Source organism: Nannocystis sp., from assembly GCF_016714285.1.
Classification (GTDB): Bacteria; Myxococcota_A; Polyangia; order Nannocystales; family Nannocystaceae; genus Nannocystis.
In genome coordinates, this window is the sequence record NZ_JADJNN010000001.1 from 921,600 (window position 1) to 1,036,942 (window position 115,343).

The window sequence follows — 115,343 nt, forward strand, 5'->3', positions numbered from 1 at the left end:
GTCGTCGATCAGAGCGCCAACGCGGCCTTCAAGATCCAGCCCGACGGCCCGACCCTCGCGCTCACCGTCAACGGCCTGGTCGGCCCCTACACCTACAGCGACATGACCGGCGCCGGCCTCGACCTCGTCGTCAATCCGCCGGGCTGACGCCGACTGCCGTCACGAACTCAAGCGCCTCGCCGCAGGCAGGGCGCCGAGAAATCTTCGCAAGCTGGCCCACAGTTTCCGGCCCGCTTGTGGACGAGACTCACCCCGCCGACCGCGCCGTCTGACGTCCCCAGCGGCGCATCGGGGTAAGCTCCTCGCCCTTAGGTGCCCCTCGCCCTCCCCCACGCGTTCGGCCGCTACACCCTGACCCAGCGCATCGGCGAGGGCGGGATGGCCGAGGTGTACCTCGCCCAGGTGACCGTCGCCGAGGGCCTGAGCAAGCGCGTCGTCATCAAGAAGATCCGCAAGGAGCTCGCCGACCAGCCCGAGTTCACGCGCATGTTCGTCGACGAGGCGAAGATCGCCCTCGGCCTGAACCACGCCAACATCGTCCAGGTCTTCGACTTCGGCCAGGTCCACGGCAGCTTCTACCTGGCGATGGAGCTGATCGAGGGCGTCGACCTCATGGGCCTGATGCACCGCGTGCACGCCCGCGACGAGCGGATCCCGGTCGTGATCGCCGGCTACATCGCGCACCAGGTCGCGGCCGGCCTGGCCCACGCGCACCTGCGCCGCGACGACTTCGGCGCGCCGATCGGCATCGTCCACCGCGACATCAGCCCGCACAACATCATGCTCAGCCACGCCGGCACGGTGAAGATCCTCGACTTCGGCATCGCCCGCACCGCCGCGCGGGCCCGTCAGGACGCCGTCACCCGCACGCACACCGACGACGAGCACACCGACGTCACCATCCAGGGCAAGATCGCGTACATGTCGCCCGAGCAGGCGATCGGCGGCCCGCTCGATCAGCGCTCCGACATCTACTCGCTCGGCGTGGTGCTCTACGAGATGCTCTCGGGCGAGCTGGTGTTTCGCCACCGCGACCGCCTGGTCGCGCTCGAGCAGGTCCGCACCCGCCCGCTCGCCCCGCTCCGCTCGCTCGTCCCGGAGCTCCCCGAGGCCCTCGCCGCGGTCGTCGACCGGGCCCTCGCCCGCGAGCCCGACGATCGCTGGGACACCGCCCGCGCCATGCAGTCGGCGCTCGCCGCCTTCCTCCACCGCGCCGATCCGGTCGTCGACGACGAGGTCCTGAGCGCCTTCGTCGCCCGCTTCGCCGGCGCCACCCCGAGCAGCCCGCCGAGCCACGACGACCTGACCCGCGAGATCGAGGGCAGCGAGCTGTCGCAGGTCGTCCCGCTCGCCCGCGAAGAGTCGCTGCGCGTCGTCCTGCTCAAGGCGGCGCTGGTGCCCGCGCTCACCGGCGAGACCCCGCCGCCGCCGACCCGCCTGCTCGCGCTGGCCCGCGACATCGCCTACAAGCGCGACGCCCAGGTCCACCAGCTCGACGCCGACGGCATCCTCCTCGCCTTCGGCACCCTGCTCGACACCGGTGACAGCGACGAGGCCGCGCTGCGCGTCGCCCTGGCCCTGCGCGAGGCCGTCGGCGAGGCCGCCCCGGGCCACGGCATCGGCGTCGCCCTCGCGGGCCTGCCGCTGCCGCTGCTGCGCGGCAGCCCCGGGCGCGTCGACATCCCCCACGAGGTCGCCCGCCACCTGCAGCTGGTCGCCAGCCGCAGCATCGACGGCCCCATCATGCTGAGCGGCGACCTCAGCCCGCGCCTGGCTCGCGGCTGGCGCATCGGCCCGCCCGTCGCCTTCGCCCTCGATCGTATCCGAACCGGCCTTCGGGACATGTCCCTGGAGACAGGTGGTGCGCTCGAGCAGGCCGCCCCGCTGCTCGGCCCGGCCGGCGCCGACGAGCGCATGCCGGCCGCGACCGGCCGCGGCGCGCTGGTCGGTCGCGAGCTCGAGCAGAAGGCCCTGCGCGACGCCTTCGCCGAGGCGATCCGGACCCGCAGCTCGCGCGCCCTGCTGGTCGTCGGCGGCGCCGGCATCGGCAAGCGCGCCCTCGTCGACCGCTTCGTCGCCAGCCTCCCGCGCGGCGCTTGCTTCGTGCTCCGCGGCAGCGGGCAGTGGCGGCGGCGCAACGTCCCGCTCGGCGTGTTCCTCGAGCTCCTGCGCGACTTCTTCGCCGCCCCGCGCGGGGCCACCGCGCACGAGCTCGAGGCCCAGCTGCAGAGCCTCGAGGTCGCCGGCGCCGCGTCGCTGGCCCCGGGCCTCGCCGCCGCCCTCGACCCGGACAGCATCACCGCCGCGGGGATGGGGCACGGCGAGCTCGACCCGCTCGAGCGCCGCGATCGCCTGTGGCAGCTGGTCCGCCGCCTGATCCACGCGCTGGCCCAGCGTCGCCCGGTGCTCATCGTCCTCGACAACCTCCACTTCCTCGACGAGCACAGCCACACCCTCCTGCTCGAGTGGCTGCACCGCCCGCACGGCCTGCCGCTGCTCGGCCTGTGCACCGCCCGCCCGGGCCCGCGCGCCGAGGCCACCCGCGCCGTCGCGGGCGTCCACACCGTCGAGCTGCGCGAGCTCGACGAGCAGGCCCGCCGCGAGCTGGTCCTGCGCCGCTTCGAGGACCCCGAGGACGCCGAGCCGATCGCCGCCGCGATCCTCGCGCGCACCGGCGGCCACCCGCTGTTCATCGAGGAGACCCTCGCCGATCTGCTGCGCCGCGGCATCGTCGGCTGGAACCCCAGCGGCCGCCAGCTGCAGCTGCGCCAGCGCAACCCCAGCATCGAACTCCCGCCCAGCATCGAGGCGGCCCTGCGCGCCCGCCTCGACGCCCTCGCGCCCGAACAGCGGGCCATCGTCGACGCCGCCGCCGTGCTCGGCCAGAGCTTCCGCGTCGACGAGCTCGCCACCCTCGCCGGCAGCGAGCCCGCGACGCTCGATCGAACCCTCGCCAGCCTCGTCGAGCTCGGCATGTTCATCGCGGTGCCCGGCGCCCGCTCGCCGAGCACGCGCTTCGCCACGGTCAGCCAGCACGAGGTCGTCAAGCAGAGCCTCGCCCCGGCCGCCGCCGAGGCGCTGCACCGCGAGGCCGCCGCGATCAAGCTCGCCCGCCCCGACTACCGCCCCGGCCGCGACGACGGCCCGATCGCCGATCACCTCGTCCTCGCCGGCGCGCCCGCCGAGGCGATCGACCCGGCCATGCGCGCCGCCCGGGCCGCCCGCGACGTCGCCGGCAACGTCGAGGCCTATTACTACTGGTCGCTCGCGCTGCGGGCGATCGGCGGCAACGACCCGCGCCCCGACCCGCGCCCCGACCCGCGCCACTGGGAGGCCCTGCTCGCGCGCGAGGCGATCCTTCAGGTCTGGGGTCAGCGCCGGGCCCAGGGCGCCGACATCCGCCAGATCCTGCAGGCCGCCCGCCACAGCCCCGAGCGCGAGGTCGTGGCCCTCGGTCGCCTCCTCCGCTTCTATCTCGAGTGCGGCCGGATCCAGCGCGCCGAGCAGCTCTACCCCCGCGTCGCCCACGAGACCGAGGCCCTGCCGCTGCACGAGTCCGCCGCGCCGCGCCGCGCCGAACTCGGTGAACTCGGCTGCGAGCTGATGACCCGCCTCGGGCGCCTCGAGGAGGCCGAGGCCCTCGCCCGCGCCGCCCTCGAGCACTGTCCGCCGGGCCCCCGCGGCGTGCTCCAGCGCTGCCGCCTGCACGCCGGCATCGGCCGGGTCCAGCTCGCGCGCGGCCGCCTCGCCGAGGCCGGCGCCAGCTTCGAGGCCACGCTCGCGCTGGCCCGCGCCGCGGGTCACCGGCGGGCCGAGGCCGAGGCGCAGAACAGCCTCGGCGAGGTCGTCGGTCTAAACGCCCGCTACCAGGAGGCCGTCGACCACTTCCAGGCCGCCCTGCAGATCGACCGCGACCTCGGCGACCGCGCGGCCACCGGGATCAAGCTCGCCAACCTCGGCATCGCCTACACCGCGATCGGCGTGTACCGCCGCGCCGAACGCCACCTGCGCAAGGCCCTCGAGCTGCACGTCGCCACCGGTCACCCCGGACTGCTCACCGAGGTCGTGCTCCACCTCGGCGAAATCTCGGCCGAGCTCGCGGCCGGCCGCGACGACCTCGCCGCCGCCCGTTCGCTGCTCGAGCAGGCCGCGAGCATGGCCGCCGACCGCGGCGACCTGCGCACCGAGCTGCGGGCACGCGCTCGCCTGGCCCGCTGCATGCTCGACGTCGGCGACCCCGGCGAGGCCCGCAGCCTCGCCGAGCAGGTGCTCGCCCGCGGCCGCGAGCACGGCCTGCGCAGCGCCCAGACCCGGGCCCTGCACGTGCTCTCGCGGCTCGCCGAGGCCGAGGGTGACGCCCGCCGGGCCATCGCCCTCGAGGACGAGGCCGTCGCCCTGGTCCACGCCGGCGCCGCTCCGCTCGACGGCGTCCTCTCGATCCACCACCTCGGCCGGCTTACGGGTCGCAGCGAGCTCCTGACCGAGGCCGCCGCCCGCGTGAGCGCCCGCCTCGCCGACCTCCGCGACCCCGAGCTGCGCCGCGGTTACCTCGCCCAGCCGCGCGTCCAGGCGATCCTCGCCGACGCCGGGCCAGCGCCCTGAGGCGCTCGCACGACGCGCCACGCGGCCCCAGAGCGGGAGGCATGGTCGGCGAGGAACAGCGAGCCAGCGCCCTGAGAGGCGCCGCCCGCGTACGCCCCCTGCCCCGCCCGCGAGCGACCCCTCGCTCGCTCCAGCGTCCGGCGCCGCACTGCGCCCCCGGGCTGTCTGCGGGCAAACCGGGTATGCTGGCGGCCGTGTCACGCCTCGCCCTCGTCGCTCGCATGCTGGTGCTCGTCCTCGGCGGCGTCCCGCTCGCGCTGACGACCGCGTGTCTGCCTCAGGGCGAGCTCGCGGCCGCCGACGGCAGCCGCCGCATGGTCGCCCGCGATCCGCAGACGGGCCTCTCGATCGTCCTCACCAGCGGCGCCTGGGACGGCAGCCCGGCGAACCTCGACAGCGAGCTCACCGTGCTCCACGCCCTGGTCGCCAACATGGGCAGCACGCCCGTGCGCCTGGCCCCCGGCGACCTCGAGCTCCGCGACGAGCGCGGCTTCCGGCGCCAGCTGCTCGACGCCGGCGGCAGCTTCGTCCTCAGCGGCGAGACCGACCGCGGCTACCACCCCGGCCGCGACCTCGACTACGGCCGCCTCGAGTGGAACGGCGGCGACGTCAACGCCCTCGCGCTCCCGTGGGGCGTGCTCGCCCCCGGCACCCAGATGCGCGGCTACCTCTACTTCCGCCGCCTCGACCACGCCAACGCCGCCACCCTCACCTGGCACTTCTTCAGCGACAAGAACCAGCCGCTGGTCGACCTGGCCTTCGACTTCTTCGTCGCGCGCGCCCGCTGAGCTCGCCCCCTCGATGCCGCGGCAGCTCGCACGCCTGGCCCTTGCGACCTGTCCCTACAGACATGTCGCGCGCATGGCCCTTGCGACCTGTCCCTACAGACATGTCGCGCGCATCTCCGCGGTGGCCCTCGGCGCGCTGTGGCCCGCGCTCGCCGGCGCCAGCAACCCGTGGCTCACCCCGCTGGGCTCCGAGGCGGCGATGTCGGGCGGCGCAGTGGCGGCGATGGGCCGCGACACCGGTATGGCCTACTACAACCCGGCCGGCCTCGGCGCCAACACGCGGGTCCAGTTCAACATGTCGAGCACCATGGCGGTGCTGCGCTTTCGTACGATCCCGAACGCCTTCCGCGTCGACCTGCCGGGCGGCGACAGCCAGTCGGCCCAGCTCTCCAACGTCCAGCCGCTGATCCTCTCCACCTCGACCGTGTACGCCCGCCACATCGGCCGCGGCGTCACCATCGGCGCCGGCCACTTCGCCAGCAACTACGACTTCTACGACTACACCGGCGTGCTCAAGGACGACCACAACCAGTCCGGCCTCAACTACCGCGCGCGCGTGCAGGTCGACGGCTGGAGCACGCGGCACCACTTCGGTCCGACCGTCGGCTGGCAGATCACGCCGCGCCTGCGCCTCGGCATGTCGCTGTTCCTCACCTACGAGTGGCGCCGCGACGAGGGCCGGATCTGGCTGCAGGCCGGACCGAGCCCGCAGCAGATCAGCCAGAATTTCATCGTCGGCGACATCGACCTCAAGCGCTCCACCTACGCCGGCGAGGCGGTGTTCGGCCTGCAGTGGGAGTTCGCCCGCCGCTGGACCGTGGCCCTCGTGGTCCGCACCCCGCGGATCGCCGCCTACGAGCGCGCGCGCAAGTACTCGCTCACCACCGGCGCCATCGTCCGCGCCGACAAGGGCACCGCCGCCCTGTTCGACTACAACGACGACCCCGGCGCGGCCCGCCGCGGCCGCATCGCCCCGATGCAGGTCGTGCTCGGCCTCGGCTACGCCTTCTCGCGCGGCCGCGGCTGGATCAGCGCCGAGGCCGACTACACCCCCGCCCTGCGCCTGCCGCACAACAGCGTCGACCTGCGCCACAACGTCAACGCCCGCCTCGGCGCCCGGCTCCGCCTCAACGAGGCCGTGGTGGTCGGACTCGGCCTGTTCACCGACCGCACCAACGAGACCGCGATCAGCGACTTCCCGCAGTTCCACATCGACTACTACGGCGGCTCGGGCGGCGCCGAGCTGCGCCGCCCCTTCACCCTCGGCAAGACCGAGCGCGCCAAGGACATCGTCTTCGTCACCGGGGTCGCGTTCCGCTACGCCTTCGGCACCGGCGCCAGCGGTGCGGTGCGCTTCGACCTGAGCGAGGCCGACAAGCAGCGCCTCTCTTACAGCATTGGCGAGGTCCACCCGGTCCAGTTCCACGTGTGGAGCGGTCACCTCGGCGCCGGGCTCTATTTCTAGGGGCGCGCTCGCGGGCGCAGCTTTTTACGTCCTCCGTGGCGCCCTCGTGCGACCCTCGGCGCGGAGGATCGTCCGCCATGAAGAAGTTGCTCGCCGCCTGCACCCTCGCCGTCGCCCTCGCCAGCTCCCAGGCCCACGCGGCCCTCAACGCCTACCTCACCCTCAAGGGCGCCAAGCAGGGCGTGATCAAGGGCAGCGTCACCCAGAAGGGCCGCGAGGACAAGATCATGGTCATCGCCGTCGACCACCTGATCAAGACCCCGCCTGACGGCAAGGAGCAGCACGGCGTCTTCATCATCACCAAGGAGCTCGACAAGTCGACCCCGCTGCTGCGCAAGGCCGCGTCGTCGGGCGAGAGCCTCGAGTTCGAGCTGCAGTTCTGGACCCCGCAGCTCAACGCCCAGCAGGGCGTCGGCGTCGAGAAGCAGCACTACACCGTCAAGCTGACCGGGGCCAAGATCTCCGCGATCAACTTCCGCATGCTCAACAACAAGAACCCCGACACCGTCCGCTACGCCGAGTTCGAGGAGGTCTCGTTCGTCTACGAGAAGATCGAGTGGACCTGGAACGACGGCGGCATCACGGCCTCCGACACCAACCCGTGATCAACCCCGGCGCGGCGCTCCGCGGTGTCGGCCCGCGCCGAGCCCGATGAGCAGCATCAACCCCCGCGCCGCGACCCGCGGCGTCGGCCCGCGCCGAGCCCGAAGAGCAGCAGCAGCGCCCACGGTCCCGGCCGCGCGTCGACGCGGCAGCTGTTGCAGCCGTCGTCGCCGTCGGCCTCCGAGCCGCCGCTCGAGTCGTCGCCGCCGCTGTTGCTCGTGATGCCGGTGATGCCGCTGTTGCCCCCGCTGGTCGGCGTGCTGCTGTCGTCCCCGGTTGTCGCGCCGCCGCTCTCGCCCCCGCTCGGATCGCCGGTGCTGCCGCCGCCGGTGCTGTCGGCCGCGGAGTCGCTGGTGTCGGGCCCGGCCTCGACCACGCGGATCGTGATCGTCTGCGCGGCGTGGTTGCCGTAGGCGTCCATCGCCTCGACCTTGAACTTGTAGGTGCCGACCGGCGGCTTCTTCAGGGTGATGAAGTCGTAGGGCTCGCTCTGCGGCTTCCAGGCGCCGTAGCCGTCGTCGCAGACGTCGTTGGTGCAGCGGCGATACCCGTCGAGGTCCGGCGGCAGACCCTCGAGCCACGTCCAGTTGACGCCGATGAAATTGGAGTTGTCCATGATGTTGGCGACCAGCAGCACGGTATCGGCGGTGGTCAGCTCGGTCCCGTCGGCCGGGCTCACGCTCAGGATCTGCGGCTTCTCGGTGTCCGCATCGCGCGGGCCGAACACCCCCATCAGCTCGGCGTGCGAGTTCTGCTCCTCGCCCTGACCGGCCGGACAGTAGGCCTCGTGCACGTAGGTGCACTGGGTGACGCCGGAGCCGGTCGCGTGCGAGATGCCCATGCACTGGTCGCGAAACGACGAGCCGCCCGCGACGTACGGGTACATCAGGTCCTGCTGCACGTCGGTGTGCTCGAGGCCCCAGTTGTGCGCCGTCTCCTGGGCCGCGACCTCGGCCACGTCGCCGGGGCACGAGTCGGAGAAGCTCAGCGACACGTGGTTGCGCTTGGCGCCGTCGCAGGCGACGTTGGCGATGCCGCACACGCCCCCGCCCTGGCCGGCCAGCTGCGAGCTGCCGCCGACCACCGACATCGTGTAGGGCAGCCAGTCCGGCGGGCGGTTGGTGCTCAGGACCAGGTTGAAGGGGGCGTAGTAGTTGCCGAGCTTCTGGAACACCGACGCCTTGACCTGCGGGTTGCCGCCGGCCAGCGGCGGGAAGTTGACGACGCCGTCGACCAGCGGCGAGCAGTTGAGCGCCGCGTTGGCCGACTGCGGCCCGCCGCACAGCGGCGTGACCTGCACCCCGTCCATGGCCACGTACAGGACACCCGGCGTCGGGTCGAAGTCGAAGCCCGCCTCCGGCGGGATGTCGAGCGCCGACAGCATCTCGACCGCCATGCTCTCGGCGTCGAACACGAGGGTGCCGTCGCGGATCGGCGGCACCGTGCGCGGGTCGATGCGCCGCCCCGAGACCCGCTCGAGGTAGCTGCGCGGGCCCTCCGGCGCCACCGCCCACGGCGCCGACGCGCTGATTGCCTGCCCAGGCTCAACCTCGATTGACAGCAGCGCGGGCAGCAGGAACGGTAGGGTATGCAGCATCGATCTCACGGTACAAACCATGGATCTGGCTGTCCAGGACTCTCGTTGGTCCTCAATGTGACAAAACAAAGAAGACACGCAATCCGCGTCCAGGCGGGCCCATGGCGCCCACTCGCCGCTGGCGATCGCCGTGGCCGGCGTCCAGGACCTGGCCCAAAGGCCAGGTGAACCGAGGCCTACGCCTGCGGCGCCTTACCGCTGCCGAGGCTCGCGCCGACCAGCCACGCCGGATCGATGCCGACCGATCGCAGCGCCACCGCCCACATCGCCTCGGGCGCCGTCGACCACAGCCAGGCCGGCGTCACGCCAGGGCCGCTCCTGCCCTCGGGTCGCATCGGCACGACCATCCAGCTGCCAGCGGCCATCTCCGACTCGAGCTGACCCGCGCCCCAGCCGGCGTAGCCGAGGAACGCCAGCGCCTCGGAGCCGTGGCCGCCGAGCCGCGGCGTCTCGAGGTCCCCGGCCTTGACCGCGTCGAGCGAGGTGGTGAGAAACAGCTCCGGCGTGAGCGCCTCGGCCAGCGGATCCCAGGCGACACGGTCGTGGAGGATGAAGCCCCGCGTCGGCTCGACCGGGCCGCCGAGGCGAACCGGGCGATCGTCCGGGCCCATCCAGTTGAGTCCGATCGCCCCGGCCATCTCGGCGATGGTCGTCGGCAACGGGTTGTTGACGACCAGGCCGAAGGCGCCCTTGCGCGAGTGGTCGATCATCAGCACCACCGAGCGCACGAAGTTCGGGTCGCGCAGCTGCGGCACGGCGCACAGCAGTTGATGCGCGAGGCTCGAGCCGCCGACGCGCTCCTCGCCCTCTGCTTCGCGCTCGTCGGACATCGCCAAATTTCGCAGCCCAGTTTGCGGCCCGGTTTGCGGCCCAGTTTGCGGCCCAGTTACAGGGAGTATCGAAGTGCCAGAGGTCGGACTCGAACCGACACGAGTTTTTGGCTCAACGGATTTTGAGTCCGCCGCGTCTACCGATTTCGCCACTCTGGCGAGCGGACGCCCTTCCTTAGCACGGGCCTCGCGGGCCTCGCAAGAGGCCGGATCGGCCGAACGAAACGGACCCGCGGGTGATCTGGATCAGGGCGTGTCGTCGAGGCTCACGCTGATGTCGCCCGCGGGCGCGTCGACCCAGACCTTGACGCTGCCGCCCCCGACCTCGCGCGTGAACGAACCGCGGGTGATGCTCGACACGGTGCCCGTGTGGACCCGGATCTCGCGGCCGCTGAGGCGCAGATCGAGGTCGGCGTCGGAGCGCAGCACGACCTCGACGTCGCCGTGGCGGGCCTCGATCACGAGGTCGTTGCCGCCGGCGCCGGTCTGGTAGATCTGGGCGCCGCCGTTGCCGGTGTAGGCGTCGAGGTTGCCGGATGTTCGCAGGTGCAGGTTGCCGTCGCCGGTGCGCACCGCGAGCCCGCCCGCGCCGCCGTCGATGTCGACGTGGCCGACCCCGACGTCGGCGCTGATGTTGCCGGTGACCGCGAACACGTACACGTCGCCGAGCTCGGTGACCAGCTCGAGGTCGCGGTCCGGCGGCAGGCGGATCTCGTCGACCTCGAAGTCGACCTGGCCGTGCAGCTTGAGCGGGACCTCGGCCCGCAGCTCGGCGAAGCGCTGGTCGACGGCCCACACGATCGCCGAGCCGAGCGCCTGGTCCTTCGCCAGCTGCGCGGTGCCGCCGATCGATCGCCACGCGCCGGTGAGCTCGAGCCCGGGAGCCAGCTCGTCGCCCAGCACCGTCAGCGGCGTGGGCCCGAGCTGGATGCGCACGACGTCGATGTCCGTGAGCGGATAGCTGGCCTCGACGTTGGCCTCGCCGCGGAAGCCGAACACGCAGGCGCCGAGCGACAGCGCCGACAGCACGAACAGCACGGTGGCGGTGCGGCGCAGCATCAGAAGTACACTCCCACGCCGGTGCCCAGCTCGAGGGTGAGGGCGTTGCGAGACACGGCGCGGTCGTCGTGGCCGCCAGGGCCAGGCCCGCTGAAGAAGCGCGGACCGCCCAGCGGGGCGCTGATCCGCGGCGTCAGGTTCAGCGACCAGCGGCTGAGGATGAAGAAGCGCAGGTCGAGCTGGGCGTAGGGGATCGCGGCGAAGCTGCCCTGCCCCGCCGGCGCCTGCGCACCGGCCGGCACCAGCGGCGTGGGCGAGCGCCCGAAGCTGCCCTGCAGGATCACGCCAGCGGCGACGCCGAGCCACATCCGGCTGCGCTCGAGCACGCGGTACGACAGGCGCAGGCCGCCCTGCAGCGTCGTGCGCGTGAAGCCCTGACCCTGCTTGACCGAGAGATCGCCGGCGCCGACGCTGAAGCGCCGCGCGACCTGGCCGAGCACGCTGAGGCTCCAGTCGGCGAAGAAGCCGGCCGCTGGATCGCCGGGGCGCTGACCGACCGTCGCCATGCGCGTCATCTCGAGCGCGACGCGATGCCGCGTGCGCGGCTCCGGGGCGCGCAGACCCGAGGCGGTCGCGTAGGCCTCCATGATCTGCGAGGCGTAGAGCATCTGCAGGCCGCCGCTCAGCACGCCGTAGCCGACCGCGCCGATCGCCTCGCCCGCATAGCTGCCGCTGGCGAGCCCGCGTGTGGACACGTCGGTGCCGCCGCCCGTGCGCTGCATGAGGCCGGCACCGAGCGCCAGGGCGATCGTGCCGAACAAGATCCCGACGCCCTTGCCGGGCTGGCGGTTGATCATCTGCCCGAGACCGGGGACCACCGCCGACAGCACCGGCGCGACCACCCGCTTCCACCGCCGCGGCGGCGGAGCCTCGGGTCCCGACGTCGCGGATGCCATCGCGGGCGCCAGCGGCTCGCCCGCGCTCCCGCGGGCGCCCGCGGGCGTGAGCTCGAAGCGGGCGCGCCGACCCTTCTCGACCGAGAGCGTGATCCGACCACCGCGCGCCGTGTCGTCGATCGCGTACTCGCCGGGCGGCAGGTCGAGCTGCGCCCGCCCGCCTGCTTGCAGCTGCAAGGTCGCAACCAGCGCACCCTTGCTGTCGCGCACGCTCACGCTGCCGGCCTCGGGCCGCGTGCTCACCAGCTCGAGGCCGCCGCGCTGCGAGGCGTCGACGACGACCGGTGGCGGCGCGATCGGTGGCGTGCTCGGGCTGCTCGCAGGGCTCGCCACCGGCGCGGGGCCGACGGCGGGGGTGGTGGTCGGCGGCGGAGCAGCCAGCGCGGCGACCAGGAGACAGCGCAGCACCCGGCCGTTATAGGCGGGGTGGCGCCTCGGCGTCCAGGGGTGTGAAGCCTTCGTGGGCCGCTTCGGGATCGAGTTGCCAGGGCCCGAGGCGTCCAGGCGCCCGGACCCCGCGCCCCAGCGCCGCGAGGAACTCCTCCCGCTCGAGCTCGCGGCCACCCAGGCCGCGCAGATGCTCCGTGGCGACCTGACAGTCGACGAGCTGGAACTGCCAGCGCTCGAGCTGCCGCACCAGCGCCACGAAGGCCAGCTTCGAGGCGCCGGGCTGGCGACTGAACATGCTCTCACCGAAGAACACCGCCCCGATCGCCAGCCCGTAGAGGCCGCCGACCAGCAGCTCGCCGTCCCACACCTCGACGCTGTGGGCCAGGCCGAGGCCGTGCAAGCGGGTGAAGGCCGCCCCGATCTCGGGCGTGATCCAGGTGCGATCCTGTCCGGGCCGCGGCTCGCTGGCGCAGGCGGCGATGACCGCCGCGAAGTCGGTGTCGAGGGTGATCCGCAGACAGGCCCGCAGCTGGCGCTTGCGCAGCGTCCGCGGCACGTGCAGACCGCCGGGCAGGGTCACGACCATGCGCGGCGCGGGGCAAAACCACATGCGCGGCTCGTCGGCGGCGTTCCACGGGAAGATGCCGCGCGCGTAGGCCAGCAACAGCCGCGCCGGCTCGAGGCCGCCGCCGATCGCCAGCAGCCCGTCCGGCTCGGCCCGCCGCGGATCGGGGAACACCGCGAGATCGTCGGGCAGCAGGTAGATCGGCATGAGGCGGGCCAGTCTCGCCTCAGGACGCGTCGAAGTCGATCTCGAGATCGACGTCCGCGAGCACCACCGCCTGGTCGCCCGAGCACGCGAGCTGCGGGTGCGTGCAGGTGACGAGCTTGTCGCCGGGGAGCAGGCCGCGCAGCGCGTAGTAGCCGTCGACGTCGCTGCGGGTGACATGAAAGCCGCCGACCGCGATCGCGGCGTCGGCCACCCCGAAGCCGTCCGGATCGGTGACCCGCCCGCGGATCACATGCGTCCCGGTGCGCGCGGCGACCGTGGCGAACAGCCAGTCCTGCGCGGTCGCCCGCGTGCTCGCGTCGTCGATGATCCAGGCGTCCGTGTGGCCCACCCCCGGCACCGCCAGCGTCGTCACCGGATCGCCGAAGGACGCGAGCAAGGCCACGCCCTTCTGGCTGTTGGCCATCCCGCCGTCGCCCGCCGCGCCCCACGAGAGCAGGGCCGCACGGCCGTTCACGCGGCCCATCCGGGTCGCCGACGCGGCCCCCTGGTCAGGCGTCAGCGGCGTCACCACGTCGGCGTGGCTGTGCATGAAGAAGCCGAGCCAGTGGTCGGCGATGAGGTCGTTGTACAGGCCGACGTAGCTGGTGGAGATCGACCCGCGCGAGAAGCCGGTGCTGATCACGGCGCCCGGATCGCCGCCGAACTCGGCGAGCGTGCGGCGCAGGTTCAGGTCCCAGTAGGCCACGGCCGCGTTGACGTCGCCCCAGCCGAAGTCGAGGTTGGCGTCGGCCTGGATGTACGGAAACACCACCACGATGTAGCTGCGACAGCCGGCGACGTGGTAGCCGAGGCGGGCGTCGTCGACCTTGCCGGTGAACGCGTTGGTCTTGTTGCACGGCGACTCGACGACCACCGGGTAGCTGCGACCGGGCTCCCAGTCCGGCGGCAGGTAGAGCCCGTGGTACACACCCTTGCCGGCGTACTCGGGCGCGACGACCTTGACGAAGGCGCCGGGCGTCGGCGGGCCGGCGCCGAGGGCCGGCAGCGGCGGGCAGCTCGGGTGGTCGCCCTGCTGCACCACCGTCACCTCCGCGAAGGCCTCGGCGCCGGCGTGCTTCGCCGTGATCTGCACGACGCCCGCGGCCGTGTTGTCGGCCTGGAAGCTGCCGCCGAAGCGCGTGAGCTCGCCGAGCGGCGGGTCGGCCAGGGTCCACTCGGCGAGCACCGGCACGGCGTTCATGTCGGCGTCGACCAGCTCGGCGACGAAGCGCTGTGGGAACGACCAGCCGCTCGCGACCGTGACGAGCGCGTCGGGCGGGCTGATGCGCAGCGTCATCGCCGGGGCGCCGGTGCTGCTGTCGCCGCTGCTCCCGCTGCTGGTGGCCGTCACGGCGCTCGTGCTGGCGTCGCTGCTCGTGCTGCTCGTACTGCTCGTGCTGGCGTCGCTGCTCGTGCTGCTCGTGGTCGTGCTCGCGTCGCTCGTCGCCACGCCGCTCGTCGGTGCCGCGCTGGTGCTCGCGTCACTGCTGCTGCTCACCGTGCCGGTGTCGCTGGTCGTCCCGGTGGCTCCGTTGGCCGCGGCTCCGCAGGCCGCGAGGAGCACAGGGGCGACGATCCAGCGCACGCTCGCCGACCTTAGCAGCCCCGTGCGCGCGACGGGGCGCGGCGCCTCGCCAGCACCGCAGCCAACGCCGTGTCAGCGGCGCGCGATCGCGGCGGCCGAGAGGCCGTAGGCGCGGGTGGCGTACTCCTCGAGCATGCGCTCGGTGTTGAAGTACGACGCCGCGAACGCGATGCAGTCGCGCATCATCTCGCCCCAGCGGGCCTGGTTGCTGAAGTACAGCGGCAGGATCTCCTCGTCGAGCGCGCGGTACAGGCGGTCGGCGTCCTGCTCGTCGGCCCCGTGGTCGCCGCTGTGGGCCGCGTCGATGACCCAGCCGGTGTGGCCCTGCACGTAGCCCTCGCACCACCAGCCGTCGCGCACGCTGAAGTTGGGCACGCCGTTGTGGGCCGCCTTCATGCCGCTGGTGCCCGAGGCCTCGAGCGGCGGCATCGGCGTGTTGAGCCAGAGGTCGACGCCGGCGACGATCTTGCCGGCCACGCGCATGTCGTAGCTCGGCACGAAGACCAGGCGCACGTACGGGAGCAGCGCCTCCTGCTGGCGAAACACCGCCTCGATCAGGCGCTTGCCGTCGTGGTCCTTGGGGTGGGCCTTGCCGGAGAACACGATCTGCAGCGAGCCCCAGCGCCCGCCGATCTCACGCAGGCGCCGGACGTCGCGCAGGAGCAGCATGATGCGCTTGTAGCCGGTGACGCGGCGGGCGAAGCCGATGGTGAAGCGGTCGGCCTCGAAGTGGTGCGGACCGAGGGTGTTGATCTCGTCGATGAGCGACTGCTTGGCGGCGCGGTGGGCCGCGACGATCTCGGCGGTCGGGATCTTCTGGGCCGCGCGCAGGGCGTGGCCGTGGCGGCGCCACGCGGGCACGTGGCGGTCGAGCACCGCCTGCATCGGCGGTGCGGTCCAGGTCGCCGAGTGCACGCCGTTGGTGACCGCGTGGATCTCGTGCCCGGGGAACATGCCGCGCGAGACCTCGGCGTGGCGCATCGACACGCCGTTGACGAAGCCGCTGAGCTCGAGCCCGAGGATGCTCATGTTGAGCTCGGTGGTGAGGAGGCGCGGGATCTCGGCCACGCGCGCGACCGCCTCGGCGCCGAACACCTCCTCGGCGAGCGCGCGCGGGAAGCGGTCGTGGCCGGCGGGGATCGGGGTGTGCGTGGTGAACACGCAGGCCGCCCGCACCTGGGCCAGACAGGCCGCGAGCGTCGGGTCCTTGGTGTGCTCCCAGATGTCCTTGAGCAGGTCGATCGCCAGCAGGGCCGAGTGGCCCTCGTTCATGTGATAGCGGGTCGGCTGGAGCCCGAGCGCGATGAGCATCTGGCGCCCGCCGATGCCGAGTACGGCCTCCTGCGTGAGCCGGTAGCGCTCCTCGAAGCCGTAGAGGTGATCCGAGATCCGACGATCGTCGGCCGAGTTTCCCTCGAGGTCCGTGTCGAGGAGGTACACCGGGATGTGGTGACCGTCGACGCCAGCGACGCGGTAGCGCCACACGCCGATCCGCAGGTCGCGGCCCTGGATGTGGATCACGACCTCGTTGTGCAGGCGCTCGAGGTGCAGCTCCGGCGCCCACACGACGTCCTTCTCGGTCTGATGGCCGTGGGCGTCGAGCACCTGGCGGAAGTAGCCCTTGCGGTACAGCAGGGTCACGCCGACCATCGGCAGGCCCATGTCGGCGGCGCTGCGCAGGGTGTCGCCCGCGAGCACGCCGAGGCCGCCGGAGTAGGTTGGGATCTCGCTCGCAAGAGCGATCTCCATCGAGAAGTACGCGATCAGGTCCTTCGGAGCCGCGGTCATGAGTGCGCGCGATGATGCGACGCGGCCGCGGCCGCGGTCAAGCTGAACGCGGTGCGATCACGGTTTTATCGGCCTCTGGCCGATCCGTCGCCGCCGCGACGCGAGCCCGACGGACAGCCCGACGAGGACCATGGCGAGTGACGGCGATCGCCCACGCGGACCGCTGCTACACGCGCAGCCGCCGTCGCTGCCACGCTCACCACCCGTGCTCACCGTGTCGCTCTCGGGCCCGCCGATCTCGTTCTGCACGTTGGTGGTCGGCACGCCGTCGGTCGGCGTGTCGCCGGTCTGCGTCGCGCCCGGATCGCCGCCGCTGCTCGAGCTCGAGGTCTCAGCGCCGCCGCTGCTGCCATCGCCGCTGCTGCCGCTCGTGTCGGTGTCGCCGATCGCGGGCTCCGGGTAGTACGCGCCGCAGGCCGGATCGCTGAAGTCACCGGCGCGCTGGGCCAGCGCCAGCGCGTAGGCCCCGGCGCCGAAGCCCAGCATCGGCGTGTTGAACTTGTACGCGCCCGTGAGCTCGTCGTAGGTCTCGGCGACCATGCCGTAGTTGGTCTGCGACTGGGCCCGCACCCACTCGGTGAGCGCGTCGGCGCGGTCGACCTGGCCGGCGAGGCGCAGGGCGATCGCGCCGCGCAGGTCGGTGATCACCCACTCGGCGCTGTCGTAGTCGCTGCCCCAGGGGCTCAGGTCCTCGGCCTTGGCGTGGTCCCAGCGGTCGTCGTTGCGCGACCAGCCGGGGCCGGCGTCGACGCGCAGGTGCTCATCGAGGCCCTGCAACGTCGCGCCGGCGATCGCACCGGCCGGGTCGAACAGGCCCATGGCAATCGCGTCGAGCACGGCCGCGTCCCAGTAGCCCTCGCCGAGCGCGAGCTCCTCGCTGTTGGCCGCGATCGCCCCGCTGCGGTCGCCGAGCTCGGCCGCGATCGCGGTGCGCAGCGCCTCGCCGGCGGCCTTGTAGATCGCGGCCCGCTCGTCGTCGCCGACCCGGGCTGCGATCGCCGCGGCGTCGCAGAGGCCGCGCGCCGCCGTGATGCTGGTGTACGCGAAGTGGCGCTGGCGGCCGTTCCAGTGGGTCTCCCAGATCGACGAGTCGGCGCGCATGAGGCCGGTCTCGGGGTCAATGAGGGCGACCAGCACGTTCGCCACGCGGTCGCGGATCTCCGGCCAGCGCGCGTCGGCCACGCTGGTGTCGCCGGTCAATTGTTCGTGGGCCCGCAGCGCCCACAGGAACAGGCCGAGACCGTCGAACTCGAGGTTGGGCCCGAAGCTGTTGAAGTCGGTCTCCTCGACGCCGAAGCCGTGGTAGCGCACCAGGCTGATCTGGTACGGCGGCATCGCGTAGGGCCCCAGCTCGTCCCAGCTCTGGAAGCGGCCGGCCTCGGCGTCGAGGTAGAACTCGAGCGCGAGGCGGGCGTGCTCACCCATGCCGAGAGCGGCCATCGCCGCGGTCGCGTAGGCGCCGTCGCGGATCCAGGCGTAGGTCCACTCGCCGGGCGGCAGGCTGGCGAGGATCGCCCCGGCGCCGCGGTGCTTGACCACGGCCGGCAACACGACCGGCTGATCGTCGAGACCCTTGAAGCGGGTGCGCCGGGGCTCGCCGTCCTTGCTCAGCCACTCGCGCAGGTAGTAGCTGTCCTCGCGGACCTGTCCCATGTGCAACATCGCGGCGCCCTGGCGCAGCAGCGCGGCCTCGTCGGCCTCGACCCCCGCGGGCAAAGTGACGCCGGCCTGCAGCGCCTTCCAGCCCGCGACTTCAGCGTCGAGCAGGGCCTTGGCGCCCTTGCCGGCGACGAAGGCGTCGAGCGCCAGCTGGGCTTTGGTATCGGGGATCGGATCCGGGTCGTGCAACACGGCGACGCCGGCCCACTGCGTCGCGCCGGGCGCGAGGTCGCCGAGGTTCCACTGGAAGCCGCTGACGCTGTCGTCGATCGCCACGACCGGCGCCTGGTTGTCGGGGAAGTCCTGCGGCAGCCCGCCGTCGACCAGCTTGAAAAGGTCGGCGCCGGGACCGACGCCGCGGTGGGCGATCGGGCCGAGCGCGCGGGTCACGACGACCCCGGCGAAGCCACGCTCGCGGAAGCGGCCGATGTTGCCGGCGCCGTCGTAGACGAGGGTCTCGCCGTTGGCGGCGATGTCCTTCGGCACGTCCCACGGGCGCAGCGCCCGGCCGTAGCCGAGGTGGAAGTTGTGCAGCGAGAACGCCGACACGCCCTTGAGCGCCTGGTCGCCGGTGTTCTCGAGCTTGAGCAGCAGCACGAAGCCGCCGGCGGCCAGCGCCTGCGGGGCGAACGCGTAGGTGGTGGCCCGCAGCGCGCCGATCGTCTGCACCATCGCCACGATGCCGGTGCCACCCTGCTCGCCCGCGTCCCACGCGAGGTAACCGCTGGCGTCCTCGTCGACCGCGGCCTTGGTGAGCCACTGCTGCTGACCCTCGGCGCGCACGCCGAAGTACATGTCGAACAGCAGGTCGCGGGTGTGGACGGTCGCGAATTGCTCGCCGTCCCACACCTCCTTGCCCTGGCCGTCGAGCACCGGCTCCTCCGCGGCGAACAGGTGCTCGCGAAATTGCGTGAGCCGTCGCTGCTTGAGGTCGAGGAGGATCGCGCCGTGGCCGTTGGCCGAGGGCAGCTCGAAGCGCGTACGCTGCGGCGCCGGGGCGGCCTGCAGGGGGCCAACAGAGGGGCCCAGGAGCCCGAGGAGGAGCACCAGCGCGAACGTGCCGGCGAGGCGAGGACGGGTCGGCCTGAGGTGGCACATGACGCGCCACGGTAGCACGGCGCCGGCTTTGCACGCCCACGCGAAGCGGCTATGGTCGCTAGCTGACATGCACCGAAGCTCGCGCCTCGCCCCGGTCCTCGCGCTCCTCGCTGGCTGCTCCACCGGCTGCTCCAGTGGCGCCACGCCTGCCGAGGAGACCGGCAGCGAGACCGGCCCGGGCGGCGATCCCTCGAGCTTCCCCGGCACCAGCGCGCCGACCACCACCGCCGGGCCGGACACCACCGCGGCCACCGACACCGGCGTCGCCACGGACAGCGGCGAAACCGGAGTCGACACCGGAGCCGATACCGGCGACAGCACCACCGGTGACGACCCGCTGCTGCGCTGCCCCACCGAGTTCCACTTCGATCCGCCGCCCGGCGGCACCGCCCCGAAGATCGCCGGCGAGTGGCAAGCCTTCAACCTGGCCACCGCGACCGTCATGCGCGGGCCCGACGACGACGGCATCTATCACGCCACCGCCCTGCTCCCGCCCGGCCTGCAGGCGTACAAGGTCGTGTACGACCTCGGCGGCGAGCCGCAGTGGGTGCTCGACCCGGGCCAGGGCCGGCGCAAGTACCTGGGTGGCCTCGAAAACTCCGCGGTCCTGGTGCCCGACTGCCGTGACCCCGCGCTGGTCGTCGAGAGCAAGTCGGTGCAGCGGCCCGCGCCGGGTCAGGGCAGCTACGCCGCGGTCGCGCGCTACGTCGACGGCCTCGCCGGCGCCGGCCCCGAGCCCGCGGCGTACACGGCTGTCCTTCGGGACAGCTCGGGCAAGGAGCGGGCGCTCAGCGCCGCCGAGCTGAAGATCGACGACACCACCGGCGACGTGACCATCGCCGTCGCCGGTCTCCCGGACGGCAAGCACCGCATCACCGTCACCGCGGCCGCCGGCGACGGTCGCAGCGCGGCGCCGCTGCGCCTGATCTTCTGGGTCGAGGCCGAGCCGTTCCAGTGGGACGACGCGCTCATCTACATGGTGATGACCGACCGCTTCGTCGACGGCGACCCCGGCAACAACCCGGGCGCCACGGCCATGGCTGACCCGCGCGGCGACTGGCAGGGCGGCGACCTGCAGGGCCTGCGCGCCGCGATCGCCGACGGCACCCTCGACAAGCTCGGCGTGCGCGCGATCTGGCTGACCCCGTTCCAGACCGGCCCCGACGAGGCCTTCCTCGCCAGCGACGGCAAGCACCTGGTCACCGGCTACCACGGCTACTGGCCGATCCGCGCCCGCGAGGTCGACGCCCGCATCGGCGGCGCCGAGGCGCTGCAGGCGATGGTCCGCGAGGCGCACAAGCACGGCATCCGCGTGCTGCAGGACTACGTCGTCAACCACGTGCACGAGCAGCACGAGTACTTCACCGAGCACCCGGAGTGGTTTCGCACCGGCTGCGTGTGCGGCACCAACAACTGCGACTGGACCGGCCACGCCCTCGACTGCCTGTTCTCGCCGTACCTCCCGGACATCAACCACACCGTGCCCGAGGCCAACGCGGCCTTCGTCGCCGACGCCGTCTACTGGCTCGACGAGTTCGACCTCGACGGCCTCCGCGTCGACGCCGTCAAGCACGTCGAGGAGGTCGCGACCCGCAACCTCGCCGCCGCGGTGCGCGAGACCTTCGAACCCGGCGGCAGCAAGTACTTCCTGATGGGCGAGACAGCGATGGGCTGGAGCGACTGCGCCGACCCCTGCAACGACGAGAACTACGGCACGATCGCCCGCTACATCGGCCCCTTCGGGCTCGACGGACAATTCGACTTCGTGCTCTACCACGGGGTCAGCTACCGCAGCTTCGCCTACCAGGAGAAGGGCATGCTGCACGCCGACTACTGGACGCAGCACGGCCTCGAGAAGTGGCCGGTCGGCGCCATCATGACGCCGTACATCGGCAGCCACGACACCGCCCGCTTCGTCAGCCTCGCCGACTACCGCGGTCAGGACGCGGGCCACGACCCCGGCATCCCGGGCAACCAGTGGGACAACATCGCCAAGGCCCCCGGCGACGTCGAGCCGCAGCTGCGCATGCGCGTGGCGATGGCGTGGCTGCTCGGCCTGCCCGGCGCCCCCCTGCTCTACTACGGCGACGAGTACGGCCAGTGGGGCGGCGCCGACCCGAACAACCGCGTGATGTGGCGCGACGCCAAGGCGCTCGGCCCCGACGAGGCGACCACGCTGGCGCTGGTGCGCAAGCTCGGCACGGCGCGCCAGCAGGTCGCCGCGCTGCGCCGCGGCGCCTACGTCCCGCTGTGGGCCGACGAGGACACCCTGGTGTTCGGCCGCAAGATCGCCGCTGGCGACGCCGCGGTCGTGGCGATCCACCGCGGCCCCGCGGCGAAGATGGTCGACGTGGAGGTCAGCGCCAGCCTCGGCCTGGCTGCGCAGAAGCAGCTCAAGGACCGCCTCGGCGGCCCCGCGGTGCAGGTCAGCGGGCTCGGCAAGGCCGCCTTCAGCGTGCCGGCCCACGGCGCCGTGATCCTCGCGCCCTGAGCTGCCCGCACGGCCCAGTGTTCCTGGCGCCCGTGCTCCTCGCGCCCTGACGCGCCCGCGCACGCAAGAAGGGGCAGGTCGTGCCGCGCACGCCTGCCCCTCTCACGGGCCCCGAAGGGCCCGTCAGACCCAGTGGATCACTGCGGCTGCATGACGCCGCAGTCGTCGACCTCGCTCGGGATGCAGCCCTCGCAGTCCCAGCGGAAGTTGTCGAGGATCGCCATGGTCGCCAGGATGCTGTCGCTCATGTCCGAGATGAAGAAGCCGATCGTGACGTCCGAGCCGGGCTGCACGCCGCCCTTGGCCGTGAACCACCCGGAGCACGCGTGCTGCTCGAACCCGGTCCCGGCGAGGGGCGCCTCGTTGACGGTGTAGCCGTCGGTCTTGAGGTACGGGTCGAGGGCCGTGATCGTCAGCGGCAGGCCCTTCATCATGTTGTTCGGGTCGGGGATGAAGGTGACGTTGCCCGAGTACGGGTCGACCGGCGGGTTCTGGTTCGGGTCGTCCGCCGCCGGGTCGACCTGGTAGGCGATCAGCAGGTCGTTGAAGCCGGTGTTGACGTAGGTCGGCCACTCCGCCGAGCAGAACACGAAGTCGAAGGTGTAGCCGAAGGTGCCGAGCGGCACCTTGGTGTTGAAGGTGAACCACAGCTTGTCGTTCGGGTCGCTGTTGCCCAGCGCCCACTGAGCCTTCAGGGTGTCCGAGCAGTCCTTGAAGGTGACCCCGTCGCAGTCCTGGAACGGCGTCCCGCCGGCCCCGTTGTTCGACCCGAAGTCGGTCTTGAACGGCGGCGGCAGGGCGTTGGCGTCGTCGTTGCCGTTGTTGCCGTTGTTGACCTGCGAGTTCGCGTTCTCCACCACGATGCCGTTGTTGTTCGGCGCCTTGATGTTGCCGGTGCTGATGATGAGGAAGTTGGCGCCCTCGCGCGGGCTGTAGAACAGCGTGTCGGGCGTGTTCGGGTCCATATCCTCGTCGAACTTGTAGGTCCCGAAGCCCTTGGCCACCTGCCACGCGGTGTTGACGACCGAGTTGAAGCTGAAGTTGCTGATCTGCACCGAGTTGGCGGGCTGGTCGTTGCAGATGCCCATCGCCTTGTGGGCGTTGGTCTTGTCCGCCTTGTCCGCCAGGTTGATGTTCGTGTCGCAGATCGCGTAGTCCGGCGGCGCCTGACAGGCCGGCGGCATGTACACGGTGCAGTCGTTCTTGCAGAAGTCGTTCTTGCCGCCGTCGACCTTGTTGCCGTCGTCGCAGTCCTCGCCCATCTCGACCTTGCCGTTGCCGCACTCCGGCGGCGTGATCGTGCAGTCCGCCTCGCAGCCGTCGCCGCCCATCTGGTTGCCGTCGTCGCACTGCTCGTCACCCTCCTGCATCCCGTTGCCGCACACCGCGGGCACGGTTTCCGTCAGGCAGTCGGCGCTGCACAAGTCGCCGTCGTCGGTGTTGCCGTCGTCACAGACCTCGCCCTGTTCGATGTTGCCGTTGCCACACACCGCCGGCGTGAGCGTGCAGTCCGCCTCGCAGCCGTCTCCGTCGACGAGGTTGCCGTCGTCGCACTCCTCGTCCCCGCCCACCACTTTGTCACCGCAGACGGGGTTCGCGGCCCCGGTGCTGGCGGTGTCGGTCGCGCTGTCGGTCCCGGCCGTGTCCGTCGCCGTCCCGGTCACCGTCGCGTCGGTGTTGTTGCTCGTCCCCGAGATGCTGCCCTCCGTCGGCACATCCGTGGTCGTCGGCGGGGTCGTGTTGGTGGGCGTCGTGTTCGTCGCGCTCTCACCCGTGGTGCCGTTCGAGGTGGCGCTTTCCGTCGCACCCTCCGTCGCCGCGGTGGTGTTGCCATTGTCGCCGCAGGCGGTGAGAGCCGCGGCGCCGAGCCCGAGACAGATAAACCGGGAGATGTTCTTGGAGATGGTCATGGTAATCCTGGCCTGCGAGCCTATTACGCCCCACAGGAGGTTCCAAGCGGCAAAATAGCGCCTGACCGCGAAAAAGCGGGGCCGGCCCGTGGCCCGCCCCGCTTCGCGCGTCTTCAACCCAGAGTGCGCGTTGCTGACGCCTCAGCGAACGCAGGTCACTGCGGCTGCATGACGCCGCAGTCGTCGACCTCGCTCGGGATGCAACCCTCGCAGTCCCAGCGGAAGTTGTCGAGGATCGCCATCGTGGCGAGCACGCTGTCGCTCATGTCGGCGATGAAGAAGCCGATCGTGATGTCCGAGCCGGGCTGCACGCCGCCCTTGGCCGTGAACCACTCGGTGCACGCGTTGCTCTCGAAGCCGGTGCCCGCCAGGGGCGCCTCGTTGTTGGTGAAGCCCGGCCCCTTGAAGTACGGGTCGAGCGCCGTGATCGTCAGCGGCAAGCCCTTCATGTTGTTGTTCGGGTCGGGGATGAAGGTGACGTTGCCCGAGTACGGGTCGACCGGCGGGTCGGCGTTCGGATCGTCCGCCGCCGGGTCGACCTGGTACGCGATCAGCAGGTCGTTGTAGCCCGTGTTCACCCAGGTCGGCCACTCCGCCGAGCAGAACACGAAGTTGAAGGTGTAGCCGAAGGTCCCGAGCGGCACCTTGGTCTTGAAGGTGAACCACAGCTTGTCGTTCGGGTCGCTGTTGCCCTTCTGCCACTGCGCCTGCAGCGTGTCCGAGCAGTCCTTGAACGTGACCCCGTCGCAGTCCTGGAACGGCGTCCCGCCGGCCCCATTGTTCGAACCCACCTCGTAGCGGAACGGCGGCGGCAGGGCGTTGCCGTCGTCGTTGCCGTTGTCGCCGTTGCCACCCTGCGAGTTCGGGTTCTCGACCACCACGCCCATGTTGTTCGGCGCCTTCACCACGCCCGAGCTGACGATCAGGAAGGCGTCACCCTCGCGCGGGCTGTAGTACAGCTTGTCCGGCGTGTTCGGGTCCATGTCGTCATCGAACTTGTAGGTGCCGAAGCCCTTGGCCACCTGCCACGCCGCGTTGTTGGTCGAGTTGAAGCTGTAGTTCGTGATCTGCACCGAGTTGTCCGGCTTGTCGTTGCAGATGCCGATCGCCTTGTGCGCGTTGGTCTTGTCCGCCTTGTCCCCGAGGTTGATGTTCGTGTCGCAGATCGCGTAGTCCGGCGGCGCCTGGCAGGCGGGCGGCATGTACACGCTGCAGTCGTTCTTGCAGAAGTCGTTGGGACCGCCGTTGACGTCGTTGCCGTCGTCGCAGGCCTCGCCCATCTCCACCTTGCCGTTGCCACACTCCGGCGGCGTGATCGTGCAGTCCGCCTCGCAGCCGTCGCCGGCCACGTCGTTGCCGTCATCACACTGCTCGTCACCCTCCTGCATCCCGTTGCCGCACACCGCCGGCACCGTGATCGTCAGACAGTCGGCGCTGCACGCGTCGCCGTCCATCGTGTTGCCGTCGTCGCAGGCCTCGCCGACCTGCTGCATGCCGTCGCCGCACACCGCCGTGACCACACAGCCGGGCTCACAGCCGTCGCCGGCCACGTCGTTGCCGTCGTCACACTCCTCGGCGCCGTTCTTGATCCCGTCGCCGCACTCCGGTGTCACCATCCCGGTGCTCGCCGTGTCCGTCGCGCTGTCGGTCCCCGCCGTGTCCGTCGCCGTCGCCGTCCCGGTTGCCTCGGTGTTGTTGCTCGTCCCCGAGCCCGTGCCCTCCGTCGGCGTGTCTGTCGTCGTCGGCGGCGTCGTGTTGGTCGGGTTCGTCGGGTTCGTCGGGTTATCCGTCGTGCTGTCCGAGCCGGCACTATCCGTGCCGCCCTCTGTGACGTTCGTCGTGCCGCCGTTGTCGCCGCAAGCAGCGAGCACCAGCGCGGTGAAACCAAGGGTCAAGGATCGGGTCATCGGTCGGCTGTTCCTCATGGGCAATCCTGGGGGCTTCAGCTACGCCACGGGGAGCCCGAGGTCATGGAAGCCAAGCCCATCTATTACCGCAGGGAGCGTGCAAAAAGAGCAATCTCGACAGAGATGAGACTCACGGAACGGCGCGTTGGGGCTCCGGAATTCCCACGCGTACGTGGCCCCGCAGCGCCGCCAGCCGCACGACCCCGATGCCCGATACCCGTTTCAGATCGTCGACGCTGCGGAAGGGCCGGGCCTCGACGATCCGACGTGCCAGCGTCGGCCCGATCCCTGGCAAGGCCTCGAGCTCCAGCGCCGCGGCGCTGTTGACGTCGATCGTCCCGCCGAGCGCCAGCAGATCGCTGCCCGGCATCCGCCCCGCCTGGCAATCCTGGAGCGAGATGGCGGCACCATCGTCGGCCCGCACACGCGGGCACAGGGCCCGCAGCCCGGCCAGCGAGGCGTCGCCGCAGACCAGTTGACCGTCGACCAGCGCCGCCGGACGACACACCATCGTCGCCGGTGGCCCAGCTGGCGTCGCATCGACCTGGCGCCAAAGACCCACGAGCACCCACGCCATGATCGCCGCCGCCGCGGCACGCCCTACCCCGTTCATGCCCCGGCGTCGACCTCGACGTCGAGCCCGAAACCCGCGTGGAGGGCCCGCAGCGCCAGCTCTCCGTAGCGTTCGTGGACCACCACCGAGACCTTGATCTCGGAGGTCGACACCATTTGGATGTTGATGTTCTCGCGCCCGAGGATCTCGAAGGCGCGGGCCGCGACGCCTGCGTGTGTGCGCATGCCGACCCCAACGATGGAGATCTTACAGATCTCCGGGTCGCTCAGGATCTCCATCGGTCCCGCGTTGGGCAGACCGAGGCGCCGCAGCTCGGCGACGGCCTGGCGCAGGTCGTTCTCCGGGACGGTGAAGGTGACGTCCGTGGCGCCGCCCCGGCTCGCGTTCTGGATGATCATGTCGACGATGATGTTGGCCCGCGCGAGCTGACCGAAGATCGCGGCGACCGTGCCCGGCACGTCGGGCACGTTGGTGAGGGTGACCTTGGCCTCGTTGCGATCGAGGGCCACACCAGTGACCACGGCCGACTCGAGGTTGCGCTGCTCCGACATGATCCACGTCCCTTCGTTGTGGTTCTGGCTCGATCGCACGTGCACGGGCACGCTGTACTTCATCGCAAACTCGACGCTGCGGATCTGCAACACCTTGGCCCCGAGGCTGGCGAGCTCGAGCATCTCCTCGTAGGTGATCCGCGGGATCTTGCGGGCGCGCGGCTCGACCCGCGGATCGGTCGTGTAGACGCCGTCGACGTCGGTCAGGATCTCGCACACGTCCGGCCTTGAGCGCCGCGGCCAGCGCGACCGCGGAGGTGTCCGAGCCGCCGCGGCCGAGCGTGGTGATGTTGCCGTCGGGCCCGACCCCCTGGAAGCCGGCGCACACGACCACCCGCCCGCTCGCCAGCTCGTGACGCAGGCGGGCGTGCTCGATGCCGGTGATGCGCGCGTTGGTGTGGGTGCCATCGGTGCGCATGCCGATCTGCGGGCCGACCAGCGAGATGGCCGCACCGCCCGCGTTCTGCAGCGCCATCGCCAGCAGCGCGGCGCTGACGTTCTCGCCGGTGCAGGTGAGCTGATCCAGCTCGCGCTCGTGGTCGCGATCACCGGCCCGCTCGCTGGCCAGGTACGGGCCGCGAGACGTGTGCGCCGCGGCCTCCTCCGGCCGCTCGAGCGCGGCGAGCTGGTTGGCCAGTCCGATCAATCGGTTGGTCTCGCCGGCCATCGCCGAGACGACGACGACGACCTCGTGCCCCGCCCGCTGGGTCGCCAGCACCCGCTGGGCGCAGCTTCGGATCCGCTCCAGGCTCCCCACCGAGGAGCCACCGTATTTTTGCACGATCAACATGACATTGCCCCGACCCCTGCGAGGCGATGCTGTACCGCATCTGCGGCGCCGCTGTCGTCCTCGTCGTGAAGGGTCGACCCCAGCGCGCCGCTCGTTGCCACCCGCTACTTGGGCTTCAGCGGCATCTCGACCTTGGTGGTCGGCGCGTCGTTCTCGGGGTCCAGGTCGTTCGAGGCGGCGTTCTCCACGTCGCGGTTGATCCCGCCGGAACCGCCGCCCGAGCCCGCCGCCTTGCGTACGAGCTTGCCCTTGAGCGACTTCTGGCCGTCGGCGGCGATCTCGATGGTCTCCTCGAAGACAGCGAAGCCGGCGGCCTTGAGCTCGAACTTGTGGGAGCCCGGGAGCAGCGGGATCTTCAGCGGGGTCTTACCCTTGCTGACGCCGTCGACGAAGATCTCGGCTCGCGCGCTCGCCTCGACCAGGAATTCCACAGGCTGGACCGGCTCACCAGGAGGATCTTTGGTGCCACCCGTGTTGGCGCCGGCGGTGTCTACAGCCACGGTGTCGGCGACGGCGGTGTCGGCGGCCGCGCTGTCGACGGCCGCGCTGTCGACGGTCGCGGTGGTGTCGACGGCCTTGACCTCGGGGATCACACCGGCCTTGGCCGGGGCCGCGGCGAGCCTGGCCTTGAGCGCGGCGGCCCGATCCTTGGCGGTGACGCGCGACGGGTCCTTCATCAACACGCTCTCATAGGCGGCCAGCGCCTCGGCCAGCTTGCCGGAGGACTCGAGCTTGCCGGCGCTCTCCAGCTCCGCCGCGAGGGGATCAGCGGCGATCGGCGGCACGGCAGCTTTGCCCGGCGGTGGGGTCGGGCCCGGGCCCTGATTCTGGATGTACGCGTAGACGAGGCCGCTGGTCAGCAGCAGCGCGAGCAGGCCGAGGATCCAGCTCGAGCCACCGCGCGGCTCGGGCGGCGCGGCGTTCGGCGCCCCGAGATCGACAGCAGGGATCGGGCGCAGACCGCTGGCCTCGACCGCGGCGGCGAGGGCACGCTCGTGCTGCGGCAGCGGCTCGGCGCGCACGGCCGGTGGCTCGGCCGCGAAGGCCCGCTGATCGCCGGTCGGCGCGCGCACCCGTTGGTCGCCGGTCGGCGCGCGCACCCGCTGGTCGCCGGTGGGTGTGCGGCCGAGGTCGCCTGTCGGCGTACGACTGGCCGGCGCGACCGGCAGGCGGAACAGCGCCGCGGGGACGCTGTCGATCAGGCGCTCGACGATCTCGTTGGCGTCGTTGGGGCGGTTGTCCGGGTTCTTGGCGAGACAGTCGTGGATGAGCTCGATGAGCCCCTCGGGCACGTTGCTCCCGGGACGCAGCGCCTCGGTGAGCGGCGTCGGCTTGTCGTTGACGTGCTTGTAGAGCACCGAGCGCGCGCCGCTCTGGCCCTCGCCGACAAACGGCAGGCGCCCCGAGAGCATCTGATAGAAGACCACGCCGAGCGAGTAGACGTCGGTGCGGGCGTCGAGGGGCTTGTTGAGGATCTGCTCCGGTGCCAGGTAGTCCGGGGTGCCGACGACCGGGGCGTCGTCGTCGCGTGGCGGGCCCTCGAGCACCTGCCCGAGGCCGAGATCGAGGATCTTGACGTAGTTGGCGCGGCCCTGCTCCTCCACCAACACCACGTTGCTGGGCTTGAGGTCGCGGTGGACCAGACCTCGCGCGTGCGTGGCTCCCAGGCCCTTCAGGATCTGCGCCGCGATCGGGACGAATCCCTCGAGGGTGAGGCGACCCATCTGCTGGATATAGGCCGACAGCAGCTTGCCCTCGACGAACTCGCTGACCACGAACACGCGGCCGGGCTCGCGACCAAAATCGATGATGGCGGCGATGTTCGGGTGCTCCAGGCCACGGAGGGCCCGGGCCTGCTCCTCGAACTTGGCGACCGCGGCGGTGTCGTCGACCCACGGCACGTTGAGCAGGTGGACCACGACCGTGCGGTGCAAGGTGCGGTGCGTGGCCAGGAAGACGCGGGCCTTGCTACCCTGACCGAGGAAGCGCTGGAGGGTGTACTGGCCGCCGATGGTCTGGCCGATCAGGGATTCTGTCGCCGCGCTGTTGGATCTGTAGGCCGGCATCATGCCCTCTCGCTCAGGCCCGACGGGCCGTGCGGATGAACGTGGAAACCCCCGTCTGGGCCTCCGGGGAGTCGTGGCCGACAACTTAGCACGGAGGCCGCCGCCAGCGCCTCATTCCGGGCTGTTCACGCAATGATGGAGCAAAAAAATGGGACGGTCCCGGCGGGCGGAAGTGCGCTATTGGTGGACTTGGTATCAGTGGGCGGTGCTGGCCTGATGAAGTTCCTGCGCGACGCGCTCGTGAACTGCTCCAGCCTGTCCCAAGGGCCAGACTGGGTCCGGGTGCCACACGCCGCGCGGCTCAGACTCAAAGAGGCACCCCTCCAGGCCCGCGGCAGGGCGACAGACCGTGGCGGCCACCGTGCGGCTCAGACCCCGACGCTGGGCTCGAACAGCCAACGCGTCTCGCACTCGCGGGACTCGCCGCGCCTGGCGATCTCGGCCGCGATCGCCGGCATCTCGTCGACCAGGCGGGGAGCCCCGTCGTAGAAAAAGCGCGGGCTGGCGCCGGCCTCGTACCAGCAGTCGAGGCCGTCGATGCTGATGATATGGCCGCGGCGCAGGCGAAACAGGATGTTGTCGGGCGTGAGCGCGTCATCGAAGGACTCACGCAGCTTCCCGATCCTCCGCGCCTCGGGGCTCAGATCTTCGAGCTGGTTGGCGATCACCGCTCGCAGCTCGCCGAGCGCCCGCAGGCTCTCCATCTCGCCCTCGCCGCCCCAGAAACGGCCGTGGATGTACACATAGGGCGGCACCATGACCCCCGTCATGCTTGCGATCTGCTGGGCCTCGCGCGGCTGCAGGTGGAGGTTCTGGCGGCGAAACACGATCCCCTCGGCGGCGAACAGCGCGGCGACCCGGTCGGTGGCGGCGTCCTCGGGGTAGCCGAAGAGGACCACCCGCCGCTGCGTGTCGCGAAAGTCGAGCGCCTCTTCCGCGGACGCAGGGTCTTCGACGCTCGCAGTAGTTGCTGGATCCGGCGCGTCCGGGGCCCGCAGGAGCGGGGCCACGGCGTCCTGTACGACGCGGGGCGCGTGCTCGAGCACGGCGTCGGCGAGGCGGCGACCGCCGTCCCGGACGCGCTCCGGCAGGTGCTTGTGGGCGACCTCGTGAGCGCGACGGAGCAGACCCTTGAGCATGAGCGCAGGATAAGTGGCCAGGCCAGCGTCCGCCAAGGCTCCTGCGCGCACTGGTTTTCGCACACGCCGCGCCGCCGACCTGACCCGCGCGCGATCCGCCCGAAACTCCACGTTGGCCCGGCATCCGTGATACAAGGGCTCCTCGCTCGATGCTGCGGCCCTCGCTCCACCTCACGCTCGTCGCGTCCGTGTCGGTCGCCGGCCTGGTCCTTCCTGCCCCGGCACTGGCGCTGGCGCCAGCCAACGCTGACGCCGACGCGATGTACGAGCAGGGCCGAAAGGACTTCAGCCAGGGCCTGTACAAGTCGGCCATCGAGAAGTTCGAGGTCGCGTACAAGCGCTCGAAGGACCCGCTCATCCTCTACAACATCGGCCAGTCGTACAAGAAACTGTACGACGACGATCGGCAGCTCGAGTACCTCAAGAAGGCCCGCAGCGCGCTCAAGGAGTACCTCGCGGCGATCGAGAAGGATCCTGGCCTCGGCGCTGACCCCGAGGAGATCAAGCCGGCGCTGGCCGAGATCGAGGCAGAGCTGGCCCGCCGCGAGCCCGCACCGACGCCCGAGGGCCCGACGGAGCCCGAGCCGCTGCCGCCTTCCCGCAGCGAGGACCCCGGCAAGAAGCTGCGCCTCGCGGGGGTGGGCATGATGGGCGGAGGCGGGGCGCTGCTGGTGGTCGGCGGCGTCCTCGGCGGCGTGTTCGCGGCCAAGGGCGGGCGCCTCGGCGCCGAGCTCAACGGCGACGGCGGGCTCTACCAGCAGCAGATGACGATGAACTGCGCCGAGGCCATGCAAGCAGACGAGCCGCCTGGTTGCGCGACGCTGCGGGCCGACATCAGCTCGACACGCAGCGCCGGCGAGAAGTCGAACCTCACCGCGGGCCTGTCGTTCGGAGTGATCGGCGGCGTCGGTGCGCTGCTCTTGATCGGCGGCGCGATCAGCTACAGCCTCGGACGCAAGCGCAGCGCCGACTGGCAGGCCGAGACAGCCCACGTACGCGTGCTCCCGAGTCTCGGCGGACTTGTGTTGCAGGGCCGCTTCTAGGTCTCGGCGTCGTTCAGCCGATGTGCTGGCCGATGTGCTGGCCTATCGCTTGGCCGTGCCTGGGCTCAGAACTTGCCGAGGCGGAAGGCCAGGGTCCCCGTGAAGCCGCCCAGCAGGCGATCGCTGGGGCCGCTCCACGCCTGGACCACCGCAAAGCGATAGCCGCCGGAGATCACCAGGCGCAGCACGCGGGTGAGCGCGAAGGAGAAGCCGAGCTCGGGCTCCGCGACGAACATCGCCGCCCGGTTGACGCAGCGATCGAGGCGCTCGTCGTTGAGGCAGACACGACCACCGCCGACCAGCGCGCCGACGCCGAGGCTGAAGAACTTCACGCGCACCAGCGCGACGCCGAGAGTGACACCAGCGTACTGGGTGCGCAGGTTGAAGGTGCGCCCGTCGTTGCGCAGCGCCGGCAGCGGGGTCACGAGGGCTGAGCCCGCCGCGCCGATGGCGAAGCGCTCGGCGATCAGGACCGCGAAGTCGGCCCCGAGCATGAGGCTCGGCAGGCGATTGATGCCAGTGAGCTTGAAGGTGGGCGCGATGTACACGCCGACCTTCGCGTCGCGCGTGAGCAGCGTGCTGCCCTCGCCCCACGCGCGGCGCGGCTGTGGGGCTGCGACGCCGTAGCGGTCGGAGGGGCTGCGTATGGGCTCGCCCGGACGGGCTTCCGGCGCAGCCGGGTCGCTGGCGCGAGCGCCGACCGCGGCTGGCGGCGTGGGGCTCTGGGACGGCTCCGTGGTCGTGGGCACGACCACGGGGATCACGACCGGCGCGGGGCCGGGGTCGACGGACGAGGTGGAAACCCCGACATCTGGCGGCCGGCCATCGACGGGACGCGCGGGCGACATCGGCGGAAGGCTGCTCTGCGAGCTCGGGCGCGTCGGCGGGACCTGAGCCGCAGCGTGGGCCGTCGACGCGAGCTCGGTGCACAGCGAGGCGACGCAGCAGAGGAGGGACGTACGTAGCATGCCGTGGCCTGATGCTCGCAGGCCTACGCCATCGATGCAACTGCGACGAGCTCGCCGCACGGACGCGAGCGAGGGCGTGTTACCCTCGCAGCTGATGACGCCTCGTCGCTGCACCCTCGCCGCGCTGGCGCTGACGATCGCCCAGCTCGGTGGCTGCGTGCCCGAGCCGGCGAGCGTCGTCGAGATCCGCAGCGCCGTGTCGGAGCTGGTCGATCAGGGCCGGGCGATGGCGATCGAGCACGCGCTCGTCAACCTCACCACCAACCTCGACCCGACGCCCTCACCGGCCGCGCTGGCGGCGGCGGTGCAGGCCTCGGTCGCGGCCGCGGTGCCCTGCGCCGAGGTCAGCGCGGCCGACGACACCACCGTGCTTATCGACTTCGGCGCGGGCGCGGCGACCTGCAGCGTCGGCGATCGCAGCTTCGCGGGCGCCCTGCGCGTCAGCTTCAGCGAGCCGACCCCGGACGGCCGTCTCGCCACTATCAGCTTCGTCGGGCTCAACAGCGAGGGTTCGGGGCTGACCGGCACCATGCGCGTCACCTGGGGCGTCGACGAGACGCGCCGCGTCGTCAGTGAGGTGCGCCTCGACACCCCCGACCTGCGCCAGATCGAGATCCAGTCCGACCGGATCCAACGCACGTACCGCGGCGCCCTCCAGATCGACGGCTGGCACCGCTGGCAGACGCTCCTGGGCCGCTGGAAGATGGAGCTGCGCGGCTGGGAGCAGGACCCCACGGCGCCGGTGCCGGACCGCGGGATCGCCGACATCGCCACGCCGTACGAGCACGACATCATCCTCGACTTCACCGGGCCACGCGCGGAGGGCCAGGAGCTGAGGGCCAACGGCGGGCGCCGGGACCACGTGTTCGCCGTGGCCGCCGACGGCGAGATCATCGATCTCGGCGACGACTGAAGCGTCGGCGAGCCCGCCTGTCCCGTGGGACATGTCCTCAGGGACCGGCGTAGGCGTCGCTGAACTCGGCGATCGTCGACATGAGGCCACGCGGCACGTCGACGCCGTCGCGCGACATCTCCCGCAGGGTGCGCTCGTAGTCCTCGAGGCCGGTGCCGGGGATCCGGGTGATGCGATCGAGGGCGCCGCGCAGCTGCTCGATCGACTCGTCCGACATCAACCAACCGTGGACCGCGTGGAGGCGAAAGACGCGGTCGAGCCACACGCCCGAGGAGGACTTGGTCGCCAGAGCGATGAGGCACTGGATGCACGAGCGCGCGGTCGGGTGGTCGCCCGGGACGTTGGCACCCATCAGCTGATTGGTCAGCGCGAGGGCGTAGCGCTCGGCCTCCTTCAGCTTGCCCATGTTGAGGCTCTTCTGGACCAGCTGGCTGATCAGCTGCGGGAATTGGGTCTCCTCGTGGGGCCCGATGGTCTTGCGCAGGCTGTCCATCGGGTCGTCGACCGGCGCGAGGCTGCCGTCGCTGATGATCGAGATAATCTCGCGACCGATACGGAGGTTATCGCCGTGGTTCAGCGGGGTCTTCACCCTGCCCTGCAGCCGCTGTCCGTTGAGGTACGAGCCGTTGCTGCTGTCGAGGTCCTCGACCACGAGGTCGCGATCGGTGACGTGGAGACGAGCGTGATAGCGGCTACACAGATCGTCATCAAGGCACAGCCAGCAGTCGCTCATGCGTCCGACAAGGTGCGACCCGATCGGCAGGGCGAGGGTCCGACCGCCGAATTTGATCTTGAACTGCGGCACCGGGCGCCGATGGTACCGCAAACGGTCGACGCCCCCCAAGCGCCCGTAACACCTGCGCATGCCCGCTTTGGACGCTGTGCGCGCTGCCTGAGGGCCACCGCCGACCCCTCCGCCGGGATCTCCCGTCAGTGGACCAGGAATTTGTCGTCGGGCGTGACCTGGCCGCCCGAGAGGGTCACGCGCACGACTTGCCCGCGCACGCCGCCGGTGCCCGTGCCGCCGCTGGTGTCGACGACAAACACGGTGCCCGTCTCCGGCGCGTTAATGATCCGCGTCGGGCCGACCAGCGCGATGCTGGAGGTGACGACCCCGACGTCGTAGGGCGCGTAGCCGGTGATGGTGCCGAAGCTCTCGTTGAAGTTGCGCGGGATTCGGGCGCGCTTGAAGGCTGCGAACGCACCAGGCCACGCCACGTCCGTGGTCGGCACCGGGTCGATCAGGCCCTTGAGCGAGGTCAGGTCGAGCACGAGGCTGAACATCGGATTGCTGAAGCGCAGCGCCGGCACGGCGCCCTCGTCGGGCTTCTCGCCGTAGCTGAAATTGTGGAACAACCCGCCGGGAGCGTCCGGGGGGAGGCTCAGCGGGCGCGGCGTGTCGATGAAGCACGGGTTCGGCGTGCCGGCGCCCGGCCGCTCGCTGCCAGGTGGGCAGGTGGGAATCGGCCAGACCGAGTTGTTGCGCGTGTCGGCCTCGTCGCTGCCGAGCCGGATACGACTCGTGAGCAGGTTCGAGACGTCCGGATCTTCGTAGCACTCCTGGGTCATCGCGTCGGCGCGGACCTTCTGGTCGAGGAAGTCGTAGGCGCCGGGTCCCCGCAGCACGAAGCTGTGGCGCGCGAGCACGAGGTAGCGGGCCAGCTCCTGCACGCAGGTGGGCCCGGGCAGGCGCCGCAGGATGCAGTCCTCGTCGTCGCCGCAGGGGCGCCGGCACAGGCCGTCGATGCAGAGCGGATAGATGTCGGCCGGCTCGGCGCCCTCCTTGACCAGCTGCAGGCAGTCGTCGTGGGTCTCGCAGCCGGTCTCGGGCTGCTCCGTCCCGCACAGCAGGGGGCGCTGGCATTCACGCGGCGTCTGAAACGGCGCCGGGCTCTCGGGCGGCAGGCCACGGAGATAGCTGCCGTCGCACACCACATCGTCGGCGAGGTCCTTGTCGGCGTCGGGCTCGGTGTCGCTGACGCCCGTGTACATCAAGTACGCGGTCTCGGGCCGATCGAGCGCCTGCAGCCACAGCTCCGACTGGAAGGCTCTGGTGACCAGATACTCGCGGACCGGCGAGCCGCAGGGGTCGTAGATGAGGTCCGCGCAGACCTGGCGCAGGTAGTCGTCGTTGGCGAAGGCGGCCTGCGAGACGCAGATGCCGGGCGCGCCGCTGGTGGTGGTGCTGCGCGCGTCGACCAGGCAGTACTGGCCCACCCCGCAATCCGCGTCCTGGGCGCAGCCGAACAGCTGCAGCTTGTCGCCCGCGAGCACACCGGCGTCGCAGAAGCGGGCCGTGCTGTCGACGATGCGCGTGTCCCCCGGATCGGTGCTGAGGCAGGTGCCACCCTCCCAGCCCGGGTGCTCGCACACGAGCTGGCCCGTGGCGCTCTCGGTGCCGGGGATCTGGCCCTCCCAGAACAGGGTCCAGGAGCCGGAGATCCAGCTGCGATAGTCACGGACGACCGCGCGGACGACCTCGTTGGCGTAGAGCCCGGTGCTACCGGTCTCACCGGCGTCGGGGTTGCCCAGGCGATCGCCCTCGGTGGCGAGGATCCGCGGGGAGAGCAACGGATTGTTGGGGACGCGGCAGCGGCCGGGGCCAGGGCTCGTGCCGGCCAATGGGTTGTCCGGGACGCATACGGCCTCGGCGTTATCGGTGTCCTTGCGGCAGCCCTCGTCGTCGACGTCGACGTCGTCCTTGCCATCGTCCGGCTTGTAGGCGCAGGTGAAGCCGAGCTCGGCGTACGCGAGATCGATGCGCCGCAGCGAGGGCGCGAGCACCTTGAGCGCGTCGGCCCCCTCGCTCTTGCCGGGCTCGTTGCGCTGCGGCTCGGCGTCGTCCATGCGCGGCAGACCCTCGACCTCGACGTTGGCGGGGCGCGGGTCGATCTGCGGCCACAGCATGTGCGGCTGGATCGTGGCGTCGAGCAGGCCGAGCGGGTCGATCGTCGCCGACACCCGGGCGGCGGTCGACTTGCCGGTGGCGTCGGTGTTGAACTGGTCGAAGGTGACGAAGACGAGGCGGCCGAAGCTGGTCGCGCCGACGCCGGTGACGCCCGGCTTGCCGAACGGCGACGACGGGGCGTCGATCGAGGACTCGGCGCTCTTGACCACCTTCTGGAAGGTCCAGTCGGTGATCAGCGATCCGTTGGGGCCGCGGATGCCAGGACCGCGGGCGAAGGGTCGGCGGTCCGGCGGGTTCTCGCCGGGGAACTCGGCGGGGTGACACACGAGGTCGAGCACCGCGGTGGGATCGACCTGGGTGTCGCACTCGCGGCCGATCGCCGTGCGGTTGGCGTCGAAGTCGCGCCGGACCACGCGGGTCGAGCCGTCGCCGGCGACGATGTAGAGGAACTGGTGATAGGGCTCGGCGCCGTCGAGGTTGAGCTCCATCGCCGGGGTCGGACGGATCACGGAGATACCGCTGGCGTCCTGCAGCTCGAGCTGGAGCGGGTCGGTCAACCAGCGGCGACCGTCGTAGCGCAGCTCGAATAGGGTGTCGGCGCCGAGGCCCCCGACGTAGAGGGCGTGGTCGACGATCTCGAGGTCGGCGGCGTCCTGCGGCTCGGTCACGGGCGAGATCATCGCCATCGCCGACGGGTACACGCCGCCGACGTCGCCGGGGTCAGCACCCTTGAGCACGTCGGGCTGGTCAGCGAACAGCTCGGGGCAGTCGATCGGACACTTCGGATCGACGCCGGTGTCGTTGACGGTGATCGCTGCGGTGTCTGGATCAACGACGAACTGCCGGCTCTGCAGGATCCGTTGGGTGCGCAGGTCGACCTCGGCGATCAGCTGGCACGACGGGAAGGTGACGTAGACGCTGCCAGGACGCTCAGGATCGCAGGTCGAGAGGGCCGCGCCGCCAGTGTCACCGGTGCCGCCAGCGTCGCCGCCGGTCGTGTCCTCGAGGTCGCCGAACAGCACGCTGTTGCTAAGAACCGGCGGGGTGGCGAGGACCTGCCCCGGACGGGCGCCGAGCGGGCTGCCGTCGCCGCGGGTGGGCGTGATCGCGTTGACCAGCTCGCTCGGGTCGCGGACCGGGACCTCGTCGAAGGCGTAGGCCGAGAGGCCGGGTACGTCGAACAGGCTGAGATCGCAGCTGCCGAGGTTGGCCGAGACGGCGAAGCAGCCGGTGATGTCACCGGTGGAGATCGTCATGCTCGAGGGCACCTTGCCGGCGTCGATCAGCTGCGCCCCGGGGGCCGCCGGGTCCATGTCGAGCACCGAGTTGGCGCACTTGCTGAACATCGCCACCGAGTCGCGCTCGGAGTTGGCGACGAAGCCGACCAGGCGCAGATCCTCGCAGGCGGACTGGATGCACAGGTCGAGCGAGGTCGGCCTGATCTGGTCACTGTCGGGGTCCTTGCGCATGCACGCGAGGACCATGTCGGTCGGACGATCGAGGACGCGGTTGGGGACGATGACGCTCTGGCGGTTGTTGCAGGCCGTGAGCGCGAGCCCGATCAGCGTGAGGCAACCGGCCGCGAGAACGAAGTTATTACGGGACGCTGGCACGGGGTGGTTCACCGCAGGTAGGGCACTTGCCGGCCGATCCGCGCGACCTCGGAGAAGCGGGTCGGGCGCAGGCGGCTGATGTCGACGACGCTGATCGTCTTGTCGAGCGAGTTGGCGACGTAGAGGTATTGGCGAGCCTTGTCGACGGTCATCGCGTGTGGCCCGGTGCCGAGCACGATGTTGGCGACCACCCGCACCCCGCTGAGATCGACGATGAACATCTCCTGCGGCTTGTAGCAGGTGACCGCCGCGTACTCGTTGGCCTGGTCGGCGAACAACGCCATCGCGGTCGGCTGGGCGCAGAGCTCGACGAAGCCGGCCGTGGTGTCGCGGGTGAGGCCGCGGATGTCGAGGCTGGTGTCGACGTAGGCGAGCGCGCCGGGGCTGGTCTGGACGGCGAACAGGCGGTTGCCGTCCTGCGAGAAGCCGATGTCACCGAGCACGGCACTGGTGCCGCTGACACCGAGGTTGAAGGCGGCGGCGGTGAAGGCCCCGGCGGTGTAGAGGCGGGCGTCGCACAGGAAGGCGCCCTCGGTGCGCGGGTCCCGGAGGTCGTCGTCGAGCAGCTCGTCGTTGGAGACCTCGTCGGCGGTGAGGCAGCGCTGGCCGAAAGAGCTGTCGGCCGTGTCCTTGCGCAGGGCGACGTAGCGGGCCTGCTCGCGCTCGAGCGCCTCCTTCTCGGCGACCAGGGCGGCCTTGCGCGCCGGGTCGGCCTCCGCCGCGATCTCGTCGGCGAGCCCGGCGATGCGAGCGGCGAGGTCCCCCAAGATCACGTCCAGGTAGTCGGCGTCGAGCGGCACGGCCTCGCTGAGGAAGGTGCGGGCCGCGACCAGGTTGGTGCGAAAGCCGGCGTAGATGAGCGAGCGACCGCACTCGATCGCCTCGCCGTCGGGGCCGCGGGTGAGCGTGAGGGCCGGGACGTTGTCGGTGCCGGCGAAGCAGGGCCGGCGCGCCAGGCCCCAGCCCGCCCCGGGCTGGCCGTTGAGGTCGAAGATCGTCGGCGTGTGCACGATCGCCGGCTTGCCGTCCTTGCACACCTCGTCCTCGCCGACGCCCTTGCAGCGCGGGGTCTCGCCCTTGGGGAGGCTGAGCGCCGAGCGCAGCTTGTACTGGCCCTCGAGGTCGATCACCGTGATCTGCGAGCGGCTGGCGTGGGTCACCAGGACCTGGGGGTCGCCAGGGGTGGCGAGGATCACCGCCGGCTCGGAGTCGAGGCGGATGGCGTCCGGATCGTTGCGCGTGTGCTTGAGCAGGCTGTCACCCGCGCAGCGACGCGGGTCGTACATGCCCGAGTCCTCGCCCTGCCCGCAGCGCAGCACCGGCGCCTCGTCCTGGCCGCCGGCGACGTCGATGAGCGTGATGCTTGGGTCGCCGCGGACCGCCATGAGCAGCGTCGCCCGATCCACGATCGTGCCGGGCGCCGGTCGCTCGGGGGTCCAGCCGCGCAGGGCCGTGCCGAAGTTGCCGATCAGGACCTCGGCCCCCTCCTCGATGAAGTAGGTGTCCTCGCACTCGACGATCTGCGGCTTGAGGGCGTTGCGCCGGCAGGGCACCGCGGCGCTCAGGTCGGCACCGACGTCCGCGACCTCCGGCCACTTCGTCCACGCGCCGTCACCCTTCGCCTTGCCCGGGGGTCGACCCGGCAGACACGCCTCGGCGTCGCCATCCTCCGTCTCCTTGATGCCGTCTCCGTCGAGGTCCTTCCTTCGAAAGCAATCCTCAGGGCTTCGCATCCATTCATTGAAGAAACGCTCGAGGTCGACGGGGACCACCGACCCGGCATTAAAGACCAGGTCGCTGTTGGCGTTCAGCACGAACATCCAGCGGGCGGGCAGGTCCTCCGCGACGCGCGGGTCGAGCACGGTGCCGGCAGGGAAGTACAGACCAGCGCCGTCCGGCATGATGCCGCGGTTGCGATCGTTGCAGCCGCACGCGAACGCCGCCAGCAGCCCGACGCCAAGGACCAACCCGCAGGCCTGCGCATGGGCCAACCCGCGGGCCTGCGAGCGGGCCTGCCCATGGGCTTGCCAATGCCAATCGGCAAGCCAATGGGTTTGCGAGCCGGTCCGGTCCCGCTGCGGGCTGCGTCGCCGTGGCATGCGGCCGGAAGCTATCACACCCGCACGCCCCCGCGCACCTGCAGGCTCATGCGCCCCCCCCGGCGTCGCTCCGCGACATCGCGGCGAAGAAGGCCAGCGAGTGCAAGGGCCGCCGCAGGTGCGCACGCAGGGCCGTCTGGGTCAGATCTCGCAGGCCACGCCGCAGCTCCACGGACCCGGCGTCGAGTGGCCCCGGATCACCGCCGGCCGCGAGGTCCCTGGCCATCGCCAGCACCACCCCCGGCAGACGCAGCGCGCCGCGCTCGTGCGCCAGGCACAGCACCCCGCCGCGCTGCGCATCGAAGGCGACGCCGCCGTCCGGCCCGCGCAGCGCCAGCTCGCCGCACACGCAGCACAGCTCAAGCGCCGGCAGCAGCCCGAGCGCATGCAGCAGCGCCAGCTCGTAGCGTCGCAGCTCGCCGGGCCGCGGGATCGCCTCGATCACGGCCGCCAGCGCAGTGCACAGCGCCGCGAACACCAGCGCGTCGGCGTGCCGCGCCAACACCAGCTCGTCGGTCAGCTCGCAGAGGTAGGCGACGTAGGCGAATCGGTCGAGGTCGCGGCCGACCGGCGAGTGGTCCGCGCTGGCCTCGAAGCGCTCGAGCCGGGCCAAACTCCCGCGTCCGCGAGCCACCCCGGCGAGCCCGCGCAGCCCCGCCGGCAGCCCGCCCGGGAACCGCCGCTTCGAGTTGCGGGCCCCGCGGGCGGCCGTCTCGAGCTTGCCGTGCTCCGGCGTGAGCAGCACCACCAGCAGGTCCGACTCGCCGAGCGGCCGGGTGCGCAGCACGATCGCCGGGACCGTCTCGGTGGCGCTCTGGATCGGCATTACAGCGCCATTAGCCAACGATGTTCAGCACAACCGTCGCCAGCCAGAAGTAAAACAGGAGCCCGAGGATGTCGACCGAGGTGGTGACGAAGGGCCCGGTGGCGATCGCAGGATCGATGTTGAGCCGGTTCAAGATCAACGGCGCGCTGGTCCCGACCGCCGCGGCGATGATCATGCTGCCCATCATCCCGAGGGTGATCACCAGACCGAGGCCAAAGGGATCGCTCCCGGTGGTCCCGAGCAGCGGCGCGAGCAGGGCGATCACGATCCCGTAGACCATGCCCAGGCTCGCCCCGAGGGCGACCTCGCGGAGCACGAGGCGACCGATGCGGGTGTGCTCGACGTATCCGACCGCGATCCCGCGGACCACGATCGTCGAGCTCTGGGTGCCGACGTTGCCACCCATCCCGGCGACCACCGGCATGAACAACGCCAGCGCTGGCACGCTGCGCAGCGCAGTCTCGAAGCCCTGGAGCGAGATCGCAACCAGCAGGCCGCCGCCGGCCGCCGCACCGAGCCACGGCAGACGGGCACGGAAGCTGGGCCCGAAGGTGCGGGTGTCGACCATCATCTGGCCCGCGCCGGCCATCCGGAGGATGTCCTCGGTGGCCTCCTCCCGGAGCACGTCGACGATGTCGTCGATCGTCACCACCCCCAGCAGGCGGCGCTGCTCGTCGACCACGGGGATCGCCACCAGGTCGTAGCGGCTGGCGACCTCGGCGACCTTCTCCTGATCGGTGTCGGCGGTGACGGTGACCAGCTCGGTCGCCATCACCGAGTGGATCGGCTGGTCCGGCTTGCTCAGCACCAGGTCGCGCAGGCCTATCACCCCGACCAGGCGATCATGCTCATCGACCACGTAGAGGTACTGGACGTGCTGCGGGAGCTCGTCCGCGGTCTGGATGAGGCGGGTCGCCTCGGCGATGGTCACGTCCTGGTGGACCGAGAAGAAGCTCGGCGACATGATGCCGCCGGCCGAGTGTTCGGGGTATGCGAGCAGCTCCTCGATCGCGTGGGCGTCCGCGGCGTCAAAGCGCGCGAGGATCTGACGCAGCTTGGCCTCGTCGATCCGCCCCAGGATGTCCGCCGCGTCATCACTCTCGAGGTCGTCGAGCAGCCCCGCCGCCTCCTCGGGCGCCAGCCGACCAATGATCTCCGCCGCCACCTCGTAGCGCATGCCCGCCAGCGCCGCCGCCCGCCGTTCGACCGGCAAGTGCTGCATCACCACGTCCTGCGCGCGCGGCTCGAGGTTGTCGAGCTGGGCTCCGAGCTGGACCGCGTCATAGCGGGCCAGCGCCCGGACCAACCGGCGCATGTCGCCGCTCGCCACTAGCTTGGCCAGGTCCGCCGGATTCTGAGCCAGACGCATGTGCCCCTTCCTTCGCTCCCTTCCTTATTAAAGGAAAGGGGGAAGCACTAACGGAGGGGCGGAACGAGCGTCACGACTGGGGCAGACCCGGCGCGCTGCCGCCGGCCATCACGAAGGCCGTGGCGACGATCAAGGCCACCATCAAGGCGACCGCGATCCACATCAACAACCGTGAATTGGCGGCGAGGGAGGTCGCTCCCCGGAGGCGCTCCAGCAACGGCGCGAGGCCCCGGAGGTCGAACAACGCCGGCGCCGGCGTTGGCGCAGCATCAGCCCCACTTGCACCACCGACGGCCCCACCTGCTGCAGTGGCCGCAAGGGCGTGCATCGGCGCCTGGACGGCACCACGAGGCGCCGCGGCGGCCGAGCTGCTGGCATGAACGGCCGCCGGCCGCGCCAGCTGCGGCGCATGCCGATCGCGGCGGCCGGACTTCACCTGTTGCAGCGCCCGCTCGTGCTCGTGGAGCAACGCCATCACGACATCGGCGTCGAGCGACAGGGAGCGAGCGCAGCAGCGGAAGAAGCCCTTCACGAACACAGGCCCGGGCAGCGCCGTGAATCGATCTTCTTCGAGGGCGTCGATGCTCGCGCGCGGGATCTTGGTGTCGATGGCCAGCTGCTCGACGCTCATCCCACGACGCATCCGTTGTTCGCGGATGTAACGGCCCGGCGACGGCGGACCCTCGTGGGCTTCGGCAGCTTCGCCCTGCGGCGCGCTGACAATCCGGAGTCGTCCCGTGGGAACTCGCATGCGCGCACATTCTGAGATCAGTCTCAGGCCCGCGGCAACCCCCCCAAGCAAGTCTTTACGCCGCGAATGCGCGCAGCGAGGCTTCGCGCGGTTCCGCACGAATCCCTCCAAGTGCCCGTGAACACCATCCACGGCCGCCAATTCGTCGATCGCCCGCGGCCACGACGATCGTCGCCGCGATCGCCGACGACCCACGAAGCCCCACCCATCCTCGCCGTCCCCGCCCCGACCCGCCCGCGGATCGCCTGACTACGCCGCGACCCGGGTCCGCCACACGACGCCGGGCACCGCCCCAGAAAACACCTTCGTCCTCGCCACACAAGTTTTCGTCGCTGCGATCGATCGACCACCGCGACGAGGCACCACGACATCACTGTCACGGTCGCGATCTCGGCCACGCGCTGCGCCGCTCGCCTCCCCCGCACCTGCCTGCCAGGACTCCCTGCAACCTGCTGCGGCTGGTCGCCGCGAGCCCCCCTGGTATCATCGTTCTGTGGAACCCATCGCCCTCGTCGCCCTCGTGCATGCCCATCCCGAAGGCTTCCGCGAGGCGACCTGGATCGGACAGATGTTACGCGAGCAGTGGCCGCCTTACGTGCCGCCCGGTGACGCAGCCAGCGGTCGCGTCCGGGCCTGGTTCGTCGGCGGCGTGCAGGACAACGAGACCCTCGTGCAGTCGCGTCCGGTGGTCCGCGACCCGCGGGCCGACTTCGTCGCCGACCTCCTGCGCGCCCCGACCCAGACCACCCTCGCCGCCTACGCCACCACCCCGGCTGGCAGCTCCGACAACGCCTTGCCCCCGCCGCTGGCGATGGTCCGCTTCCAGCGCTGGATCGGCGTGCACGCGGAGGGTGAGCTCCCCGGTCCCGATCCCGAGGCCCTGCGGGCCCGCCTGCGCGGCCTGCTGCCCGACTTCCTGATCCGCAGCGGCGGCCCGGTCGGCGACCGCGAGCTCGCCGCGCTCAGCTTCCTGGCGATCCTCCACGCCGCGGGTGAGCTCGGCAAAGCCTACGCCAGCCCGGCCGCGATCCGCCGCGGCCTGCTCGCCCTCGACGATCGCCTGGGTCGCCCCGCGGCCTGCAACATCATGGTCAGCGACGGTCGCAGCGTCGGCGTCCTCCACCGCGGCGGCAGCCTCATCAGCCTCACCCCGCCGCCGCCTCCGCGGCCCGCTCGCGCCATCTCCCAGCCGCACCTGCGCCCGACCGCCAGCCTACTCCTCCTCGACCCCGCCGCTCGCCATCCAGCCGCCGACCACCTCCCCGAGGGCGTGTTCACCGTGCACGTCCGTCAGCCCGCCGTGCACGAGCGCGAGTGACCTGAAGCCCGCGCGGGCGACAGCCCGTTTCGAGACGCGCCTCGCCGACGCAGGTATAACCCGGCCGACGCGATGGCAGTGCACGTCCTCCACCACGGCTGGTGCTTCGACGGGGCCGCCTCGTCGGCCCTGTTCGCCGCCTTCTACACGCAGCACTTCGGCCCCGCCGAGCTGCGCTACATCCCGAAGGACCACCGCCCCGGCGACCCCTACGACCCGGAGGACTTCGCCGGCGCCGACCCGGCCGTCGGCCTCGACTTCCGCTACAGCCAGCACCCGGCGATGACCTGGTACTTCGACCACCACGCCAGCGCCTTCCAGCTGCCGGGTGACCGCCGCCACTTCGCCGCCGACCATACCGGCCAGAAGTTCCACGACCAGGGCGCCGCCAGCTGTGCCGGCTTCATCGTCCGCACCGTCCGCGACCGCTTCGCCTGCGACCTCTCCGCCCACGCCGACCTCATCCACTGGGCCGAGCGCATCGACGCCGCCAACTTCCCGAGCCCCGAGATGCCGGTGCTGCTCGCCGAGCCCGCCCTCCAGCTCATGACCTTCGTCGAGAGCAACCAGGACCTCGGCCTCATCGGCCCCTTCATCGACGACCTGCGCACCCGCCCGCTCGCCGACCACGCCAGCGCCGACTACGTGCAGCAGATCGTCCGCCCCCGCCGGACCCAGAACCAGGACGACCTCGACCTCATCGACCGCTGCGCCGTCGTCCGCGACGGCGTCCTCTCGTACGCCCTCCTCGACCACCCCGTCCGCGCGTACAACAAGTTCATCCCCTACTGCCATCACCCGGCGGTCCGCTACGTCGTCGCCATCACCCGCGGCCCCGACCGCAGGATCAAGCTCACCGCCGGCTACAACCCCTGGCTGCCCCGTGAGGCCCGCGAACACAGCATGGCAGCCCTGCTCGAGCCGCTCGGCGGCGGCGGCCACCCCTATGTCGGCGGCTGCAGCTTCGACGCCGACCAGGAGGAGCACGCCCTCGCCGTCCAGCGCGGCCTGGTCGACATCCTCCGCGGCGCCGCGCCGCCGCCCACCAGTCCATGACCCTCGCTCGCCCGGAGCTCGCCGCCACCCTCGTGCAGCTGCGTCGTCGCGTCGACGCCCACTTCGACGCTGCCCTCGCCCGCAGCCCGGCCGCCTTTCGCTGCGGTCCCGGCTGCGAGAGCTGCTGTCACGTGCGCATCGGTGTCTTCGCCGTCGAGGCCGCGGCGATCCGCGACGCCCTGGCCCGCCTCGGCGACCGCGATCCAGCGCTGCGGGCCCGCCTGCGCGTCCAGGCCGACGCTCCCGACCACGCCGATCGCTGCGCCCTCCTGGTCGACGGCCGCTGCGCTGTCTACGACGACCGTCCGTTGATCTGTCGCTCGCACGGCCTGCCGATCGCGGCGGCCGACCCGCACGACCCGGCCGCCTCGCTTCGCCTCGATCATTGCCCGCTCAACTTCCGTGACGAGCCCCCTCCACGGGCCAGCATCCTGCGGCTAGACGCCGTGAATCAGCCGCTTGCCGTGCTTGCCAGCCTGTGGGACGCCGACACCACCCACGCGGCACGATCTCCCGCCGACGCCCCGCGGATCGACCTCGCCGACCTGGCCCGCGTGTCCCCCTGATCCACGAGATCGGCTCCAGCGGCTCCAGCGGCAGCTCCAGCAGCTCCGGCGGCCTGCGGACGCCCATGCACGCTGCGCACGCCAGCAACCTTCGGTGTGCCGCCCCGCGAATACCGCGGTGCATCCGCATACACTTTCGTGTTGACGCCCTCGCACCATGAGCGTACAAACCGGGCCTCTCGCTGCGGGGTGGAGCAGCCAGGTAGCTCGCCGGGCTCATAACCCGGAGGTCATAGGTTCAAATCCTGTCCCCGCTACTGTCCGAAGGGCCAGCTTCTCACGAAGCTGGCCCTTCGGTTTTTCCAGGCCCGCGACGTACCATGAGCCCGTGGCCGAGATCGTGTTCCGCACCCGGCGCGACGAGATCACCCTCGACACCGCCGTCCTCGCCGACGATCCCGAGGCCACCCTGCTCGACGCGGTCCGCCGTGTCGGTCTCCCGCTCGGCCGCTCCTGCGGCGGTGAGGGCGTGTGTCGCAGCTGCGCCGTCGAGGTCCTGAACGGCGCCGACCAGCTCGCGGCCCCCAACGCCCTGGAGCTTCGCCAGCTGCGCCCGCGGCCAGGCGACCCCGAGCTCGGCCGTTCGCAACCTGCGCAGCGTCTCGCCTGTCAGGTGCGCCTGCCCGCGCCCGGCTCCACGTCGCGTGTGGTCCTCGGCCACGCCGCCTGGGGCCGACCGCCACAGGCCACGGATCCCAGCGCCCCCGGCGGGTCCCCGGCCCCGGCCCCCGGTGCTACTGTGGACCCCTGATCCGTGGCCACCGCCGACGAATCCGGCCGCTCTGGCCACAGCTCCAGCTTCGGAGGGGGGCTGACGGACTGGCAGTTCGAGGCCGACCTGCTGGCAGATGGCCGCGTCCTGCTCGAGCGCCTGTGTGATCGCATCCGGACCCGCCACCTCTACCCGGCCGGCCCCAACCTCGCGCTGCTGCTCGAGGCCTACCAGATCCTCCACCGCGAGCGCCTCGTCGGCCGCGCCAGCGACCGCCCGCGCTCGCTGCGTCGCCGGCTGCGCCAGCTCCTGCGCCAGCTCGTGCGCAGCGACGTCGCCCTGCGATCGCTGCGCCTCACCTACCGCTTCCCGACCGCCAGGCCGCAGCCGCTGCACACCGCGATCCCGGCGATCGTCGATCGCGCCCTGCTCGCCGTCGACGCCGACGCCATCGCCCCGGTGCGGGCCCACATCCAGGGCGCCACGCCCGGTCCGAAGCGGAGCGACACCAGCGCCCCCGACCTCAGCGGCCGCTTCGACGCCCGCCTTTACCGCGGCCTCTCGCAGCTGCGCGACGCCCTGATCAACGAGGCCCTCGCCCACCCGCGCGAGATCCCCGGCCTCCACGATCAGTACCTCCACTTCTGCCGCGCCGGCCTGCCCACGCGGGTCCAGCACCCGATCGCCCGCCTGCTCCTGGTCAAGCTCCCGATCTACCTGTGGCTCGGCTTCATCGGCCTGTTCGCCGTCATCTACGTCGGCGCCTACTTCTTCCTCAACGACGAGAACCTCGGCCGCCTGCTCACCCGCGTCATCGGCAACCAGATCAACGGCGACCTCGAGCTCGGCAGCGTCCACTGGTCGCCGCGCCTGATCCTCGACCTCGTCACCGGCACCCCGCACCACGCCGTCGTCCGCGACGTGAAGATCTGGCGCGGCTACAAGCGCCAGGGCGGCGAGCGCGACAAGCTGACCGGCTGGGCCGATCACGTCGAGGCCAACATCGTCCTCCACGAGATCATCCCGTGGAACCGCCTCGGCGTGCCGCCGGTGTTCGAGATCCCGTGGACCCTCCACTTCACCGAGGCCGAGATCATCGAGCCCCTGCACATCGACGTCCACGAGTTCGCCATGCGCGACAAGGACGATCGCCTCACCTGGGGCATCAGCCTGCTCGACGCCTTCAGCCCGAACCCCAGCGCCCCGACCGCCCCCGCCGAGACCCGCGGCATCAGCTTCCGCCTCGACAAGGTCCAGCTCCACGACACCGACCTCGACCTCGACTTTCGCCCGCAGAGCGGCTGGCAGACCGCCTTGCACCTCACCGAGGGCCGCTTCTCACTGTACTTCGAGGGCCTCCACCCGAAGCAGCCGAAGCCGGAAAAGAAGCCCCTGATCTTCGACGTCGAGGCCAGCGCCGACACCGGCCTCCTGCGCATCCTGGCCCTCAACTACGAGCTCCCGATCGCCGACCTCGAGCTCTCGCAGTTCGCCGCCGGCGGCGCGGTGCCCCTCGGCGACGTCCGGATCCGCGGCGCCGGCAGCTTCGCCGGCTCGCCCGCCGTCATCGACGGCTGGCTGCGCGACGCCTTCAGCACCGGCGCCCGCAACGTCGACATGACGATCCTCTTCGGCGAGGCCGGCCCGCTCGCACGCACCATCGGCGAGGCCCACAAGCTCCCTGCCACCATGATCTCGGCCGACGACGCCTCGGCCCAGCTCACCCTCAAGGGCCCGCTGCAGGACGTCACGATCGGCCTCGCCGCCTCCGGCCTCGGCCTCGACTTCTTCACCGACCCCGACGCCCCCGAGCCCTCCCCACTCGACTGGTCGCTGCGCCGCGCCGATGTCCGCCTGAGCATGAACAAGGAGCCCGTCCCCGCGATGTGGGGCGAGCGTTACCACCGCAGCGGCCGCGAGCGCTGGGTCGTCGACTTCGCCCACCTCGAGGGCGACGCCCTCGGCGGCCACCTGCGGATGCGCGAGCACAGCGGCCGCAACCACCTCGTCATCGGTGAGCCCGGCGAGCCGCTGGTCGTCGCCCTCGAGAGCGAGTTTCGCGACCTCGACCCCGGCCTGCTGTTCGCCCCGGGGGACACCCGCGCCCGCCTCAGCGGCAAGGCCGACGGCACGCTCGGCCTGCGCGAGCTGGTCCTGCGCCTCGGCGGCGCCGCCGAGGAAGACGTCAAGCCCGCCGCCGAAGCTGACCCCGAGGACATCCGCGAGTCGAGCACGCCGGAGCCCGCCCCGACCGTCCTGGCGACCCAGGACCGCGACCTGAGCCCCGCGCCCGAGGCCACCCAGACTGGCCTGCGCCGGGTCGTGCTCGACCTCGCCGACGTCGAGCTGCAGCGCGCGCGCGGCCCCGCCGACGACAGCCTCCCGCGCCGGATCGGCGCCCGCGGCACTGTCGTGCTCGACGAGGAGACCGGCCTCGACCTCAGCGACCTCGAGATCGACGTCGACGGCGGCAGCCTCAAGATCGACGGCGGCCTCGGCAAGCAGCTCGACACCTTCAAGCCCACCGACCTGCGCCTGCGCATCAGCGACGGCGCCACCTTCCTCAAGGGCTTCGGCCAGGGCCCGTACTTCGAACGCCTGTCCGCCGGCCTCACCCTGAGCGGCAAGCTCGAGCGCCCCGACGGCAGCAACGGCTCGCTCACCCTCTCGGACGTCGGCTCCGGCAAGTTCGCCCTCACCGACATCAGCGAGGTCAAGCTCGCCATGGACCGCGGCGTCCTCTCGCTGCGCAGCGGCAAGGTCGGCCTGCTCGGCGGCACCGGCAAGCTCGCCGCCGACCTCGACCTGTTCGCCGACGACCCCGGCATCTACGCCGACCTCGACCTCAAGGCCGTCGACCTCGCCAAGCTCGGCAACGAGTCGGTCGGCGGCCGCGGCGACGTCGCCCTGAAGATCGGCGAGCACACGCGCCGCATCCCGCTGTCGCGCGCCCACGCCGACGGCGCCCTGTTCGTCCCGCACCTGCGCCTCGGCGGCGGCGAGTTCCGCGACGTCGTCGCCAGCTTCGCCGTCGACCGCAAGCAGCTCACCGTCAAGGACATCGTCCTCCACCACCACCGCAGCATCAGCCCCTCCTTCGCCCCCGAGGTCACCGTCCCGGTCGGCGACCTCCACGCCAGCGGCAGCGTCAGCTTCGCCAGCGACCCCGAGCTCGACCTCGACGTCGCCGTCACCGGCCTCCCGATCTCCGCCTTCGCCGCGATCGCCGGGCTCGGCGACCTCCCGGCCGGGGCCCAGATCGCCGGCGGTAAGATCCGCGACCCGGCCCAGATCCAGCGCGGCGGCAAGCTCAAACTCGAGGCCGGGGAGATCGAGCGCGGCACGCACCTCGATGTCACCGGCACCCTCGCCCGCCCCAGCATCCAGGGCCTCATCGAGCTGCGGGCGATCCACGCCGCTGGCGTCCCCCTCGGCACCGGCCTGCTCAAGCTCAAGAGCGAGGACCTCGAGGCGGGCGACGGTCTCGTCGCCCGCCGCAAGATCGAGGTCACCGGCAGCTTCGGCGACAGCGGCAAGAAGCACAGCCCCGACTACGAGTGGGGTCTCGCCGCCACCGTCGCCTTCGGCCCCAAGCCGCGCAAGGGCGCCGCGCCGATGTCCGCCGACCTCCGCCTCGACTTCGCCAACCTCCCCCTCGTCAACATCCTCCACGCCGTCGGGCTCAAGGCCGAGGGCCTCCACGGCGAGCTCAGGGGCCTGAACCTGCGGGCCCAGAGCTGCGCGCCCGGGGTCCCGCTGATCTCCGCCTGCCTGTGGGACCAGCGGCCGAGCGCGATCCGGATCCTCGTCGACCTCGAGCGCCTGTGGGCCGCCACCCGCGAACCCACCGGCGGCGCCAAGCCCGGCGACGGCGTCCCTGGCGACCCCTGCCTCGACAAAGCCTCCCTGTGCAGCGAGGACCGCCTCATCGGCGTGCTCGGGGGCACCCGCCTGGGCCTGAACCAGCCGTGGAGCCTGCGCACCGGCGGCCGCAACGGTGGCGTCAGCCTCGCGCTCTCTGGCGACATCGAGCTTGCCAGCCCGCAGGGCCCCGCGAGCGCCGCACCGAAGGACGCCGCCGCCGCGATGAGCCTCGACGTCGCCGTCGCCCCGAAGCGCAAGCGCTGCGACAAGCCACCCGACACCGCCCGCACGCCCGCGCCCGGCAGCGGCCACGCCGTGGTCCAGGGCGAGCTGCTGCTCGGCGCCCTCGCCCCGCTGGTCCGCAGCTACGGCCTCAGTGATCTCGCCGGTCGGATCAAGATCAAAGTCGAGATCGACGGCCACATCGCCGACCCGATCCTCACCGGAGACTTCAGCGTGCCCGCTGGCGCCCCGCCGCTCACGGTCAGCGCCGCCGACAAGTCCTGGTCGCTCGCGGTCCCCCGCCTCGCGCTCGGCTGGCGCCAGGACACCCTCTTCGCCGACGACGGCGAGCTCCAGATCCGCGACCAGACGCTGCAATTCGGCCCGGTCGGCGCGCACCGAACCTACTATGTGCTCGGCGGCGAGTGTCAGGGCAATTTCTCGGCCGCCGCCGCCGGCCTGCTCAACGCCCGCCCGCTGCGCGACCTCCTGCCGGGCACCTTCGCCACCAGCTCCGGCGGCCTCGACGTCCAGGTCGCCCACGTCGCCGGCCTCGTCGACGACCCGCTGCAGATCCACGCCATGCGCGGCAGCTTCATCCCCGGCAACGAGGGTCTGCGCGTCGAGCTCGCCGGCGTCGGCCTCGATCCCATCGACCTGCGCGAGGGCAGCATCGACGTCCTGCGCTGCAGCGACGACACCCCCTGCCCCCACGGCCAGGACGGCTACGCCCTCTACCTCGGCGGCGTCCCGCGGGTCGCCGACGCGGCCAACCAGGCCCAGAAGACCCTCGCCGTCCAGAAGCCCACCTCGGAGCGCCCGCCGGCCGCGGCCCTGCGCGCCCACGTCGGCGACCGCGGCCGCGTCGCCGCGTGGGGCCACGCCGTGCTGAGCCCCGACTTCACCCGCATCACCTCCACCGACCTGCGCGTCGAGCTCGACGAGATCGCCTACCGCATGTTCGACAACTCCGGCCGGCCACAGCTCTACGCGACCATCGCCAGCGACAGCATCACCCTCGAGGGCCGCGATAGCATGACCCTGCGCGGCGAGGTCCTGGTCAACCGCGGCCGCTGGGTCCGCGACGCGCAGGAGGGCGTCAAGGTGTTATCGTTCGCCGACCCAACCACCACCCCGGCCTCGCCCCCGCCGGAGATCGTCCGCGACATGGCCCTCGACCTCCGGATCCGCACCACAGCGCCCTTCCGGGTCGACAACAACGTGATGAAGGGCGTCGAGGGCCAGGTCCTGCTGGCCATCGGCGGCACTCTCGGCGACCTCGAGATGTCCGGCAAGATCGACGTCAGCACCGGCGTCCTCGACGTCGCGATCCTCAACGGCGCCTACGACGTCCAGTACGGCAAGGTCCAGCTCGAGCGCACCCTCGAGGCCAGCACCGTCGACGTGCTCGCCCTCCGCCAGGAGCCGATCTACGTCGAGAACCAGCCGCGCCAGATGTACGTCAAGCTCGGCGGCACCCTTGACGCGATCACCTGGCGCTGCATCGTCCAGGGCGACACCCGCACCCGCGGCCGCACCACCCGCGAGTGCGTCGACTACCTGGTCCTCGGCGCCGGCAACAAGGAGGTCGCCGACTCCAACGTCCGCCGCTACGGCGGCGGCGGCCTGCTCGGACGCCCGATCGGCCTGGTCGGCAACCTCACCGAGCTCAAGCTCGGCAAGTACGTCGAGCAGAACGCCCCGCGCCTCGCCCCCTACCTCCCCGACATCAGCATGCGCCTCGGCCAGCTCGGCATCGAGGCCTCCGCCGAGACCCCGCGCCCGTGGTTCCGCAGCGACTGGGGCAACCTCAGCGTCGGCGCCGGCTACACCCGCGGCTACCCCGGCCTCCTGCTGCGCAACAGCTACGACTGGCGCGTCCGCTTCCGCATCCTCGACACCGCCACCCTCGAGTTCCGCGACAACCGCCGCTCCTACTTCAACGAGCGCATCATCTTCGACCCCCTCCGCCAGCGATCGCTCGAGCTGCGCCTTGACTACACGCTCCCCAGCATGCGCTAGGCGCCCCGCGGGCCCCGCGGGCCTGGCCGGCCTGCTCGCCGCGCTCCTCGCCCTCGCGTCGCCCACCCTCGCATCCGCGGCCGACGCCGCCTCCACGGCCGTGCATGTACCTGGCTTTGGGGCCATGTCCCATGCGCCAGGTCTCTTGCGACCTGTCCTCGCGGCCAGCAGCCCCGTCGCCGCCCCGGTCGCCCCGGTCGCGGATCTGCCGACGGCCGAGCCCGAGGCCCCACCCCGGGACGACGAGCTCCCCCCGCGCAGCCAGACCGTGCCCCCGCCCGACCTCGCCGCGGCGGCCGACACGGCCAGCGCTGGCGAGACCGTCGCCGTCGGTGAGACCCCAGCCGACGCCGCCTCGGTCGGCCGCTGCGCCCGCATCGACAGCGCCGCCGACCCCATGCACCTGCTCGACGCCGTCCTCGACGGCCTCGAGAAGCAAGGCTTCGCCCTCGGCCCACGCACCCGCCAGGAGCGGTTCGGCATCCCGAACTGCGCCGTCCGCCTCAGCGGCGGGGACCCAGGCTTCCTCCACTACAAGCTCCAGACCACCGCCGAGGAGGGCTACGCCTTCGTCCTCGTCCCGACCGGCGCCGGCCAACACGAGCTGGTCGCCCGCCCCGACCCGGATGGCGGCGTCCTGATCGCCAACGTCGAGCACGTCGGCATCACCGGCCGCTTCCGCACCGGCGACAGCAACATCCGCCTGCGCCGCGTCCTCGGCCTCGAGCCCGGCAACCTCAGCCCCGACGCCATCCGCGCCCAGCTGCAGCAGCTCGGCTACCGCGCCCGCTACCTCGCCGAGGGCGAGGGCCGCCTGCTCGTCGAGGTCGAGCCCGGCCGCAGCATCCGCCGCGTCCGCATCCACGGCCACATCCCGCTGTCCAAAGCCGACGTACAGCGTGAGCTCTCGATCAACGCCCGCCCCGGCGCCCTCGCCCACGGCGTGTGCAGCCCGCCGAAGGCCCTGCGCGCCGAGACGCGACCGCCGATCTGCCCCGCCGACGACCTCGCCTGCGCCAAGTGGCAGAGCGACGAGATCGCCCGCCTCAAGCGCTTCCTCTTCGACAAGGGCTACCTCCGCGGCGACGCCACTTTCGGCCTCGCCTGCGGGCGCAAGAACGACGAGGTCGACCTCCACGTGTACCTCGAAAAGGGCCCCGGCTACCGCGTCCCGTGGCAGCAGCTCACGGTCGTGGGCAACATGCCGCGCGCCGACCAGCGCTGGCTGCGACGCGCGTTCTGGCCGCGCGTGCGCGCCACCCCCTTCCCGGCCCGCGTCACCCGCGACTCGCTCGACGACTCCAAAGAGCGGGCCGAGCGACGCTACGCCGAGCCGCGCGACAACCTGGTCCAGTCCACCGCCACCCCCCAGCTCAGCCTCCCCTACCCGCAGATCCAGATCGACACCAGCTACGAGGATCTGCGCGACGGCGAGGTCCCGCCCGGCAACAAGCTCCCGCTCGAGGTCAAGGTCGACATCGGCCGCGGCGTCAAGACCTCCTTCCTCGGCAACCGCAGCTACTCCGACCTGCGCCTGCGCGGGCAGATGCAGCTGTTCAAGCGCCGCGAGGCCCCCAGCGACCAGGCCGCCGTGCGTGAGGCCGCCAACCTGCGCGCCTACTACCAGAGCAAGGGCTTCCTGCTCGCCAGCGTGCGCGGCCGCTACGTAGAATTCGGCAGCACCGCCCCCGGCGCCCTCTACTTCCAGATCAACGAGGGCCCGCTGGTCACCATCCGGGGCATCACCCAGATCATCACCCGCGGCGTCCCGCCCCGGATCGCCGAGGCCATCGAACGCGACTTCGACAGGGCCCGCAAGCTCAAGCGCGGCGGTCGCTTCACCGAGGCCTGGGTCATCGACGACCTCAGCGCCCTCCTCCAGCGCTACGCCGACCGCGGCTACCTGTGCGCCAACGCGGGCGTGCGCGTCGCCTTCTGGCCCGAGGGCCTCGACCGCGAGGGCGAGCACAGCGACGTCGACGTCGCCACGATCCTCCGCCGCGAGCCGAGCGCCGGCTGGGCCACCCGCGACTTCGACACCGCCGGCCTGCACCTGCTCAAGGCCCGCAAGCGGGCCAACCTCTATGTGCGCATCACCGTCGAGCCCGGCCCGCGGGTGTTCACTGCCCGCCGCGACGAGCAGATCCGCTACCTCGACGACCCGATCCCCGGCGACCGCAACATCGAGGACCTCCCGGTCCACGCGGACGGCAGCTGGGGCGCGCGCCGCATCTTCTTCGAGACCCCCCTGCGCCGCCCCGGCGAGAGCCGCCCCGGCGGCGTCGCCGTCAGCCCCAGCCTCGACCGCGAGGTCGAGGAGGCCGTCGTCGAACGCTACCGCAACAGCGGCTACCCCGTCGCCGACGCCGAGATCCGCTGGCGCTACACCGACCCCACCGGCGCCGTGAAGTCCGTCGCCAACGCCCGCCGCCTCGCCGACCGCGACATCGGCATGTGCCAGGCCTACACCAGCGGCACCGCCGTGGAGGTGGAGACCGAGCTGTCGGTCTACGAGGGCAAGAAGGGCGTGTTCGGCGACACCCTCCTGCGCGGCAACTTCAAGACCCGCGGCTGGGCCTTGCGCCGCCAGTTCGCCTTCCGAACCGGCCAGCCCTACGACCGCAGCGCCACCGACCAGACCCGCAACAACATCGACGGCCTCGGCGTCGCCGAGAGCGTCAGCATCACCCCCTACCCGGTCGCCTGCGACCTCGGCAGCAGCAGCAGCGAGGCCTGCACCGTCCACCAGGTCGTCGAGATGCGCGAGCGCAACGACGTCTCGCTCAAGCTCTCCGGCGGCCTCGGCTTCGCCACCCTCGACCCCTTCTACCTGTTCCTCCACCCCGAGTTCCCCAACATGTGGGGCACCGGCTGGGACTTCGATGTCCTCGGCCACTACGGCTTCAACACCAGCGGCGTCCCGGCCGGCGTCCCCTTCCTCGGCGACTGCGCCGGCGCCCGCTGCTACCAGCGCAGCGTCCAGGGCAACCTCACCCGCCCGCGGATCTTCGCCAGCCCGCTCACCTTCTCCATCGGCGGCACCTACCAGCTGCGCCTCACCCCCGCGCGCGGCCGCCTCGAGTCCGCGATCGGCACCGTCATCTTCACTTACCCGATCAGCCCGCGCTGGCAGGCCTACTTCGGCTACCTGATCCAGCGCAGCAACATCAGCCAGGACGTCGTCAAGCCCGCCTTCGACCCCGCGGTCCCGCTCGGCGGCGAGGCCACGATCACCAACCGCCGCGACGCCATCGTCGCCGACCGCACCGGCGCCCTGCAATTCGGCGCCTCCTACACCAAGGTCGACAAGCCCTTCAACCCCGAGGACGGCTTCATCGCTAGCGCCGACCTCAAGCTCGCCTCGCCCTACCTCGGCGGCATCGACTGGTTTATCCGCGCCGACCTCTCCTGGCAGCACTTCATCCCGATCCCCCGCACCAACAACCGCCTCAGCTTCCGCTACGCCCTGCGCTACGGCCACGTCGTCCCGATCACCCGCCTCGGCACCGCGAGCGCGCCGGAGATCTGGCGCTACTTCGGCGGCGGGACCACCGACCTCGGCATCCGCGGCCTGCTCCCCGAGACCATGCTCGTCGACATCGAGGCCATCAACGAGGGCGGCGGCATCCAGCGCCTCCACTACGTCGCCCAGGGCGGCCACATCCGGGCCCTCGCCACCATCGCCCTCCAGGTCGTCTCCATCAACGACTTCCTCGGCGGCAAGATCGCCCACTCGCTGTTCTTCGACTTCGGCGTGCTGACGCAGAAGTGGCAGCAGGTGCAGTTCAATCGCGACTTCCGGCGCAGCGTCGGCATCAACTTCCTCAAGTGGGACATCAGCATCGTCACCCTCGCCCTCGGCTACGCCGTCCTTATCCCCAACGCCCTCGCCCCCGGCAACGTCAAGCCCATCGACGACCGCAACGGCCGCTTCATCTTCGACGTCGGCGTCACCTTCTGAGCCCCGAATGACCTGTCCGCCAGGACATGTCGTCGCCCCGCCGCTCCAACCCCGACCTGTCCGCCAGGACATGTCGTCGCCCCGCCGTCGCCCCGCCGCCAACCCCGACCTGTCCGCCAGGACATGTCATCGCCGCGTGGAGCCGCGTCACCCGACCTGTCCGCCAGGACATGTCCGACAGGACACACGCGCCCCTTGCCGCGCGCCGCCAAGCGTGCGATGCCTCGCCATCATGCCCCGCCGCGGCCTCCTGACCATGGTCCTCGCCTACGCCGCGGCCAGCCTGTGCGCCGCCCTCGTCTGGCAGCGGCACCCGGAGGCCGCGCCCTGGCTGCGCGCCCTGCTCGCGGGCCTCGCCGCCACGCTGCTCCTGTGGCTGGTCGGCCTGGCCCGACGAAACCCCAGCGTGTTCGACCCCTACTGGAGCGTCGCCCCGATCGCCGTCGTCGCCGCCTGGGCCTGCGACCCCGCCAGCGCCGCCGCCCAGCCGCTGCGCCAGGCCCTCGTCGTCGCCCTCGTCACCGCCTGGGGCCTGCGCCTCACGTACCACTGGCTGCGCTGCTTCCCCGGCCTCGATCACGAAGATTGGCGCTACACCGAGATGCGCCGCAGCAGCGGCCGCCTGTTCCCGCTCGTCAACCTGCTGGTCATCCACCTCATCCCGACCGGCATGCTCGGCCTCGCCTGCGCCGCCGCCTACCCGGCCCTCGTCACCGGCGACCAACCCCTCGGCCCCCTCGACCTCCTCGCCGCCACCGTCACCCTCGCCGCGATCCTCCTCGAGGCCAACGCCGACCGCATCATGCGGGCGTTCCGTAATGGCCCCCGCGAGCCCGGCCAGGTCTGCGAGCTCGGCCCCTGGGCGTGGGCCCGCCACCCGAACTACCTCGGCGAGCTCGGCTTCTGGTGGGGCCTCTACCTGTTCTCCGTCGCCGCCGCCCCGCGGGACTTCTTCGCCGACTGGCCGCCCGACCTGCCCGCCCTCGGGCCGCTCGTGATCACCGCCCTGCTCGTCCTCTACAGCGCCCCCGCCCTCGATCGCCGCCTCGCCGCCCGCTCGCCCGCCTACCGCGACTACATGCGCCGCGTCCCCTCGCTGCTGCCGCGCCGCCCGCGAGCCGTCACCGGTTCGCGCAGCGATCGCTGACCCGCGACCCGACCGCGATCAATACGCGACCGCCGCCCCCCCGTCGCGCGCCGCGTCGGCGACCGCCCGGTAGCCCTGCGTCGCCGGGTCGACCTCGATGCAGTTCGCGTGGCCGATCGACCCCCACTCCGCGATCTCGTGCCCCCGCGCCTTCAGGCCGGCCACCGTCGCCGGGTCGAGCGTCGGCTCGGCGACGATGCGATCCGGCATCCACTGGTGGTGCACCCGCGGCGCCTTCACGGCCACGTCCAGCGTCACACCGTAGTCGAGCAGCGCCCGGACGATCTGCGTCACCGTCGTCGAGATCGTCGACCCGCCCGGTGTGCCGACGACCGCCCGTAGCTGCCCGTCCTTCACCAGGATCGTCGGCGTCATGCTCGACAGCATCCGCTTGCCCGCCACGATCTTGTTCTGCTCGCCCTGCACCAGCCCGTACGTGTTCGGCGTCCCCGGCTTGACCGCGAAGTCGTCCATCTCGTTGTTGAGGAGCACCCCCGTGCCCGGCACCACCACCTTCGCCCCGAAGCTCGTGTTCAGCGTGTAGGTCTGCGCCACCGCGTTGCCCGCGTCGTCGACCACGCTGTAGTGCGTCGTCTGCGTCGACTCCTTGCCCTGCGGCAGCCCGGCGCGGACCTTGCTCGACGGCGTCGCGTGGGCCAGGTCGACGTCGGCCAGGCGCTCGCGCAGGTAGGTCGCGTCGAGCAGCCGCGCCAGCGGGACCGCCACGAACGCCGGATCGCCGAGCAGGAAGTTGCGGTCCGCGTAGGTGCGCCGCGCCGCCTCCACGTAGAGGTGGATCTCGTCGACGCTGTGCCACGGGTACTTGTGGATCTCGAGGATCTCGCTCGCCGCCAGCAGCTGCCGCAGCACCACCCCACCCGCCGACGGCGGCGGCATCGTCACCACCTCGACCCCGCGGTACGTGAATACGATCGGCTCGCGGGCGATCGCGCGGTAGCCCTTCAGATCCTCCGCGCTCCAGATCCCGCCGAGCCCGCGCACCTTGTCGGCCATCGCCTGCGCCAGCGGCCCCTCATAGAAGCTGCGCGGGTCCTTCGCCACCTGCTCGAGCGTCCGCGCCAGATCCGGCTGCGTCCAGCGATCGCCCGCCGCGAAGGCGCCGCCATCCGGCTTGCGGTAGATCGCCGCCGAGTCGGCAAAGCCCAGCTTGGTCATCCGCTCCGCGCCGTTGCTCAGATCCTCCGCGTGGAAGCTGTCGAGCGTGTGCCCGTCGTGCGCCAGCTTGATCGCCGGCGCCACCAGCTCGGCCCACGTGATCGTCCCGAAGCGCTCGTGCGCCAGCGCCAGCCCGGCGACCGTGCCGGGGATCCCCGCCGCCTTCGCACCGTCGACGCTCGCCCGCGTCGGGTTGCCCTTCGCGTCGAGGTACATGTCCCGCGTCGCGGCCCCCGGCGCGACCTCGCGGTAGTCGAGCGCCGCCGTCTTGCCGTCGGCCATGCGCACGACCATGAAGCCACCGCCGCCGAGGTTGCCCGCCGACGGGTGTGTCACCGCCAGCGCGAAGCCCACTGCGATCGCCGCGTCGACCGCATTCCCCCCGCGCTTCAAGATCGCCAGCCCCACCTCGCTCGCGTGCGCCTCGGCCGAGCTGACAGCGCCATGGATCCCGACCGCCGTCGCCGGATCACTCGCGTCGTGGGCCGGGAGAGATCGCTTGCTCGCCTCCCCCACACCAGCCGGCGTCACCGGGCCTGCGGGCTCGCCGGACGTGGGCGGAGTCTCGGCCGTGGTCGCCGTCCGCGCGGGCGTACAACCCGCGAGAATCACGGCCAACAGCAAAGGCGACGAGAAGCGGGCGCGACGGGTCATGCTGCCCGACCCTAGCGCACCCCGGATGCGCGCGGACCCCAACCCGCGTGACCCCCCACCCCAACTTGTCACGAAGTGGTCTTGACACCGCCCGAAAGCCCGGGCACATTCCCCCGCGCTCGGGGCACTTCCCGAATCCCACGAAGGACATTCGGGGATCGTCTAATGGTAGGACTGCGGATTCTGATTCCGCCTATCAAGGTTCGAATCCTTGTCCCCGAACTAACACTCCTTTTTGTCACCCTCGCTTATCCATTAATCTGAAAACACGGCCCTGTTGTCTAGCGGTTAGGACGTTGGCCTCTCACGCCGAAAGCCCGGGTTCGATTCCCGGCAGGGTCACTCTCAAAAGCCCCGGATCTCACGATCCGGGGCTTTTTCTTGTGTCCTGCGGTCGCCACCTCCGGATCTCACGATCCGGGGCTTTTCTCGTCCCGCGGTCGCCACCTCCGGATCTCACGATCCGGGGCCTTCTCTCGCGTCCTGCGGTCGCCACCTCCAGATCTCACGATCCGGAGCCTCCTCTTTTGCGTCCTGCGGTCGCCGCCTCCGGTGAACCAAAGCGTCACGCCGCAGCCCCCGCGACTCGGGGTACTACGGCGTGCAGTTCACACATCAGGTGCGGAGGATCTGCGAGGTCATCGCGCCGACCCACCCAGCCGGAGCCGAAGCTCCAACCAGGGGCGCGCGGGCCGAAGCGATGGCCCTTGCAAGGACATCGACTTTGAAACCGGATCCCCCGCAGTTTTCCGGCCCACGCGAAAAAAAATCTACGCATCGACTTCGAGCCGCAGCAGGCCGGACACGCGGGGTAGGCTCGGAGTCACTGCCGTCCGAGCCTGCCCCCCGCGAAAACTCCGGCCCACAGCGCCGGAACTCCGAGGCCTCCGCGAACGCTCCACAGGGCCGCGATCCCGAGCCGACCCCCGCGCTCGGCACAAAGCTCGGTGCGCTTGGCCGCGCCAGGTATCCTGTCGACCGTGGTGACCTACCAGATCTCGTTCCCCGAGCCCGGGAGCCACCTGGTCACTGTTCGCCTCGAGTTCCTCGCCCCGACACCAGCCACGTCTGAAGACCCCGGCTGTACCGTTTGGATGGCGGCCTGGACCCCGGGCTCGTATCTCGTCCGCGAGTACGCCCGCAACATCCGCGCCCTTCACGCTGAGGTCGATGGCCAGCCGGCCCAGCTCACCAAGGTGCACAAGGACAGCTGGCAGGTCGAGGCCCAACCGGGGCAACGCGTGCGCATCGATTACACGGTCCACGCCCACGAGCTCAGCGTCCGCACCGCCCACCACGACGCCACCCACGCCTTCCTCCATCCGGCCCAGATCTTCCTCATCCCGGCCGACCTCGCGGGCCCCTACCAGATCGAGCTCGCCCTCCCCGCCGGCTGGGACGCCATCAGCCTGTGCGCCGACCCGGCCAGTGAAGCCCGCAGCCCTGGCCGATTCACCCTCGAAGTCCCTGACCTCGACACCCTCCTCGACACCCCGATCGAGGCCGGCCAGCTCCAGATCTGCCGCCTTCCCGCCCCCTGCGAGCACATGCGCATGGCCGTCTGGGGCGAGCCGCTGCCCGCCCTCGTGCTGCGCCGTCTCGCGCCGGTCCTGGGCCAGGTCGAGGCAACCTGGCCCAGCCGCCCCTACGACCACTACACCTTCATCGTCCACGCCACGGTCGGCGCCGTCGGCGGGCTCGAGCACCTGTTCGGCAGCGTCCTCGGCGTCGACCCGGAGCGCTTCGCCCCCGCCCTGCGCAACGAGCGTGCCGGCAGCACCCCCACCGGCGACGCCGACGACGGCCTCCTCGACTTCCTCGAGCTCGCCGCCCACGAGCTGTTCCACGCCTGGAACGGCAAGCGCCTGCGCCCGGCGATCCTCGGCCCCTTCGACTACCACCGCGAGAACTACACCCGCGAGCTCTGGCTGCTCGAGGGCCTGACCAGCTACTACGACCGCCTCTGCGTCCTCCGCAGCGGCCAGATGCCGGTCGCCACCTTCCTGCGCCGCCTCGGCGACGACATCGGCCGCCTCGCCAACATCCCCGGCCGCCACGTCCAGTCGATCGCCGACGCCAGCTTCGACGCCTGGATCAAGCTCTACCGCCCGCAGGACGACAGCCCCAACGCATCCGTCAGCTACTACCTCAAGGGCAGCCTCGTCGGCCTGCTCATCGACCTCTGGCTGCGCCACGAGCGGCCCAAGGGCGACGGCCTCGACGCCGTCCTCGCGACCCTCTGGCGCACCGCCGAGGCCCGCTCCACACCCTGGGGAAGCGCCGAGAAGATCTATCGTTCTCCAGGCTTTGAAGTCGATGACTTCATCAATGTTCTGGCCTCCGAAGCCGGCACCCCGCCACCCGCCTGGCTGCGCGCAACCTGGGAGCAGCCCGGCGAGCTCGAGTGGGGGCTCCTCCCGGTGCTCGGCCTGCACCTGTCCACAAAGCCAGCCGACCCCGGCGCCCTCGACCTCGGCTTCATCCTTCAGGATCGCGGCGGCGCCCCGTGGGTCCAGAACGTCCTCGCAGGCAGCCCGGCCGAGGCCGCCGGACTCGCGGCGGGCGACGAGCTGCTCGCGGCGCGCCCCGTCGGCGGCGCCTGGCTGCGCCTACGCAGCACTCGCGCCGCCCGGGTCTGGGATCACCTGATCCCAGGCGAACCGGCCGAGCTGCTGGTCACCCGCCGTGAACGCGTCCTCAGCCTCGGCCTGCGCTTCGCCGGCGCCCGTGACACCCCCCTCGTCGAGCGCCTCAAGGACCCCTCCGAGGCGATCCAGCAAAACTTTCACCGCTGGTCTCGAAGACCCTGGAATGACTCATGATCGATCCCGCCGATGACGCCGCCCGAGAGACCCTCGACGCGGCCGCTCTGGGCCTCGATCCCACAGCGCCCTGGCCTCGTGTTCACCCCCGCGGTGCACAGGTCCCCGCTCGTGATCAGTTTCCTACACGTCGGCCTCGAGTGGCCCACCGATGAGCCCCACCCGCGCCCCACCATCGACTTCGCCCGCAACGCCGACCTCGCCGTCGACCAGCTCTACCCCGACGCCGCCGCCCTCGGGGCCGCGACGGTCCGCGCCCGCTTCACCCGCACCCTCATCGACCTCAACCGCGCCGCCGACGACGTGAGCCCCACCCTCGTCCCTGACCACCCCGCACCGCGCCCCCGCCAACCACCGTGGGCCACCGGCGTGGGCACACGACCGGCAGTCCACAACCGCGGCCTCATCTGGCGGACCGCACTCGGCAACGTCCAGATCCTCGCCGGCACCCTCCCGTACGCCGAACTCCAGCGCCGCCTCCACCGCTATTACGACCCCTACCACCGCGCCATCGAACTCCTGCTCGCCCGACGCCGCGCCCGCTTCGGCCATGCCGTGCTGCTGGAAGCCCACAGCATGCCGAGCAGCATCCCGGGCGACCTCGTCCTCGGCACCTTCGAGGGCGGCGCCTGCAGCCCCGAACTCGAGGCCGCAGCGCTCGCAGCCCTCTCAGCACCCGACCCGTGGGGCAGACAACTCAACGTCCGCCTCAACGACCCCTACCGCGGCGGCGAACTGGTCCGGAAGTTCGGTAGACCCGAGCTCGGCGTGCACGCGTTGCAGCTCGAGGTGAATCGCGCCCTCTATATGGACGAGGCCAGCCTGCGCCTCTACCCGGAGTTACGCCCCGAACCACGCCCCGAGATCCGTCCCGTGGCCCCTCCGGCGACCGCCCCACTGGCGCTGCTATACCGTGTGAAATCCCTCGTTGCGGCCCTCGCGGCCGTCATTTCGCCGCGTTCCACCACTGCTCTGTGCTCCGAAGCACCCAGCCCCCCACCAATCCCGCTCTGATCCCGCCCCGATCCCGAACCGCGCCTTGCGGCGAACCCTTGTGTCGCCGCAGCTCAAGAGGCTAACATCGATCGTCACCTTCGGCCCGAAGGAGAATCACCGTGGCAGCACCAAAATCCCAACGCGACAACGCCGATGCGTTTGATGATCTTCTAGGGCAACTCGTCGACGAGCTGGCCATGACCCCGACGATGGTTCCCGAGCCGGAACCTGAGCCGGAGCCCGAGCCACCGCCGCCAGCCCCGATCCAGCAAGAGGTCTACCACGCGCCGGCCTACGACGCGCCACCGCCAAAGAGCAACGTCATGCCGATCGCCATCGGCGGCGGCATCGGCTTCGCTGGCATCGTCATCGCCATCGCCATGATCTTCCGCGGCGGCGGCGACGACGAGAAAAAGGCGGACAAGACCCCGCCCGTGGCCGAAGCGAAGAAGGAGACGCCCACGCCTCCGCCGCCGCAACCTGTCGCCGGCCAGCCCATTCCCGGCCAGCCCGGCCAGCCTGGCCAGGTCGGCATGGTCCAGCCTGGCCAGCCCGGCCTGCCCGTAGGGACAGGTCTCCCGGGACAGCCCATCCCGGGCCAGCCCATCCCCGGTCAGCCCGGCCAACCCATCCCCGGTCAGCCCGGCGATCCGAACACCGTCGCCGCCGCCGGCACCCCGCCCGCCACGCCCGACGCCGACGCTGGCAAGAAGACCACGAAGAAGCCCAAGAAGCCCAGTGGTGGCGGTGGTGGCGGTGGCACCAAGAAGGCCGAGCCCACCAAGAAGAAGAGTGAAGTCGTCGACCCCTTCGGCTGACCGCTTCGCGCCCCGATCCCTCCCACGCTTTCGCTTCCCGCCGAGGAGAGCCCCCTTCCATGTCCCGATCGCTGCGCAGCTCGCTGTCACTCGCACTCTGTTCCTCCCTGGTCGCGTCCTCAGTGGCCCAGGCTGCGCCGCCGCCCCCACCGCCCCCGCCGCCCAGCGGCAGCGCAGCGGCGACGGCCGACCAACCCCCGGACCCCAACGCGGTCTCCGCCGAGGAGCGGCTCAAGTGGGCCAAGAAGCTGTTCACCGAGGCCCGCGCCGCCCACGAGGCCGAGGACTTTTTCAACTCGGTCATCAAGTTCGAGCAGGCCTACTCGTTCGCCCCCGACAAGCACATCTTCGCCTTCAACATCGGCCAGGACTCGTGGGAGCTGCGGGACTGCGCCCGCGTCAAGCAGTACCTCGAGCTCTTCCTCGTCAAGGAGACCGCCAACGAGGATCTCCGCAAGAAGGCCCAGGAGCTGCTCGGCAAGGCCGAGGGCAACAAAGAGTGCGTCACCGGCGGCCCCGCCCCGACCACCAACCCCACGCCCAGCTCCAGCGCACCCGCCAGCGACAGCGAGGACCCGCTGCTCGAGAAGAAGGGTCGCGGTGGCGGTAGTGACAGCGGCGAAGACGACGCGCCCAAGAAGCGCGGCGCCTCCGGCCTGCTCATCGGCGGCGTCGTGCTTGCTGTCCTCGGCGTCGGCGCCATGGGCGGCGGCATCGGCACCATGCTCGCCGCCAAGGGCAAGGCCAAGTCGATCGAGGACGCCGCCGCCGTCCATGACGCTGGCTCGATCGCCGGCGCCACCGGCTTCCCGCAGGGTCGCTTCAACGACTCCGTCAACGGCGACATCAAGTCGCTCAAGACCCTAAACCTCGTCACCCCGATCCTGCTCGCTGCTGGCGGCGCCATGCTCGTCGGCGGCCTGGTGATGATCGTCATCGACCGCGGCAACAAGAAGAAGGGCAAGGGCTTCTACGCCAACCGCCCTGGCCACGGCGTGCAGCTTGGCGGCATCGGTGCCGCCCCGCTGCCCGGTGGCGGCGCGGCCGGTTCGCTGGCCCTCCACTTCTGAGCGGATGCGTCCCGTCTCCCCCCGCAGCGACGGCGCGAACGCTCGCGGACACGGACGGGGCCACGGCCACGACGACGAGCGCGAGCACCTACGCCGCCGCCTCGCCCGCGAGGTCGGCACACTCGGCATGCACCGGCCCTCGGAGGTCGCGCTGGCTTACCCCAGCCCCTACCGCGCCGGCATGTCGAGCCTCGGCTTCCAGACCCTCTATCGGATCTTGCATGAGCACGGCGTCGGCGCTCACCGGGCCTTCCTGCCCGACGCGTGGGAGGCGATGGCCCTCGAGTGGCCGCAACCGCGGCGACCGATCCTCACCTACGAGGCCGAGCGCCCGCTGTCGAGCTACCGCATCGTCGGCCTGTCGATGGCCTACGAGCTCGAGATCACCGGCGTCATCCGCCTGCTCGAGGGCGCCGGCATCCCGCTGCTCGCCGCCGACCGTGGTGAGCACGACCCGATCGTCATCGCTGGCGGCCCGCTCACCTTCTCCAACCCCAGCATCCTGCTCCCCTTCGTCGACGTGCTGCTCTCCGGCGAGTGCGAGGAGCTGCTGCCCGCCGCCATCGACGCGATCCTCGCCACCCCGCGTCGCCGCGCCGCGATCGAGGCCGCCGCCGACCGCCCGCACGCCTGCCTCGGCGAGGTCGATACAGGCCGCTGGTCCGAGCTCCCCGAGCCGGCCAAGGCTCCGCTCGAGCGACTGCCCGCCCACTCCGCGATCCTCACCCCCGACACCGAGCTCGCCGACATGTTCCTCGTCGAGCCCGAGCGCGGCTGCTCGCGCAAGTGCAGCTTCTGTGTCATGCGCGTCTCGACCAACGGCGGCATGCGCCTGCTGCCGATGGCCACCCCGCTGGGCCTCGTCCCCGATCACGCCCGCAAGGTCGGCCTGGTCGGCGCAGCCGTCACCGACCACCCCGAGCTCGAGGCCCTGGTCGCCGCCCTGGTGGACAGCGGCCGCTCCGTCAGCATCTCGAGCCTGCGCGCCGATCGCCTGACTCCACGCTTCCTCAGCGACATGCAGCGCAGCGGCCACCGCACGATCACCGTCGCATCGGACGGCATCAGCGAGCGCATGCGCCTTTTGCTCGAGCGCAAGATCAAGGAGGAGCACCTCGTCCGCGCCGCCAGTCTGATCCACGAGCATGGCTTCCACCGCATGAAGATCTACGAGATGATGGGAGCCCCTGGCGAGACCGACGCCGACGCCGACGAGCTCGTCCGCCTCGCCCTCGAGATCGGCAAGATCCAGCGCCTGGTCCTCACCTTCTCCACATTCGTCGCCAAGCGAAACACCCCCCTCGACGGCCAGCCCTTCCTCGGCGTCAAGCTCGCGGAGGATCGCCTGCGGAGGATCCGCGAGGGCCTGCGCGGCAAGGTCGAGACCCGCCCGCAGTCGCCACGCTGGGCCCACATCGAGTACTTCCTGGCCCAGGGCGGCCCCGAAGCCGGCCACGCTGCGATCCAGGCCGTCCACGCCGGGGCTCGCTACGCCGACTGGCTGCGGGCCTTCGCCGACGCCCCGCCCTCCACGCGCACCCTGAAGTACGGCGACGAGGCCGCCCGCGCCCGCCGCAAGGGCAAGGCCGCCGATCGCCCGCGCGGCCTCCCGATCCTGCTCTGACCGCGACCGCGGAATGCCCCGCAGCGGCGCGTGCGTTGCACGTGCGGCCCCTCCCGGCCGATGATAGGTTCCCGCCGTGTCCCTCGCCGCAGCGCTCGTCGTCCTTCGCACCCTCGCCGCGCTCGAGCGCGTCGAGCCCGGTGACGGCGACCCGCCCGCGCTCAGCCCCAGCGAGCTGCAGATCGTCGAGACGCACTGGTCCGAGACCGGCATCCGCGTGCGCCCCTGGGTCCCCGCCAAGCGGGTCGCCACCCTCGCCCGCGGCGCTCGCCTGATCGTCCGCGGCCAGGTCGCCAGCCGCGACAGCGGCGGCTGCCACGGCAAGCCCTGGTACGCCGTCTACCCCTACGGCTTCGTCTGCTCCGAGCACGTGCGCCGCAGCAAGGCCCCACCCGCTCTCGGCAGCGCCCTGCCCCTCGCCAAAGATCGCCGCCTCCCCTACGACTACGTGCTCACCCGCGGCGAGTCGGCCCCGATCTACGCCTCCACCGCCGACGTGCTCGCCGGCAAGCCCGCCCGCACCCTCGGCGCCGGCTCCAACCTCGCCGTCGCCCGCAGCCTCGACGTCGCTGGCGTCCCCTACATCGAGACCGTCGACGGCATGCTGGTCGCCAAGCAGGGCCTCGGCTGGCTCGGTCAGGGCTCCGACTGGGTCGGCGTCCCGCTCGCGCCCCAGCCTGGCGGCCCCGCTGCCGGCCCCGCCTTCGCCTGGACCCTGCGCGACAAGACCCCCGTCTACAGCGAGGCCGATCGCAAGTCGACGCAGGTCGGCGTGCTCCCGCTACGGGCCCGCGTCGCCCTGCTCGAGGAGTCCGGCGAGTCCGACCCCGATCGCTACTGGCAGATCGCCGAGGGCCAGTGGATCCACGCCAGCAACCTCGCCGAGGTCATGATCATCGAGCCGCCCGAGGGCGTGCTCGGCGACAGCCGCGTGCGCCTCGGTCACGATCAGTGGATCGACGTCGACCTCGGCGAGCAGGTCCTCGTCGCCTACCGCGGCCGCACGCCCGTCTACACGACCCTCGTCTCCTCCGGCAAGGGCTCGCCCACCCCGCGTGGCAACTACCCGATCTGGGCCAAGGTCGCGAGCATGACGATGGCCAACCAGGACTACGAGGACAAGCCCTACATGGTCGAGCACGTCCCGTGGGTGCTCCTGTTCCAGGGCCACAACGCCCTCCACGGCGCCTACTGGCACGATCGCTTCGGCAACCGCCGCAGCCACGGCTGCGTCAACCTCGCCCCGCGGGACGCCCGCTTCATGTTCGACTGGGTCTCCCCGGTCTTGCCCGCCGCGTGGACCGGCTTCATCCCCAGCGAGCTCGCGCGCAGCGTCGTCGTCCACGTCCGCGACTCGAGCCTCCCGCCCGACCAGCAGTTCATTCAGGAGCGACCGATCGGCCCGCCCGACCCCGAGGAGGAGAAGGCCAAGCTCGAGCTCGCCGAGCAGCGCCGGGCCGAGGCCGCGGCGAAGGCCCAGGACCCCCTCGCTCCACCGGAAGGCGCCGCCGCCGTCCCTGCCAGCGTCGCCGGCCACGCCCAGGGCACGTGAGCCGACGCGACCCGCAGCGCTCACCGCCCCACGGCGCGGCCCCTTGTCGCTGTGCGCGCGTCCGCGTACCTTGCCGGCCATGTTTCGCCGCCTGCTCGTCCTCCTGACTCTGTGCGCCGCGCCTGCCCTCGCCTGCGGCGACAAGAACATGCAGAAGATCGAGGCGCCCGGCAGCGGCGTCACCCTCGCCTACGACCTCAGCCCCGGCCAGATCTACAAGGGCAAGGTCATCAGCAAGGAGACCGTCGTCGGCACGAGCAGCAACAAGATCGCCCGCGGCTTCAGCTTCGACGTCACCCTCTCGGTGCGCGGCCCCGACGCGGCCCACGGCGGCACCAAGGTCACCGCTCGCTACAGCAACGTCGACATCCGCTGGGGCCTCCCCGGCGCCTCCCCGATCAGCATCACCGCCCTCGTCAACAAGGCCACCAGCCAGCTCCAGGGCCTCGAGGTCGACTTCAACGTCGACGAGAGCGGCAAGATCCTCTACATGCCCGAGCTCCCTGAAGACCTCCCGGACGACCTGCGCGCCGTCCTGCAGGAGGCCCTCGACACCCTCGAGACCGCCTTCCTCTCGGTCCCGCAGCGCCCGCTGAAGATCGCCGACACCTGGAAGGACGACAAGACCCGCGGTCGCAAGGGCAAGCTCGGCCGCTACCTCGAGGCCGTCGTCACCACCAAGGTCGACGGCTTCTTCCGCGAGAGCGCCACCAACACCGACCTCACCAAGCTCACCATCTCGGAGACCGAGAAGGAGGTCACCACCGCGAAGACCGGCAGCCACGAGGTCACCAAGGAGACCACGACCACCGCCTACTTCGCCCACGGCGACCGCTACCTGCACAAGCTCGTGCGCGACCGCCGGGTCTTCGATCCCGGCAACAGCACCACCTTCGCCGGCCTCGACGTCACCTGGTCCAAGTCCACCGCTGCGCCCGTCGCCCCCGCCGCCGCCAACGCGATCAAGCAGACCCAGGACATCAGCGACCCCTGCCACCCGGACTACGTCGGCGGCGAGGACTGCCAGCCCGGCGCAGCGCCCACGGGTGGGGCCGATGCGGCAGGCGAAGCCCCGCCCGCCGGCGCTGAAGCCCCTGCCGTCGCCCCCGCGCCCGCCGCCCCGCCGAAGGCCAGCTGAGCCCGCTGGGCCCGCCGCCCACCCAAGGCCCCGCTGAGCCCCCCTCAGCGCTGCAGCACCACCGCCGCCAGCCCGCGCTCGCGCAGCCCCTCGGCGGGCACCTCGATGGACGTCCTCACGTCCGGCCGCACTTCCCAGCGAAAGTACCGCACGCTCCCCTCGATCAACTGCTCGCGAACGAAGCGCAGCTCGACCTGCCCATACAGCGCCCCCGCCTCGGGCTGCTCGTAGCGCGGCCGGGCCAGCCAGTAGCGGTACAGCAGCGCCTCGCCGCGACGCTGCTGCACGTCCGGCGCCCCCAGCCACGCCCGCAGCTCGGCCACCGACGCTCCCGGCCGCGCCAGCAGCTCCGCCGCGATGAAGCGAGCCAGCGCCCCGTGCTCCGCCGCCGTGATCGCCGGCGCCGCCCGGGCCGCCGCCCAGCGTTGCGGGTCGAAGCGCACCCCCTCGCGCGTCCCGCTGCGGCTGGCCTGCACCTGCTCGCTCGCCCGCTCAGCTGCACTTTGGGACAGGTCGATCACCGCCACGACCTGCGCGCGATCGAGGCGCTCGTACATCGACAACATCCCCTCGGGATCCGCCAGCCGCGCCGCGATCTCCGGCGTCGGCGCCAGCAGCAGCAGGTAGCTGCGCCCCGGGGTCAGGCCCGCCGGGTAGCTCGGCCCCTGCAGCGCCGCCGCGTCGACGTCGATCGACCGCGCCGCCAGCGTCCCCCGCAGCACCCGCGTCGGCGTGAACGCGTCCTGCAAGATCATGTCGAGCGACCCATCCGGCCCCGGGCGACACGGATAGGTGCCTTGCCAGTACTCCGCGACCACCCAGATCGTCGCCGCCGCCGCCCAGCGCGGATCGATCGCCACCCCCAACGCCTGCAGCTCCGCCGGCAAGGTCTCCGCGCCAGCGATCGCCGCGACAGCCTCCGCCCGCGGCTCCGCGATCGGCAGCTCCGGCGCACAGCCGAGGCTCACCACGCTCATGACCACGAGCTTCGCCGACCTCGGCCCGCGCATCACTCGCCCCGATCGTGGCGCCGCAGCCACTCGAGCAGCAGCGCGTTGACCTCGGCTGGTCGCTCCTGATGCACGAAGTGCCCGGCCCCACGCACGCGTCGGACCTTGAGCCCGCGCGGGAAGTCAGCCCCCCGCATCATCTCGTCGAACAGCCGCGTGTCGATGCAACCATCCGTCTCCCCCGTGATCGCCAGCGTCGGCACCGTGATCGGCGCGAAGGCCAGCGCCCGCGACTGCGCCGCCGCGCGCGACAGCGGGTCGATCGCCGCCCGGTAGTAGCGCAGCGCCGCGGTCAACACCCCCGGCTGACGAAACGTGCGCCGCAGCAGCCGCAGCTCCTCCTCCGGCGGCGTCCAGCCCGGCGACCACGCCCGCCACAGCCGCTCGAGGAACGCGAAGTCATCGCGTCGCACCACCAGCTCGGCGACCCCACGCAGCTGGAAGAACAGCGTGTACCACGAGTTTCGCAGCTGCCCCGGCAGCTTCAGCAGCCCGCTGCCCAGGCGCCGCAGGTGCGGCACCGCGATCGTCGTCAGCGACAGCAGCCGCTCCGGGGCCTTCGCCGCCACCTGGTACCCGATCACCGCGCCCCAGTCGTGCCCGACCAGGTGCACGCGCAGCGCCCCCAGGCACTCGATCCACCCGAGCACGTCCTCGACCATCCGGATCACGTGATAGTCGTCGTCGATCGGCTGCGACGACGGCTCATAGCCGCGGAGGGTCGGCGCCACCACGCGGTAGCCAGCCTGCGCCAGAGCCGGGATCTGATCCCGGAACGAACGCGGGTGGTCAGGAAACCCGTGCAGGCACAACACGACCGCCCGCGGATCGCCCGGCCGCGGCCTGGACCCCTCCAGCGTCGTGAATTGCAGCCCATTCGCGGAGAGGGAGCCTTGATAGAACCGATCCACCGCCACGCTCCTTGCTACCACCTTCGGGCCCAAAACGTCGACCGATGCGGACACATGCCCGCGCCCACGCGCGCGGACACGTGCACCCGCGGACAGCGCAACCGCGCACGAACAGCGTACCGAAGCCAATACCGCTGGTACGCCGCGTGCAACCGCCCACGCGCATGTGGGACTGGCCGAAGCTCCACATCCTGCCACCGGCCCTGTCGTCGGCCGGCCGAGGATGCGGGTACAACGGAGACGTCATGCAGCAGGTCCTGATCGTCGACGACAACCCCTCGGTGTGCACCGCCCTCGAGATCTTGTTCGACGTCCACGGCATCCCCACCGTCGTCGCCCACACCCCCGACGCCGCCCTCGAGATCGTCGCCCGCGGCGACATCGGGGCCGTCATCCAGGACATGAACTTCAGCGACGACACCACCTCCGGCCAGGAGGGCGCCGCCCTGTTCCGCCGCCTGCGCGAGCTCGACGGCGATCTACCGGTCCTCCTCATGACCGCCTGGACCTCGCTCGAGACCGCCGTCGCGCTGGTCAAGGAGGGCGCCGCCGACTACCTCGCCAAGCCCTGGGACGACGCCAAGGTCGTCACCACCGTCAAGAACATGCTGCGCCTGCGCGAGCTGGCCCTGGAGAACCACCGCCTGCGGGCCCAGAGCGCCCGCGCCCGCAACGAGCTGCAGGACCGCTACGACCTGTGCGGCCTCGTCTACGCCAGCGAGGCCATGCACCGCGTCGTCTCCCTCGCCGCCAGCGTCGCCCGGGCCGACGCCCCGGTCCTGATCTCCGGACCCAACGGCTCCGGCAAGGAGAAGGTCGCCGAGATCGTCCACGCCAACTCGCCGCGCCGCCAGCAGCCCTTCGTCAAGGTCAACGCCGGCGGTCTCCCGGACGACCTCCTCGAGGCCGAGCTGTTCGGCGCCGAGGTCGGCGCCTTCACCGGCGCGACCAAGAAGCGGATCGGCCGCTTCGAGGCCGCCGACGGCGGCACCCTGTTCCTCGACGAGATCGGCAACCTCACCCCCAAGGGTCAGATGAAGCTGCTGCGCGTCCTCCAGACCGGCGAGTTCGAGCGCCTCGGCAGCACCATCACCCGCAAGGTCGACGTCCGCATCGTCTCGGCCACCAACGCCAACCTGCGCCAGATGATCAGCGCCGGCAGCTTCCGCGAGGACCTGCTGTTTCGCCTCAACGTCATCGAGATCCGCATCTCCCCGCTGCGCGAGCGCAGCGAGGACGTGCTCCCGCTCGCCGAGCACTTCCTCGCCGCCCTCGGCCAGGCAGCCCGCCTCGGCGAGACCCTGAACGAGGCCCGCAACAGCGCCCTCTCCAGCGGAACCATCAACCTCCCCGGCAACCTCCCCGGCAACCTCCCCGGCAACCTCCCCGGCAACCTCCCCGGCAACCTCCCCGGCAGCACGACCACAGCCGCGGGCGAGCCCCGCCCCCCGGTCGCCCCCGTCAACCCCTCGCCGCCGACCCGCTTCAGCCCCGCCGCCGTGCGGGCGATGCTCGGCCACGACTGGCCCGGCAACGTGCGCGAGCTGCAGAACCGCATCCAGCGCGCGATCCTCCTGTGCCACGGCGGCGTCGTCGAACCCGGCGACCTCGGCCTCGACGACGCCAGCATCGCCGCCGACACCGTCCGCCCGCGCCACCACCCCGTCTCCGAACCCGGCGCCCGCGTGATCGGCAGCGAGGACACCGAGGCCGAGCGCCGCGCCATCATCCACGCCCTCGAGACCCACGCCGGCGTCGTCGCCCGCGCCGCCGCCGAGCTCGGCCTCAGCCGCCAGGCCCTCTACCGCCGCATGGACCGCCTCGGCATCAGCCTCGAGCGCCAGCTGCGACAGTCCTGAAGAGCCCCGCCGAGCCAACCTCCCGGCACTCACGGAGTGCGACCTCCCGCCTGACCACGGTCCTCGGGGCTCCGAGCCAACCTCCCGGCGCTCGCTGAGTCCGTCGCCGCCTGACCGACGCGACGTCCGGGCCTCCCGCCAACCCTCCCAACGTAAACCGCCGCAGACCCGCGTTCCGTCGCCCCACCGCTGGCATCCGCGCGCCAGCGATGATAATCCGCGAACATGACCGCGCATCGCGAGCGTCTGCCATGACGCGACGCCCCCTGCACCGCGACGCCGTCGCCGCGCTCGCGATCTGGTGCTTCAGCCTCCAGGGTCTGTGTCTCAGCGCGCTGCTCACCGCCCTCAAGTACCGCGCCGACACCCTCTGCGACGAGGACCTGTTCGCCGCCTGTCCGCTCGCCGCCACCTCGTCCTGCGCGACTGTCCTCGGGGACAGCTGGGCCACCGTCCTCGGCGCCCCGCTCACGGTCCACAGCAGCGCCTTCTACCTCGTCACCCTCGTCCTCGCCCTGCTCACCGTCTGCGGCGCGCAGACCCGCAACTTCACCCGACCCGTCCTCCTGTTGCTTGCCTATGCAGGCTTCGCCGTCGCCCTCGTGCTGGCCGCCCGCGCCGCGCTCGTGCTCGGCGCCCTGTGTCCCTACTGCCTGTTCCTCGACATCGTCCAGCTCGGCATCCTCGTCGCCGCCCGCCTGATGAACCCGGACGGCCTGCGCGGCGCCTGGCTGCTGCTGCGCCGCAGCCCGCGTCTGCTCGCCGGCGCCGGCGTGACCGTGCTGGCCCTCGTCACCGTCGCCAGCGTCCAGCGCACCCTCCTGCGCCGCGCCGCGCTCACCACCCTGCAGCGCGACCTCAGCCCCTGCGAGGTCCGCCTCTCGCAGGTCCCCGAGTCCCCGCTCACGCTCCGCGCCGACTCCGACGACTCCGCCCCCCCGCGCCTGATCGCCGCCGTCTTCCTCGACCTCGCCTGCCCGCACTGCCGCGACGAGTTCGAGTTCTGGCCGCGCTTCCAGGCCACCGCCCCGTGGCCGATCGAGGTCCGCCTCTATCACTTCCCCGCCACCAGCTGCGACCTCGAGGCGCTCTCCGCCGGCGCCCCCGACCTCAGCCCCCAGCGCAGCTGCGACGCCGCCCGCGCGCTCCACTGCATGATCGAGCTCGGCGATCCGAACCGGGCCATGGCCATGACCGAGGCCCTGTTCGCCGCCCAGGACCGGCCCGCGCCACACTTCTCGGCCAGCCACCTCGCCGCCGTCGCCCGCGAGTTCGGCGTCGACGCCGACCCCGCCCGCCCCGCCGATCAGGACCCGCTGTTCGGCTGCATGGTCGATCCAGCCACCACCGACGCCCTGGTCCGCGACATGCGCTTCGCCCAGCACGTCGCCGAGCTCGACCGTCCACCCGGCGCCCTGCTCATCCCCCTGCAACGCGGCCAGCCCTTCGGTCGAGCCCAGCAGGTCCGCGGCCACAAGCCGCAGGCCACCCTCGAGGCGTGGATCTCCGCCCTCCTCGCCGACCTCCCGGAGCCGCCATGAACCTGCCGCCGCAAGCACCGGCCCGAGCCCACGCCGACCCGCCGATCCCCGACGACGCCCGCCGCACGGTCCGCTTCCAGATGCTCCTCTCGCTGCTCGCCACCGTGCTGTTCGGCCTGGCGATCGTCCTCGGCTTCGAGCTCGCCAGCGCCGGCACCACGCGCGACCAGCCCGCCTGCACCGTCGACAGCGAGGCCCGCGACTGCGGCCCCGAGGAGACCTGCGTGCGCGGCCGCTGCAAGCCCCTGCCGCCGATCCTCAGCGTGCTCCCCTGTCAGGAGGGCGACCCCTGCGACGGCCGCTGCACCTGCGACGGCGCCTTCACCTGCGACGACCGCCGCCGCTGCACCGCCGCCGCCGAGGACAGCTGCGCCCCCGAGGTCAGCGCCCTGCTCGCCGACCTCCAGCGCTTCGAGAAGAGCCAGTGCAAGAAGGTCGGCGAGGACGCCAGCCAGTGCCCGCCCCGCGCCCTCGATCAGTTCTTCATCGACCACCGCCAGTTCGACGCCGTCCTGCTCGGCCTGCGCCACACCACCACCGTGCACTTCGACAGCCGCCGCTCCGGCGGCGACCTCCCGGCCCGCCAGCAGCAGGAGTACCAGCAGCAGTTCGCCGCCCTCGCCGGCCGCCTGCGCAGCGCCGACGCCGTCCTGATCATCGCCCGCGCCAGCCAGGACGCCCGCGACGACCAGCGCAGCCAGAGCGTCAACTACCTCGTCGCGCAGAACCGCCTCGACGCCGTCGCCGGCTGGATCGTCGCCCAGGAGCCGACCCCCGGCGCCCAGGACCTCATGGCCCGCAAGCTGATCCGCCTGGCGATCGGCACCTCGCACCCGCTGCGCGCCGAGCTGCTCGCCCGCAACCCCGAGCACCACGTCATCACCTGGTCGCGCCGCCAGAGCGACCACCTGCGCGACAGCATCGCCCGCCACCGCGACCTCGACCCCGACACCGCCGCCGGCCTGCACCGCCTGCTCAACCAGTCGGTCCTGCTGGTCCCGATCCCCTGCGCCCTCCCCGGCCCGGAGCCCCGCGATGCCCGCTGAGCCCCGCCTCCACCCTGTCCCCAAGGACAGCCCCGCCGCACCTGTCCCCAAGGACATGTCCCGCCAGCCAGCCCCGTCGCCTGTCCCCAAGGACAGCCGCCAGCCAGCCCCGTCGCCTGTCCCCAAGGACATGTCCCGCCAGCCGGCCCCGTCGCATGTCCCCAAGGACATGTCCCGCCAGCCAGCCCCATCGCCTGTCCCCAAGGACAGCCCCGCCGCCCCCGCACCCGCCCCACTGTCCCCGCGCCGCTTCGCCGCGCTGCTCGCCGCGATCGCCTTACCCCTCCTGCTCGTGCTCGCGTGGAGCCTACAGGGCGACCCCGAGGCGCCAGCCAACGCGCGCCGCCTCGCCGCCGCGAGCGCCCCGGAGGCCAGCTCCGACCCCGCCCCGACCACCATCATCCGCCCGCAGGCCCCCGCCGTCGCCGTGTCGGTCACCGTCGATCCCCCGCGCCGCCTCGCCCGCCTCGCCCAGCTCAGCCTCGGCGCGCTCGACAGCGACGGGCGCCTGGTCCCGACCCGCCTCGCCCCCGCGCTCGGGCGGCGGATCAGCGTCGTCAACGTGTGGGCCACCTACTGCGCACCCTGCATGCGCGAGCTCCCGCGCCTGCTCGACCTCCTCGCCGCGCGCCCCTGGGGCGCCGACCTGCGCCTGGTCCCCGTCCTGCTCGAGGCCCCCGACCGTCACAACGAGCCCCAGCAAGCCGCCCTGCGCACCCTCCGGGCCGCCCCCGCGAGCAAGCAGCAGCTGGTCGACCTCACCCCCGCCGGCGCCCTCCAGACCCTGCTGCACGAGGCCGGCCTGCTGCCCGAGCGCGCCACCCTGCCCCTGACCCTCGTCCTCGACTGCGAGCAGCGCGTCCGCTGGCTGCACCGCGGCGAGCTCACGGACACCGCGGCCCTCGGCGCCGTGCTCGACGACCTGCGCGCCGAGCTCCCCCGCTGCAGCGAGCCGAGCCCCGAACCCGTGCTCGCCGACGGCTGCGGCGACGCCTACTGCGACCCCGACCGCGCCGAGGACTGCGCGACCTGCCCGCCCGACTGCGCCTGCCCCGAGAACCGCGAGTGCGTCGCCCTCGCCGGCCGCCGCGCCCGCTGCAACTTCCGCTCGCAAGGCCTCAAGGACTAGCGCCCGTCACCCCGAGCCCCGCATGCCCTACCTCCCGTTAGTCCCCCTCCTGCTCTGGACCGCCCTCGCCGCCCCACCCGGCGCGTCCACACCCAGCTCACCGAGCGACCGCAGCACGGCCGGCGACTCGCACGCCACGACCAGCGCGCCACGCCTCCTCGCGGCCAAATCGCGCCTCACCGCGAGCGAGCCGCGCCGCCTCGCGGCGCACACCGTGGCGGTGCTTCACGTCGCCCCGGCCGCGGCGCCCAGCGACACCGTACCGGACGAGGCCACCCGCAGCGCCGCCGCCCGGACCCACTACACCGAGCGCCGCTACCTCGAGGCCGCCCGCATGTACGAGCAACTGTGGCGCGACACCCAGGCCGCGAAGTACCGCTTCAACGCCGGCATGGCCCGCTCGGCCGCCGAGCACGACGGCGCCGCGATCATCCACTGGCAGGCCTACCTGAGCACCGCGCCCACCGTGACGGCCCGCGAGCGCAGCATGCTCGCCTCCGAGATCACCGCCGCCAAACAGCGCACCCGCCCCCTCCAGCTCAAGATCCTGGGCCCGCTCGCCCCCGCCACGCTCACCCTCACCGCCCCCGAAGGCGCCCCGCAGGGCCCCCGCGACCCGATCGACCTGCTCCCCGCGACCACGATCGACCTGTCCCTCGAGCCAGGTAACTGGACCGCCACCATCACCCGCCCCGACCGCCCGACCGCCAGCATCACCTTCACCGCCGAAGCCGGCGCCGTCATCACCCTCGGCGGCGACCCGGCGCCCGCCCTCGACCCGCCGACCCAGCCCCCGCCCGTCGAGCCACCCGTCGCCACGCCAGAAGATGCCGCCCTCACCATCACGCTCGGTCCGCCCGCCGCCCTCGCGCGCGGCGTCGCCGTCAGCCTCGCCGGCCCCGCACCGGCCGAGGCTCGTGAGCTGCGAAGCCCCGAGCAGACCTGGCAGCTGGCCCCCGGCGCCTGGACCGTGCGCGCCGAGGCCCGCGACTACGAGCCCCTCAACACGCCGGTGCAGCTCGGCCCCGGCGAGCAGCGCCGCCTCGATCTCCAGCTCCGCCCCGACCGCGACGCCCGCACCCGCTTCGGCCTCAGCCTCGGCCTCGGCATCACCGGCTTCACCATGTTCACCGCCGGCGCCGTGCTCACCGGCCGCACGCCCCGGGACCTCGACTGCAGCACCCGCACCGCGTGCCAGATCGCCGTCGACAACGTCCTCGATCGATCGACCGGCCTCGCCCTGATCGGCACCGGCCTCGGCACCACCGTCACGGCGATCACCGCCGGCCTGATGCGCAGCGATCGCGGCCTGCTGGTCGAGACCGGCGTCGGCGGTGCCCTGCTGACCGGCGGCCTGGCCTGGTACATGGTCGAGGTCACCCAGACCACCGCGCTCGACCACCGCGGCCGCGCCCACGCTGCGGCGACCGTGCTCGGCCTCGGCGGCGGAATGTTCGCCGGCGCCGTCATCAGCCTCGTGGTCCGCCGGATCACCCGCCAGCGCACCCCGCCACCCGTTACCCTCGTCCCGAGCTTCCGCGGCCTCTCGCTCGCCGCCCGCTTCTAGCGCCCGGAGTCCCCCATGTCCCTCGCCCGCCTCCTCGCGCCCGGAGTCCCCATGTCGCCCCTCGCCCGCCTGCTGCTGCTCGCGCCGCTGCCCCTCCTCGTCGCCTGCAAGCCGAATTGCGCTGACAACGAGGTCGCCAACAAACACGGCTACGACTGCACCCCCTTCGGCGAGGCCAGCACCACCAGCGACGCCAGCACCAGCGACGCCAGCACTTCGAGCACCAGCGACAGCTCGAGCAGCACCAGCGAACCCAGCAGCACCACAAGCACCCCACCCTGCGACGACGACCCCGCCTGCGGCCCCGACGAGTCCGTCGCCACCTGCCCGGCACAGTGCAGCGAGTGCGGCGACGGCATGGTCACCGCCGACGAGCCCTGCGACAACGGCAACGACAACCAGACCTACTGGCCCGCAGAACCACCCGACGGCGCCTGCAGCGAGACCTGCACCACCACCCTCGAGTGGTGCGGCGACAACAAGAAGAACGGCACCGAGCCCTGCGACAACGGCGTCAACACCGACGCCCCCTACCTCGCATCCCCGCCCCCAGGCGCCTGCGCCCCCGCCTGCACCGCCGTCGAGTTCTGCGGCGACAACAAGCAAAACGGCCCCGAGCCCTGCGACACCGCCGCCCAGACTGCCACCTGCGAGCTCGACTGCCGCGTCCCGACATGCGGCGACGGCACGCTCAACACACCCGCCGGCGAGCTCTGCGACGATAACAACACCGACGACGGCGACGGCTGCTCCGCAGACTGCAAGTCGCTCGAGCGCCTGGTCTTCGTCACCAGCGCCCCCTTCAAGGGCGACCTCGGCGGTTCGCAAGGCAACCCCGACACCCTCACAGGCCTCGCCCTCGCCGACTTCCGCTGCCAGGCCCTCGCAGGCAAAGCCGGCCTCCCGGGCACCTACAAGGCCTGGCTCAGCACCGACACCGAATCTCCCTCCACCCGCTTCGACACCACCTTCACCGGCCTCTACCGCCTGCCCTCCCAGGGCTTCCCGGTCATCGCCGAAGGCTGGACCGCCCTCACCAGCGGCACCCTCGACCACGCCATCAACGCCGACGAGACCGGCACCCTCACCGAAGAAAACGTCTTCACCAACACCCTCCCGGACGCCACCTCGGCGTCCGCCCTCGACTGCAACCACTGGACCGCCAAGGACAATCCCATGACCACCTCCGTGGGTTATTCGGCGGCCTCCGACAACACCTGGACCAATCTCGGCAGCAATCAGTTTTGCTCTGGCGTGAACCGCCTGTACTGCTTCCAGGACCTCTGAGCGCCATGCGCCCGCTCTTCCTCGCCCGGTCGTGCAGCAGGCCACGGGGCTGGATACGACTGCGTCCTTGGCCGTCAATGTTGCGCATGCAGTTGCGCCGATGATGGGAAACTGTGAGCTCCGATTGACAGGAAGCCAATGACCACAACCGCGCCCAAGGTTCCGAAACGGGCATACCGCACGTACGCATACACATCCTTCAAGCGAGAGTTCTCACTTCTCAGCCGCTTGCACTGGTATTTTGATTACGCCACTTCGAGTGCTGTTGGGAGCGTCCTAAGAGCCGATCCTTCCGGAACTCAGACCGTTACGCAGGCCCATCCCGCCCCTCCCATGGACGGCACTCGCTTGGCAATCCTTTCTGGCGAGTTCGTAAATGCAAGGGACGACACCATGGCGCATCTTCGTGCGGTTCTGCTCGTGAGCCCCCCCCCCCCCGCGCCCCCGCGCGCCCCGGCGCCGGCCCCCCCCACGGAAAGAGGGGCGGCGCAAGGCGCGGGCAGCCACACCCAGGCGCGGCCCCCCCCGGGGGGGAAGGGTGTGCTACCCTAGAAGATTACATCCATCGGCACTGTGAATACTATGCGGTGTTCAAAGGCTACGTGGGGGGGCGGCCGAATACGTTATCTCCAGTTGGAGATGCACTCATAGCGCCTGGTCTAAAGAGTAGTTTGAGAACATCCCTGACATATATATCATCGTTGATGGGCCATGATTTCGGCGGCGTGTTGGCCGTCGTTGTCGAAGCGTATCAAATCCGATGTGCGGTTGCCCACAACGGAGGAGTTGTTGATAGTGAGGCCGCGAGGAGGCTCCCCAAGCTGGCGAAGAACCTGGGTAAGCGAATCCTGCTCTTCTGGAAAGAACTATTAGTGTATCTGGATGGGATTGACAAGATTGCGCAACAGATTGATCTCACCATCCCTGAGCGACCACTGAGCAGAACAGAAGCCCGATGGCTTATTCAAGACAGCATTGACGGCAATAAGAAAATCTCAGCACACGAGATTCGCCACCGATTGGCGAACTCCCACGGGCTTAAAAGTATGCCTTCGGCGAGGGAAATTTCGGCTGAATTTGGCGTACCTGAGGGCGCAAAGATAGTAGCAAAGTAGGTTCGTTGTCTTGCCCATAAAGAACGACGGGAGGCTGCAGCTGAATGGGCCAGAATTGTACGGGGTCACGAGTTACCGTGGCTCGAAGGGATTGGCGGATTGGCCCAGCGGGAATACGCGGTCCACAGATGAGGCGAGGCATCAGGCATCAGGCGAGGCGAAGGCGCACAGCGAGGAGTGACTTCTGCCTTCGCCTTGCGCGTTCTGCGAAATAACTCCCGACGGTCTCCCCCTCCTCTGCTGCCCCTCCCCCCCCACCCTTGCCCCCCCCCGCCATTCCCTGATACCCCAACACCACCCCGCATGAACATCCTCATCCTGTCCCCCGGTTACCCCGCAGAGATGCCGCAGTTCACCCGTGGCCTCGCCGAGGTCGGCGCGCGCGTCTTCGGCGTCGGCGATCAGGGCCCTGGCGCCCTGCCGGAGCTGGTCCAGCGCCACCTCAGCGGTTACTTGCCGGTGCGTTCGCTGTGGGACGAGCAGGCCGTCGTGGACGCCGTGCGGAGCTGGCCCGAGGCGAAGCGCCTCGACGGCGTCGAGTGTTTGTGGGAGCCCGGCATGTTGCTCGCCGCCCGCCTGCGCGAGGCCCTCGGCCTCCCCGGCCTCAACGTCGCGCAGACCGTGCCCTTCCGCGACAAGGAGGCGATGAAGCAGGTGCTCGACCGCGCCGGCATTCGCACCCCGCGGCACGTCCGCTGCACCACCGTGCACGACTGCTGGGAGGCCGCCGAGCGGATCGGCTACCCGATCATCATCAAGCCGATCGCCGGCGCTGGCTCGGCCGACACCTACCGGGTCGACACGGCCGACGACCTGCGCGGGGTCCTGCCGCGGCTCTCGCACGTGCCCGAGGTCAGCGTCGAGGAGTTCGTCGACGGCGACGAGTTCACCTACGACACCGTCACGATCCGCGGCGAGGTCGCCTATCACAACGTCGCCTGGTACCGCCCGCGCCCGCTGGTCGCCCGCAGCCACGAGTGGATCTCGCCGCAGGTCATCGCCCTGCGCCACGTCGATCAGGCCGCGCTCGCTGACGGCGTCAAGATGGGCAAGCAGGTCCTGCACGCGCTCGGCTTCCAGTCCGGCTTCACCCACATGGAGTGGTACCGCAAGGCCGACGGCGAGGTCGTGTTCGGGGAGATCGGCGCCCGCCCACCCGGCGCGCATCAGGTCGACCAGATGAACTACGCCTGCGACTTCGACGTGTACCGCGAGTGGGGCCGCGCCGTCGCCTTCGGCCGCTTCGACGCCCGGATCCAGCGCAAGTACAACGTCAGCAACATCTACAAGCGGGCCCAGGGCGAGGGCCACATCGTCCGGATCACCGGCCACGACCGCATCCACCGCCTGTACGGCGAGCACATCGTGTGGGACCGCCTGCTCCCGGTCGGCGCCCCGCGTCGCAACTGGCGCAGCACCCTCGTCTCGGACGGCTTCCTCATGGTCCGCCACCCCGAGCTCGCCGCCCTGGTCCAGATCAGCGACGACATCGGCGAGAACCTCCAGCTCATCGCTCAGTAGCTCAGCTCGCAGCAACTCGCACCATAGCGTCTGCACCTCGGCCAGCGAAGCAACCGCTGAGCTCGCCCCGCGGCAACCACTGCCCACTCAGCTCGCAGCAACTCGCAGCCGCCGCGTCTGCGCCTCGGCAAGCGCCGCCGTCCGCCCCGCACGCTCCCCTTCACCGCCCGCCCGCGCCACCGCCTCGGCCGCCCGCAGCAGTTGCACGATCACCGGCCGCGCCTCGCCCACCTTTGCCAGCGCCGCCTCTGCTGCCGCGACCCCGGCATCGAACGCCACCCATTTCCCCGCCTGCCCCGCCGCCAGCGCCAGCCCGACCTGCGCCAGCCCGACCTCCAGCGGGTCGCGCCCCGGCGTCGCCACGAACTCCGCCAGGAAGCGCCACGCCTCCGGCTCCCCGCGCAGCAACCTCACCGTCGCGCGATGCAGGCGAACTCCGTGCACATACCGCGACCCCAGCGAGGCGAACAGCGCCTCCGCGCGCGCGTAGTGCTCGTCCGCCGCCGCCAGCCGCCCCAACAGCAGCGCCAGGTCTCCCGCCCCGCCGAGCGTCAGCGCCAGCGCCTTGCGATCGCCGCTCGCCTCCGCCGCCGCCATCGCCTGCGAGAATCGCGTCTCCGCCGCGCCCCAGTCCTCGCGCTGCAACGCGATCTCCGCCAGGTTCCCCGCGATCCGCGGCAACAGCAGCGTCAGCCCGCAACCCCGCGCCAGCCGCTCCGCCGCCGCCAGCTCGGCCTCCGCCGCGTCCAGCTCCCCGACCGCACGCAGCGTCACCGCCGAGGCCAGCGCCGTGCGGGCCTGCCCGCCCAGATCCCCGGCCCGCTCGAACGCCGCCGCCGCCTGGGCCAGCGCCGCCCGGCTCTCGGCGAAGCGCCGCTCGAAGCGAGCCACCAGCCCGTGCCAGCGCAGCGCCTCACCCAGCACATCGTCGTGCCCACCGCGTCGCGCCGCCGCCTCCACCTCCCGACACCGGGCCCGCGCCAGCGCCAGCGACCCGTCCCCGCCGCGCATCCACGTCAGCCACACCGCCTGCATCCGCCCTCGCAGCCGCCGCACGTCCTCCACCCCCAGCCCGACCCGATCCGCCAGCACCGCGTGCTCACCGAGCACCCGCTCCGCCCGATCGTACTGCCCCGCCAGCTGCATCTGATACGTCGCGTCGAGCAGCGGCGCCATCGCCTCCACGAGATCGCCGGCCGCGATCAAGTGCCGCGCCAGCGCCTCCGCGTGCCCCTGCGCGTGCGCCCCGTGGCGTCGCCGCAGGATCGCCGCGCAGCAGCGGTGATGCAGCCCGCGTCGCCCCGCCTCCTCCGCCAGATCCTCGAGGCTCTCGCGCAGCATTCCGTGCACGAAGGCCCAGCCCGCGCCGCCGACCACCGCCAGCCGCTGCGCCACCAACAGCTCCACCAGCCCCGCCGGCGCCGTGATCCCCTCAAAGGCGCAGCCCTCCGCCCACGCCGCCGGATCGACCTCGAGCCCGAGCGCCGCCGCCAGCTCGAGCGCCTGGCGAGCCTCCGCCGCCGCCTCGCCGTACTGCTGCGCCAGCAGACGCGCCAGCCGCTCCTGCCACAGCGCGTGCATCCCGTCCGGCAGATCGAGCGAGGCCCCCTGCGCCAGCGCGAACCCCTGCGGCCCCGCCAGCAGCACCCCCCGCGCGACCCAGTCTCCGACCAGCTGCACCGAGAACAGCGGATTACCACCGGCTCGCGCCAGCACCCCCTCGACCAGCCCACCCTCGAGCCCGAGCCGCTCGCTGATCAGCGCCCGGTGCTCCGCCTCGCTCAGCGGCGCCACCTCGAGGCTCGTCAGCCCGCGCATCCCGGCCAGCTCCTCGATCATCCGCGCCTCGGCCGGCCGCTCGGCGACGAGATCGTCGCGCACCGTCAACACCACCAGCACCGGCGGCCCGCCGCCGCCGAGCAGGTAGCGCGTGAAGTCGAGGCACTCCGGCCCCCACATCGCGTCCTCGAACCACAGCAGCGCCGGCCGCTCCCGCGTGCAGCGCCGCAGGTACCCCGCCAGCACCGCGTGCCGCTCGCGCTGCTCCGCCAGGCGCACCCGCGGCCGCTCCCCGCTCGCGTCGCCCGGCAGCATGTACTCCGTCAGCGCCGCCGCCTCGTAGCCCAGCGCCGCCGACCTGTCCTTTGGGCCATCCCCACCGATCCCCGTCAGCACCCGCTCGAACACCTCGTCGCCGCCCAGCCCGACGCACTGCAGCCGCAGGGCCAGCATCCGCGGCAGCCCGTCGCCCGCCCCGCCGAAGGGCCCGTGGCTGGCCCGCAGCACCGTCGCCGCCCCGAGCTCCTGGCTGCGCGTCGCCAACCACTCCACCAGCCGCGACTTCCCGACCCCCGACGGCCCGCGCACCAGCAGCGCCCGCGGCCGCCCCGATGCGTGCACCTGCGCCAGCCCGGCCCACAGCGCGTCCCGCTCCGTCGCGCGTCCGACCAGCGGCACCTCGCGGAACCTGTACAGCGCCAGCCCGGCCCCGCGCAGCGGCCGGATCGTCATCGCATCCTCCGCCCGCCGCCAGCTCCCCGCCAGCGGCGGCGCATCCCCGGCCGCCAAACCACCTGTCCCAACAGTCAGCCCACCTGTCCCTCCGGACACCTCCGAACCACCTGTCCCAACAGTCAGCCCACCTGTCCCTCCGGACACCTCCGAACCACCTGTCCCAACAGCCAGCCCACCTGTCCCAACAGCCCCCGCGACCGCGACCGTACGCTCTGTCGGGTCGACCCGCGGCTCCGCCACCGCCGCGCCGACCCGCTCCCCGGCCGCCGCCAGGCGCGTCTCGCCCGTCTCGTCGACTCGCGCCGCCGCCTCCCGCGTCGCCGGTGCGATCACCGTCGACTCCGCGCTCCACACCGCCGCCCGCCCGGTCGTCGCCGGCCCCGGTCCCGCCAGCGGCTGCGTCTGCGCCGTCCGGTCCAGCGCCACCGCCCCGTCCGCGACCGCCGCCCACGCCATCCGCTCCGGCGCCGGCGGCCCCGGCAGCCGCGTCAACGCCCACGCCGCATCCGCCGCGCACGCGAAGCGCTGCCCCGGCCGCTTCGCCAGCAGCCGCCGCAACCACCCCTCGAGCTCCGGCGGCACCGCGAAGCGCGGCGCGAACACCCCCGGCGCCTCATACAGATGCAGCCCCGCCAGCTGGACCAGGCTCCCCGCCACGAAGGGCGGCAGCCCGCAGCACAGCTCCCACACCACGCAGCCCAGCGCGTACAGATCGGTCCACGGCCCGAAGTCCCGCCACAGCCCGAGCAGCTGCTCCGGCGCCATGTAAGCCGGCGTCCCGGCGCTGCGCGGCTCGTCGCCCGCCAGCGACTTGCTCGGCGTCAGCGTGTGCGCCACTCCGAAGTCCGTCAGCTTGATCGCCACGTCCTCCTCGCCCGCCAGCAGCACGTTGCCGGGCTTGAGGTCGCAGTGCACCACCCCGCGCGCGTGTGCGTGGGCCAGCGCCGCCAGGATCGCCCGCACCAGCACCTGCAGCAGCGGCCAGCTCGGCGCCGCCTGCAGCCCCTCGAGGCTCCCGCGCGGCATGTACTCCATCACCAGGTACGGGCTGTCGACCGCCAGCCCGGACGCCAGGGCCGCCGCCGGCCCGACCTCGCCCTGGTCGTACACCGCCACGATCCCCGGGTGCACCAGCCCCGCCACCGCCCGCACCTCGCGCTGGAACGCGACGCGGTAGCTCGCCTGCCGGGCCCAGTGCTGGCCGATCACCTTGATCGCCACCGCCACGCCCTCCTCGCGGTGGACCGCCCGCCACACCTCGCCCATCCCGCCGGAGCCGATCGGCCGCTCGAGCACGAAGGGCCCGAGCAGCGCCTGCTGCGGGACCGCGGCCAACGCGACTGGATCGGCGGCAATCATCCGCGTACTTGCGACCATACACCCGGATCGCCCCGCAGCCGCAGCCGCCCTACTCCCACGCGCACATGCCATCATCCGCGCGGTAGCCGCGGAGACAGAACGCATCGGTGGCGACGATGTACCACCCGACCATCAGCCCCAGGCCCGCGATCCACAGACCAGCCCTCCACCAGCGGTGCCCGGAGCGGGACTCGAACCCGCACGCTTGCGCAAGGGATTTTAAGTCCCCCGTGTCTACCGATTCCACCATCCGGGCCTCGATCGCACTGCACCTTAGGACAGGCCGCGCGCCCCCGACAACAAGCCCCGCCGCAACAATCATCCCCGCAATACCACCCCTCGCTACCCAAGAGTTGCCTGAACTGTACATCCGAGCAAGTGCGCAAACTATCAGCCCTGCGCGAAGTGGCCCCCGCAACACGCGCGAGATCGCGTGCTAAGAGCCAGGCTCCCTCGCCATGGACGCCATCACCCCGCCGGACCCCCGCCCCGCCGTCGCCGACACCTTGCCCGTCCGCGAGCCCGACTTCATCGAGATCCGCGGCGCCCACGAGCACAACCTGCGCATCGACGAGCTGCGGGTGCCCAAGCGCAAGCTGGTCGTGTTCACCGGCGTCAGCGGCTCCGGCAAGTCCAGCCTCGCCTTCGACACCCTCTACGCCGAGGGTCAGCGCCGCTACATCGAGAGCCTCTCCGCCTACGCCCGCCAGTTCCTCGGTCAGCTCGAGCGGCCCAAGGTCGAGCACCTGCGCGGCCTCTCGCCGACCATCGCCATCGAGCAGAAGAGCGCCTCCAACAACCCGCGATCCACCGTCGGCACGATCACCGAGATCTACGATTATCTCCGCGTGCTCTACGCCCGCGTCGGCGTGCAGCACTGCACCGATTGCGGCAAGCCCGTGCATTCCTCGTCGCCGGAGCAGATCGTCGAGGAGCTCCTGCACGACGCCAAGGACGCCCGCCTCACCTTGCTCGCCCCGGTCGTCACCCACCGCAAGGGCGAATACAAGGACCTGTTCGAGGAGCTGCGCGGCCGCGGCTTCGTCCGCGTCGAGGTCGACGGCGAGATCCACCCGCTGGAGACCCCGCCCAAGCTCGACAAGAAACTCAAGCACAGCATCGCCGTCGTCATCGACCGCATCATCGCCCGTGCCAGCGACAAGCGCAGGATCACCGAGAGCGTCGAGCTCGCCCTGCGCGAGGGCCACGGTGAGGTGCGCGCCGATTCAGCTGACACCACGGGCCCGCACGCCGGCTTCAAGCGCCTGTTCAGCGAGGCCCGCTCCTGCTGCGGCAAGAGCTTCCCCGAGCTCAGCCCGCAGAGCTTCTCCTTCAACAGCCCGCTCGGCATGTGCCCCACCTGCAACGGCCTCGGCACCCGCATGGAGCCCGCCGAGGACCTCGTCGTCCCGGACCCCAGCCTCAGCGTCCGCGACGGCGCGATCGCCCCGTGGGCCACCGCCATGGAGCGCGGCGAGGGCTGGACCTTCCGCATCGTCGAGGGCCTGGCAAAGTCCTGCGAGGTCGACCTCGACACCCCCTGGTCCAAGCTCCCCAAGAAGAAGCGCAGCCTGGTCCTCCACGGCGCCGACGCCGACAAGCGCATCGCCGTCGAGTGGGGCAGCGAGGGCTCCGCAAGCCACGGCACCTGGGGCATGCGCTTCGAGGGCGTCATCCCCAACCTCATGCGCCGCTACCGGGAGACCGACTCCGACGCCGCCCGCGAACACCTCGGCAAGTTCTTCCGCGAGGCCCCCTGCGACGACTGCGGCGGCAAGCGCCTGCGCCCCGAGTCGCTGCAGGTCCGCGTCGCCAAGACCAACATCGCCGACGCCACCGCGATGACCGTGCGCCAGGCCGCCGATCACTTCAGCGGCCTCGGCCTGCGCGGCGCCCAGCAGACCATCGCCGAGGGCGCCCTCCGCGAGATCAGCAGCCGCCTCGTCTTCCTCCTCAACGTCGGCCTCGACTACCTCACCCTCGACCGCTCCGGCCCCACCCTCTCGGGCGGCGAGGCCCAGCGGATCCGCCTCGCCAGCCAGCTCGGCTCCGAGCTCAGCGGCGTCATGTACGTGCTCGACGAGCCCAGCATCGGCCTCCACCAGCGCGACAACCAGCGCCTCATCCGCACCCTCCAGCACCTGCGCGACCTCGGCAACACCGTCCTCGTCGTCGAGCACGACGAGGACACCATCCGCGCCGCCGACCACCTCGTCGACTTCGGCCCCGGCGCCGGCCACCTCGGCGGCGAGGTCGTGTTCAGCGGATTACCCAAGGACATCGAACATTGCCCCGGCAGCCTCACCGGCGCCTACCTCTCGGGCCGCAAGAAGATCGACATCCCCGCCGCGCGCCGCAAGCCCCGCGGCGTCGTCACCGTCCGCGGCGCCGCCGAGCACAACCTGCGCAACGTCGACGTCGGCTTCCCGCTCGGCGTCCTGGTCGCCGTCACCGGTGTCAGCGGCGCCGGCAAGTCCTCCCTCGTCAACGGCATCCTCCTGCCCGCCCTCGCCCACAAGCTCCACGGCAGCCTCGACCGCATCGGCGCCCACAAGGCGATCGAGGGCCTCGCCGCGCTCGACAAGGTCATCGCCATCGACCAGCGCCCGATCGGCCGCACCCCCCGCTCCAACCCCGGCACCTACACCAAATCCTTCGACCAGATCCGCGACCTCTTCGCCCAGCTCCCCGAGTCCCGGGCCCGCGGGTGGAAGGCCGGCCGCTTCAGCTTCAACGTCAAGGGCGGCCGCTGCGAGGCCTGCCAGGGCGACGGCGTCATCAAGGTCGAGATGCACTTCCTCAGCGACGTCTACGTCCCCTGCGAGGTCTGCCACGGCAAGCGATACAACGCCCAGACCCTCGCCGTCACCTACAAGAACCGCAACATCGCCGAGGTCCTCGATCTCAGCGTCGAGGACTGCCTCGAGACCTTTAATAATGTCCCCACATTGCGCCGCGTCCTGCAGACATTGATCGACGTCGGCCTCGGCTACATGAAGATCGGCCAGACCGCGCCCACCATGTCCGGCGGCGAGGCCCAGCGGGTCAAGCTCTCGCGCGAGCTGTGCAAGGTCCAGACCGGCAACACCCTCTACGTCCTCGACGAACCGACCACCGGCCTCCACTTCGAGGACATCCACCGCCTGCTGATCGTCCTCCAGCGATTGGTCGACTCGGGCAATACAGTGCTGGTCATCGAACATAACCTCGACGTGATCAAGTGCGCAGATTGGGTCATCGACCTCGGCCCCGAGGGCGGCGCCAATGGTGGCCAGCTGATCGCCGAGGGCACGCCGGAGCAGGTCGCCCGCGTCAAGCGATCGTTCACCGGGCAATTCCTGAAGCCCCTGCTCGCCGTGAAGTGAAGCGCCCCGCACGGCTGGGCGCGGTGCTGGGCGTGCACGTGCGCGGTGCTCAGGCTCTCGATTCCGCGCGAGCAAGCCGGCGCTAGAGCGGGACGGGTCCGTCCGGACCGCCCTGAGGGTTCGCTACATTGCTCGCATCCGTGGACCGCGCCGCGCTGGGTACTCGACCCCCCGGAAAAATTTCGGCTAACATCCGCTAGCCGCACTTGCGCATCGGGTGTTAATTCATCTAAAACTTTCAGCAACATGACCAATCAAAATCAAAATTGGATCTTCGGCACGAATGCTCGCCTGGACTTCTCGACCAATCCCCCCACCGCACTCGCACTGAGCGGCAACAGCATCGACACCAGTGAGGGCTGTGCCTCCATTTCAGATGCCAACGGCAACCTCCTGATGTACACCGACGGATGCAAGCTTTGGAACGGAGCCAACGAAGTGCAGTCTTCGGCTCTGCTCGGAGACGCTTCCTCCACGCAATCCGCCATCATCGTCCCTGACCCGGGCAACAGCAAGCGCTATTACGTGCTGACGATGGACGGAAGCACCAATACGGATGCGCCGTATAACCACTTTAATGGCGTGCGGGTTGATGTGACCAATCCCGGAACCTGGGTCATTACACCATTGTCCGACCTGATGACCCTGCCCAGTACGGAAGGCTTCTCGCCGGCAGAAAAGTTGACGGCTGTACCGCACAGGAACTGCACAGACACTTGGGTGGTGACCATCCTGCAAGCCGGAAAATTGGAAGCCATGGATGGAATTGGCACGTTCAGGGTCTTCCTGATCAACGCCGCTGGCATCACCTGGGTGGCTGACACCTCGATGAGGATCGCTGTTTATGAAGTTGGATACCTCCGAGGGAGCCCGGATGGCAGCATGCTGGCGGTCGCCAATGCGCCGACAAACAGTGTGCGTATCTATCCTTTTGACAATACCACTGGTGCCATCAACATCAACATTTCGCTCCAGCGTGAGACGAGCACACCCACCGAACCTGAGGAAATTGTCAGGAGGGTGTATGGGGTGGAGTTCTCACCAGACAGCAAGGTGCTCTACTTTGGCAACCTCAGCTACAGCACGACCGAGGGTGGTTCGGCAGCCGCCCAGACAGGGCATGTATTCCAGGTGGATTTGACACCCGCCGTGTTGCCAGCTCCTACTTTGGTCGGTTCCGTGCTCAACGGTGGTGGCCTTTATGCCATCGGTGCCTTGCAACGTGGTATCGATGGACGTATTTACATTGCGAAAGATGGTGAATCAAGCCTTGCCGCCATCTTGAACCCTAATGTGTTGGGGGCAGGCTGCAACTTCACCGACAACTACATTGTCCTTCCGACTACCGCAGTCAGTAGACTTGGCCTCCCCAACATCTTCCCCAATCCTTGTGACGAGACGGGCGATTGCGGCTGCGGTTGTCATGGGTGCAACGAGGATGCCGAGGTTCAAAACGAGGAGCTCATCGACCGCGCCAAAGCGAAGTCCTTCACGCAGACGCAGGCCCAAAACTGTAAAAAGCCTTTTGATCCGTCTTCCATTCAGGCCATCCCGGCAGGCCTCAGCTTGGCGCCCTGCTTTCACTTCCACTGGGGCGACGGAGCCAATGACCAGATCGAGGAGCACGACACCGAGGTGTTCTACCTCACCGTCTGCAACCCCTTCAACGACCTGCAATACAACGGCCTGCGCATCACCAAGGTCACGCTGATCCCGGACATCCATCCCCTGTCGAGCATCCAGATCGTGCCCGACCGCTTTGTGGTGTTCGATTGCCTGGAGGCCTGCACCTGCCAGACCCGCGAGTTTGCGATGATCACCCGCGCCGCCAACACGGCCGGAGATTACAAGCTCCATGTGGACTACTGCTTCGAAAGCATCTCCCTCGCCAAACGCAGCACCCACGGGCATGTCGAGTTTGACGTGCGGATCACCGAGGACTGATCCGTCCTCCCTCAAGCCCCTGCTCGCGGGGAAGTAGCCGGGCCTCACCCGCGGGCGTGCAGCGCCGACGACTCGATCCACGGGCTCGCCTCACCCGTGCGGGGCGGCGGGGCCTGCTCGCCCGACTGCGTCGTCGAGTCGAGCAGCGCCGACTCGGCGATGCTCGCGTGCCCCTGGGCCCAGATCCCGGTCCGCTCGCGGACCGTCTCGTCGAGCACCGGGATGAAGGTCGCCAGCGGCTGCGCCCGGCCGCGGATCGGCGCCGGCGGGGCCTCGCCGAACAGCACCGGCCCGTGGGTCAGCGCCCGCGTCGTCTCCGACACCAGGATCGGCGCCCCCAGCTCCTTCGTCATGCTCTCGAGGCGGGCCGCCACGTTGACCACGTCGCCGATCGCCGTGTACTCGCGGCGCCGCGGCGAGCCGATGTCGCCGACGATCACCCGCCCGCTGTGCAGCCCGATCCCGATCTTCAGCGGCGGCCGGCCGTCGCGCGCCGCGTTGAACGCCGCCAGCGCTTCTTGCATGTGCAGCGCGCACCACACCGCCCGGTCGGCGTGGTCAGACTGCTGCATCGGCGCCCCGAAGTACGCCATGATCCCGTCGCCCATGAACTTGTCGAGGGTCCCGCCGGCCGCGAAGATCACGTCGACCATGCGGGTCAGGTAGTCGTTGAGGAGGCGCACCACCGCCTCGCTCGGCATCGTCTCCGCCAGGGTCGTGAAGCCGCGGATGTCGGCGAACAGCACCGTCAGCTCGCGCGACTCGCCGAGCGCCTGCTGCTCGCGCGCCTGGCTGAGCAGCTGGGCCACCGCCGGCGAGAAGTAGCGGCCCATACGATCGAGGCGCAGCTGGTCGCGCGCCGCCGTCTCGACCAGCACGCGGAAGCGGCCGGTCAGGTACATGCACGTCGCGGCCACCAGCGCCAGCAGCAGCACCGTCGCCACCATCGCCCCGACCGTCACCCCCGCGGCCCGCTGCAGCACGATCTCGAGGCCCGACCCGACCACCGCGCAGGTGACGATCAGTCGCCGCTGCAGCGTGATCGCCGAGAGCACGATGAACAGCGCGAACACCCCGACCGCGAAGCCGGCCGTGCCCGCCGCCGAGCCGCTGCCCATCGTCGAGTACAACAGACCGAAGATGAAGCTCAGGTCGAGCACCGGGATCGCCAGCCCGGCCGCGAAGGCCATCAGCTTCAGGCGCCGCCCGAGCAGCACCAGCCCGCCCGCCGCGGCCCAGTAGGCCGCCACCATCGGCACCGCGCCGCCGCCCCACTCCGCCTGCTGCAGCACCAGGTCCAGCACCACATACAGCGCCAGCAGCCCCGACGCTCCGTACAGGCGGATCAGGTTCACGCGACGGACGCTCTGCTCCTGTTCGCGGCGGATCGCCGTCAGCACGGCGCTCTGCGGGTTGGTTCGCAGCTTGAACATACATGCCCCGGGGCGGCGACCCCATTACGCCACGCCTCGCGCCCGCGATCAGATTTTTCTCGCCCCCTCGCTCACACCGCCTATATGGCCAGGGACGCCAGCAGCTCCTCGATCACCGCGGCCACCGCCGCCGGCTGCTCCAGCTGCACCGTGTGGCCCGCCCCGGGGATCACCCGCAGCGGTGCCCCGGACAGCTCCGTTGCGAGCGCCGCCATGAAGCTGCGCGGGCAGGCGCTGTCCTCCGCGCCCGCGACCACCCGCGTCGGCGCGCGGATCGACCCCAGCTGCCCCGCCAGCGCCGGACGTCCGGCCCACGCCAGCACCGCGCGCGCCAGATCGCGACGCGGCGTCGCGCGGATCGACCGGGCCACCACCTCCGTGGCCCCGGGCCGCGCCCGATAGCTGGCCCCGAGCAGCTGCCCCACGATCGCAGGCATCACCGGCCCCGGCCCGAGCCCGCGCAATACCGCCGCCAGCGCCCCGAAGCGCAGCCGGTCGATCCACGTCGCGGCGTGGGGCGTCGCCGATATCAGCACCAGGCCCCGGACCCGCGACGGATACCGCAGCGCCAGCATCATCGCCGCGCTCGCCCCCAGCGAGGTCCCGACGATCAGCGCGCGCGAGACCCCCTCCGCGTCGAGCAGCGCCAACAAGTCGTCGGCCAGGTCAGCCACCGTGAAGGCCCGCGGCGAGGGCACGCTCTCGCCGTGACCACGCAGGTCGATCGCCAGCACGCGGGCGCGTTTCGCCAATGCCCCCGCGACCGCGGCGAAGCTCCCGCGCTGCGCCATCAGGTTGTGCGCCAGCACGACCACCTCGGGCCCGGAACCGAGCACCTCGTAGGCCACGCGCTGGCCGTCTCGCATCAGCGTCGGCATGTCGCCAAGCCTATGCGATTGTGGCCGCCGTGACCCTCACGTATCGTGGCCGTGATCGGCCCGTGATATGACCACCCGCATCATCCCCGGGGCCGTCGGCTCCACCAGTCTGCGAGCCCTCGTCCTCAGCGATGAGTCGACCCCCCCCGCGCTGAAGCTGGTCGACGTCCGCGGCGCCCCCTGCCCGCCGCTCACGCTCAAGCCCCACGGCTCGGGCGACTCGCGCTTTGATCAACACGTCCTCGGCGCCGGCGTCCGCCTGTACGTCGCCACGGCCAGCAAGCTGCGCCCCGGCGCCGACTACCAGATCGGCGCGACCCACATCCGCACGCTGCCGGCTCGCCTCCCCGCCGCCGGCCTGAACCTCGCCCTCGCCTCCTGCTTCTCCAACGACTTCAAGCGCGACGCCGACTACCTCCGCGTCCTCCAGGGCGCCGTCGGCTACGCCCCGCTCGCCGCCAAGCTGCTCGTCGGCGACAACCTCTACCTCGACGTCGGCCCCAGCGTCGGCAGCGAGCGCAGCGCCTTCGAGTCGACCGCCGACCGCTATCTCCAGCACTTCTGGCGCGGCGGCTACGCCGATGTCCTCTCCTACCTGCCCACCTTCATGATGTGGGACGACCACGAGTTCTGGAACAACTTCCCCGAGCACCAGATCTGGCTCCCGCGCAGCATGGGCCGCTGGCACTCCATCTACCGCGACGCCGCGCTCGCCGGCATCAAGGCCTTTCAGTCGGTCCTGAACCCGGCCCCCGTCGCGCGCCAGGGCCTGTCCTATCGCTTCGAGCTGCCGGGCCTCTCGGTCTTCGCCCTCGACCTCCGCGCCGGCCGCAGCATGCACGACGCCAACCCGCCGGTGCTGTGCAGCGAGCCCGAGCTGCTGGCCTTCGAGCGCTGGGCCGCGGCCCTCAAGGGCCCCGGCGCCCTCATCGTCGGCCAGCCGATGTGGATGGGCCCCGGCGACTGGCAGGACTGGAACCCGCCGGCCTTCGTCGCCCAGTACACGCGCATCTGGAGGGCCCTCGCCGCGGCCCCCTTCGACATGGTCATCCTCACCGGCGACGTCCACCACAGCCGCCTGCTCGAGATCTCGGTCGGCCCGGGCCGGCGCGTGTGGGAGCTGGTCAGCTCGCCCGTGTGCCACATCCCCACCATCGAGGCGATCGCCGCCCGCGCCTTCGACCACCAGGGCAGCGGCAAGATCGGCTTCCCGCTCGCCATCTCCGTCCCCGGCGTCCCGCTCGAGCTGCTCGGCTTCCACATGGGCACGGAGGTCCCGAACACCCTCGCGCTGCTGCGCCTCGCGACCAGCCCCGAGGGCCTCGCGGTCGCCGGCGCCTTCGTCGACCTCGTGCGCAAGACCCCGGCCCAGCCCGCGCCGCCGCCGAACGGCTGCAAGGTCGCCGCCGCCGCCACGCGCAGCTGTCAGCGCGATCCGATGTTCGTGCTGCGTCGCCGCCCGTGATCTCCACGCCCGCAGATCCGCGCGCGTGGTATACGGGCCGACGTGATCAGCCTCTACAACAAGGACACCGGCGCCCGCATCGGCACCTTGAGCGAGCAACAGCTCCAGGACCTCATCGACCTGCTCGTCGAGGAAAGCGACGTCGATCAGGACTACTACATCGACGCGACCACGCTCGACTACCTCGCCGAGCAGGGCGCGGACGCTGCGCTGCTGACAATGCTGCGCCCGCACGTCCCCGAGGGTGAAGAGGGCATCGAGATCGAGTGGCGCGAAGAGAGCGCCTGAAGGTTCATTAATCTTCCGCAGTTCGGCGTGCCCTCCAGCCGGCCCCGCCGCGCTTGAACTGGCGGCAGTGGCTCCCTAACCTGGTCGTTATGCCTTACGCCACCTGGTTGGATCCTCGCCCCCTCGCCCTGCTCACCCTGTCCACGCTGCTGCTCGCCTGCGGCGAGGACAACGTCGCCACCGCAGCCGCCACCGACAGCAGCAGCGGCGACGACACCGGCGCGCAGACCACGACCGGCGATCCCACGATCCCGACAACCACGACCCCAGACACCGACGCCACGAGCGACGCCGGCACCACCACGACCACCGAGCCGACCGGCGGCACCACCGAGCAGGCGAGCAGCTCGGGCGCGTCCTCGACCACCGACGACACCACGGGTCCGCCCGCGCCCTTCTGCGGCGACGGCAACATCGACCCCGGCGAGACCTGCGACGACGGCAACCAGGTCGACAGCGACGCCTGCACCAGCCTGTGCCTGCCCGCCGTGTGCGGCGACGGCTTCCTCGAGGAGGGCGTCGAGACCTGCGACGACGGCAACCAGGGCGACACCGACGACTGCACCTCGCAGTGCCTCCCGGCCGCCTGCGGCGACGCCTTCGTCCAGGCAGGGATCGAGCTCTGCGACGACGGCAACCAGATCGACACCGACGACTGCACCAACGCCTGCCTGACCGCCGTGTGCGGCGACGGCCTCATCCACCAGGGCGTCGAGACCTGCGACGACGGCAACCTGGTCGACACCGACGACTGCCTGGCCAGCTGCGTCCCCGCCAGCTGCGGCGACAGCATCGTCTGGCAGGGCAAGGAGGGCTGCGACGACGGCAACAAGGTCGACGACGACGCCTGCACCAACGCCTGCACCGTCCCTGCCTGCGGCGACGGCGTGCTTCAGGCGGGCTTCGGCGAGGAGTGCGACGACGGCAACAAGATCGGCACCGACAACTGCACCTCGCTGTGCACGATCGCCAAGTGCGGCGACGGCTTCGTGCACACGGGCTTCGAGTTCTGCGACGACCTCGGCGAGTCCGACAAGTGCGACAAAGACTGCACCAAGGCCCTGTGCGGCGACTTCACCATCAACATGACCGCCAGCGAGGACTGCGATCAGGGCGCCATCGAGACCATGACCTGCGACCCCGACTGCACCTCCGCTGTGTGCGGCGACGGCCAGCTCAACAAGCTCGCCGGCGAGATCTGCGACGGCGGCGGCGAGACCATCACCTGCGACTCCGACTGCACCCAGGCCATGTGCGGCGACGGCGTGCGCAACCAGTCCGCCGGCGAGGCCTGCGACGAGGGCGGCGAGACGCCCACCTGCGACGACGACTGCAGCCCGGTCGTCTGCGGCGACGGCAACATCAACCAGGCCGCCGGCGAGCAGTGCGACGACGGCAACCTCGCCGACGGCGACGGCTGCTCCCCCACCTGCAAGGCGCACAAGGTCGTGTTCACCACCAGCGCCATCTACAACGGCAACCTCGGCGGCCTCGCCGGCGCCGACGCCAAGTGCCAGGGCCTGGCCAACGCCGCCGGCCTGCCCGGCACCTACCTCGCGTGGATCAGCGACGCCACCGGCTCGCCGAGCAGCCGCTTCACCAAGTCGGTGATCCCCTACGTGCGGCGCGACGGCATGCTCGTGGCCAACAACTGGGCCGACCTCATCGACGGCAACATCGCCAACGTCATCAACCTCGACGAGAACAAGGCCGTCCCCGGCTTCGACCAGAACAGCTGCAACGGCCTCAAGGGCCTGACCCTCACGGACACCGCGACCGACGGCACCCTGTATAACGTGCTCGGATCGTGCAACAACTGGACGAGCGCCGCCGCCAATCTACCGACCGGCGGCGGCCACTTCTCCTCGATCGACAACAAATGGACCACCTACGTGTGCATCTATAACTGCAGCTGGAAGAAGGCCCTGTACTGCTTCCAGCAGTGAGGATTGAGCTAATTCGGGGCGTGGGCGGTGCCGCTACGCCAGGGCGCCTTGAAGGAGACGCGGACGCGGCCGCCAGGGAGCGCCGTGACGGCGTCGTGGGCGAAGGGCGGGCGCAGGAGGTAGCGGCAGATTCGCCCTGGGCTGCTTGCGGTCGCGGCCGTCGGCGGTGGTCGCGGCGTGGAGATGGCCCCGCGAGGGCTCCGAGGCGTTCGGAATCGATGTGCGGACCCCGCCCTTTGTGACCGACTGCTCGTACCGGGCGTGATAAGACGGGCCCATGCGCAGACACGCACTGGCCCTCCTTCTGCTCGCCACTGCATGCGCGGGTGGTTCGGGCACTGCCACAACCGCGGCGGACCCGAGCGCCGTCTCGAGCCTCGATCCCGGGAGCACCAGCGTCAGCGCGCCGCCCACCAGCGACGGCAGCGGCAGCGCGAGCACGGGTAGTGGCAGCAGCACTGGAACGGACGACGGCAGCGGCAGCGGCACGGACACGAGCACCGGGGCCGCGGCGCCCGACCTGCCGTCCGAGCCAGCGGGCGCGTGTCGGGACCTGCTGGCCTGGTCGGAGACCGAGGCCTTCGCCGACGACGTCCACGTCTCGCACCCACTCCCGTCGTTCGCGCGGGCCGGGTTTTATTATGTGCACACCATGCGCCAGGAGGACGCGTCGGAGCGGCGCCTGTTGTTCGCCGCGCTCGGTCCGGACGGCGCCCCGGGGCCGTGGCAGGAGGCCGCGCCGGACCACGGTGGCGGGCCTCACGGATACACGGCGATCGTGGCCGACGGCCAAGCGTACCACTTTCGCAACGGTCACATCGCCCACTACGTATTCGCCGCCGACGGCACCATGGTAGGTGATGTCGAGCTGCTTGAGGACAGTCCGGACACCGCCTTTGGCGGCAACAAGTACGTATGGGACACCGCCGTCGCCATGCCCTTGCCCATGGGCCACCACGTCTTGCACCTCGGCGGCTTCTCCTTCACCGGTTATACATATCGCCCCGACGTCTATCGCAGCCCGGTGCCGCTGGCCGCCAGCTTCAGCGACACCGGCCTCGATCATCCAAGCGGGCAGCGGCCCGGCAAATCGGTGTTCTACGCGCCACCGGGCGTCGCGGGTGGCCATGTCTTCACCGGCCGCGGCGACGGCCCCGAACTGTGGCGTGGCGATATCGACCCCGGGGGCGCGCTGCTCGGCTGGACGCAACTCCCGAACCTGCCCGATGGGACAGACAACCAGCGGGGCGACCTGTTTGTCGCCGGGCGCACGCTCTTCACCGTGCGCGGCGCCGCGGTCCTGCGCGCCGACCTCGACCTCACGGGCGAGCTCGGCGCGTGGACCGGCGTCGCGTCGCTGCCCGGGCCGCAGGTCGACATGCACTGGGGCGAGGGTCACCTCGAGGGGGCCGCGTATGCGGTCGTCGACGAGCACGTCTACCTGACCGGGCCCCGGCGAGTGTACTTCGCGGCACTCATGGGCCGTCCCTGCGACGGCTGAGACCGACGCCTGCGACGCGACGGGTGCGTGATATCGTGGGGTGAACGACGCGACGGCCTTGGTCGGCCATCCACCGGCCCATGCACGAGGGACAGCAGCCTGCGGCGCCTCCATCGCCTGGGCGACCACGGAGGCGCATCACACGGGCTGCTACTACTTGCCCTGCGCCTTGATACGGCGGGCCTCCTGGACCACGCCCGGCTCGCCGCCGCGGGTGCCGCGGATCTGGTACTGGTGGCCGTTGAGGCCCGCCGGCTTCTCGAGCAGGATCACCGGGGTCAGGCCGGCGACGCTGCGGAAGGTGTTGTCGTAGCTCGGGCGGCCGGCGTCGATCTCGAAGCTGGCCGCGGGCAGGGCCAGGTTGCCGTCGGAGTCGAGGAAGCAGACCGTGCCGCGCATCGCCTTGGTGGCCTTGCCGCCGGTGCGCTGCAGCTCGAGGCGGTAGCTGTCGGACAGGATCGGCGCGCCCGCGAAGGTGCGCTCGGCGAGCAGGGTGCCGCTGGCCCAGGTGGCCTCACCGAGGCCGCGCGGCCCGACCTTCCACTGCGAGTCGCCGGCCATGCTGTTGTACTCGGCGAGCTTGGCGTCGATCTTCTGCTTGGCGGCGTCGAAGTCGTCGGCGCACTTCTTGGCGGCCGCGGCGTCGTCCTTGTTGACCAGCTGGCAGATGCCGCGGGCGATCTTGGCGCCGTTCTGGTCGAAGAAGCTCTTGAACTTGGTCCACTCGGACTGACACGGGTTGGCCGCGGACGCGGTGGCGGGCGCGAGGACGGCGACGGCCGCGGTGGCGGCGATGCAGGAGGCGATGATGCGATGGCTGATTCGGTTGCTCACGGACATGCTGGCAAGATAGCGGCTCCCGCCGCGTTGCCATCACACAGCGATCCTACACGCGAGGCTAGCGGTCGAGCGCGTCGGCGGACGAGAGCCCCCACAGCGCCTCCGCGTCGCGCACGATCGCGTCCACCGATGCATCGAGCGTCGCCAGGTCCCACAGCCGCGCCGTCCCATCCCAGCTCGCGGTCGCCAGCGTCGCGCTGTCGCGGCTGAACTCGACCCCCGCCACCCGCCCGCCGTGCCCGGTGAGCACCGCCCGCAGCGCCCCGGTCTCGGCGTCCCACACCTGCGCGACGCCCTGGGGCCCGGCGCTGGCGACCCAGCGCTCGTCGGGCGAGAGGGCCACGTCGAGCGGCCACGGCCCCGCGTGCGCCACCTTCCAGCGCACCCCCTCCGGTCCGCTGCGCGCGAGGAAGCGACTGCCGCCGACGATGACCGTGCGCCCGTCGTTCGAGACGTCCGCCGTGGTCGCGCCCGCGGGCGCGACCACCGGGCGACAGCGCAGCGGGTCCCCGGCCGCGAGCACGTACACCGTCGCGTCGACCGAGACCATCACCGCCCGGCTGTGATCCGGCGCCCCGGCGATGTCCGGCCACTCCACCAGCGGGCAGTCGATCGCCGGCACGTCCTCGCCGGTGTCGACGTCCACCGCGAAGAAGCCCGCACCATAGCTCGAGAACACGAGCACGTTGTCCGCGAGCGCGACGACGCGGCGGCCCATCAGCGGCAGCTCCTGCCCTGGCACGATCACCTGGCCCCGGCCCCGCCGCCACTCGGCCAGCAACGGCGCCGGCGGAGACCACAGCGGCTCGCCCGTCGCCGTGGAGAAGATGTGCGGACCGGGCGGGCCGGCGCCGGCGTCGACGATCGCCACGCGGACCCCGTCCGGGAGGAAGGCGCTGGCCTTCACGGTGCCGCTCCCGATCTCGAGCTCGTGCCGACGCAGCCCGCTCGCCCGGTCCCACACCAGCGCCCTGCCCTCGCCGTGGGTCGTCACCAGCGACGCGCCGTCGGGCGCGAAGCTCACGCCCGAGAGGCCGTGCTCGTCGGTGAAGACGCGCGGCCGCGGAGCCGCCGGGAGGGCCCACTGCGTGACCTCGGCGGCGCTTGCCACGAGGACGCTGCCGTCGCCGAACAGGCGGACCGCGCGGGCCTTGGCGCCGGCGATCGTGCCGAGCGGCTGCAGCTCTGGCAGCGTGAACACCTCGACGCCGCCACGCTCACGGACGATCGCAAGCCGCCCACCGTCGGGCCCGATCACCACCTGGCGCACCGGGTTCGGGCGATCGGCCGCCAGCGTCCAGGTCCGGCCCGTCGCGAATTCGCGGACCGCCACCCGCCCCTGCACGCCCGCGACGACCGCCCAGCGCGCGTCGGCTGCCAGCGCCAGGTGGGCGAAGCTCACGAAGTCGCGGGGCTCGAGCGCCGCCGTGAAGCGGGGCGCGGCCATACCGGTGGCCACCCCGACCCGGCCATCGGAGCACAACACCGCGTAACGACCGTCGAGCAGGCCCGACAGGCCGACGAGCGGAATGTCGCCGCAGATCCCGAGCAGCTGCGGCTGCGTCAGACTCCCGCCTCGCACCGCGGCGCGCACCGGCCACGCGTCACCGACGTTGAAGTCGATCAGCTCCCACGCCTCGTCGTCCGCCTCGCCGGTGGCCAGCGAGAGCGCCGACAACAGGAACCCCGCCGAGACCACCCACACCTTCCCGGCCTCGACCCGAAGCTCGCGCGTCAACTTCTCGGTCCGCACCCGCCAGCGCTCGATCCCCCCGGTGAGTCGGCGCAGCGAGTGGTCGTCCCCGCAGAGAATGTCGTCGACGGTGAGCGCCACCAGCATGTGACAGTCCGGCAGCGCCGCGCTGGCGAGGCGGGTCGGGCGAGCCGCCGCGCGGGCGCCCGCGAGCAGGCCGCGGGCCGCGGGCGAGTCGACCAGGCCGAGCGCCTGCGCGGCCAGCACCTCCATGGCGGCGTTGTCCCTGCGATCGTCGGCGGCCCGCGCCTGGGCCACCAGCGCCGTCGCCAGGTTGCGATCCGAGGCCGCCAGCGCCGCCCGGACCTCGGTCTCCGCCGCGACGGCCCGATCTCGCTGCGCCCGCAAGCTCAGGTTGCCGAGCACCAGCAGGACCGCGATCACGATCACCGCCGCGCCAGCGACCAGGAGCGGCCCACGCCACGCCCGCACGAAGCGCAGCGCGAGCTCCAGCCGGGTGTATCGGTGCGCCTGCACCCGACGGCCCTCGAGGTACGCGGCGACGTCGGCGGCCAGCGCCGCGGCGTCGGCGTAGCGAGCCGCGGGCGCCTCTGCCAGCGCTCGCTCTGCGATCGCCGCCAGCTCCGCGGGGACCTCTCGCAGCGCCGAGCGCTCCCCGACGACAGCGGCCGCCCCGCGCGGCGGGCACCCCAGCAGCAGCTCGTGCAGCACGGCCCCGAGGCCCCAGACATCGGAGCGGCGATCCGCCGGCTCGCCGCGCGCCTGCTCCGGGCTCATGTATGCCGGCGTGCCGACGATCGCCCCGCGCCGGGTCGCCCCCGCGTCCGCGTCCCCGGCCCCCTCGCCGCCGTCGCCGAGCCGGCGCGCCAGCCCCCAGTCGACCACCTGGGTCTCGCCGAACGCCCCGACCATGATGTTCGCCGGCTTGAGGTCGCGGTGGATCACGCCCTGCGCGTGCGCGTACGCCAGCGCCTGACAGGCGTCGAGGTAATGCGCCAGCAGCCCCATGCGCTCGCCGACCCCGGGCCGCTCCGCCAGCAGCTGCGACAGCGGTCGACCTCGCATCAGCCGCATCGTGTAGAACGGCCGCCCGTCGGCGCCCTGCCCCTCGTCGTACACCGTGACGATGCCCGGGTGCTCGAGGCCCGCGGTCACCCGCACCTCGCCCGCGAGTCGCCGCGCGAGCCCCTCGTCGTGCGCCTCCTTGAGCGCGACCATCCGCCCGAGCCAGCGGTCGCGCGCCAGGTACACGCGCCCCATGCCGCCGACGCCGAGCAGCCCGAGCCGCTCGTAGCGCGCGTGCTCCGGCGGCGCCGAGGCCGGCCACGACGCGGGCGCCCCGGCCACGCTCGTCGCCTCGACAGGGCCGCTCAGATCGTCGGCGTGGCTCAGCTGCGATCCTCGAGCACGTCGCTGTGGCGGAGCACGAGCTCCACCTGCCCGGTCCCGGCCGCTCGCACCAGGTCCGTGCGTATCCCGCCCTCACGCAGGCGGGCGCGCAGGCGGCCAAGGTTCACGTCCCAGCGCTTGCGCAGCACCCACGCGTCCTCCTCCTCCGGCCACACCTCGCGGGCCACGACCTCCCAGCCCGCGGGTCCGCCGAGCGCCGCCAGCTCCGACAAGATCCTCGCGTGCACGCCCGCGAAGATCACCGGCGGCGCGTCACCGACCTGCACATGCACCGTCTCCCACGCTGTCACGATCCGCAGCGGCGGATCGATCCCCCCGGTCACGCGCGTCGGCGACGGCCCGGCGCCGCCGGCCGCCACCTCGACGGCCCGGAACGGCACGCCCTCGATCGACCAGGTGTCGCCCGCGGCCAGCGGCGTCGTCACGCCGCCCTGGGCCCGCCGCCAGCCGTCATCGGTGTCCCACAGCAGGCACGCCGCATCGACCTCATAGCGCGCGAAGACCTGGATCTGCGGCCGCACCTGCAGCGAGCACAGTCCCGGCAGGATCATCGTCGGCAGCCCCGGAGCCTCGATCGCCAGCGCCGTCGCCGGCAGCTCGACCGCCAGGACCTCCAGCTCGATCCCCTGCGCCAGCGCGATCCGCTGACCCGCGACCAGCCGCACCTCCGCGACGCTGCGCCCCTCGACCGCGAGCCGGCGCCGCAGCGCCAGCAGCCACAGGTCCCCGCTGCGCAGGCTCAGCATCGCGTGGCCCTCCGACACCCGCGGGTCGTCGATCTGCAGCGCCGCGCTCCACAGCCGACCGACCAGCTCCCCGACCCCGAGCGAGCAAGACCTCCCATCCGGCAGCCGGAAGGTCGCATAAGCACGATTCATGGCCCCCTTGTAACACCGATGCCCTCTGCCCACCGCGCGCGCAAACGCGTCCCACGAGCGTCCCGGAGCGTGCCTCCGGGCCCTGCTCGCGCATGCTCAGGCCCCACGTGCGCGTCGGCGGGACCGGATCATCACTACCGCGCGCCGGTCGTCAGCCGAGCACCGCGTGGAGAAAGCGATCGCCCTCGATCACCACGAACTCGCACGCCTCGATGCAGCGCACCGAGGCCGATCGCACGCTGCGGTCGAACAGCGCCATCTCGCCGAAGAAGTTGCCCTCCGCCACCGTGACGAACTCGGTCTCGCCGCCGTCCGGCCGCGCCCGGAAGACCTTCACCTTGCCCGAGAGGATGACGTAGACCTTGTCGGCGAGCTCACCCTCGGCGAACAGGAGCTCGCCCGCCTCGCGGGTCACCACCTGCGAATCGCCGAGCAGCGCCCGGCACTGCGCGTCGTCGAAGTTGGCGCACAGGGGGATCCGGCGCAGCGCGTCGGCGGCCTCGCTGCGCGCCGGCGGGACCAGGAACTCGTTCGGGATGCGCCTCGGCTCGCCGAACCAATCGTAGGTGGTATCGCCATACACCGTGCCCGTCGATGCGAACGCGGCGTTCTCCGCCAGCAGGTCCTCGATGACCAGGTCCCGCGCCTTGAGCAGGTAGCTGCGGATGAGCAGCATCGACAGCTCATTGGAATTCGGCGACATCGGATACGCCTTGAGCGCCGCGATCATATCCTCCTCCTCCGACGCCGGGCCGCGATACATCGTGGTGCGAAAGCCCGAGGTGAATGACGTGTACGGCGGGTTCTCGAAGCCTGGCACCCGCCGCCGCGGGTCGCGCAGCATCGCGAACAGCTTGTTGGCGACGCGGGTCTGGAGCTGGTTGTAGGCGTGCAGGGCGTCCCGCGCGCCCGGGTCGCACAGCTCCCGCTCGTACTGCTCCTCGGCGTTCACGTGCCGCGGGTACACGCGAAACAGCGTCACGAAGCCGTGGTTGTCCGGGTTGACGCACACGAAGTTCTTCTCCGCCGCGAGCAGCCGACGCAAGGAGATCCCGACCTCGATGAGCCGCCCGAGCATCACCTGAAAGCCCTCGCGCCCGAAGTGCCGCAGCGTCGCCCAGCCGGCCAGCGCCAGCGAGCCGGGGCGCGAACACTCGAGCGTGAACTTGAAGGGATTGTAAGGGGTCCGGTCCTGCAGGTACGCCGGCATCGGCCGCGACAGCAGGTCGACGAAATGATCGTAGTCCTTGACCAGGAAGTAGCTGCAGCAGTACGGCGACCAGCCCGTCTTGTGCAGATCGATGCCGACCGCGTCGGCGTGGTGAATGTGCTGGATCTGCGAGCGATTGTGCGAGATGGCCCGCAGCGCCGTCGGCGAGAAGCCGAGCGGGTTGCTGCGAAAGTCATACGTATTGAACGCCGTGAACGACCAGCCGATCACCGCGTCCGCGTAGAGCACGGGCCGCGGGTGACCGCCCGCGTTGTCATACTCGTCGATGAGCGCCCGCACCTCCGCGATCGGGTCGATGGCGAAGGCGTCTGTGGTCCCCATCGTGCACACCACCATGGCGATCGGCTTGCCCTCCTCCCGGCACTCACGCATCACCCGCTGCAGGTGGGCCACGCTCATGCGATTGTGCTCGTCCACCTCGATCGCGCGGATGTTGTTCATGCCCAGGCCGGTCCAGTCGGTGTTGGACGCCTTCGAGAAGTGGCCCGCCGCGGAGACCAGCACCTGGGCGTCCTCGCGGATGCCACGATCGCGGGTCTGCTTGCCGAGCACCTGGGTCAGCGCGTACTTGAGGCCGTAGAGGTAGCAGCCGGAGCCGCCCGAGGTGTAGAGGCCGCCGGCAAGGCCGCGGTCCCAGCCGATCATGTCGGCGAGGATCGCCCCGGACTCGATCTCGGCGCGCGCGACGTTCCACGAGTACTCGCCCTCGACGATGTTCGGGCTGAACACCGCGCCGAGCGTGGCCCCGATGATCGACGCCGTGTTCGCCGGCGGGATCACGTTGGCCATCGTCTGCGGGTGGTTCCAGTTCGGCATCCCGTCGAACAGCCCGACGAGCTCGCGGATCACCTCGGCGAGCGGCACCATCTCCTGGCCCAGCCGCGCCTCGCGGCAGCGCGTGTAGTCCGGCAGCGCCGGGCTGCCCAGGTAGCCCTGCCACGCGGCCTGACCCGCGAAGCTGCGCGGCGGCTTCAGCTCGTCGAGGAGACTGACCGCGTGGCGGAAGGTGTTGGCGAACGCGTCGTCCGCCTCCGCCTCGCGCCACGGCGAGGGGAACGAGTCCTTCAGGACCTCCATGCGCTCGCGCCAGCTGCCGGCGGGTGCGGGTCTGTCGTCATCGTGACTCATGCGCGCTCGACTCCGTGGGTGTGGCGAGCACGATCACACACAGCCTCACTCCGGGGCCAGCGCCGCGTGCAGATAGGCCCGGGCGAACCGCCACGCTCGCTCCACCGTGCGGGTGCTGACCCCGAGCAAGGCCGCGATCTCGGCCTCCGAGAGCCCGCCGAAGTGGCGCAGCAGCACCACCTGCGCCCGCTCCGGGTGCTCGGCCTGGAGGCGCGTGAGCGCGGCGTCGAGGGCCAGCAGGTCCTCGCTGGGCAGACCGTCGTCGACCGCCAGCTCGGCCAGCGCCTCGGACGACTCACGCCGCAGCTCCCCGCCCCGCTTGTGCGCCGCCTTGCGCCGCGCCTGGTCGATCACGATCTCCCGCATCGCCTGGGCCGCCGCGCCGAAGAAGTGCCCGCGCCCGTTCCAGCCCGGATCCTCGCGCTCCACCAGCGCCAGATAGGCCTCGTGCACCAGCGCCGTCGCCTGCAAGGTCTGACCCGGCGGCAGCCGCCGCAAGCGGGCCGCCGCCAGGGCGCGCAGCTCCTTGTACACCCGGGGCAGCAGCGCCGCCGCGGCCTCGACGTCGCCCGCCGCCGCCGCGTGCAGCATCCGCGTGATCTCGAGGTCGCCCGCCGCCATCGCCGCGAGCATGCCTCCTTGATCGCCCGCGGTCAGCACCCCATCAGCACCCCAACCTGTCCCTTCAGACAGCCTCCATCCGCCCCCGCCGACCCCATCGATTCGCGGATCCCAGACCCGCGACCGCGCGGCTCCGCCCCAATCACCACCCAATCACGACCCCTCACAAAGCTGTTGACGCCGCCACAATATGCGTATATGGTCAAACCCGTGAACCGAGCTTGACAGTCAGACCCGCCTTGACGGGGGGCCCCACGAGGGCCAGGAACAACCGCCCCAGAGGATCTGGAAGAAGGCCTATGAGGCACTTTTCAGGGTCCTGGGTGAGATCCTCGACAGCACTCGGAGCATACGCAGCGGTGGCGACAACGGTCATCGCGCCGGACCTAAGCACTCCGGAGACGCGGGTTCAACTCCTGTCCGCTGCACCCTCACGCACTATGTAATCGTCCGCGCCGACCTCCCGCGCGGCACCCTGGCCGCGCAGGTCGTCCACGCCGCCGGCGAGAGCTCACCCGGCGGGCTGCCCACGGGCACGCGCGCCGTCGTGCTCGCCGCCCGCGACGAGGCCCAGCTCGCGCTGCTCGAGCGTCAGCTCCAGCGCCTGGCGATCCCCCACCACGCGATCCGCGAGCCGGATCCGCCGCATCTCCACGCCCTCATGGCCATCGGCATCGTGCCAGTGGCCGACCGGGGGCGGGTCCACAAGGTCACCGGACAGCTCCCGCTGCTCCGCTGACCCACAAACACACGAACAACCCACCAGAGAACACGAGAAAGACACGTCATGAATAGCAACATCCTCCCCGCATCCACCGATATCGACCTCCCCCGCCTCCGCGCCGCCCGCAGCGCGCTGGACCTGCAGATCCTCGCCCTCAAGCGGGTCCTGCGGGTCCGCTGGGAGCATCCCATGCACGACGAGCAGCGCGCCCTCCTGCGCTGCAAGCACGCGGCCACCGAGCTCTGCATCCTCCGCGCCGGGCTGCGCGGCCGCTGGCACCTCGCCGACCACGATCGCTGCGTCGAGGTCTGCGCCCGCCTCGCGCCGGGTTTCCAGCGGGCGGCCGAGGCCGCCGCCTGAAATCACCACACTCCGGCGACGCCGTGTATGATGGCTGGCTAACGACCTCGCCCCGGCGAGGGAGGTACGCCATGCATCGCCGCGCACTCTTATTTCACCTGGCCCTCGGGACAGCCTGTGGCGACGCCGCCACCGCCGACAGCACCAGCGGCTCGACCGTCACGGGCGAGACCACCGACAGCCCCACCAGCGAGGCCAGCACACAGGCCGCCTCGACCACCGACACCCCCACCAGCGACGCCAGCAGCGGCGGCCCCAGCTGCCCCGCCAACGCCCCGCCCGCGACCCCCGAGGTCGAACAGCCGCTCGCGGGTCGCATCGACGTCGTCCCTGCCTCGCTCACGATCGCCGGCTCCCCCTTCCTCGACCCCGACGCGGGCGACCTCCCCGGCGGCGTCGAGGCCGAGATCTGGCGCGTGAAGGACGACGTCGTCGACGAGCGGGTCTGGCACGCCGCGCTGGATGGCGCCGCCCAGCCGACCCTCAGCCTCGCCGACGGCGAGTTCGACGACCCGGGCGACACCACCCTCGCCGACTGGAAGGACCACGTCGTGCGCCTGCGCTACCGCGACGATCACGGCCCCTGCAGCGCCTGGAGCCCGTGGAGCGCCGATCTCACGTTCCGCACCGACGACGGCAGCAGCATCCTCTTCGCCGACGACACGATCCTCGACTTCCACCTCGAGATCCCACCCGACAGCTGGACCAAGATCAACGCCGAGGCCAACCCGCCCGGCTGCGTCCCCTTCGCCCGCACCTACCACAGCGGCACCCTGCGCTTCGCCGACCAGACCTTCCCCGGCGTCGGCATCAAGATCAAGGGCGGCTGCGGCTCCTCGCGCGACCTGAACGGCAAGGCCTCGTTCAAGGTCAACCTCGAGTGGGACGACCCCAAGGTCGTCGGCTGCCCCGGCGAGCGCCGCCTCCTCGGCGAGACCCACTTCACCTTCAACAACGGCGTCCAGGACAAGAGCGCCGCCAACGAGCGCCTCGGCTACCCGCTCTACCGCGCCCTCGGCCTCCCCGCCCCGCGCGCCGCGAGCGTGCGCCTGTTCGTCAACGACAAGCTGTGGGGCGTCTACACCCACGTCGAGACGATCGACCGCCGCTTCCTGTCCCGCTGGTTCCCGGACAACAAGGGCATGCTCTACGAGGGCACCTACTGGTGCGACCTCATCAAGGCCAACGTCCCGCCGACCGACGACGACGACTCGTACTGCATCACCCGCGAGTTCTCACCCAGCGCCTGCTCGCCGCAAGACCCCGCGGGCGACCCCGAGGACTATGTGCTGATCCGCGACCTCGTCGCCGCGATCGAGGCCCTCCCGCCCGGCGGCTTCTACCCCGCGATCAACGACCTCCTCGACTACGACCGCTTCCTCACCGGCTGGGCGCTCGAGAGCGTCATCGACCACTGGGACAACTACGCCTTCACGATCAAGAACAACTACCGCCTCTACCACGACCCGCAGACCCAGCGCTTCACCCTCATCGCCACCGGCATCGACCAGACCTTCGAGAAGGACCAGGACCCGTGGGGCGCCGAGGGCATCCTCGCCACCCGCTGCCTGAAGGAGCCCGCCTGCGAGGCCGCCTTCGCCGCCCGCCTCGACGAGGTCAACGAGATCGTCGCCAGCAGCGAGCTCCCGGCCCGCGCCAGCGCCCTCTTCGATCAGCTCTCGCCGGCCATCATGGAGGACCCGCGCAAGGAGTACGGCTTCCAGACCTTCGTCGACGAGCACGCCCAGATCCAGACCTTCGTCATGAACCGCCCCGACCAGATCCGCGACAAGCTCGCGGCCCACGGCTTCTGAGCGCCCGCATCTGGCCGCGCTCGCGCTCGCGCGCGCGCGGCTCCCCACGCCGCGGTGATACAGTGCGGGCTGGTGGCGTCGGGTGGAGAGGACCAGGCCGGATCGTCGACGGTGACCGCAACACCGCGGAGCGCCGCCCACGATCTCGCCGCCACCGTCGCCCCGGCCCACGACCTCGCCGCCACCGTCGCCCCGACCCACGACCTCGCCGCCACCGTCGCCCCGGCCCACGACCTCGCCGCCACCGTCCCCCCGCCCCACGACCTCGGCGCCACCGTCGCCCCGCGCGACGCGGCCCACGACTTCAGCCGCGCCGACACCCCGCCCGCACCGGCCGTCCACGGCCCGCGCTCCACCCTCCCCTTCGCCTCGCCGCGCGAGCTCGCCGAGACCCGCGCCTCGCTCCCGCGCAGCGACCCGGCCCTGCGCGACGGGCCCGAGATCCCGGCTCGCCTCGGCCGCTACGTCGTCCTCTCACAGCTCGGCGCCGGCGGCATGGGCGTGGTCTACAAGGCCTACGACCCCGAGCTCGACCGCAAGGTCGCGCTCAAGCTCCTGCTCGGCCCCGCCAGCGGCCAGGCCGCGGCTCGCCTCAAGCGCGAGGCCCAGGCGATGGCCCGCCTGTCGCACGCCCACGTGGTCCCGATCTTCGACGTCGGCGTCGTCGGCGAGCGCCTGTTCGTCGCCATGGACCTGGTCGACGGCAGCACCCTCAGCGCGTGGATGGAGACCAGGCACCCCTGGCGCGAGGTCATCGACCTGTTCCTTCAGGCAGGTCGGGGTCTCGCCGCCGCCCACGCCGTCGGCCTGGTCCACCGCGACTTCAAGCCCGACAACGTCCTCCTCGGCCGCGAGCCCGGCGGCGCCCTGGTCGCCAAGGTCGCCGACTTCGGCCTCGCCCGCACGGACGACGAGGCCCACAAGCCCGAGCCCCGCGGCCCCGACTCCGAGCTCATCGCCCTCACCCGCAACAGCATGCTCGACCACGGCATGACCCGCGTCGGCGCCGTCGTCGGCACGCCGCTCTACATGTCGCCCGAGCAGCACGTCGCCGCCCCGGTCGACCCGCGCACCGACCAGTTCAGCTTCTGCGTCGCCCTGTTCGAGGCGCTCTACGGCCTGCGCCCCTTCACCGGCGACACCCTCGAGGATCTGGCCGACGCTGCCTCCAGACCGCAGCGGACCGCGCCGCCGCCCGGCAACAAGGTCCCGCGCTGGCTGCACCGCCTGTGCCTGCGCGGCCTCCAGCCCGACCGCGAGGCCCGCTTCCCGTCGATGGACGTCCTGCTCGCCGAGATCGATCGCCGCCGCGGTCGCGGCCGCGTCGGCCTGCTCGTCGCCGGCTCGCTCGTCGCCGCGGCCGCCCTCACCGTCGCCCTCGCCACCCGCGGGCCCGCGATCGACCACTGCGGCGGCGGCCCGGCGCGCATGCAGGGCGTGTGGGACGAGCCCGTGCAAGCCGCCAGCGAGCGGGCCTTCACCGCCTCCGGGGCCGTCTACGCCGCCGACGCCTGGACCGCCGCCCGGGCCCAGATCGACCGCTACCGCGACGAATGGTTGACGATGCACCGCGACAGCTGCCTGGCCACCGCGCGCGGCGAGCAGTCGCCCGAGCGCCTCGACCTGCGCATGCAGTGCCTCGATCGCCGCCGCCAGGACCTCGCCGCCCTGACCAGCCTCTACACCAGCGCCGACAAGCAGGTCGTGCGCCGGGCCTTCGACGCCGCCCTCGCCCTGCCCGCGATCGACGGCTGCATCGACCCGCCCGCGCCCGGCCTCGGCGTCACCCCGCCGCCCGCCGACCAGCTCGCCGCGATCGACGAGGCCCGCGGCGCCCTCGCGGCCGTCCGCTCGCTGCGCAGCGCCGGCAAGTCGAAGGACGCCCTCGTCCGCGCCCGCGAGGTGATCGATCGCGTCACCCCGCTCGCCTACCCGCCGCTGCAGGCCGAGGCCCAGCTCGCGCTCGCCCAGGCCCTGGTCGCCAGCGGCGACGACGAGGCCGCGATCGTCAACCTCGCCGACGCCGTCGGCGCGGCCCTGCGGGTCGGCGACGACGCCCGCGTGCTCGACGGCCTGCTCCTCCTGCTCGAGGTCAGCGGCTGGAAGCTCGGCCGCGACAAGGAGGCCGCCAGCTGGGCCGCGCTCGCCCGCGGCGCGCTCGCCCGCGGCGGCGACCAGCCGCGCGACGAGGCCCGCCTGCTCATCACCGAGGCCTCCGTCGACATCGCCGCCGCGCGCAACGGCGAGGCCGCGACCCGCCTCGAGCGCGCCCTGACCCTGCTGACCGCCGTCCACGGCCCGGACAGCCCGCGCCTCGGCAGCGCGCTCAACACGCTCGGCGGCGCCTACCTCCGCAGCGGACGCTACGCCGAGGCCGAGGCGCTGCTGGTCCGCGCCACCGCCATGGCCGAGGCCGCCGGCGGCCCCAACCACCCCGACGTCGTCATCCCGCTCAACAACCTCGCCCTCAGCCACGAACGCCAGGGCCGCTACACCGACGCGATCGCGGCGCTGCGGCGGGCCCGGACGATCCTCGCCGACAACAGCGGCCCCGACCACCCCAACGTCGGCATCGTCCAGCAGAACATCGCCGGCATGCTGCGCCTGCGCGGCGACCTCGTCGCCGCTCGCAGCGAGGCCGACGGCGCCCTGGCGATCGTCGAGGCCAAGCTGGGCCCCGAGCACCCCGCCCTCGCCACCGTCCTCGCCGTCCGCGGCGAGGTGCTGTTCGACCTCGGCGAGCTCACGGCTGCCCGCGCCGACTTCCAGCGCGCCGACGCCATGCGCAGCAAGCTCCTCGGCGCCGAGCACCCGACCCGCGCCCTCTCCCTCCTCGGCCTCGGCCGCGTCGAGCTCGCCGAGGACCAACCCGCCGCCGCCCTCGCCCCGCTCGAGCTCGGCCTGAAGCTCCTGGTCGGCGGCGACAGCGACCCCGTCGACCTCGCCCAGCTGCGCTTCGAGCTCGCCCGCGCCCTCTGGGCCACCGGCGACCGCCCCCGCGCCACCGCCCTCCTCGCCGAGTCCCGCGCCGGCCTCGTCGCCGCCGGCGTCACCGGCGAGCGCACCCTCAAGACCGTCGACGCCTGGCTCGCCGCCCACCCCACCTGACCTTCAGGACAGCTCACGAATCTGTCCGCGAGGACAGCCTGACCTGTCCACACAGACAGCCCACACTGTCCCCACAGACAGCCCAAAAACCTGTCCGTGAGGCCAGATCAGCGCCCGAGCTTCGCCCGCCGCCCGCGCCACCACAGCTCGATCAGCAACCCCAGCGCGAGCGCCCGGCACAGGTGCAGCAGCAACCACCCGCCGCGCGCGAACACCGTCGGCACCGTCTCCGTGTCGCGCCCGATCGCCACGTCGACCAGCAGCAGCTCCGCGGGCACCAGCGCCGCCTGGTCGGCGACCCGCTGCGGCGTGCTCGCCACGATCCTGCCCGCGCGATCGATCGCCGCGCTCGGCCCCGAGTTGACGCTGCGCACCATCGGGATCCGGTGCTCCACGCTGCGAAACTGGGCCAGCGCCTGGTGCTCCCACGCCTCGCTCAGGGCCCCGAACCAGGTGTCGTTGCTGAGGTTGACGAACACCTCGACGCCCCCGGCCACGCCCGCCACGCCGCGGGCGAACTCCGCGAACACGTCCTCGTAGCAGATCAGCGGCCCCAGCGAGACCGCCGGCGCGCCGCTGCCCGGCGGCCCCGGCTCGACCACGAAGCGCGTCGGCCCGGCCCCCGCGAGGTTGTGCGCCAGCCCCGGCATCTGCGCCGTCGCCCAGTCCGGATCGACGAGCGGGATGTGCTCGCCGAGCGGCACCAGCAGCACCTTGTCGTAGCTGCCCCGGATCTCACCCTCGCCCGACATATAGAACGCCGTGTTGTGCGCGTACTTGTCCGCGTCGGCGATGCTGCCCGCGCCGAACAGCGTCGGCAGCGCGTGCCGCCCGAGCACCCGATCGTCGTCCGCGACGTCGCGCAGCATCGGCCGATCGAGCGGCCACGGGTACATGTTCTCCGGCCACACCACGATCTCGGCCCCGCCCGCCTGCGCCCGCGCCGACGGCTCGCGCAGCCGCGCCAGCTTGTCCTGCTTCGCCGCGTCGCCCTCCCACAGCAGCGGGATGTTCGGCTGGACCACGCCGAAGCGGATCGTCCGCGTCGTCTCGCCCTCGAGGCTGGCGATCCGCCACGCCCCGAGCCCGAACGCGAGCCCCGGGATCGCCACCGCCGCCGCCGCCCAGCGCCACGCGCCTCGCCCCACCACGCGCCACCGCCTCGACCACACACACGCTGCACCCGATCACCAGCAGCTCGACCAGCGCCACCCCGCCGAGCTCCGCCGCCTGGATCCACTCGGGCTGCGCCGCCAGCCCGAGCGTCACCGTGAACGGGAACAACGCCGGCCACGACCACCACAGCCCGACGAAGCTGATCGCCGCCAGCAGCGGCCACGCCCGCGTCCGCGGCAGCGCCACGATCACCGCCGCCCACACCGCCACCGGCACCGCGCTCCACGAGCAGTACGCCGCGAACAGCAGCAGCGCCGCCCACAGCGGCAGCGCCCCGAACACCTGGAACATCCCGATGAACCACGGATAGCCGATCGCCATCATCACCACGCCGGCCACGAAGCCCAGCCGCAGCCCCTCGCGCCACGCCGTCCGCGAGCGCAGCGCCAGCAGCAGCGGCGCCATCGCCACGAACACCAGCCCCGGCACTCCTTGCGGCGGCAACGATCCCGCCAGCAGCGCCCCGCTAAGCCCCGCCGCCGCCAGCCCGCGCCAGTCCACGCTGCGCATCACGACCCGGACGCTCGCACCGGCGCGAGCATCCGGGACCCCGCCCAGGGTGTCAAGCACACCACCTCGCGCCGGCCGACGACCTCGCGTCCCCCGCGAGCTCGACCCACGCGCCGCTGCCCGACGCGCGCCCGGTGGTAGCTTCGCCGCGATGCTCCCCGCCCCGCCGACGATCCCCGGCCTCATCGACACCCACTGTCACCTCGACTACCCGCCGATGATCGACGACCTCGCCGGCACCCTCGCGCGGGCCGCCGCCGCCGGCGTCGAGCGCCTCGTCCACGTCGGCTGCACCCCTGCGGCCTGGGCCCCCGCGATCGCCATCGCCACGGCGCACGATCGGGTCCACGCCGCCCTCGGCATCCACCCGCACGACGCCCAG

The 115,343-nt window shown here is 71.5% G+C and carries 73 protein-coding genes, 6 tRNA genes and 2 pseudogenes (2 of these 81 cut by a window edge); 45 read left to right on the forward strand and 36 right to left on the reverse strand.

What is annotated here, in order from left to right:
• The 5 genes from IPJ59_RS03700 to tssD all read left to right on the forward strand — a co-directional run.
• Window positions 1-147: the end of a Vgb family protein gene (locus tag IPJ59_RS03700; RefSeq protein WP_293269773.1), read on the forward strand. Its footprint begins 1,251 nt before the window's first position; the window shows 147 of its 1,398 coding nt (coding positions 1,252-1,398); its start codon lies off the left edge, out of view; the stop codon is at window positions 145-147.
• Window positions 148-312: 165 nt separating this feature from the next.
• A complete protein-coding gene (locus tag IPJ59_RS03705) occupies window positions 313-4,602 on the forward strand; it encodes a serine/threonine-protein kinase (RefSeq protein ID WP_293269774.1) in 4,290 nt (1,429 codons plus the stop codon).
• Between the two features lie 194 nt (window positions 4,603-4,796).
• A complete protein-coding gene (locus IPJ59_RS03710) occupies window positions 4,797-5,390 on the forward strand; it encodes a hypothetical protein (protein WP_293269775.1) in 594 nt (197 codons plus the stop codon).
• Between the two features lie 73 nt (window positions 5,391-5,463).
• Complete coding sequence (locus IPJ59_RS03715; protein WP_293269776.1) at window positions 5,464-6,855, forward strand: hypothetical protein; 1,392 nt, start codon at window positions 5,464-5,466, stop codon at window positions 6,853-6,855.
• A 77-nt stretch (window positions 6,856-6,932) separates the two neighbouring features.
• Window positions 6,933-7,460, forward strand: a complete 528-nt coding sequence (gene tssD / locus IPJ59_RS03720; RefSeq protein ID WP_293269777.1) for a type VI secretion system tube protein TssD — start codon at window positions 6,933-6,935, stop codon at window positions 7,458-7,460.
• Between the two features lie 56 nt (window positions 7,461-7,516).
• Here tssD and IPJ59_RS03725 read toward each other — a convergent pair whose 3' ends face one another.
• From IPJ59_RS03725 to IPJ59_RS03765, 9 genes are all read right to left on the reverse strand, one after another.
• Entirely contained in the window at window positions 7,517-9,055 is a 1,539-nt protein-coding gene (locus tag IPJ59_RS03725; RefSeq protein ID WP_293269778.1) for an MYXO-CTERM sorting domain-containing protein, read from the reverse strand.
• 176 nt (window positions 9,056-9,231) lie between these two features.
• Window positions 9,232-9,885, reverse strand: coding sequence for a YqgE/AlgH family protein (locus tag IPJ59_RS03730; RefSeq protein ID WP_293252757.1), 654 nt, complete (start codon window positions 9,883-9,885; stop codon window positions 9,232-9,234).
• A 74-nt stretch (window positions 9,886-9,959) separates the two neighbouring features.
• Window positions 9,960-10,044 (reverse strand) — tRNA-Leu (locus tag IPJ59_RS03735).
• 87 nt (window positions 10,045-10,131) lie between these two features.
• On the reverse strand, window positions 10,132-10,944 hold the full coding sequence (locus tag IPJ59_RS03740; protein WP_293252754.1) for a DUF4097 family beta strand repeat-containing protein: 813 nt from the start codon (window positions 10,942-10,944) through the stop codon (window positions 10,132-10,134).
• The gene (locus IPJ59_RS03745; RefSeq protein WP_293252751.1) at window positions 10,944-12,248 is read right to left on the reverse strand and encodes a hypothetical protein; all 1,305 of its coding nucleotides are present in this window, start codon (window positions 12,246-12,248) and stop codon (window positions 10,944-10,946) included. Before IPJ59_RS03745 ends, IPJ59_RS03740 begins: the two co-directional genes overlap by 1 nt.
• A gap of 7 nt (window positions 12,249-12,255) precedes the next feature.
• Complete coding sequence (gene aat, locus IPJ59_RS03750; RefSeq protein WP_293252748.1) at window positions 12,256-13,002, reverse strand: leucyl/phenylalanyl-tRNA--protein transferase; 747 nt, start codon at window positions 13,000-13,002, stop codon at window positions 12,256-12,258.
• A gap of 19 nt (window positions 13,003-13,021) precedes the next feature.
• Entirely contained in the window at window positions 13,022-14,587 is a 1,566-nt protein-coding gene (locus IPJ59_RS03755; RefSeq protein ID WP_293269779.1) for a carboxypeptidase-like regulatory domain-containing protein, read from the reverse strand.
• A gap of 72 nt (window positions 14,588-14,659) precedes the next feature.
• Window positions 14,660-16,375 carry an alpha-glucan family phosphorylase gene (gene glgP / locus IPJ59_RS03760; protein ID WP_293269780.1) on the reverse strand — a complete coding sequence of 572 codons (1,716 nt, stop codon included), beginning with the start codon at window positions 16,373-16,375 and terminating at the stop codon, window positions 14,660-14,662.
• A gap of 57 nt (window positions 16,376-16,432) precedes the next feature.
• Window positions 16,433-19,132, reverse strand: a complete 2,700-nt coding sequence (locus IPJ59_RS03765) for a glycoside hydrolase family 15 protein (protein WP_293269781.1) — start codon at window positions 19,130-19,132, stop codon at window positions 16,433-16,435.
• A gap of 67 nt (window positions 19,133-19,199) precedes the next feature.
• Between IPJ59_RS03765 and IPJ59_RS03770 the strand changes: the two genes are divergently transcribed.
• On the forward strand, window positions 19,200-21,623 hold the full coding sequence (locus IPJ59_RS03770) for an alpha-amylase family glycosyl hydrolase (RefSeq protein WP_293269782.1): 2,424 nt from the start codon (window positions 19,200-19,202) through the stop codon (window positions 21,621-21,623).
• A 137-nt stretch (window positions 21,624-21,760) separates the two neighbouring features.
• Here IPJ59_RS03770 and IPJ59_RS03775 read toward each other — a convergent pair whose 3' ends face one another.
• The 6 genes and pseudogenes from IPJ59_RS03775 to IPJ59_RS03810 form a co-directional block, all read right to left on the reverse strand.
• Window positions 21,761-23,533 carry a DUF4215 domain-containing protein gene (locus IPJ59_RS03775; protein WP_293269783.1) on the reverse strand — a complete coding sequence of 591 codons (1,773 nt, stop codon included), beginning with the start codon at window positions 23,531-23,533 and terminating at the stop codon, window positions 21,761-21,763.
• Window positions 23,534-23,688: 155 nt separating this feature from the next.
• Window positions 23,689-25,428 carry a DUF4215 domain-containing protein gene (locus tag IPJ59_RS03780; protein ID WP_293269784.1) on the reverse strand — a complete coding sequence of 580 codons (1,740 nt, stop codon included), beginning with the start codon at window positions 25,426-25,428 and terminating at the stop codon, window positions 23,689-23,691.
• Between the two features lie 142 nt (window positions 25,429-25,570).
• Window positions 25,571-26,017: a ComEA family DNA-binding protein gene (locus IPJ59_RS03785; protein ID WP_293269785.1), complete on the reverse strand. Its 447-nt coding sequence runs from the start codon at window positions 26,015-26,017 to the stop codon at window positions 25,571-25,573.
• A 32-nt stretch (window positions 26,018-26,049) separates the two neighbouring features.
• Window positions 26,050-27,355 (reverse strand): annotated as a pseudogene (locus IPJ59_RS37530) (aspartate kinase).
• A gap of 104 nt (window positions 27,356-27,459) precedes the next feature.
• Window positions 27,460-29,421, reverse strand: a complete 1,962-nt coding sequence (locus tag IPJ59_RS03805; RefSeq protein WP_293269790.1) for a serine/threonine protein kinase — start codon at window positions 29,419-29,421, stop codon at window positions 27,460-27,462.
• 368 nt (window positions 29,422-29,789) lie between these two features.
• Window positions 29,790-30,560: a hypothetical protein gene (locus tag IPJ59_RS03810; RefSeq protein ID WP_293269792.1), complete on the reverse strand. Its 771-nt coding sequence runs from the start codon at window positions 30,558-30,560 to the stop codon at window positions 29,790-29,792.
• Between the two features lie 149 nt (window positions 30,561-30,709).
• Between IPJ59_RS03810 and IPJ59_RS03815 the strand changes: the two genes are divergently transcribed.
• A complete protein-coding gene (locus IPJ59_RS03815) occupies window positions 30,710-31,603 on the forward strand; it encodes a hypothetical protein (RefSeq protein ID WP_293269793.1) in 894 nt (297 codons plus the stop codon).
• 65 nt (window positions 31,604-31,668) lie between these two features.
• Here the strand turns inward: IPJ59_RS03815 and IPJ59_RS03820 are convergent, their stop codons facing one another.
• A complete protein-coding gene (locus tag IPJ59_RS03820) occupies window positions 31,669-32,571 on the reverse strand; it encodes a hypothetical protein (RefSeq protein ID WP_293252719.1) in 903 nt (300 codons plus the stop codon).
• Between the two features lie 94 nt (window positions 32,572-32,665).
• Here IPJ59_RS03820 and IPJ59_RS03825 point away from each other — a divergent pair, with 94 nt between their 5' ends.
• Complete coding sequence (locus IPJ59_RS03825) at window positions 32,666-33,484, forward strand: hypothetical protein (protein ID WP_293252716.1); 819 nt, start codon at window positions 32,666-32,668, stop codon at window positions 33,482-33,484.
• Window positions 33,485-33,521: 37 nt separating this feature from the next.
• On the opposite strand, the gene IPJ59_RS03830 is transcribed toward IPJ59_RS03825, so the two are convergent.
• From IPJ59_RS03830 to IPJ59_RS03855, 6 genes are all read right to left on the reverse strand, one after another.
• Window positions 33,522-34,289, reverse strand: a complete 768-nt coding sequence (locus IPJ59_RS03830; protein WP_293252713.1) for an FHA domain-containing protein — start codon at window positions 34,287-34,289, stop codon at window positions 33,522-33,524.
• 125 nt (window positions 34,290-34,414) lie between these two features.
• On the reverse strand, window positions 34,415-38,017 hold the full coding sequence (locus IPJ59_RS03835; RefSeq protein WP_293269794.1) for a hypothetical protein: 3,603 nt from the start codon (window positions 38,015-38,017) through the stop codon (window positions 34,415-34,417).
• Complete coding sequence (locus IPJ59_RS03840) at window positions 38,014-39,996, reverse strand: YncE family protein (protein WP_293269795.1); 1,983 nt, start codon at window positions 39,994-39,996, stop codon at window positions 38,014-38,016. Before IPJ59_RS03840 ends, IPJ59_RS03835 begins: the two co-directional genes overlap by 4 nt.
• A 154-nt stretch (window positions 39,997-40,150) precedes the next feature.
• Complete coding sequence (gene recO, locus IPJ59_RS03845) at window positions 40,151-40,930, reverse strand: DNA repair protein RecO (protein WP_293252704.1); 780 nt, start codon at window positions 40,928-40,930, stop codon at window positions 40,151-40,153.
• Between the two features lie 10 nt (window positions 40,931-40,940).
• Window positions 40,941-42,299, reverse strand: coding sequence for a magnesium transporter (gene mgtE, locus IPJ59_RS03850; protein WP_293269796.1), 1,359 nt, complete (start codon window positions 42,297-42,299; stop codon window positions 40,941-40,943).
• A 70-nt stretch (window positions 42,300-42,369) separates the two neighbouring features.
• Window positions 42,370-43,161, reverse strand: a complete 792-nt coding sequence (locus IPJ59_RS03855; RefSeq protein ID WP_293269797.1) for a helix-turn-helix domain-containing protein — start codon at window positions 43,159-43,161, stop codon at window positions 42,370-42,372.
• 382 nt (window positions 43,162-43,543) lie between these two features.
• Between IPJ59_RS03855 and IPJ59_RS03860 the strand changes: the two genes are divergently transcribed.
• From IPJ59_RS03860 to IPJ59_RS03895, 8 genes are all read left to right on the forward strand, one after another.
• Window positions 43,544-44,368 carry a hypothetical protein gene (locus IPJ59_RS03860; RefSeq protein WP_293269798.1) on the forward strand — a complete coding sequence of 275 codons (825 nt, stop codon included), beginning with the start codon at window positions 43,544-43,546 and terminating at the stop codon, window positions 44,366-44,368.
• 72 nt (window positions 44,369-44,440) lie between these two features.
• The gene (locus IPJ59_RS03865; protein WP_293269799.1) at window positions 44,441-45,424 is read left to right on the forward strand and encodes a hypothetical protein; all 984 of its coding nucleotides are present in this window, start codon (window positions 44,441-44,443) and stop codon (window positions 45,422-45,424) included.
• Window positions 45,421-45,990, forward strand: coding sequence for a YkgJ family cysteine cluster protein (locus IPJ59_RS03870; protein WP_293269801.1), 570 nt, complete (start codon window positions 45,421-45,423; stop codon window positions 45,988-45,990). Before IPJ59_RS03865 ends, IPJ59_RS03870 begins: the two co-directional genes overlap by 4 nt.
• Before the next feature lie 183 nt (window positions 45,991-46,173).
• A tRNA-Met gene (locus IPJ59_RS03875) sits at window positions 46,174-46,247 on the forward strand.
• Between the two features lie 71 nt (window positions 46,248-46,318).
• Window positions 46,319-46,741 (forward strand): 2Fe-2S iron-sulfur cluster binding domain-containing protein, encoded by a 423-nt coding sequence (locus tag IPJ59_RS03880; RefSeq protein WP_293252686.1) that lies wholly within the window; start codon window positions 46,319-46,321, stop codon window positions 46,739-46,741.
• 3 nt (window positions 46,742-46,744) lie between these two features.
• Window positions 46,745-52,810 carry a translocation/assembly module TamB domain-containing protein gene (locus IPJ59_RS03885; protein ID WP_293269802.1) on the forward strand — a complete coding sequence of 2,022 codons (6,066 nt, stop codon included), beginning with the start codon at window positions 46,745-46,747 and terminating at the stop codon, window positions 52,808-52,810.
• A gap of 124 nt (window positions 52,811-52,934) precedes the next feature.
• A complete protein-coding gene (locus IPJ59_RS03890; RefSeq protein WP_293269803.1) occupies window positions 52,935-56,771 on the forward strand; it encodes a BamA/TamA family outer membrane protein in 3,837 nt (1,278 codons plus the stop codon).
• A 232-nt stretch (window positions 56,772-57,003) separates the two neighbouring features.
• The gene (locus IPJ59_RS03895) at window positions 57,004-57,918 is read left to right on the forward strand and encodes a DUF1295 domain-containing protein (RefSeq protein ID WP_293269804.1); all 915 of its coding nucleotides are present in this window, start codon (window positions 57,004-57,006) and stop codon (window positions 57,916-57,918) included.
• A gap of 18 nt (window positions 57,919-57,936) precedes the next feature.
• Here the strand turns inward: IPJ59_RS03895 and ggt are convergent, their stop codons facing one another.
• On the reverse strand, window positions 57,937-59,748 hold the full coding sequence (gene ggt / locus IPJ59_RS03900; RefSeq protein WP_293269805.1) for a gamma-glutamyltransferase: 1,812 nt from the start codon (window positions 59,746-59,748) through the stop codon (window positions 57,937-57,939).
• 151 nt (window positions 59,749-59,899) lie between these two features.
• Between ggt and IPJ59_RS03905 the strand changes: the two genes are divergently transcribed.
• From IPJ59_RS03905 to IPJ59_RS03945, 9 genes are all read left to right on the forward strand, one after another.
• A tRNA-Gln gene (locus tag IPJ59_RS03905) sits at window positions 59,900-59,970 on the forward strand.
• Between the two features lie 48 nt (window positions 59,971-60,018).
• Window positions 60,019-60,090 (forward strand) — tRNA-Glu (locus IPJ59_RS03910).
• A 638-nt stretch (window positions 60,091-60,728) separates the two neighbouring features.
• Complete coding sequence (locus tag IPJ59_RS03915) at window positions 60,729-62,570, forward strand: M61 family metallopeptidase (protein WP_293269806.1); 1,842 nt, start codon at window positions 60,729-60,731, stop codon at window positions 62,568-62,570.
• A 111-nt stretch (window positions 62,571-62,681) separates the two neighbouring features.
• Window positions 62,682-63,584, forward strand: a complete 903-nt coding sequence (locus tag IPJ59_RS03920; RefSeq protein ID WP_293269808.1) for an N-formylglutamate amidohydrolase — start codon at window positions 62,682-62,684, stop codon at window positions 63,582-63,584.
• A 191-nt stretch (window positions 63,585-63,775) separates the two neighbouring features.
• Entirely contained in the window at window positions 63,776-64,384 is a 609-nt protein-coding gene (locus tag IPJ59_RS03925; protein ID WP_293252664.1) for a hypothetical protein, read from the forward strand.
• A 59-nt stretch (window positions 64,385-64,443) separates the two neighbouring features.
• A complete protein-coding gene (locus IPJ59_RS03930; RefSeq protein ID WP_293252661.1) occupies window positions 64,444-65,454 on the forward strand; it encodes a hypothetical protein in 1,011 nt (336 codons plus the stop codon).
• Window positions 65,455-65,458: 4 nt separating this feature from the next.
• Window positions 65,459-67,078, forward strand: coding sequence for a B12-binding domain-containing radical SAM protein (locus IPJ59_RS03935; protein ID WP_293269810.1), 1,620 nt, complete (start codon window positions 65,459-65,461; stop codon window positions 67,076-67,078).
• 76 nt (window positions 67,079-67,154) lie between these two features.
• Window positions 67,155-68,630 carry a L,D-transpeptidase gene (locus IPJ59_RS03940; protein ID WP_293269811.1) on the forward strand — a complete coding sequence of 492 codons (1,476 nt, stop codon included), beginning with the start codon at window positions 67,155-67,157 and terminating at the stop codon, window positions 68,628-68,630.
• Between the two features lie 79 nt (window positions 68,631-68,709).
• Window positions 68,710-69,768 (forward strand): hypothetical protein, encoded by a 1,059-nt coding sequence (locus IPJ59_RS03945; RefSeq protein ID WP_293269812.1) that lies wholly within the window; start codon window positions 68,710-68,712, stop codon window positions 69,766-69,768.
• A gap of 44 nt (window positions 69,769-69,812) precedes the next feature.
• On the opposite strand, the gene IPJ59_RS03950 is transcribed toward IPJ59_RS03945, so the two are convergent.
• The gene (locus IPJ59_RS03950) at window positions 69,813-70,745 is read right to left on the reverse strand and encodes a hypothetical protein (RefSeq protein WP_293269813.1); all 933 of its coding nucleotides are present in this window, start codon (window positions 70,743-70,745) and stop codon (window positions 69,813-69,815) included.
• Window positions 70,746-70,777: 32 nt separating this feature from the next.
• Window positions 70,778-71,689 (reverse strand): alpha/beta fold hydrolase, encoded by a 912-nt coding sequence (locus IPJ59_RS03955; RefSeq protein ID WP_293269814.1) that lies wholly within the window; start codon window positions 71,687-71,689, stop codon window positions 70,778-70,780.
• 245 nt (window positions 71,690-71,934) lie between these two features.
• On the opposite strand from IPJ59_RS03955, the gene IPJ59_RS03960 reads away from it, so the two are divergent.
• From IPJ59_RS03960 to IPJ59_RS03995, 8 genes are all read left to right on the forward strand, one after another.
• A complete protein-coding gene (locus IPJ59_RS03960) occupies window positions 71,935-73,548 on the forward strand; it encodes a sigma-54-dependent transcriptional regulator (RefSeq protein WP_293269815.1) in 1,614 nt (537 codons plus the stop codon).
• Window positions 73,549-73,799: 251 nt separating this feature from the next.
• The gene (locus tag IPJ59_RS03965; RefSeq protein ID WP_293269816.1) at window positions 73,800-75,089 is read left to right on the forward strand and encodes a vitamin K epoxide reductase family protein; all 1,290 of its coding nucleotides are present in this window, start codon (window positions 73,800-73,802) and stop codon (window positions 75,087-75,089) included.
• Window positions 75,086-76,135 carry a hypothetical protein gene (locus tag IPJ59_RS03970; RefSeq protein WP_293269817.1) on the forward strand — a complete coding sequence of 350 codons (1,050 nt, stop codon included), beginning with the start codon at window positions 75,086-75,088 and terminating at the stop codon, window positions 76,133-76,135. Before IPJ59_RS03965 ends, IPJ59_RS03970 begins: the two co-directional genes overlap by 4 nt.
• The gene (locus IPJ59_RS03975; RefSeq protein WP_293269819.1) at window positions 76,125-77,264 is read left to right on the forward strand and encodes a TlpA disulfide reductase family protein; all 1,140 of its coding nucleotides are present in this window, start codon (window positions 76,125-76,127) and stop codon (window positions 77,262-77,264) included. The genes IPJ59_RS03970 and IPJ59_RS03975 overlap by 11 nt, the downstream gene beginning before the upstream one ends.
• Before the next feature lie 22 nt (window positions 77,265-77,286).
• Window positions 77,287-78,831 (forward strand): hypothetical protein, encoded by a 1,545-nt coding sequence (locus tag IPJ59_RS03980; RefSeq protein WP_293269820.1) that lies wholly within the window; start codon window positions 77,287-77,289, stop codon window positions 78,829-78,831.
• A gap of 15 nt (window positions 78,832-78,846) precedes the next feature.
• Window positions 78,847-80,118, forward strand: a complete 1,272-nt coding sequence (locus IPJ59_RS03985) for a DUF4215 domain-containing protein (RefSeq protein ID WP_293269821.1) — start codon at window positions 78,847-78,849, stop codon at window positions 80,116-80,118.
• A 587-nt stretch (window positions 80,119-80,705) separates the two neighbouring features.
• Window positions 80,706-81,233 carry a hypothetical protein gene (locus tag IPJ59_RS03990; RefSeq protein WP_293269822.1) on the forward strand — a complete coding sequence of 176 codons (528 nt, stop codon included), beginning with the start codon at window positions 80,706-80,708 and terminating at the stop codon, window positions 81,231-81,233.
• Between the two features lie 303 nt (window positions 81,234-81,536).
• Window positions 81,537-82,754: an ATP-grasp domain-containing protein gene (locus tag IPJ59_RS03995; protein ID WP_293269823.1), complete on the forward strand. Its 1,218-nt coding sequence runs from the start codon at window positions 81,537-81,539 to the stop codon at window positions 82,752-82,754.
• Window positions 82,755-82,841: 87 nt separating this feature from the next.
• Here IPJ59_RS03995 and IPJ59_RS04000 read toward each other — a convergent pair whose 3' ends face one another.
• Both IPJ59_RS04000 and IPJ59_RS04005 read right to left on the reverse strand, forming a co-directional pair.
• Window positions 82,842-86,627, reverse strand: a complete 3,786-nt coding sequence (locus IPJ59_RS04000; RefSeq protein WP_293269824.1) for a serine/threonine-protein kinase — start codon at window positions 86,625-86,627, stop codon at window positions 82,842-82,844.
• A 176-nt stretch (window positions 86,628-86,803) separates the two neighbouring features.
• A tRNA-Leu gene (locus IPJ59_RS04005) sits at window positions 86,804-86,883 on the reverse strand.
• Window positions 86,884-87,085: 202 nt separating this feature from the next.
• On the opposite strand from IPJ59_RS04005, the gene uvrA reads away from it, so the two are divergent.
• Both uvrA and IPJ59_RS04015 read left to right on the forward strand, forming a co-directional pair.
• A complete protein-coding gene (uvrA, locus tag IPJ59_RS04010; protein WP_293269825.1) occupies window positions 87,086-89,992 on the forward strand; it encodes an excinuclease ABC subunit UvrA in 2,907 nt (968 codons plus the stop codon).
• Between the two features lie 246 nt (window positions 89,993-90,238).
• Window positions 90,239-91,936, forward strand: a complete 1,698-nt coding sequence (locus IPJ59_RS04015; RefSeq protein ID WP_293269826.1) for a hypothetical protein — start codon at window positions 90,239-90,241, stop codon at window positions 91,934-91,936.
• A 44-nt stretch (window positions 91,937-91,980) separates the two neighbouring features.
• On the opposite strand, the gene IPJ59_RS04020 is transcribed toward IPJ59_RS04015, so the two are convergent.
• Window positions 91,981-93,369 carry an adenylate/guanylate cyclase domain-containing protein gene (locus IPJ59_RS04020; protein WP_293269828.1) on the reverse strand — a complete coding sequence of 463 codons (1,389 nt, stop codon included), beginning with the start codon at window positions 93,367-93,369 and terminating at the stop codon, window positions 91,981-91,983.
• Window positions 93,370-93,449: 80 nt separating this feature from the next.
• Window positions 93,450-94,247, reverse strand: a complete 798-nt coding sequence (locus IPJ59_RS04025) for an alpha/beta fold hydrolase (protein ID WP_293269829.1) — start codon at window positions 94,245-94,247, stop codon at window positions 93,450-93,452.
• Window positions 94,248-94,314: 67 nt separating this feature from the next.
• Between IPJ59_RS04025 and IPJ59_RS04030 the strand changes: the two genes are divergently transcribed.
• The 4 genes from IPJ59_RS04030 to IPJ59_RS04045 all read left to right on the forward strand — a co-directional run bounded on the left by IPJ59_RS04030 (window position 94,315) and on the right by IPJ59_RS04045 (window position 99,447).
• Window positions 94,315-95,712: a metallophosphoesterase family protein gene (locus IPJ59_RS04030; protein ID WP_293269830.1), complete on the forward strand. Its 1,398-nt coding sequence runs from the start codon at window positions 94,315-94,317 to the stop codon at window positions 95,710-95,712.
• Window positions 95,713-95,754: 42 nt separating this feature from the next.
• Window positions 95,755-96,000: a hypothetical protein gene (locus tag IPJ59_RS04035; protein ID WP_293252604.1), complete on the forward strand. Its 246-nt coding sequence runs from the start codon at window positions 95,755-95,757 to the stop codon at window positions 95,998-96,000.
• Between the two features lie 89 nt (window positions 96,001-96,089).
• Window positions 96,090-97,946, forward strand: a complete 1,857-nt coding sequence (locus tag IPJ59_RS04040) for a DUF4215 domain-containing protein (protein WP_293269831.1) — start codon at window positions 96,090-96,092, stop codon at window positions 97,944-97,946.
• A 277-nt stretch (window positions 97,947-98,223) separates the two neighbouring features.
• A complete protein-coding gene (locus IPJ59_RS04045; RefSeq protein ID WP_293269832.1) occupies window positions 98,224-99,447 on the forward strand; it encodes a hypothetical protein in 1,224 nt (407 codons plus the stop codon).
• 153 nt (window positions 99,448-99,600) lie between these two features.
• On the opposite strand, the gene IPJ59_RS04050 is transcribed toward IPJ59_RS04045, so the two are convergent.
• From IPJ59_RS04050 to IPJ59_RS04070, 5 genes are all read right to left on the reverse strand, one after another.
• On the reverse strand, window positions 99,601-100,287 hold the full coding sequence (locus IPJ59_RS04050; RefSeq protein WP_293269833.1) for a hypothetical protein: 687 nt from the start codon (window positions 100,285-100,287) through the stop codon (window positions 99,601-99,603).
• A gap of 58 nt (window positions 100,288-100,345) precedes the next feature.
• Window positions 100,346-103,348, reverse strand: a complete 3,003-nt coding sequence (locus tag IPJ59_RS04055; protein WP_293269834.1) for a WD40 repeat domain-containing serine/threonine-protein kinase — start codon at window positions 103,346-103,348, stop codon at window positions 100,346-100,348.
• Between the two features lie 41 nt (window positions 103,349-103,389).
• The gene (locus IPJ59_RS04060; RefSeq protein ID WP_293252594.1) at window positions 103,390-104,289 is read right to left on the reverse strand and encodes an FHA domain-containing protein; all 900 of its coding nucleotides are present in this window, start codon (window positions 104,287-104,289) and stop codon (window positions 103,390-103,392) included.
• Window positions 104,290-104,440: 151 nt separating this feature from the next.
• The gene (locus IPJ59_RS04065; protein WP_293252591.1) at window positions 104,441-106,648 is read right to left on the reverse strand and encodes a pyridoxal-dependent decarboxylase; all 2,208 of its coding nucleotides are present in this window, start codon (window positions 106,646-106,648) and stop codon (window positions 104,441-104,443) included.
• Window positions 106,649-106,693: 45 nt separating this feature from the next.
• On the reverse strand, window positions 106,694-107,281 hold the full coding sequence (locus tag IPJ59_RS04070) for an ECF-type sigma factor (protein WP_293269835.1): 588 nt from the start codon (window positions 107,279-107,281) through the stop codon (window positions 106,694-106,696).
• A 341-nt stretch (window positions 107,282-107,622) separates the two neighbouring features.
• Between IPJ59_RS04070 and IPJ59_RS04075 the strand changes: the two genes are divergently transcribed.
• From IPJ59_RS04075 to IPJ59_RS04095, 5 genes are all read left to right on the forward strand, one after another.
• Window positions 107,623-107,697 (forward strand) — tRNA-Leu (locus tag IPJ59_RS04075).
• A gap of 119 nt (window positions 107,698-107,816) precedes the next feature.
• Entirely contained in the window at window positions 107,817-108,008 is a 192-nt protein-coding gene (locus IPJ59_RS04080; RefSeq protein ID WP_366524527.1) for a hypothetical protein, read from the forward strand.
• Between the two features lie 48 nt (window positions 108,009-108,056).
• Window positions 108,057-108,353, forward strand: coding sequence for a hypothetical protein (locus tag IPJ59_RS04085; protein ID WP_293252585.1), 297 nt, complete (start codon window positions 108,057-108,059; stop codon window positions 108,351-108,353).
• Window positions 108,354-108,424: 71 nt separating this feature from the next.
• Window positions 108,425-110,167: a CotH kinase family protein gene (locus tag IPJ59_RS04090; RefSeq protein WP_293252582.1), complete on the forward strand. Its 1,743-nt coding sequence runs from the start codon at window positions 108,425-108,427 to the stop codon at window positions 110,165-110,167.
• A 72-nt stretch (window positions 110,168-110,239) separates the two neighbouring features.
• Window positions 110,240-113,275 carry a serine/threonine-protein kinase gene (locus IPJ59_RS04095; protein ID WP_293269836.1) on the forward strand — a complete coding sequence of 1,012 codons (3,036 nt, stop codon included), beginning with the start codon at window positions 110,240-110,242 and terminating at the stop codon, window positions 113,273-113,275.
• A 107-nt stretch (window positions 113,276-113,382) separates the two neighbouring features.
• Here IPJ59_RS04095 and lnt read toward each other — a convergent pair whose 3' ends face one another.
• Window positions 113,383-114,426, reverse strand: coding sequence for an apolipoprotein N-acyltransferase (lnt, locus tag IPJ59_RS04100; RefSeq protein WP_293269837.1), 1,044 nt, complete (start codon window positions 114,424-114,426; stop codon window positions 113,383-113,385).
• 82 nt (window positions 114,427-114,508) lie between these two features.
• Window positions 114,509-115,147: pseudogene (locus IPJ59_RS37535) on the reverse strand (hypothetical protein); the annotation flags it as partial.
• Between IPJ59_RS37535 and IPJ59_RS04110 the strand changes: the two are divergent.
• On the forward strand, window positions 115,113-115,343 hold the 5' end (the start) of the coding sequence (locus IPJ59_RS04110; RefSeq protein WP_293269839.1) for a TatD family hydrolase. 576 nt of this gene lie beyond the right edge of the window; the window shows 231 of its 807 coding nt (coding positions 1-231); its start codon is at window positions 115,113-115,115; its stop codon lies off the right edge, out of view. The pseudogene IPJ59_RS37535 and the gene IPJ59_RS04110 overlap by 35 nt on opposite strands.

What these genes read in the sequence shown, in the direction of transcription:
- IPJ59_RS04030 (WP_293269830.1), top strand. Translation starts at nt 94,315, where the DNA reads ATGACCACCCGCATCATCCCCGGGGCCGTCGGCTCCACCAGTCTGCGA.
- IPJ59_RS03950 (WP_293269813.1), bottom strand. Translation starts at nt 70,745, where the DNA reads ATGAGCGTGGTGAGCCTCGGCTGTGCGCCGGAGCTGCCGATCGCGGAG.
- IPJ59_RS04085 (WP_293252585.1), top strand. Translation starts at nt 108,057, where the DNA reads ATGAATAGCAACATCCTCCCCGCATCCACCGATATCGACCTCCCCCGC.
- IPJ59_RS03775 (WP_293269783.1), bottom strand. Translation starts at nt 23,533, where the DNA reads ATGACCATCTCCAAGAACATCTCCCGGTTTATCTGTCTCGGGCTCGGC.
- uvrA (WP_293269825.1), top strand. Translation starts at nt 87,086, where the DNA reads ATGGACGCCATCACCCCGCCGGACCCCCGCCCCGCCGTCGCCGACACC.
- IPJ59_RS03935 (WP_293269810.1), top strand. Translation starts at nt 65,459, where the DNA reads ATGCGTCCCGTCTCCCCCCGCAGCGACGGCGCGAACGCTCGCGGACAC.
- IPJ59_RS03960 (WP_293269815.1), top strand. Translation starts at nt 71,935, where the DNA reads ATGCAGCAGGTCCTGATCGTCGACGACAACCCCTCGGTGTGCACCGCC.
- IPJ59_RS03815 (WP_293269793.1), top strand. Translation starts at nt 30,710, where the DNA reads ATGCTGCGGCCCTCGCTCCACCTCACGCTCGTCGCGTCCGTGTCGGTC.
- IPJ59_RS03805 (WP_293269790.1), bottom strand. Translation starts at nt 29,421, where the DNA reads ATGCCGGCCTACAGATCCAACAGCGCGGCGACAGAATCCCTGATCGGC.
- IPJ59_RS03740 (WP_293252754.1), bottom strand. Translation starts at nt 10,944, where the DNA reads ATGCTGCGCCGCACCGCCACCGTGCTGTTCGTGCTGTCGGCGCTGTCG.
- IPJ59_RS03890 (WP_293269803.1), top strand. Translation starts at nt 52,935, where the DNA reads ATGTCCCATGCGCCAGGTCTCTTGCGACCTGTCCTCGCGGCCAGCAGC.
- glgP (WP_293269780.1), bottom strand. Translation starts at nt 16,375, where the DNA reads ATGACCGCGGCTCCGAAGGACCTGATCGCGTACTTCTCGATGGAGATC.
- IPJ59_RS03785 (WP_293269785.1), bottom strand. Translation starts at nt 26,017, where the DNA reads ATGGCGTGGGTGCTCGTGGGTCTTTGGCGCCAGGTCGATGCGACGCCA.
- IPJ59_RS03965 (WP_293269816.1), top strand. Translation starts at nt 73,800, where the DNA reads ATGACGCGACGCCCCCTGCACCGCGACGCCGTCGCCGCGCTCGCGATC.
- IPJ59_RS04090 (WP_293252582.1), top strand. Translation starts at nt 108,425, where the DNA reads ATGCATCGCCGCGCACTCTTATTTCACCTGGCCCTCGGGACAGCCTGT.
- IPJ59_RS03975 (WP_293269819.1), top strand. Translation starts at nt 76,125, where the DNA reads ATGCCCGCTGAGCCCCGCCTCCACCCTGTCCCCAAGGACAGCCCCGCC.
- IPJ59_RS03945 (WP_293269812.1), top strand. Translation starts at nt 68,710, where the DNA reads ATGTTTCGCCGCCTGCTCGTCCTCCTGACTCTGTGCGCCGCGCCTGCC.
- tssD (WP_293269777.1), top strand. Translation starts at nt 6,933, where the DNA reads ATGAAGAAGTTGCTCGCCGCCTGCACCCTCGCCGTCGCCCTCGCCAGC.
- IPJ59_RS03985 (WP_293269821.1), top strand. Translation starts at nt 78,847, where the DNA reads ATGTCCCTCGCCCGCCTCCTCGCGCCCGGAGTCCCCATGTCGCCCCTC.
- IPJ59_RS03825 (WP_293252716.1), top strand. Translation starts at nt 32,666, where the DNA reads ATGACGCCTCGTCGCTGCACCCTCGCCGCGCTGGCGCTGACGATCGCC.
- IPJ59_RS04060 (WP_293252594.1), bottom strand. Translation starts at nt 104,289, where the DNA reads ATGAATCGTGCTTATGCGACCTTCCGGCTGCCGGATGGGAGGTCTTGC.
- IPJ59_RS03865 (WP_293269799.1), top strand. Translation starts at nt 44,441, where the DNA reads ATGGCAGTGCACGTCCTCCACCACGGCTGGTGCTTCGACGGGGCCGCC.
- IPJ59_RS03715 (WP_293269776.1), top strand. Translation starts at nt 5,464, where the DNA reads ATGGCCCTTGCGACCTGTCCCTACAGACATGTCGCGCGCATCTCCGCG.
- IPJ59_RS03995 (WP_293269823.1), top strand. Translation starts at nt 81,537, where the DNA reads ATGAACATCCTCATCCTGTCCCCCGGTTACCCCGCAGAGATGCCGCAG.
- IPJ59_RS03925 (WP_293252664.1), top strand. Translation starts at nt 63,776, where the DNA reads ATGGTTCCCGAGCCGGAACCTGAGCCGGAGCCCGAGCCACCGCCGCCA.
- IPJ59_RS03870 (WP_293269801.1), top strand. Translation starts at nt 45,421, where the DNA reads ATGACCCTCGCTCGCCCGGAGCTCGCCGCCACCCTCGTGCAGCTGCGT.
- mgtE (WP_293269796.1), bottom strand. Translation starts at nt 42,299, where the DNA reads ATGCGTCTGGCTCAGAATCCGGCGGACCTGGCCAAGCTAGTGGCGAGC.
- recO (WP_293252704.1), bottom strand. Translation starts at nt 40,930, where the DNA reads ATGCCGATCCAGAGCGCCACCGAGACGGTCCCGGCGATCGTGCTGCGC.
- IPJ59_RS03980 (WP_293269820.1), top strand. Translation starts at nt 77,287, where the DNA reads ATGCCCTACCTCCCGTTAGTCCCCCTCCTGCTCTGGACCGCCCTCGCC.
- IPJ59_RS03820 (WP_293252719.1), bottom strand. Translation starts at nt 32,571, where the DNA reads ATGCTACGTACGTCCCTCCTCTGCTGCGTCGCCTCGCTGTGCACCGAG.
- IPJ59_RS04045 (WP_293269832.1), top strand. Translation starts at nt 98,224, where the DNA reads ATGCGCAGACACGCACTGGCCCTCCTTCTGCTCGCCACTGCATGCGCG.
- IPJ59_RS03970 (WP_293269817.1), top strand. Translation starts at nt 75,086, where the DNA reads ATGAACCTGCCGCCGCAAGCACCGGCCCGAGCCCACGCCGACCCGCCG.
- IPJ59_RS03730 (WP_293252757.1), bottom strand. Translation starts at nt 9,885, where the DNA reads ATGTCCGACGAGCGCGAAGCAGAGGGCGAGGAGCGCGTCGGCGGCTCG.
- IPJ59_RS04000 (WP_293269824.1), bottom strand. Translation starts at nt 86,627, where the DNA reads ATGATTGCCGCCGATCCAGTCGCGTTGGCCGCGGTCCCGCAGCAGGCG.
- IPJ59_RS03810 (WP_293269792.1), bottom strand. Translation starts at nt 30,560, where the DNA reads ATGCTCAAGGGTCTGCTCCGTCGCGCTCACGAGGTCGCCCACAAGCAC.
- IPJ59_RS03895 (WP_293269804.1), top strand. Translation starts at nt 57,004, where the DNA reads ATGCCCCGCCGCGGCCTCCTGACCATGGTCCTCGCCTACGCCGCGGCC.
- IPJ59_RS04040 (WP_293269831.1), top strand. Translation starts at nt 96,090, where the DNA reads ATGCCTTACGCCACCTGGTTGGATCCTCGCCCCCTCGCCCTGCTCACC.
- IPJ59_RS03725 (WP_293269778.1), bottom strand. Translation starts at nt 9,055, where the DNA reads ATGCTGCATACCCTACCGTTCCTGCTGCCCGCGCTGCTGTCAATCGAG.
- IPJ59_RS04015 (WP_293269826.1), top strand. Translation starts at nt 90,239, where the DNA reads ATGACCAATCAAAATCAAAATTGGATCTTCGGCACGAATGCTCGCCTG.
- IPJ59_RS04050 (WP_293269833.1), bottom strand. Translation starts at nt 100,287, where the DNA reads ATGTCCGTGAGCAACCGAATCAGCCATCGCATCATCGCCTCCTGCATC.
- IPJ59_RS03770 (WP_293269782.1), top strand. Translation starts at nt 19,200, where the DNA reads ATGCACCGAAGCTCGCGCCTCGCCCCGGTCCTCGCGCTCCTCGCTGGC.
- ggt (WP_293269805.1), bottom strand. Translation starts at nt 59,748, where the DNA reads ATGACCCGTCGCGCCCGCTTCTCGTCGCCTTTGCTGTTGGCCGTGATT.
- aat (WP_293252748.1), bottom strand. Translation starts at nt 13,002, where the DNA reads ATGCCGATCTACCTGCTGCCCGACGATCTCGCGGTGTTCCCCGATCCG.
- IPJ59_RS03930 (WP_293252661.1), top strand. Translation starts at nt 64,444, where the DNA reads ATGTCCCGATCGCTGCGCAGCTCGCTGTCACTCGCACTCTGTTCCTCC.
- IPJ59_RS03765 (WP_293269781.1), bottom strand. Translation starts at nt 19,132, where the DNA reads ATGTGCCACCTCAGGCCGACCCGTCCTCGCCTCGCCGGCACGTTCGCG.
- IPJ59_RS04025 (WP_293269829.1), bottom strand. Translation starts at nt 94,247, where the DNA reads ATGCCGACGCTGATGCGAGACGGCCAGCGCGTGGCCTACGAGGTGCTC.
- IPJ59_RS04020 (WP_293269828.1), bottom strand. Translation starts at nt 93,369, where the DNA reads ATGTTCAAGCTGCGAACCAACCCGCAGAGCGCCGTGCTGACGGCGATC.
- IPJ59_RS04065 (WP_293252591.1), bottom strand. Translation starts at nt 106,648, where the DNA reads ATGAGTCACGATGACGACAGACCCGCACCCGCCGGCAGCTGGCGCGAG.
- IPJ59_RS04070 (WP_293269835.1), bottom strand. Translation starts at nt 107,281, where the DNA reads ATGCTCGCGGCGATGGCGGCGGGCGACCTCGAGATCACGCGGATGCTG.